This is a genomic window from Candidatus Chloroploca mongolica (genome assembly GCF_004762035.2).
GTDB classification, from domain to species: domain Bacteria; phylum Chloroflexota; class Chloroflexia; order Chloroflexales; family Chloroflexaceae; genus Chloroploca; species Chloroploca mongolica.
This window is the reverse complement of sequence record NZ_SIJK02000023.1, coordinates 5,410-93,323: the sequence shown is the minus strand read 5'-3', so window position 1 is coordinate 93,323 and position 87,914 is coordinate 5,410. Positions and strand designations below refer to the sequence as shown.

Annotated in this window: 59 protein-coding genes, 2 tRNA genes and 1 pseudogene; 30 read left to right on the top strand and 32 right to left on the bottom strand. The window is 59.5% G+C overall.

Annotation, left to right across the window (positions count from 1 at the left end; translation table 11 throughout):
* The first annotated feature begins 188 nt into the window (after positions 1-188).
* The 3 genes from EYB53_RS13770 (at position 189) to EYB53_RS13760 (ending at position 2,602) form a co-directional block, all read left to right on the top strand.
* Positions 189-263 (top strand) — tRNA-Cys (locus tag EYB53_RS13770).
* A 127-nt stretch (positions 264-390) separates the two neighbouring features.
* Entirely contained in the window at positions 391-1,281 is an 891-nt protein-coding gene (locus EYB53_RS13765) for a tetratricopeptide repeat protein (RefSeq protein WP_135478847.1), read from the top strand.
* A gap of 106 nt (positions 1,282-1,387) precedes the next feature.
* Positions 1,388-2,602, top strand: a complete 1,215-nt coding sequence (locus EYB53_RS13760; RefSeq protein ID WP_135478845.1) for an AAA family ATPase — start codon at positions 1,388-1,390, stop codon at positions 2,600-2,602.
* A 59-nt stretch (positions 2,603-2,661) separates the two neighbouring features.
* On the opposite strand, the gene EYB53_RS13755 is transcribed toward EYB53_RS13760, so the two are convergent.
* Together EYB53_RS13755 and EYB53_RS13750 are read right to left on the bottom strand one after the other, a co-directional pair.
* On the bottom strand, positions 2,662-5,160 hold the full coding sequence (locus EYB53_RS13755; protein WP_135478843.1) for an ATP-dependent helicase: 2,499 nt from the start codon (positions 5,158-5,160) through the stop codon (positions 2,662-2,664).
* Between the two features lie 103 nt (positions 5,161-5,263).
* A complete protein-coding gene (locus EYB53_RS13750; RefSeq protein WP_135478841.1) occupies positions 5,264-6,211 on the bottom strand; it encodes a prohibitin family protein in 948 nt (315 codons plus the stop codon).
* A 479-nt stretch (positions 6,212-6,690) separates the two neighbouring features.
* Here EYB53_RS13750 and EYB53_RS13745 point away from each other — a divergent pair, with 479 nt between their 5' ends.
* The 15 genes from EYB53_RS13745 (at position 6,691) to EYB53_RS13675 (ending at position 29,798) form a co-directional block, all read left to right on the top strand.
* Complete coding sequence (locus tag EYB53_RS13745) at positions 6,691-7,710, top strand: hypothetical protein (protein ID WP_135478839.1); 1,020 nt, start codon at positions 6,691-6,693, stop codon at positions 7,708-7,710.
* A 120-nt stretch (positions 7,711-7,830) separates the two neighbouring features.
* Positions 7,831-8,772: a 1-phosphofructokinase family hexose kinase gene (locus EYB53_RS13740; protein WP_135478837.1), complete on the top strand. Its 942-nt coding sequence runs from the start codon at positions 7,831-7,833 to the stop codon at positions 8,770-8,772.
* A 141-nt stretch (positions 8,773-8,913) separates the two neighbouring features.
* Positions 8,914-9,414 (top strand): methylated-DNA--[protein]-cysteine S-methyltransferase, encoded by a 501-nt coding sequence (locus EYB53_RS13735; protein WP_205712659.1) that lies wholly within the window; start codon positions 8,914-8,916, stop codon positions 9,412-9,414.
* A gap of 197 nt (positions 9,415-9,611) precedes the next feature.
* The gene (locus EYB53_RS13730; RefSeq protein ID WP_254151064.1) at positions 9,612-10,625 is read left to right on the top strand and encodes a GNAT family N-acetyltransferase; all 1,014 of its coding nucleotides are present in this window, start codon (positions 9,612-9,614) and stop codon (positions 10,623-10,625) included.
* Entirely contained in the window at positions 10,622-11,587 is a 966-nt protein-coding gene (locus EYB53_RS13725; RefSeq protein WP_135478835.1) for a GNAT family N-acetyltransferase, read from the top strand. The genes EYB53_RS13730 and EYB53_RS13725 overlap by 4 nt, the downstream gene beginning before the upstream one ends.
* Positions 11,588-11,608: 21 nt before the next feature.
* Positions 11,609-12,685, top strand: a complete 1,077-nt coding sequence (locus tag EYB53_RS13720; RefSeq protein WP_135478833.1) for a C45 family autoproteolytic acyltransferase/hydrolase — start codon at positions 11,609-11,611, stop codon at positions 12,683-12,685.
* A gap of 9 nt (positions 12,686-12,694) precedes the next feature.
* Positions 12,695-13,255: an aminoacyl-tRNA hydrolase gene (gene pth, locus EYB53_RS13715; RefSeq protein WP_135478831.1), complete on the top strand. Its 561-nt coding sequence runs from the start codon at positions 12,695-12,697 to the stop codon at positions 13,253-13,255.
* Between the two features lie 83 nt (positions 13,256-13,338).
* Positions 13,339-14,712: a hypothetical protein gene (locus EYB53_RS13710; protein ID WP_135478829.1), complete on the top strand. Its 1,374-nt coding sequence runs from the start codon at positions 13,339-13,341 to the stop codon at positions 14,710-14,712.
* A gap of 16 nt (positions 14,713-14,728) precedes the next feature.
* Positions 14,729-17,692 carry a tetratricopeptide repeat protein gene (locus EYB53_RS13705; RefSeq protein ID WP_135478827.1) on the top strand — a complete coding sequence of 988 codons (2,964 nt, stop codon included), beginning with the start codon at positions 14,729-14,731 and terminating at the stop codon, positions 17,690-17,692.
* Between the two features lie 66 nt (positions 17,693-17,758).
* The gene (locus tag EYB53_RS13700) at positions 17,759-19,186 is read left to right on the top strand and encodes a radical SAM/SPASM domain-containing protein (protein WP_135478824.1); all 1,428 of its coding nucleotides are present in this window, start codon (positions 17,759-17,761) and stop codon (positions 19,184-19,186) included.
* Positions 19,187-19,344: 158 nt separating this feature from the next.
* Positions 19,345-20,475, top strand: a complete 1,131-nt coding sequence (locus tag EYB53_RS13695) for an iron ABC transporter substrate-binding protein (protein WP_254151063.1) — start codon at positions 19,345-19,347, stop codon at positions 20,473-20,475.
* Between the two features lie 160 nt (positions 20,476-20,635).
* Entirely contained in the window at positions 20,636-22,222 is a 1,587-nt protein-coding gene (locus EYB53_RS13690; RefSeq protein WP_135478822.1) for an ABC transporter permease, read from the top strand.
* On the top strand, positions 22,219-23,280 hold the full coding sequence (locus tag EYB53_RS13685; RefSeq protein ID WP_135478820.1) for an ABC transporter ATP-binding protein: 1,062 nt from the start codon (positions 22,219-22,221) through the stop codon (positions 23,278-23,280). The genes EYB53_RS13690 and EYB53_RS13685 overlap by 4 nt, the downstream gene beginning before the upstream one ends.
* 132 nt (positions 23,281-23,412) lie before the next feature.
* Positions 23,413-24,033: a LysE family translocator gene (locus EYB53_RS13680; protein WP_135478817.1), complete on the top strand. Its 621-nt coding sequence runs from the start codon at positions 23,413-23,415 to the stop codon at positions 24,031-24,033.
* A 284-nt stretch (positions 24,034-24,317) separates the two neighbouring features.
* Entirely contained in the window at positions 24,318-29,798 is a 5,481-nt protein-coding gene (locus EYB53_RS13675) for an AMP-binding protein (RefSeq protein ID WP_135478814.1), read from the top strand.
* Positions 29,799-29,902: 104 nt separating this feature from the next.
* On the opposite strand, the gene EYB53_RS13670 is transcribed toward EYB53_RS13675, so the two are convergent.
* On the bottom strand, positions 29,903-31,675 hold the full coding sequence (locus EYB53_RS13670; protein WP_135478812.1) for a DUF5752 family protein: 1,773 nt from the start codon (positions 31,673-31,675) through the stop codon (positions 29,903-29,905).
* A gap of 515 nt (positions 31,676-32,190) precedes the next feature.
* Here EYB53_RS13670 and EYB53_RS13665 point away from each other — a divergent pair.
* The 5 genes from EYB53_RS13665 to EYB53_RS25335 all read left to right on the top strand — a co-directional run bounded on the left by EYB53_RS13665 (position 32,191) and on the right by EYB53_RS25335 (position 34,759).
* Positions 32,191-32,682: a DinB family protein gene (locus EYB53_RS13665; RefSeq protein WP_135478810.1), complete on the top strand. Its 492-nt coding sequence runs from the start codon at positions 32,191-32,193 to the stop codon at positions 32,680-32,682.
* A 307-nt stretch (positions 32,683-32,989) separates the two neighbouring features.
* Complete coding sequence (gene dprA, locus EYB53_RS13660; protein WP_135478808.1) at positions 32,990-34,069, top strand: DNA-processing protein DprA; 1,080 nt, start codon at positions 32,990-32,992, stop codon at positions 34,067-34,069.
* 69 nt (positions 34,070-34,138) lie between these two features.
* The gene (locus EYB53_RS13655; RefSeq protein WP_135478805.1) at positions 34,139-34,393 is read left to right on the top strand and encodes a type II toxin-antitoxin system HicB family antitoxin; all 255 of its coding nucleotides are present in this window, start codon (positions 34,139-34,141) and stop codon (positions 34,391-34,393) included.
* Entirely contained in the window at positions 34,393-34,611 is a 219-nt protein-coding gene (locus EYB53_RS13650; protein WP_135478803.1) for a type II toxin-antitoxin system HicA family toxin, read from the top strand. The genes EYB53_RS13655 and EYB53_RS13650 overlap by 1 nt, the downstream gene beginning before the upstream one ends.
* Positions 34,589-34,759, top strand: coding sequence for a DprA-like winged helix domain-containing protein (locus EYB53_RS25335; RefSeq protein ID WP_167857402.1), 171 nt, complete (start codon positions 34,589-34,591; stop codon positions 34,757-34,759). The genes EYB53_RS13650 and EYB53_RS25335 overlap by 23 nt, the downstream gene beginning before the upstream one ends.
* A gap of 6 nt (positions 34,760-34,765) precedes the next feature.
* Here the strand turns inward: EYB53_RS25335 and EYB53_RS13640 are convergent, their stop codons facing one another.
* Positions 34,766-36,196: a helix-turn-helix transcriptional regulator gene (locus tag EYB53_RS13640; RefSeq protein WP_135478801.1), complete on the bottom strand. Its 1,431-nt coding sequence runs from the start codon at positions 36,194-36,196 to the stop codon at positions 34,766-34,768.
* A gap of 405 nt (positions 36,197-36,601) precedes the next feature.
* Between EYB53_RS13640 and EYB53_RS13635 the strand changes: the two genes are divergently transcribed.
* The 3 genes from EYB53_RS13635 to EYB53_RS13625 all read left to right on the top strand — a co-directional run bounded on the left by EYB53_RS13635 (position 36,602) and on the right by EYB53_RS13625 (position 42,902).
* Complete coding sequence (locus EYB53_RS13635; RefSeq protein ID WP_135478799.1) at positions 36,602-37,861, top strand: response regulator; 1,260 nt, start codon at positions 36,602-36,604, stop codon at positions 37,859-37,861.
* A gap of 15 nt (positions 37,862-37,876) precedes the next feature.
* On the top strand, positions 37,877-42,142 hold the full coding sequence (locus tag EYB53_RS13630) for a PAS domain S-box protein (protein ID WP_135478797.1): 4,266 nt from the start codon (positions 37,877-37,879) through the stop codon (positions 42,140-42,142).
* A gap of 586 nt (positions 42,143-42,728) precedes the next feature.
* Positions 42,729-42,902, top strand: coding sequence for a hypothetical protein (locus EYB53_RS13625; protein WP_167857401.1), 174 nt, complete (start codon positions 42,729-42,731; stop codon positions 42,900-42,902).
* A gap of 171 nt (positions 42,903-43,073) precedes the next feature.
* Here EYB53_RS13625 and rpmB read toward each other — a convergent pair whose 3' ends face one another.
* Both rpmB and zigA read right to left on the bottom strand, forming a co-directional pair.
* Entirely contained in the window at positions 43,074-43,466 is a 393-nt protein-coding gene (gene rpmB / locus EYB53_RS13620) for a 50S ribosomal protein L28 (RefSeq protein WP_135478793.1), read from the bottom strand.
* A complete protein-coding gene (zigA, locus tag EYB53_RS13615; protein ID WP_135478791.1) occupies positions 43,450-44,730 on the bottom strand; it encodes a zinc metallochaperone GTPase ZigA in 1,281 nt (426 codons plus the stop codon). The genes rpmB and zigA overlap by 17 nt, the downstream gene beginning before the upstream one ends.
* 275 nt (positions 44,731-45,005) lie before the next feature.
* Here zigA and EYB53_RS13610 point away from each other — a divergent pair, with 275 nt between their 5' ends.
* Positions 45,006-45,941, top strand: coding sequence for an apurinic/apyrimidinic endonuclease family protein (locus tag EYB53_RS13610; protein WP_135478789.1), 936 nt, complete (start codon positions 45,006-45,008; stop codon positions 45,939-45,941).
* Between the two features lie 201 nt (positions 45,942-46,142).
* On the opposite strand, the gene EYB53_RS13605 is transcribed toward EYB53_RS13610, so the two are convergent.
* The 3 genes from EYB53_RS13605 to EYB53_RS13595 form a co-directional block, all read right to left on the bottom strand.
* Positions 46,143-47,078, bottom strand: a complete 936-nt coding sequence (locus EYB53_RS13605) for a YihY/virulence factor BrkB family protein (protein ID WP_167857400.1) — start codon at positions 47,076-47,078, stop codon at positions 46,143-46,145.
* The gene (locus tag EYB53_RS13600; protein WP_135478778.1) at positions 47,062-48,120 is read right to left on the bottom strand and encodes a patatin-like phospholipase family protein; all 1,059 of its coding nucleotides are present in this window, start codon (positions 48,118-48,120) and stop codon (positions 47,062-47,064) included. Before EYB53_RS13600 ends, EYB53_RS13605 begins: the two co-directional genes overlap by 17 nt.
* 140 nt (positions 48,121-48,260) lie before the next feature.
* Positions 48,261-48,626, bottom strand: coding sequence for a VOC family protein (locus tag EYB53_RS13595; RefSeq protein ID WP_135478775.1), 366 nt, complete (start codon positions 48,624-48,626; stop codon positions 48,261-48,263).
* Positions 48,627-48,985: 359 nt separating this feature from the next.
* Between EYB53_RS13595 and EYB53_RS13590 the strand changes: the two genes are divergently transcribed.
* Together EYB53_RS13590 and EYB53_RS13585 are read left to right on the top strand one after the other, a co-directional pair.
* Positions 48,986-49,306 carry a DMT family transporter gene (locus EYB53_RS13590; protein ID WP_135478773.1) on the top strand — a complete coding sequence of 107 codons (321 nt, stop codon included), beginning with the start codon at positions 48,986-48,988 and terminating at the stop codon, positions 49,304-49,306.
* 120 nt (positions 49,307-49,426) lie between these two features.
* Positions 49,427-49,512: transfer RNA gene (locus tag EYB53_RS13585), tRNA-Leu, on the top strand.
* Positions 49,513-49,715: 203 nt separating this feature from the next.
* On the opposite strand, the pseudogene EYB53_RS26630 reads toward EYB53_RS13585, so the two are convergent.
* The 20 genes and pseudogenes from EYB53_RS26630 to EYB53_RS13480 all read right to left on the bottom strand — a co-directional run.
* A pseudogene (locus EYB53_RS26630) lies at positions 49,716-50,561 on the bottom strand (tyrosine-type recombinase/integrase); the annotation flags it as partial.
* A 193-nt stretch (positions 50,562-50,754) separates the two neighbouring features.
* Positions 50,755-50,994: a helix-turn-helix domain-containing protein gene (locus EYB53_RS13570; RefSeq protein WP_167857399.1), complete on the bottom strand. Its 240-nt coding sequence runs from the start codon at positions 50,992-50,994 to the stop codon at positions 50,755-50,757.
* Positions 50,995-51,134: 140 nt separating this feature from the next.
* Positions 51,135-52,445, bottom strand: coding sequence for a hypothetical protein (locus tag EYB53_RS13565; RefSeq protein ID WP_135478766.1), 1,311 nt, complete (start codon positions 52,443-52,445; stop codon positions 51,135-51,137).
* Positions 52,446-52,518: 73 nt separating this feature from the next.
* Positions 52,519-53,577: a replication-relaxation family protein gene (locus tag EYB53_RS13560; RefSeq protein ID WP_135478764.1), complete on the bottom strand. Its 1,059-nt coding sequence runs from the start codon at positions 53,575-53,577 to the stop codon at positions 52,519-52,521.
* A 340-nt stretch (positions 53,578-53,917) separates the two neighbouring features.
* Positions 53,918-57,391 carry a hypothetical protein gene (locus tag EYB53_RS13555; protein WP_135478762.1) on the bottom strand — a complete coding sequence of 1,158 codons (3,474 nt, stop codon included), beginning with the start codon at positions 57,389-57,391 and terminating at the stop codon, positions 53,918-53,920.
* Positions 57,388-58,713 (bottom strand): hypothetical protein, encoded by a 1,326-nt coding sequence (locus tag EYB53_RS13550; protein ID WP_135478760.1) that lies wholly within the window; start codon positions 58,711-58,713, stop codon positions 57,388-57,390. The genes EYB53_RS13555 and EYB53_RS13550 overlap by 4 nt, the downstream gene beginning before the upstream one ends.
* A gap of 41 nt (positions 58,714-58,754) precedes the next feature.
* Entirely contained in the window at positions 58,755-61,079 is a 2,325-nt protein-coding gene (locus EYB53_RS13545; RefSeq protein WP_135478758.1) for a VirB4 family type IV secretion system protein, read from the bottom strand.
* Complete coding sequence (locus EYB53_RS13540; protein ID WP_135478756.1) at positions 61,076-61,588, bottom strand: hypothetical protein; 513 nt, start codon at positions 61,586-61,588, stop codon at positions 61,076-61,078. The genes EYB53_RS13545 and EYB53_RS13540 overlap by 4 nt, the downstream gene beginning before the upstream one ends.
* Before the next feature lie 161 nt (positions 61,589-61,749).
* Complete coding sequence (locus EYB53_RS13535) at positions 61,750-61,983, bottom strand: hypothetical protein (RefSeq protein WP_135478754.1); 234 nt, start codon at positions 61,981-61,983, stop codon at positions 61,750-61,752.
* An 84-nt stretch (positions 61,984-62,067) separates the two neighbouring features.
* On the bottom strand, positions 62,068-63,774 hold the full coding sequence (locus EYB53_RS13530) for a hypothetical protein (protein WP_135478752.1): 1,707 nt from the start codon (positions 63,772-63,774) through the stop codon (positions 62,068-62,070).
* Positions 63,771-65,414, bottom strand: a complete 1,644-nt coding sequence (locus EYB53_RS13525; RefSeq protein ID WP_135478750.1) for an SH3 domain-containing protein — start codon at positions 65,412-65,414, stop codon at positions 63,771-63,773. Before EYB53_RS13525 ends, EYB53_RS13530 begins: the two co-directional genes overlap by 4 nt.
* Positions 65,411-67,606 (bottom strand): TrbL/VirB6 family protein, encoded by a 2,196-nt coding sequence (locus tag EYB53_RS13520; RefSeq protein ID WP_135478747.1) that lies wholly within the window; start codon positions 67,604-67,606, stop codon positions 65,411-65,413. The genes EYB53_RS13525 and EYB53_RS13520 overlap by 4 nt, the downstream gene beginning before the upstream one ends.
* The gene (locus tag EYB53_RS13515; RefSeq protein WP_135478745.1) at positions 67,603-68,331 is read right to left on the bottom strand and encodes a hypothetical protein; all 729 of its coding nucleotides are present in this window, start codon (positions 68,329-68,331) and stop codon (positions 67,603-67,605) included. The genes EYB53_RS13520 and EYB53_RS13515 overlap by 4 nt, the downstream gene beginning before the upstream one ends.
* A 12-nt stretch (positions 68,332-68,343) precedes the next feature.
* A complete protein-coding gene (locus tag EYB53_RS26210; protein WP_135478743.1) occupies positions 68,344-69,738 on the bottom strand; it encodes a C40 family peptidase in 1,395 nt (464 codons plus the stop codon).
* Positions 69,739-69,749: 11 nt separating this feature from the next.
* The gene (locus EYB53_RS13505) at positions 69,750-71,366 is read right to left on the bottom strand and encodes a sialidase family protein (RefSeq protein WP_135478741.1); all 1,617 of its coding nucleotides are present in this window, start codon (positions 71,364-71,366) and stop codon (positions 69,750-69,752) included.
* Positions 71,367-71,620: 254 nt separating this feature from the next.
* Entirely contained in the window at positions 71,621-72,751 is a 1,131-nt protein-coding gene (locus tag EYB53_RS13500; protein WP_135478739.1) for a response regulator transcription factor, read from the bottom strand.
* A 93-nt stretch (positions 72,752-72,844) separates the two neighbouring features.
* Complete coding sequence (locus EYB53_RS13495; protein ID WP_135478736.1) at positions 72,845-74,704, bottom strand: sensor histidine kinase; 1,860 nt, start codon at positions 74,702-74,704, stop codon at positions 72,845-72,847.
* Between the two features lie 50 nt (positions 74,705-74,754).
* Positions 74,755-75,465, bottom strand: a complete 711-nt coding sequence (locus EYB53_RS26970) for a type I restriction endonuclease (protein WP_503827066.1) — start codon at positions 75,463-75,465, stop codon at positions 74,755-74,757.
* Positions 75,466-75,612: 147 nt separating this feature from the next.
* Entirely contained in the window at positions 75,613-77,481 is a 1,869-nt protein-coding gene (locus EYB53_RS13485) for a DUF262 domain-containing protein (RefSeq protein WP_167857398.1), read from the bottom strand.
* A 41-nt stretch (positions 77,482-77,522) separates the two neighbouring features.
* The gene (locus tag EYB53_RS13480) at positions 77,523-78,596 is read right to left on the bottom strand and encodes a PGN_0703 family putative restriction endonuclease (protein ID WP_135478732.1); all 1,074 of its coding nucleotides are present in this window, start codon (positions 78,594-78,596) and stop codon (positions 77,523-77,525) included.
* Positions 78,597-79,149: 553 nt separating this feature from the next.
* On the opposite strand from EYB53_RS13480, the gene EYB53_RS13475 reads away from it, so the two are divergent.
* Positions 79,150-82,194 (top strand): SUMF1/EgtB/PvdO family nonheme iron enzyme, encoded by a 3,045-nt coding sequence (locus tag EYB53_RS13475; RefSeq protein ID WP_135478730.1) that lies wholly within the window; start codon positions 79,150-79,152, stop codon positions 82,192-82,194.
* Positions 82,195-82,756: 562 nt separating this feature from the next.
* On the opposite strand, the gene EYB53_RS13470 is transcribed toward EYB53_RS13475, so the two are convergent.
* From EYB53_RS13470 to EYB53_RS13460, 3 genes are all read right to left on the bottom strand, one after another.
* Positions 82,757-83,686, bottom strand: coding sequence for a restriction endonuclease (locus EYB53_RS13470; protein ID WP_135478725.1), 930 nt, complete (start codon positions 83,684-83,686; stop codon positions 82,757-82,759).
* Positions 83,687-83,692: 6 nt separating this feature from the next.
* Positions 83,693-86,515 carry a class I SAM-dependent DNA methyltransferase gene (locus EYB53_RS13465; RefSeq protein WP_205712658.1) on the bottom strand — a complete coding sequence of 941 codons (2,823 nt, stop codon included), beginning with the start codon at positions 86,513-86,515 and terminating at the stop codon, positions 83,693-83,695.
* Positions 86,516-87,610: 1,095 nt separating this feature from the next.
* Positions 87,611-87,914: hypothetical protein (locus EYB53_RS13460; protein WP_205712657.1), on the bottom strand; the 304-nt coding region annotated here is incomplete at its 5' end.

Here is an 87,914-nt window from a genome sequence, read left to right as displayed (position 1 = left end):
CCCTGTAGGGGCACCCGCAAGGGGTGCCCCTACAGGGCCGGGGGCCGCCGTGTGCGCCGCTGGTTGCATGCCCATGCTGCCACAGAGAGCGTCTTTTTTATCCGGTTTCGTATGATGCAATCGCCCTAGCGGGGCAGGGCAGGCGGCTTGCACGCACCGTGTGACTATGCTACAATCGTTGCGGCGATGGCGACGTAGCAAAGTGGTAATGCAGCGGTCTGCAAAACCGCGATTCGCGGGTTCAAATCCCGCCGTCGCCTCCACACAGCAGTGCCCCACCATTTCTGGTGGGGCACTGTCGTTGTATCCACTAAGGAAGCAGCGGAATCAGCCAATTTCAGGTCTGTAGACCTGACGTTGAATGGTATAATGCTTTTTAGGGAGGTTTTCATGGCTGAGACAATAATTACCAGCGAGATTGAAACCCTGGTGAGTGAGGGTAACACCGCTTTGATTGCTGGCGATGCCTACACGGCCCGTCAGCGTTTTCGACGTGTGCTTGAACTTGACCCGGAACGGGTCGAGGCGTGGATCGGTCTAGCAGGAAGTGTGCGCCCATACCGCGAAAAGCGTGAACATTTGCGGCGGGCACTCGAGATTGATCCGTCTCATGCGACGGCCCGTTCCATTCTGGAGCAGGTTGAAGCACGCCTTGCGGCTGGTCAAGTGCTGGCCCCCGGTGGGGTTCAGGTACGCGAATCAGAACCGACGTTGCTGAGCATAGCGCGTACCGAAGAGGCTGCGGCATTCGAAACAACGCTGGCTGAGTCAGAAGCATCCAGTGATGAGGTAGAAACCCTCTTCTGCTACAACCATTCGGATCGCGAAACTGGCCTCCGTTGTACCAACTGCAATCAGCCAATCTGTAGCGAGTGTGCAACCCCGGCGATTGTCGGCCAGCTTTGTCCGACCTGCTTGAAGATCCGGCGTCCCGTCAATTACCAGGTGAGCGAAGTCAACCTGCTTGTGGCTGGAGCGACGGCTTTGATCTATAGCCTGGCCATCTCATTTGTGGCAGTACAACTGCTCGGCATGGTCGGTTTCTTTGGCTTCCTGCTGGCCTTTTTTCTCGGGCCACTGGCAGGCAACCTGCTCGTCCGTCTCTCTGATCGTTTCACGAAAGGCAAGCGCGGCAGATTGATGCAAATTGCCCTGGGTATCTGTTATACACTGGGTGCGCTGCCATGGCTCGGGCTCACACTGATCTTCGGTGTCTTGCCGCTGGGTCTGATTATCTTTACGGTGATGGCAGTCACGACGGTTGTAGCCCAGATGCGCTAGACGACCCTTCGTTTTAATCGTAAATATTTGGTAATATGGTCGTTCTATCAAGCAGAGGCAGGATGCAAAGAGCGCAAAGTGACAGCACAAGAAGCATGAGGAATATATGAGTGAACAGATCTATGGAATGACCCGGGCGCTCAGAGGCAATCAGAATCCGCTCGATGCGGTAGAGCAACGTTTGCGCGATCAGATTTTTGGTCAGGAACGGGCTATCGAAAGCCTTGTGCGCGTACTCAATCGTGCTCGTTTTGGTTTTTCAGCGGGCAATCCGCGGCGTCCCCGTGCAACGCTGCTCTTCCTTGGCCCAACTGGGGTTGGCAAGACGGCGACGGCCCGCGCTCTTGCCGAAATGCTGCGCCCCGATGGCGAAGCTTTTTTGAAGGTCGATTGCTCGCTCTTCAGCCAGGGCCACGAGGTGAGTGCACTCGTTGGCGCACCTCCGAGCTATGTGGGACGTGATCAGAAGCCCTTGCTCAATCCTGAGATTATCGAACAAGAAAATAGTGTTGTGCTTTTTGATGAAATTGAGAAAGGTCAGCCTGAACTTTGGAATCTGTTGTTGCAGGTGATGGAAGATGGTGAAATCCTGCTGCTAAACGGGGGGCGACGCGTCTCTTTCCAACGAAGCATTGTCATTTTCACCACCAATGTTGGGGCCAAAGAGATGGTTGATTTCCTTGATCGACGCACGATTGGGTTCCGTACGCCGCATCAGGATGTCGAGGCAATGGGTCAGCAGATCTATCAGATTGGCTTCGAGTCGCTGCAGAAGGTCTTCCAGCCCGAGTGGATCAATCGCCTTGATGAGATTATTGCGTTTCGCCCGCTTTCGAGCGATGTGTTGCGCCAGGTGCTCGATTATATGGTGTTGGAGAGCAATGAGCAATACCTGCGCCACGGGATCAAGGTTGAGTTGACCGCCGAAGCACGTGAGTATCTGCTGAACAAAGGGTTTGACTCGCGTTTTGGGGCACGGCCTTTGCGTCAGCAATTGCTCAAGCATATTGATGCTCCGCTGGCCGATTTGCTTGCTTCGGGCGGTATTCCAGCGGGCAGCAAGGTGCTGGTGACGTATACCGGGGTCGACCGGCACGGCGAGGCGCTTGAGTTCTTTTACCAGGCGGCCCCTGAATTGTTGCGTCAGGCCGAAGAATTGCGTGCCCGTGAGATTGGTCGCATTGCCATCAAAGAGAGCGAAGGTCCACAGCCACCCAGCATTAGCCTTACCAATGAACGCAGCAATGCCGCAGAAGGTGGTATGGGTGGCCTGGGTATCCGCGGCCCCCGGATTACCCCGCGCCGCAACGAAGGCCGGTAAGCTTCAGCATGGGCGGCAGATAAACGGCCAGTTTTGCTGGCCGTTTGTGTGTTATGGGGTTACGATCCTTTTTCCAGGGGGGCGATGCTCGCCAGCAGTTTGACAAAACCTCGGCTGCGAAACTCGACGGTGATGTGCCATTCGACAGTCCGCCGCGTGCGTCGTTGATCAATCGCCACGACCGTGCCGGGGCCAAAATGGGGGTGGCGTACCGCTTCGCCAATGCGGTAATCGGGTGGATCAGAAGGTGAGCGCACGCGTTCATCTGGTGGCGCCGGTGAAGGCTCAGGGAAGAGACGCTCGAAGTCGGGAAAGGGAGCCAGGTCAGGCGCGAGCTTGTCATCCGCCAGGGTTCGCCAGAAGGCTTCGTCGGCGGGTGTGATGTTGTGCCGTTCGGTGAGTTGCTGGTCGTGGAGCAGCGCAAATAAGCCGAGAACCCGGGCAAGGTATCGGATACGCTGGGGCGGCTCGATCTTCCACCAGTGGGTAAAAAACCGTTCTTGCCCGTACTGACGAGGAAAGGTGAGCATCCGCACGGTTGCGACTGCTGTCCAGGTAGCCGGATCGCTCGCGAGCAACGCGCCAATGACGGTGCCAGACTCTAGCACCGTATCTACGTCAGCGGCCAGCAAGAAGGGCGAGAGTTGCGCATCACCCCCATTGACCGCATAGAGGTACAGGTCGCGCCGTGCCCGCGTGATAGCAACATAGAGCAAGCGTCGTTCTTCATCAATGTCATCGGAACCACCGCAGGGGATATAGCCAGCATTGCAATTGGGCAGTAACACCACTGGCCATTCGAGCCCCTTGGAGCGATGGATGGTGCGAATGTCCACCCCGTCAGACGGAGCATCGCGCTGAGCAAGCAGTCGTTCGGCCGCCAGTTCTTCCAGATGCTGGAGCAACTGATCCAGGGAGCCTTTGCCTGCTGCATACTGCAGAAAAGCCGCCACATTCCCTGCGCGTCCCGCCCCTGTTTCGGCGCTACCACTCTGCTCACGCAAGAAAGACTGGTAGGCCAGGCGCCGATCCAACTCAAGCAGGAGTTGATCGGCAGGAAGGGTCGCCCGCATATCACCAAGCCAGACCAGCAGATCGGCGAGTTCCTGCAGCTTCACGGCGAGCCGGTCATGCACCCGGGGCATCAGTTCGACCAGGGCATCACTGAGCGGTACATGACGACTGGTCGCCAGCGCCAGCACTTCATTGGCAAGCTGGCGTGAGAGATAGCGCCGCGGTCGGTTGTAGAGCGCACGCCAGCAGGCCGCAACACGCTCGGCTTCTTCACCCACAAGGGGCTGACCACGGCGCAACTGGGCATCACCGGCGGCAAGTTCGGCATACTTCAACAGATCGGCCACCTCACGCCGGGCAAAAAAAGGCTCGTCACCGGCAATGCGATACGGAATACCCGCCTCGATCAGCGCCTGTTCGACTGCTGGCGTCTGCGCGGTAAGCCGCACCAAGATCGCAACCTGTGGATAGGTATACCCCTGACGTAGAGCTGCGGCGATATCGGCAACCACCTGCTGACCCATGGCCTGGACATCAAGGGCCCGACGTAGCAGGGTAGCGCCGGCAAAACCCTGGGTTATCACCAACTGCTTGGGGTAACGATCACGATTTTGGGTAATGACACTGTTGGCCAGCAGAATCTGCGAGGCCTGGCAGCGAAAATTCTCGGTGATCGTATAGACAACCGCCCCATAGCGCTGCTCAAACTCGCGAAAAAAGCTCATACTGGCCCCGCGAAAGCCGTAGATCGTCTGATCGTCGTCCCCGATCGCCATATAGTTGCGATGCACCTTCGTCAAGCGATCAAGGATCTCGGCCTGGGCCAGATTGACATCCTGGAACTCATCAACAATGACGGCATCAAAACGCTGTTGCCAGCGCGTGCAAAGCGCGGGACTGCGCATCAGGGCTTCCCAACTCAACATCAGCATATCATCGAAGGTCAGCCAGCCACGTTCACGGCGCACCTCCTCGTGCAACCGATAGAGGTCACGGTACCAGGGCATACCAGGTGGAGCGATGGCCTGACTCGCGACCGTCATAGCCTCTTCGGGCAAACCACTGGTCGCGAGATCAGGGTAACAGAGATTGCCCTTGCAGGCACCGAGGTAATCAAGAAAATCTTGCTCATCAAGGGCATCGAGCGCATCGGCGGGAATAACCTGGGTCGTACGCGCACGATCACGGGCTGTCCAGAGGATCTGGCGTTCCTCGCCATTCATTTTGAGGGCATTTTGCGCAAGGGGCGGCAAGACCCCACCTTCAGCCGCATCAGTGACGATCTTCAGACCAAGCCCATGGAGCGTACGACGGATTACCCGGCGACAGTGAGGCCAGGCGGCCAGCGCCTCGCCGAGGTCATCAACAGCGGCCTTGCTAAACGAACTGACCAGGATCCGGTCAGGGGCAAAAATTCGCTCACGCACCAGACGCTCGACGCGATGCACCATTGCCGTCGTCTTGCCGGCCCCTGCCACAGCAAAAACCATGGCCGGGCCATGGTTATGGGCAACGATCTGTTGTTGTTGCTCGGTGAGTTGCATGCTTCGGCGTCGCTCTGGAGGCCTGCGGCCTCAAGCCCCAGGTATGCTAGTCATTTTTGAGGGCCTACGGATGATGGGGCCATAGGCCCCATCATCTAATCATCTACGGCGTCGTCTCTGTGACTGGCTCACCGACCTGCTCAGCCGGAGCGTCAGACTGTTGTTGAACTGGATTCGAAACAATGTCATCGGCAGGAATACTGATCAGGGGCATAAACCCATTGTCGCCACTACCCATAAAGCGGGGCAAAATGCCATCCCAGCGCTCGATCATGCGCAACTGCAACAACTCGGGCGAGATGACTTCACGCTGGAGGCGCAGCGCCTCGGCTTCGGCGCGGGCAACCTCAAGCCGAGCTTTGGCCTCAGCCTCGGCACGGGCAACCTGCTGCTGGGCCTCGATCCGAGCACGCTCAAGCTCACGCGTGGCGCGGAGGGCATCTTGTTCAGCGACCTGCTTGGCCTCGATTGCCCGTGCAAACTCGGGGCTGAAATTGAAATCGGTAATCGACACGCTTTCGACAATCACCCCACGCGGCGTCAATTGTTCGACGAGCACATCGCGCATCTGCGATGAAACCTCGGGGCGGCGGGTAATCAATTCTTCGGCAGTAAAGCGTGCCGTCACCGCTTTAAGCGCCTCTTGAATGGCCGGGTCAACCACACGGCGCTCGTAATCGACACCGATCTCACGCACGAGGCGATCAACGTTGCTCGCATCGGGCCGATAGTTGATCACGAGTTGCGTCGTCACAGTCTGAAGGTCACGTGAGGCTGCAGTTGACTGCGACTCATAGCGTTGTGTTCGAACCTCAACCACGGTGACCGACGTAATAAAAGGCATACGGAAGTGCAAGCCTTCATCATAAACATTAGTAATTTCACCAAACGTCTTGACCACACCTCGCGTACCAGCTTGAATCTGGGTTACCGAATTGGTGAGCAAGATCGCGCCAACGGCCAGCAGAATCACCACCCCGGTGAGGAGTGGAACAAGTGCCCGGGGTGAAGAAGGGCCGGGCGTAGGTATTCTGGAAGGTCCTTGAGACATAAGTTTTCCTTTTCTCTTTCGATACAGCGTGATGCTCTTACCACTTGTGTTGAACACGCCGTTAGCGTGTATACCTCAGTATACCGCATTCTAGCCTTGCTTGCTGCAATGCTACGATGCGTTGCCTTGGCCCCCGTTACTGCGCTAGCTTTTGCCAGTGCAGCAACAACAGGTTTCTCAGCAAACTCTCAGCAAAGCGTAACGCTCCGGCAAGCCAGGCATTATCGCCCTGGACAGCACATCGATGTATGATAGATTCAGATGGAAATCTATCCGAAAGGGGGCTCATCATGCAGACCCAATCCAGTTTAAGCATTCACACTTATACTTATGGCTTACGACGTCGTATCTTTTCTGTGCGTACACTTAGCTTGCTCGTGCTTTTGTTCTCTGTGGCCTTTTTGACGCTTGGAGCCGCAAGACCAGCCGGGGCGGCGAGTTCAGCGAGGACACGTTGTTTTCCCGAAACCGGTTATTGCATGACCGGGCCAATTCTGAACTATTGGGAAAAGCGTGGTGGCTTGTCAGTTTTTGGGTATCCTATTACCGAACAGCGCCTCGAAACCGTTGAGGATCGGACGATTCAGGTGCAATGGTTTGAGCGTGATCGCCTCGAGATCCAGGCCGACGGTACGATCACTGCTGGGCGACTCGGTGCGCGTGCGCTTGAGCTCCAGGGTCGGCGCTGGGAAAACCAGCCGCGGCAAGATCCATTGGCACCCGATACCGGGGGATGCCACTATTTTGAGGCGACAGGTCAGGTACTCTGCGAGCCGTGGCTTGGCTACTGGGTGAATAATGGAGGCTTGGAGCGTTTCGGTTACCCAATTTCGAGCTTGCGCCTCGAGATGATCGAAGGCAAGCCGTATACAGTACAATATTTCGAGCGCCGCCGGATCGAACATCATCCGGAGTATGCCGGTACGCCCTACGAGTATCTCTACGGTCTGTTGGGCCGTGAGGTGCTGACCGTGCAGAATCTGCCGGTCTGCCAGGGGCCGCCCCGCGATGTCCAGTTTGGCCTTGAGGATCGCATCGGCTATGTCGAGTTCCGTTCAGCCCTGCAATGCCCCAGCAGCAGTTATGCTAATGTACCGGCGGCATTTCAGCAATTCAGTGGTGGCGTCATGATCTGGCTCGACCTGGGTGAAGCTGGCCGCAAGATCTACGTGTTGCGGTACCCACGCCAGGGAATGGATAGCTACACGTATGCGGTGTATGATGATACCTATCAAGAAGGCGATCCGCCCATTGACGAAAAGCCACCCGAGGTGCCGCCACGTTCGCCGATCCAGCCGAGTGTGCCGCAACGTGGCTTTGGCAAGGTCTGGGCCGCTGGTGAACGAGAATACCTGGGCTATGCGATTTTCCGTGAACAACCCGAACAAGCCAATATCCAATTCTTTGGCGTCGGCGGCATGGCTTTGCGCTTGCTCTTCTCTGGTCAAATTGGGATCTTTGGGCCTGAATATAATCAGGCGCAATTCTGGCCTTCATAACGTGAAAGCTTGCCGCATATGATGGCAGTCCTTAACTGAATGTGGATGAGCCGCAGGCCTCTCCAGCTTCCGCGCAGCGTCATCACGTTTCTCGGAAGCAACTAGCTTCCGAGAAACGTGATGACGCTGCTCATTATTACACCCAATCCAGCGCTTGACCGCACAATGACCTTTGCCAACTTGCACTTCGGGATGGTTCAGCGCACCGATCAGGTGGTGGTGGCTGCAGGTGGCAAGGGATTGAATGTCGCACGTGCGGCACATACACTCGGCCAGCAGGCTCTGGTCTGTGCGCCCCTTGGTGGATATACCGGCAGGTACGTGGCAGCCCTGGCCGAGGCCGAGGGCCTTGTTGGCTCTTGGTACTATCACAACGCGGGCGAAACACGTACGTGTGTCTTGCTGGTTGACCCTGAGGCCGATGATGCGACCGCCCTCAATGAGGCGGGGCCAAGCTTTGGTGCCGCTGACTGGGCAGGCTTTGCCGCCAGTGCAAGCAAGGCTGCCCTTGAAGCACAGCTTTGCATCGTCTCAGGGAGTCTGCCCCGCGGCATTGATCCTGCGTCGCTCGGTGCCCTGATTGCCCAGATCCAGATCCAGGGCCAGGGCCTGCCGCTGATCATTGATACGAGCGGTGCGGCACTCGTTGCTGCTCTCGCCGCACAACCCTGGGGCATCAAGGTCAATGGCGCTGAACTCGGGGCCGCCCTGGGGCAATCAATTACGAGTGTTGGCGACGCAGTTCCTGCCCTGAGTAAGCTACGCGGCCAGGGGATTGCGCTAGCGGCGGTTTCCCTTGGGGCGCTTGGCTGTGTTGCCAGCAACAACGAAGGCACCTGGCATGCCCAACCACCGCCCATCACGCTTGTGAGCAGCATTGGCAGCGGCGACTCACTGCTCGCCGGGTTGGCAACGGGCCTGCTGCGCGGCATGGAACTGCCTGATGCATTGCGCCTCGCGGTTGCCTGCGGTACCGCCGATGCCCTCACCGTTGGCGGTGGCCGCATTGACCCGGCGCAGGTCGCCGAACTCGCGGCAGCAACAATGCTCACCAAGTTGTGACGTTCGTTGACATACATTGCCGTAGACTGAAGAGAGTGACGGTAGCAAAAATGAGCGCGTGAGCGCAACCCAATGTGCTCAAGCAGGGCGCTCCTCTCGCCCGTACACGGTGCGGGCTTCTGCGTCTAAAGGAAAACACTTATGATGATTACATATGGCCTTGCCGAGTCATCACTTGGTTTGGTGATAGTCGCAACGAGTGAACGAGGTCTGTGTACCGTAGAATTTGGTAATGATGAAGCGATGCTGCTGGCCCAACTGCATGCCAGTTTCCCTCAAGCTGAGACGAAGAGAGCAGGCCCTGAAGCCGACTTCATCGTGCGGCAGGTGGTTGCCCTTGTCGAGCAGCCTGAACGCACCCTCGATTTGCCGCTCGATCTTCAGGGGACAGCCTTTCAAGAGCGTGTGTGGCAGGTGTTGCGCACCTTGCCCGCCGGGTCAACCATCAGCTACAGCGAGCTTGCCGAGCGTATCGACAACCCAAAGGCTGTCCGGGCCGTTGCCAGTGCCTGTGCCGCCAATCGACTCGCCGTGGTCATTCCATGTCATCGGGTGGTGCGCAGCGACGGTGCGCTCAGTGGCTATCGCTGGGGTATCGAGCGCAAGCGCGCCTTGTTGCAACGCGAACGGAAAGATACTTGATCCAATATGCGCTCGTCCTGGTTCCAGCCGAAGGGCCAGCGATGCTGGCCCTTCGGCTGGAACCATTCAATAATTCTACACCTTGCGACCCTCTTATGCTACGCCTTCAGACTGATGGCGCTTGCAACAAGAGCACGTACAATGAGCAAAGCTTGAAGCCTCGCACGTGGAGTGTAGAACGATAAAGAAAGGCATATATGCTTGCGGTAAAAACAGTAGCGCAACAGGAACCGGTCGCACCTGCCCACCTGATCATCCGGGATATGGACTATAGCGATGCTGATTATGTCGCTCTGGTTGAAGTTAGCAATGCCTGTTATCCTGAATATCCTGGCACCATTGATGAGTGGAAGCATGAAGATGCGCATCGCCCGGCCCATCTCAAGTATCGGCGCTGGCTGGCCGAAGTTGATGGTACCGTTGTCGCCTATGGCAACTATGATCAATTTGAAGCAATGTACAATCCGCGCCTCTTCCATATCTCGGTCGGGGTAGATCCCGCCTGGCAGCAACGCGGCATTGGTGCAGCATTTTATACGACTATCGTCGAGGCACTAAACGAATTTGATCCATTGCGCATCCGCGCACGTGCCCGCGAAGATTATCAGGCTTCGCTGCGCTTTCTTCAGCAACGCGGGTTTGTCGAGGATGTGCGCGAGTGGGAGTCCCGGCTCGAAGTAGCGGCATTTGACCCGACACCCTATCAGGGTCACGAGGCCAGGGTCGTTGCCAGTGGCATCCGCATTGCCACGCTGGCCGAGTTGATCGCCACTGATCCCGATCATCGCCAGAAACTCTACGAACTTGATGCCGATCTGACCAACGATGTACCCCATCCCGAGCCGACAACGGGGTTTAGTTACGAGACCTTCGAGCATTTCTATTTCAAAGGGCCAAATCTTATGCCCGAAGGCGTCTTTGTGGCCCTCGATGGTGAGCGCTACGCTGGCCTCAGTGCGCTCTGGAAGAGCCAGGGCGACCCACGTGAACTGTATACCGGGCTCACCGGTGTACGTCGTGAATATCGGCGGCGTGGCATTGCCTTGGCCCTCAAGTTACGGGCGATTGAGTTTGCCCGACAGCTTGATGTTGCGGTCATCAAGACCTGGAACGAGTCAAATAATCGGCCCATGCTGAGCATCAACGAAGCCCTTGGCTTTGTGAAGCAGCCGGCCTGGGTAAGTTTTGTCAAAACGCTTAAGGATATATGAAAATAACCATCCGCCCTTTTCGCTATGATGAAGCAGATTACGAGGCGTTTGTCACGATCCGCAATGCTGTCTATCCCGACTATCCCCATTCTATTGCCGAGTGGCGTCGGTGGGACGACAAACGGGAAGAGCGGATGAACTTTCGCCGGTTTATTGCCGAGATCGACGGGCAACCGGTCGCAAGCGCGTTCTTCGAGCATGTCCCGTGGATGTACCATCCGCAGAAGTTTTTTATCAATCTGTTTGTGCATCCAATGCACCGTGGGCAAACGGTCGGCACACGGCTCTACAATCATCTGCTCGACGCGCTTGCGCCATACAAGCCGGTAACGTTGCGGCATACACTGCGCGAAGATCAAGCCGAGGGCATGCGGTTTGCCCAGTGCTATGGGTTTGTGGAAGAGATGCGCGCCTGGGAATCGCGGCTTGATGTGGCGAGCTTTGATCCTACCCGCTTCGCCGGGGCCGAAGAGCGCGTCCTCAGCCAGGGTTTGACGATCACAACAGCCGAAGATCTGCTCGCCCGCGACCCCCAGTTCTGGCAAAAGCTCTATGCGTTTGATTGCGAGGCGTCGGTTGATGTGCCCATGCCCGAGCCATACACGGCCCCGCCGTTTGAGGTCTGGATCAAGTATTTTGAGGATAATCCGAGCTTCATTCCTGAAGCCTATTTTGTTGCAGTTGATGGCGATACCTATGCTGGGTCGAGTGCCCTCTGGCGCCGTGACCAGAGTGTAGACCTCGAAACCGGCTTTACCGGCGTATTGCGTGCGTACCGACGTCGCGGGATCGCCCTGGCGCTCAAGTTGCGGGCGGTAGCCTATGCAAAACAGGTCGACGCACCAGTCATCCGTACTGACAATGAATCAAGCAATCGTCCGATGCTGAGCATCAACGAAGCCATGGGTTTTGTGAAACAGCCAGCATGGGTTACACTATGTAAGCAGATGCAAAGCGCGTAAGGTGCGTTGAGGAGAAGAGTAATGACGCTGCCCCTGGTGCGGCTGGCAGGAACACCCTATGAGCAGGGCTTTGTACATGGCGAGACGCTCTATGAGCAGATCGAAAATAATCTTGGTGTCTATTTTGCCCGTTTCGAGCGTGAACTGAAACTTACCCGGGTGGAAACACTGCGGCGTGCCGATCAGTATGCCGAGGAAATCGCCGAACAGTGCCCCGCCTACCACGAAGGGATGCGGGGCATTGCTGATGGTTCAGGGGTGAGTCTCGCGGCCATTGCCGCCCTGAATGTGCGCTACGAACTCTTTTATGATGAGTTTGCCGAAAAGCCAATGCCTGATGGGTGTACGGCCTTTGCCCTCTTGCCCGAAGCAACCTCAACGGGTCACCTGCTGATCGGCGAAAATTGGGATTGGATTGCTGGCGTGCGCGGGGCCATTATTCATACCGAAGAGACTGATGGCCTGCGGACGCTGGCGTTTACCGAAGCAGGCATTTTTGGCGGCAAAATTGGCATGAATAGCGCGGGCCTGGGCCTGCTGATCAATGGGTTGACTAGTCGCGACGATGATTGGTCGCGGTTGCGTCGCCCCTTTCACGCCCGCTGCTACGAGATTCTGCGCTCGCGTACGCTGGAAGAGGCGGTACGGGTTGTCCTTGAGGAAGATCGCTCATGCTCGGCCAATTTTGTTCTTGCGCAAACGCCTGATCAGGTGCTTGATCTTGAAACATCGCCCGACCGAGCCGGGCAGTTGCAGTGCCAGGCTGGGTGTCTTGTGCATTCGAATCACTTTGTCAACCCGACCGCGCTCGGCATTGTGGAACGCAATGTCGAGACGAATCCGCACTCGCAGCGACGCCATGCCCGCCTCGAACGCCTCTTGCAAGCCCAGCGTCCCGTGAGTCTCGCGGATGTGCAGGCCGCACTGCGTGATCACGAGGGCTATCCCTATTCGGTCTGCTTTCATATTGACCCGAACGAGCCGCCTGAAGAGTTTTATGAAAGTGTGACCTCGCTGGTGATGGATCTGCAGGCCGGTACGCTGTATGCGACCGATGGGCCACCGTGTGGTACCGACTACGTACTGTATCATTTATAGGCAACGACCATGTGGCTTCTCGTTGGCCTGGGCAATCCGGGCGCTCAATATGTACGCACCCGTCACAATATCGGCTTTGACGTGGTGGAGACCCTGGCCGCCCGGTATGCTCTGGAATTTCGTGGTAAGCGGGCGAACAGTTTGATCGCCGAAGGCAAGGTCGGAGGGCAACGCGTAGCGCTTGTCAAGCCTCAGACCTTCATGAACCTGAGCGGTCAGGCGGTCGCGGCCCTGCGTACGTGGTACAAGGTCGATGCTGCCCGTGAGATCTTGATTATCTATGATGATCTTGATCTGCCCTTTGCACGCCTCCGGTTTCGTGAACGCGGCAGCGCCGGAACACACAATGGTATGCGCTCGATTGTCCAACAACTTGGCAGTAGTGACTTCGCCCGCCTTCGTATCGGGATTGGCCAGCCGCCAGGAAAAATGGATGTGGCCGCGTATGTCTTGAGTCGGTTTAGCAAAGAAGAGGCTGAACAGGTGCCCGACGTGATCACGACCGCCGCCGATGCGGTTGATCTGGTCGTTCGCGAAGGATTAGTAGTTGCGATGAACCGTTATAATTGATATAGTAGAGAGAAGCACGGTAGCTTTGACCGTGTTACGTACTTCACACGTACGTAATCCCCCATTCCCCTCTGGGAGGTAGGATGGCTAGCGACAAGCCAGAGCGTCTCGTTGCCCATACTGCTGAGTTGGAGCAACTCCATGAGCGTCTGGATAATCTACGGCGTGGTGCCGTGCCGCTCAGATGCCTGGTAAATCTCTGTGGGGTCTATGGCATTGGCAAACGAACGCTCCTTGCACATCTTGATCAGCGTACATTGTTACCTGATGACGTGGTCAAGTTGCGTCTGGCGTTGCCGATCTTGCCCCCTTCAGCACGTTTCGTGCCTCTTGCGCTCAAGCAGGCGCTGCTCGATCAGATTGCCGCTTGCCATCCCGCCCTCACGATCTCGCCTGCGCCCATCAATGATCTGAATGCCGATGCTGCCCTGACCGGTCTGGCCGGGCAGTTGATTGAACAGAGCACGTGCTGCCTCCTTTTGTTGGATGCAACTGTACGAGGGACGCCAATTGCCTTCAACTGGCTCGAACGCGGATTGCTGCTCCCTCTGGTACGCACTGATCACATGATTGCAACGATCATCAGTCGCTCACCCCTCCGCTGGCGTGAATTTGACACACGACGGCGGGCCGAGATTATGGTGCTTGCCCCGCTGAGCCTTGAAGAGACGGCCCTGCATCTACAACTGAGCATTCCTGAGGCCGAGATCATCTATGGCCTGACCAGTGGCTTGCCCCTGGCGAACGAACTTGCGCTTCAGATGCAGGCCTATTTGCCTGTGCCATCCGAGTGGGAAACGGGCGATAAAGCGGATCTGATGGGCCAGATCCTTGATGCACTCTATCAACTGGTTGGGCCAGATCTCTCTCCCGTGCTCCAGTGTGCGCTTGAAGTTCTGTCAGTCGTGCGCGAGTTCTCGGTGCCCTTGATGCAGCGTCTGATCCAGCATGCATGCGGCACGACAAGTGAAACAACGCGCCAGACCTTCCTGTTGCTGATGGTCAAACAACTGCAAGAGCTTGATCTGGTGATCTGGGATCAGGCAAGCCTTTCGTATCGCGTGGCCCCGACGTTACGGCGTATTATTGGAACATATGTACGTTATAATAATCCGGAACGGTACGAGGCGCTCCGTCAACTTATCACTGACTACTATCGTCAAATGTTGGACGAAGTTCTGGTTTCCCGTCACATCCATCTTGTCGAATTTTTGTGGCATCTCCTTGACACACCAGCGCCCGGCGAGCACCGTCCGGCGAATTTGCTGCGTGGTCTGGTGACACGCTATCTGGTCAGCCCTGATGGACGACAGATTGATGACGAGGAGATGAGTCAATTGCAGATGTACCTGGTGACTGATCCCGATCTGCCCGCAGTGCTGCGGCGCTACGGAACACACAGCCAGGAATTGGTTGCCATGCTAGAGGCCCAACTTTCCAACGACGTTGCTGCCTGAATGAAGCAAGAACGCTATGATCACAACCCTCGAAGCATATTTTCGCAGTGCCCGTCACCTGGTAGGCCGCAAGCGCGAACTCAATCTCGTTGAACGGGCCTTGACGCACGTTAAGGCCGAGACTTCGGTGTTCTTGATCGAAGGACAGGGAGGGATCGGCAAAACACGTCTGCTGGCGGAGATTCGGCAACGCTGTCGCGAGACCAGTGAGGTGCTCTGCACCGAGGTGATTGATCTCTATCTGGGGCGCTATCTTCAACCTGCCCGCATGCTTTATGCGCTTGCAACGCAACTCGAAGCTGATGCCGTGCGTTGGGGGCGGTCGCAACCCGATTTCACCCGCTTTTATGAAGCTCACGAGCAATTCTATGCGACGCTTGGCCATGACGCTGAAGCGCAACGGACCCAACTCGAGCAGATCTTTCTTGAATGCTATGCCAAACTGGCCGCGGCGCATCGCCTGGTGGTGTTGATTGACACCTTTGAGAAGTTACACCCGGCGCTCGTGGATGCCCAAGAGTTTGATTTTCGCGAGCTCGGGAGGCTCGAACAGTGGCTGGCGCATCTGCTGAAACGCTTGCCCAATACGATCGTGATCCTCGCTGGGCGCCCGCGGGCCGGTCAACGCAGGATGCTTGCCGAGATTCTTGGACCGATCCTGACCCCATTGACGATTGAGCCTTTTACGCTTACCGAAACGACTGAGTATATCGCCACTGAATTTGCCAACCTCGCACCCCTTGAACCTAAACAGATTCAGTTGCTCCATGCGATTAGTGCAGGACGACCGGTCGTGCTTGCCGTTGCACTGGCCTGTGCCCAGCAAGGCATTATTGATATTACGGCGTTGCCGCCCGAGTTTGTCTACCCGGCGAATCAAGCCCACCTCAGTGATGCGTTGGTGCAGTTGATTGTCGGCGATCTCTATCGGCAACGACCAGATCTGGCCCAGTTGCTTGCCCGTGCAGTCTATTTGCGCAAAGGTGTGCGTCGCGAGATGCTCGCCTTCCTCTTTGCTGAAGAAGGTGAGGTCGTTGAACCATTTGAACTCGATCAGCAACTCGATGAATTGACCGCTTTTGTGTTTGTCAAGCGGGTTGATGAGGATGAGCTGATCCTGCATGACGAGATGTACGAGTTGCTGTTGGGTAAACTGGCGGATCAACAAGCTCTGGCGTGGTGGCGCCTGGCAGTGCGGTTTCTTGATCAGCAGATTGCGACGGTCTATACACAACTGCAATCGACAGCTGCTGCGCTGCCAGCACCCTCAAGCTTTGCCAGCCTGCAGCAACAACTCCAGAATCTGCAAATTGAACGTATGTTTTATCATATGTCAATCAATTTGCGCCAGGGCTATCAAATCTATCGCGAGTTGAGCACCAATGCGATTGAGGCCCGCGATGATGATTTTGATGCGCAATTACAGGAAGAATTAGCGCGTTTCTTTGATCGTGATATGGCATGGGGACGCCTCTATCGCCAACGCTTGTTGACGAGTGGCCTGACCTGGGAGCGCATCATCTATGATGAAGGCATTCGCTGGGTCTATCGGCGCATGCTCACCCCGATGCCCGACAGCAATGCGTATAGTGACGCTGTGGCGCTGGCGGAAGATGTGCGGGAACGCTATCGTGCGATCTATGATCGCTCGCCTCTGGCGCGCTGCGATCTTGATGCCGCACAGTTGCAAGCCGAGGTCTATATCGCTGGGCGAACCTCGCGTGGAGCACAGATTACCCACAACTATCAGGTGCTGGTCGCTGAGCTTGAGGCAATCATTCGCCAGCTTGATCCTGCTGATCCAGATGCGACCTATGCACAATTTATCCTGGCTAATGCGTATAACTATTGGGGCTATTTTGAACGCGTGCAAGAGCACTTGCAAAGTGCGATTACGAAATACAAAGAAGCGCTCCGTCTGTATCGACAACTCGGCCCCGAGGTAAATAGTCTACACGCCGTGACCCTCAACAATCTGGGCTACGCGATGGGCCGCCAGGGTGATTCGGAACGTGGCCTGCGCTGTCTTGAACAGTCGCTTGCTCTGGTTGAACACGCCGGGGTCGCCTACCGCATCGCGACAACGCGCAATACCCAGGCCCATCTCTATGCCGATCTTGGCCGGATGGATCAGGCGCTTCGTTGCGTCCAAGAGGCTCGACGGCTCTTTGCCCGCTTTGAGAGCGTCAGGGCCACCGCCCTCAATGCAAATGCCGAAGGCCGTATCCGTAGTCGCATTGCCGAGGCAATCGCCGATCCTGGGCAACGCAATGCCGAGTATGCCCGGGCAGTGGCGGCCTATCGTCAAGCCATCAAAGGCTTTGATCAAGAGGGTGAGCTTGTGCGCCAGATCGAGGTACGCAGTGCCTTGGCCAAAGCGTTGCGCAACTGGGCGACCAACATGTCCCCCGGACCAGCGGTGACGACCAGGCGCAACGAGGCTTTTGCGTTGCTGACCGAGGCCAATACCCTGACGAATGAGACCACGTCGCGGTTGATCCGCTGTAGCATTCTTGAGGCGATGGCCGCGATCTGTGTGGACGAAAAGCGCTATGATGAAGCGATCACCCTGCTTGAAGAAGCCCGCTTGCTCTTGCCAGCAAGTTTGCAGGATCCTATGCGCTACGGTGAGTCTTCGGAAACCGTGGAATTGCGGCTCTACTGGTTGCGTTTTGCCCAGATCCAATGGCAGTATGCGGCGGTAGCCTTTGGTCGGGCTCAGTATCACGATGCGTGTCAGCATCTGGTGCATACCTTTACCGGCCTGCTTGCCTTCTCGCCAGATGCCGCCCCCATCGAACGGTTCCGCCATCTGGCGCGCCGTACGCTCACAGCACCGGGTGATCCGGCGCTAATTGAAGCGATGCGCGAACCAATGCACCAGGCCGCTGCTCAGAGCAGCGCCTCTGTTTCAGCCCTTTCGCTCGTTGATCGCTTGCTCACTCAGGCAATTGAAGATATTGATCTCTTTGGAGCGTGATGGAATTGCAATTTCTCACGTTTAATTGAGGTAGAACAAGGAAAATCTTCAGTGGTGTGAGCATGCATGCATTCCAAAGCACACATTTTGGTGCCAGAACGAACCTCGGTAGCGCTCAATGACTGCCGCTTGCCGTTGCCAGTCTATGCACAAGCGCCAACGAGAACCAAGGATGACCTGGCAATCCATCGCCTGCGTCCACATCCTTTGCTAACCACGCTGGATCTGGATGATGGGGAACATGTCGTCGCATTTGTCCCATCCTTGAGCCAGGTAGCGGTGTTGAATCAAGCAGCCCTGGCGCTGATTCAGCGCTTGCCGCTCGCTGAGGCCGCCGAGGCCGCCGAGGTGTATGGGGCGCTGGTGCGGCTCGTCGAGATGGGGTTGCTGGTTACGACCGATAGCCCAGCTTTGCCGTGCCCCGTTGAGCCAACGACGCTGGTGGTATGGCTGCATCTCACCAATGCATGCAACCTGCGTTGTACCTATTGTTATATCGAAAAGAACGATGAGGCGATGAGCCTTGCAACGGCATATCAGGCCGTTGAGGCAAGCATTGCCGCCGCTCGACGCCACGGCTATCGTGAGCTTGCCCTGAAGTATGCGGGTGGTGAGCCATTGCTAGCGTTTGACACCCTGGTTGCAACCCATCAGTATGCACAGGAGCAGTGTGCCGCCGCAGGTCTTGGCTTTGCAGCAACCGTGCTGACGAATGGCACTGGTTTGACAGCGCCACGCGTGGCACGTTTGCGTGCATTGGGCCTGGACGTGACCGTTTCACTTGATGGTGCGGCTACCAGCAATGACCAGCAGCGTCCAATGTGCAACGGCACTGGCTCAACTGCGGCCATTATGGCTGGGCTTGAACGCGCACGTGCGGGAGGAATCCACCCCACTGTCGCGCTGACCATCACGAGTACCAGTCTGGCAGGCGTGCCCGCCCTGGTGCAGTGGCTGCTCGAACGTGACTTGCCCTTTACGCTGAGCTTTGCCCGTGATCACACCTGCGGCCGCAGTCATCGTGACCTACTGGCCGATGAAGCGACCCTGATAGAAGGTATGCGGACAATCTATGCCACGGTTGCGGCCAACCCGCCTTCGTGGAGTCTGCTTGGGGCGTTGTTGGATCGTACCGATCTCTCGCACGCACATGGGCAGGCCTGTGCCGCCGGATCACACTATCTGGTCATTGATCATCACGGTCGTATCGCCGCATGCCAGATGGTGCAACACATGCCCGTTGCTGATATCTACCACGAAGATCCCCTTGGTGCAATTCGCCATGACGAGCGTTTGCCGCTAGGTCGCCACGTCGACACCAAAGAGGGCTGTCGCACCTGTGTGTGGCGCTACTGGTGTGGTGGAGGGTGCCCGCTCGCGACCCTGCGTGCAACCGGGCGCACCGATATCCAATCCCCAGATTGCAACATCTACCAAGCCCTCTACCCCGACCTGTTACGCCTCGAAGGATTACGCCTCCTGCACCAGCGCTGAAGATGAGGACAGACACCAAAAAAGCCAGCAATGCTGGCTTTTTTGGTGTCCGTGGTGATACCGTATAACCCGTACGTCTTGACAAATAAAAGGTATTAGTATAATCTAACTTTTAAGTTTATGTGATACTTACCAAAGGCATTGAAGGAGTGAAGGCTATGCCCAGTTTGCTCAAGCGTCGGTTCATGTTGACCCTGTTCGCCATGGTTGCGCTGTTGCTCACCGCTTGCACCCAGACGGCAACCCCGCCCGCGCCGCCCGCCGAGATTGTCCGCGAGACTGTTGTGGTTGAGGTTCAGGTGACAGCCGAACCTCAGGTGGTCGAGACGGTCATCACGCAGCCTGCCACCCCTGGGAGCCTGGTGGTCTATTCAGGACGGAGTGAGGCCCTTGTCGGCCCATTGATCAACCAGTTTGCGGCGGCGAGTGGTGTAGATGTGCAGATACGCTATGGTTCAACCTCTGAAATGGCGGCAACCCTGCTCGAAGAGGGAAGCAATTCGCCTGCCGACATCTTCTTTGCCCAGGATCCCGGCGGTCTCGGAGCGGTAGCAAAGGCTGGCCTGTTTGCCCCACTTCCCGCAGAACTGGTGAGTCAGGTGCCGACACGCTTCCGTTCACCAGAGGATCTGTGGATTGGCATTTCGGGACGGGCAAGGGTAGTGACATACAATACCGATGCGATCAACCCGGAAGAGTTGCCGGCCGACATCTTTGATTTTACTGACCCGGTCTGGTCAGGACGGATCGGCTGGGCACCGACCAATGGCTCGTTGCATGCGATGATCACCGCAATGCGCCAGGTCTGGGGCGACGAAAAGACCCGGGAATGGCTCGAGGGCATTCAGGCCAACAATCCTGTTGTGTATGACCGCAACACCACGATTGTGACCGGCGTGGCAGCAGGCGAAGTTGACATAGGCTTCACAAACCATTACTATCTCTACCGTTTTCTGGCCGAGCAGGGCGAGGGCTTCAAGGCACGCAACCATTTCTTGACCGGCAGTGGCCCCGGGTCACTGATTATGGTCGCTGGAGCAGGCCGTCTTGCCAGTAGCCCCAACGAAGCGAATGCGCTACGGTTTATCGAGTTTATGCTCTCACCCGTTGCCCAGCAGTACTTTGCCAGTCAAACGGCTGAATATCCAGTTGTCGAAGGGGTCGTTGGTCCGCCAGGCTTGCCCCCGCTCGAAGAACTCGAATCGGCCGCTCTGGACATTGACATGGCTGATCTCGATGATCTTCAGGGGACGATCCAGTTGATGCAGGATGTAGGGGTACTCCCGTAAGGAATGGTGTCCTTCGTGGGCACCGGCAGCAAGCATAGCTTGCTGCCGGTGCCCGCGAAGAAGCCGGGGTTTAGGGCTGCGCCCCCAAGAAACATTTGGAGCTTTCAGGTTGAATCAAGCAAAGCTTTCTCGGCTTACACAGCAGCGCAAGCGTTCTTTCATGCTTCTCCGGCGACTGCCTCACTGGTCAACCATCCTACTCTGGGGAGGTGCGTTGCTCGTCGTGGCGGGTTTGTTGTTACCTACGGCCTATCTGCTCATCCGTGCATTTGAGACAAGCGAAGCGGCACTTCAAACCTTCATGCGCCCGCGTACGTGGGTCATCATCGGCAACACCACTGGCCTTGCGCTTGCCGTAACAACCGTTTCAGGGCTGATTGCCGTGCCAATCGCATGGCTGACGGTACGCAGTGATCTGCCGTGGCGCCGCTTCTGGGCCGTGGTGACACCATTGCCACTGGTGATCCCCAGTTATGTCGGGGCTTACCTCTATATTTCGGCGCTGGGGCCACGCGGTGCATTGCAGCAGTTGCTCGAGGGGCCATTTGGCATTACACGACTGCCATCAATCTACGGTTTTACCGGGGCACTCTTTGCCTTGACGTTGATGTGTTATCCGTATATGCTGCTCAGTGTCCGTGCAGCGCTGATGCGGATGGATCCGTCGCTCGAAGAGGCGTCGCGCAGTCTGGGACATAACGCAACAACGACCTTCTGGCGGGTTGTCTTGCCTGCCCTACGCCCGGCGCTGGGGGCAGGTGGGTTGCTCGTCGCCCTCTATACCTTGCGCGATTTTGGTGCCGTGGCAATTATGCGCTTTGATACATTCACCCGGGTGATCTACCTGCAATACAGTTCGTTTGATCGCTCACAGGCGGCGTTTTTTGCGCTCCTGTTGATTGGTTTGACGCTTGTGCTGGTTGCATTCGAGGCTCAGACGCGTGGGGTGGCACGCTATGATCAAGCAAGCGGTGCCGTGGCGCGCCCACCGACGATCATTGCGCTGGGCCGCTGGCGCTGGCCTGCCTTTGCTTTCTGTACGCTCATTGTGAGCCTGAGCCTTGTATTGCCGCTGACCATCCTGTTCTACTGGCTGGTGCGCGGCTTGCTGGCGGGTGAGCAGATGGGGAATCTGGGGTCAGCCGTCTGGAATTCCTTGCTTGCCTCAGGTGGAGGGGCGTTTGTGACAGTCCTGGCTGCTTTGCCTCTGGCAGTGCTGGTGGTGCGTCGGCCTGGTCGCCTAACGGCCCTGCTCGAACGAATGGCCTATTCAGCTTTTGCCCTACCTGGCATCGCCGTTGCGCTCGCCCTCGTCTTCTTTGGCATCAGTTATGCCCGTGGTCTCTACCAGACCTTTGCGATGCTGCTGTTTGCGTATGCCATTCTCTTTCTCCCGCAGGCGTTTGGGGCGCTGCGTACGTCACTCTTGCAGATCCATCCTAGTCTCGAAGAGAGTGCACGGAGTCTGGGATATCGTCCGCCGCAAGTCTTTTTACGGGTGACCGCGCCCCTGATGCGCCCTGGCCTGATTGCCGGGGCCAGCCTTGTCTTTCTCACCGCGATGAAGGAATTGCCCGCAACCCTCTTGCTTGCACCACTTGGTTTTCGCAGTCTCGCCACCGAGATCTGGTCAGCGGTGTCTGAAGCCTTCTTTGCCCGTGCCGCCGCGCCGGCCCTCTTGATTGTGCTCCTATCGTCAGTACCAATGGCCCTTCTGTCGATGCGCGAGCGTCGAGGTATGTCATGAGTCAGGTTTCGTGCGAAGGATTGAGCAAAGCATTCGGCCCGACCTATGCCGTTGAACAGGTAAGCATGACGATCCAGCCTGGCGAGATCCTGGCGTTGCTGGGGCCAAGTGGCTGTGGCAAGACAACCGTGTTGCGCATGCTGGCAGGTTTTGAGGCACCCGATCAAGGCACCATTGCGCTGGATCAGCGCCTTGTCGCCAGACCGGGTCTTCATGTGCCACCTGAAGAGCGTCACGTCGGCATGGTCTTTCAGCAGCATGCGCTCTTTCCACATCTGAATGTCGGGCAAAACGTCGGCTTCGGGCTGCGTGGCAAGGCGCGTGAACGTCAGGCCCAGGTGCAGGCCATGCTCAAGCTGGTCGAGCTCGATGGCTACGAACGACGGATGCCCCACCAGCTTTCGGGGGGGCAACAACAACGGGTAGCGCTGGCACGGGCGCTGGCCCCGAATCCAGCCGTCTTGCTCCTTGACGAACCATTTAGCAACCTGGACGCTGATTTGCGTACGACCTTGCGGGCGCAAGTACGGACGATCCTCAAGCAACTGGGCACCACGGCACTCTTTGTCACGCACGACCAGGAAGAGGCCCTCTTTATGGGCGATCGCATTGCGGTCATGCACGCAGGCCGACTCGAACAACTCGCCAGGCCGCAGGAACTCTTTCTTGCGCCAGCGACGCGGTTCATTGCCGAATTCATTGGCATTGCAGCCTTCATTCCTGCCACAGTCACCCCAGCGGGGCTTGCAACCGAACTCGGCACCGTGATCCAGGCGATTGACGCACCAGTGGGAACCTCGGTTGACATGCTGGTACGCCCCGACGACCTCGAGCTAAGCGCTGACCCTCAGGGTAACGCACGGATTCTTTGCTGTACCTTTCGGGGGGGCGACTTTCTGTACGATGTCGCCCTTGCCTCGCAACGCACGCTGCGTTGCGTCTGCAACCATGTCCACGAATTTGCCCCCGACACCAGAGTGCAAGTCACCCTTGCCCCCGGACATCCCCTGGCCTGGTTTCACCCCATACCGCAGAGTATGGTCAATCTGCCCAAATAACACACCATAAATACTAGACACAGTATCCATAGCATCATGCCCGCAACGAGGGGTAGACTCGCGGTGTGCAGCGTGGCCACCGTGGGCCGCGCTTTGTTGTGCGCAGAAGGATTGCGCTAAAGGCAGGATGTTGTGGGCGAAATCATCTGGCTAGGCGTTTTATTAGGGGTCGGGGCAGCACTGTCGGTAGGGCCAATCTTTGTCACGATTGTCCAGGAAGCGGCAACACGGGGGTTTCAGGCGAGCTTCCGCGTTATTCTCGGTTCGGCCACGGCTGACCTGGTTCTGTTGTTACCCGCCCTTGCCTTTAGCTGGATCATTGCTCAGGTAGCCGCTGCCTCCCTGTGGGTTGGACTCTTTGGTGCCCTGTGCCTCTCCTATTTTGCCATCGAAGCGCTCCGCGATGCGCGGCGGCTCTGGCATGCTGAAATGGCAGCGGCGACACCGCTCAGTTGGTCGTTCTGGAAGGGGGTTGTGGGCAACCTAGCCAACCCGTTAACCTGGACCTTCTGGCTGGCGACAGGAACGCCGACCATGCTCCGCACATACGAACTCGGTGGAGCGATGGGGTTGATCCTCTTTACGGTGATCTGGTTTGTGGTTGCTTCAGGGCTCGAGGCGCTCATTGCGCTGGCTATTTCACGGTCGGGCAATGTCATTGGTCCTCGCGGGCAAGCAGTGTTTACGAGTGTGTCGAGTATCATGTTTTTTGCCCTGGCAGGCATGCTGGTGATGCAGAGTGTGATATTGTAGGGCGCTAGCCCTGTAACCCGCCGGGGTGTTGGGTCCTGCGGCCCCAAGAATCTTGCGTATGCTGGCTGTTTTCGCCAGCATACGCAAGGTTTTTTAGAGCAACCGCCCTAACGTTCATGCGTATGGGGCCAGCGGCCTTCACCCCCTATTAGATCGGGTAGGTAGGATACCGCCCGACTCACCCTTGACGAAAGTGGGCATCCTCGGTACCCTAGTGTATAGTCCCTTTGTACGTCATATCACAATCTGTTACACGTGCCTTGCATATCCCCGGAGGATAAGTAATGTTCGAGGCTCCGTCCCTCGCCCCACCGCGCGCTCCGCGCAGCAATCCGATCCTTAGCCGTGTTGACTGGGAGGCTCAACGTAATGCCGTTCTCGATGATCCCGGTGTCTTTCATGCTGCTATCGCCCGCAGTGCTATTCACTGGTACGATGCTGAACTGAACGCCTGGATCACCTGGGACGAGGCCGCAGCCCGCTGGATAGGCCTCGATGCACGTAACGGCGCAGTTGTTGAGGTGCCCTATGGGGCTGATCATCAGCCCTGGGCGCGTACCTTTAATGATGATAATCCCCCACACTACCGCTGGTTCGAAGGTGGTCTGACCAACGCCTGTTTCAATGAGGTTGACCGCCATGTCCTCAACGGTTTTGGGGATGAAATCGCCTACTATTTCGAGGGCGATCGCTGGGATAGCTCACTCAATGGTGGGCGCGGCGGCCCGGTGGTGCATACCAGCATTACCCGCAAGCAGATGATGCTTGAAGTCGTCAAGGCAGCCCTGGTGCTTCAGGGGTTGGGGTTGAAGCAGGGCGATCGCATTGCCCTCAATATGCCCAATATTCTTGACCAGATCTACTACACCGAGGCCGCCAAGCGCCTAGGCATTGTCTATACGCCCGTTTTCGGTGGTTTTTCTGATAAGACCCTCTCGGATCGCATCCATAATGCGGGTGCCGAGGTGGTCATCACCTCAGATGGTGCCTACCGCAATGCGCAGATCGTGCCCTATAAAGAGGTCTACACCGACCAGGCGCTCGATAAGTTTATCCCGGTCGAGATGGCAATTTCTATTGTTGAGCAGACCTTGAAGGGGCTTGGCCTTGCAGCCCCGCAGGCCGAGATGATGCTCGGAGTGGTCAAGGAGACGATTGCCGAGGATATTACGGTCGAGCGCTCGGATGTGATGCGTGGCGTCGGTAAGGCGCTGCACGATATGAGCGATCTCGATGTCGCCGAGCAGTCGCAGATCCGTACCGCCGTCGCGATGGCGCTGGTGGCTTCGCCGGCTCGTGTCAAGGCCGTCGTTGTGGTGCGCCATACGGGCCAGGATATCCTCTGGCGCCCCGAACGTGATGTATGGAGCCACGATTTGATGGAGAAGGCAACGGCAAAGTTGTTTGAACTCGCCGCCGCTGCCGGTGTGACCGTCAAGAGCGAGAAAGAGTTGCTCGATCTGCCGACCGAACAATTCGTGCAGGCACTCTATGCCGCTGTGCCCTGTACCCCGGTTGATGCCGAGTATCCGATGTTTATCATCTATACCTCCGGCTCGACGGGCAAACCCAAGGGTGTAGTGCATGTCCACGGTGGCTATGTCGCTGGCCTCGCGCATACGATGAAGGTGAGCTTTGACGCCGAGCCAGGTGATGTGATCTTTGTGATCGCTGATCCAGGCTGGATTACCGGTCAGAGCTATATGATCAGTGCGACGCTGAGCTCGCGCTGTATCGGCGTGCTCGTCGAAGGCTCCCCGGTCTTCCCCAGTGCTGGCCGTTATTCGAGCATCATCGAGCGCCACAAGGTGCAGATCTTCAAGGCTGGTGTGACCTTCCTCAAGAGCGTGATGACCAACCAGCAGAATGTCGCCGACGTACAGCAGTACGATATGAGCACCCTGCGTGTCTGTACCTTCTGTGCCGAGCCTGTTTCACCAGCGGTGCAGCAGTTTGGTATGGAAATTATGTCGCCTCAGTATATCAATTCGTACTGGGCAACTGAGCATGGTGGCATTGTCTGGACTCACTTCTATGGCAACGAGGATTATCCGCTGCGCCCCGATGCGCACACCTACCCGCTGCCCTGGGTGCTTGGTGATGTCTGGCTCAGTGAGTTGCAGGCCGATGGCACTACGGCAACGTACCGCCAGGCCGAGACCGAGGAAAAGGGTGAGATTGTTATTACCATGCCCTATCCTTATCTCACGCGGACGATCTGGGGTGATGTGGCTGGCTTCGAGAAAGTAGTCACGGGCGAACAGCCGCTGACCGCATGGATTGGCGATGGCGACCGCTATGCCAAGACCTACTGGCGCCGCGGGCCTGATGGTCAGTGGGCCTATGTCCAGGGCGACTTCGCGATGAAGTATGCCGATAGTAGCTTTACCCTACATGGCCGCTCGGACGATGTGATCAATGTGTCGGGGCACCGGATGGGGACCGAAGAGATCGAGGGCGCGATCCTGCGTGATAAGCAGACGACCCCCGATTCGCCGGTTGGCAACTGTATTGTGGTCGGCGCACCCCACCGCGAAAAGGGTCTGACCCCGCTCGCCTTTGTGTTGACGGCACCCGGCCACCGCCTCACCAGCAATGATCGCCGCCGCCTCGATGACTTGGTACGCAACGAAAAGGGTATCGTAGCCGTACCCGAGGATTATATCGAAGTCACGGCCTTCCCCGAGACGCGGAGCGGCAAGTATGTGCGTCGTTTCTTGCGCAATCTGATGCTCGATGAATCGCTTGGCGATACGAGTACGTTGCGGAATCCTGAGATACTCGACGAACTGACCGAGAAGATCGATGCCTGGAAGCGCAAACAGCAACTTGCCGATGAGCAGCAGATTTTCGAGCGCTATCGCTACTTCCGCATCGAGTACCACGCCCTCAAGGGCAGTGGGGTCGCGCAGAAGAGCACGGCCCTGCGACGCCTGGCGATTGTGACGATCACCAACCCGCCGGTCAATGCGCTGAACGAGCGTGCGCTTGACGAGTTGAATACGATTGTTGACCACCTGGCTCGCCGCGAGGATGTTGCCGCCGTGATCTTCACTGGTCAAGGCACCAAGAGCTTTGTGGCTGGTGCGGATATCCGTCAGTTACTCGAAGATATGCACACCTTCGAGGATGCCATTGCGCTACCGAATAACGCCCACCTCGCCTTCCGCAAGATCGAGCGGATGGAGAAGCCGTGTATCGCAGCCATCAATGGTGTCGCGCTTGGTGGTGGTCTCGAATTTGCGCTCGCGTGTCACTATCGCGTTGCCGATGAGCACGCCGAGTTTGGTCAACCCGAGATTAACCTGCGCATGTTGCCCGGCTACGGTGGTACGCAGCGCCTTCCCCGCTTGCTCTACAAGCGCTCGAATGGCACCGGAACCCTGCGTGCGCTCGAGATGATCCTTGGTGGGCGCAGCATTACCTCGGAAGAGGCGCTTGAAATTGGCTTGATCGATCACCTGGCAACCCAAACCGAGGATGCAGTCAATTTCGCTGGTGCCCTGGTACGTGAGTATGCCACGGGCACGGGCGTGCTGAAAGCTGCCTTCGAGCGCCGCAAGGCGGCTCTGGTCAACTGGGAACAGCCGCAGTCCCACTTCGTGCAGGATGAACTGAACGCGATCATCCAGAACCCCCGAGTACAGCGCATTCTGAAGCAGTCAGAAGGTGCCGGTCGTGCCAAGGCAGTGCAGCGGGCACTCGAGGCCATCACCGTTGGCTTCGAAAAGGGCTTCGAGCATGGCCTGGCCCACGAGGCAAAACTCTTTGCCGAGGCGGTGGTTGATCCTGAAGGCGGAAAGAAGGGTATCCAGGACTTTATGGATAAGCGCAGCGCACCGCTGCCCACCCGCCGCACCCTGGTCACCCCCGAGCAAGAGAAACTCTACCTGGAGACCGAGCAATTGCTGCCGATTGGCTCGCCGTTCTTCCCAGGGGTGACGCCACTGCCCACGTGGCAATATGCGCAGGGTGTCATCCGTGACCCCGAAAGCGGCGAAGATCTGGTCGGTGACCCGATTGATGCCGAGCGCGAGGTGATCATTCCAGTCGAGAAGCCGCGCCCAAATCAGGCGTTGCTCTATATCCTGGCGAGCGAAGTCAACTTCAATGACATCTGGGCAATTACGGGTATTCCCGTCTCGCTCTTTGATGAGCACGACCGCGACTGGCACATTACCGGTTCGGGCGGTGTTGCCATCGTGGCGACCCTTGGCGAAGAACTGCGCCGCGAGGGACGCCTCAAAGTCGGAGATCTGGTCGCCGTCTACTCCGGCCAGAGCAATGTGCTCTCGCCGATGATGGGCCTCGACCCGATGGCGGCTGATTTTGTTATCCAGGGCTACAATACGCCTGATGGATCGCATCAGCAGTTTATGTTGGCCCAGGCACCGCAGTGTCTGCCGCTGGCCCCGGATATGTCGCTTGAGGCGGCAGGGAGCTTTATGCTCAATCTGGGTACGGCCTACCGTGCGCTCTTTACGACACTGCAGATCAAGGCCGGCAAGAGTGTCTTCATCGAGGGTGCCGCCACCGGTACTGGTCTTGACGCAGCCCGCTCGGCAGCGCGCAACGGCCTGCGGGTAATTGGTATGGTCTCGAGCGAAGAACGCGCCAGGACGTTGATGGAGGCAGGCGGCAAAGGTACGATCAACCGCAAGCATCCGTCGATTGCCAATATCTTCACGCGCATCCCGTCCGATCCTTCCCAGTGGGCGGCGTGGGAGAAGGCTGGCGAGCCGTTGCTCGATCTCTATCGCCAGCAGAACAACCATCATCTGGCCGACTATGCCATCTCGCACGCTGGTGAGCAGGCGTTTGGCCGCAGCTTCCAGTTGCTCGGTGAGCCGCGTGATGGGCATATTCCGGTGCTGACCTTCTACGGGGCCAGCTCGGGCTACCACTTCACCTTCCTTGGCAAACCGGGCCATTCGAGCCCCGAGGAGATGATGCGCCGGGCGGGTCTGCGCGGCGGTCAAGCGGTGATGATCTACTACGGTGTCGACGGCAAATCACTCGTTGACGAGCCGGGTCTTGAGGCAATCGAGGCAGCTCGTGCGCTCGGGGCACGCATTGTGGTTGTGACCTATACCGATGCCCAGCGCGAGTTTGTCTTCAGTCTCGGCTTTGGTGCAGCGTTGCGTGGCGTGGTTAGTATCGAAGAGTTGCATCGCCGCTATGGTGAGGACTTTGACTGGCCCGACACGATGCCCGACCTGCCCGACTCCAAGACGGATCCGGATGGCCTGAAGGAAGCGATCCGGCGCTTCAATGACCTGACCTTCAAGCCGCTGGGTAGTGCCATTGGTGGCTTCCTGACGAGTGCAGATAACCCACGTGGCTATCCCGACATGATCATCGAGCGGGCGGGTCACGATACGCTGAACGTCAGTGCCATGCTGGTCAAACCGTTCATCGGACGGATCGTCTACTTTGAAGAGATGGGCGGGCGGCGCTACTCCTTCTTTGCCCCGCAGATCTGGATGCGTCAGCGCCGGGTCTACATGCCAACCGTCAACCTCTGGGGCACGCACCTCTCGAATGCCTACGAGATCCTGCGGCTCAGCGACGAGATCAGCGCCGGTCTGCTCTCGATCACCGAACCGCTGGTGGTGGATTGGCCGGAACTAAAGGAGGCGCACCAGGCGATGTGGGAGAACCGCCACGTCGGGTCGACCTACGTGGTCAACCACGCCCTGCCGCGCATCGGCCTGAAGAACAAGGACGAGCTGTACGAAGCCTGGGCTGAGAGCATGCGCTCGTAAGCCTGGAGAAACGGAAGATATAAAAGCGGAGTAGCGCTGATGCGCTACTCCGCTTTTGTATCTTGTCAGGGTACGAACCTGGTTGGAGCCTCGGGCTTAGGCCACTACAGCATTGTGGCTAATTCATCATAGCGGGCAGCGATGATCGCTTCAAGCTCATCACGGAGGCCCGAACCTTTGACCTTACGGTGAACAATTTTGCGCATCTGCCGACTGAGCTCGGCATCGTGCAAGCTATCGGTGAGCCAGTAAGCAAAATCGTTGCGGTAGAGATGATATTCCAGGGTTGCAATTGGCACACGCCCGATAAGGATGCGGAACTCGGCGAGATTAGCGGCGGTTCCGTGCATGGCGCCCGTATGGTCACGAAAGACAAACCATTTATTGCGTGGCAAGGGGACGGTGACATACTTATGCAGGTGTCGAATGTGAGGCATGCGGCGGAGACCGGTGCGAAAGATGATATTATGCTCAGAGGCAGCACCGTGCATTGGCGTCGGCCCCAGATCGGCCAGATACGCATGGCCCCGCGGCAAAGCGGGAATCTGCATACGGGTGTGTGCCCAATTGGGAGTGGTGCCAAGCAATTCATCGAAGAGCGCCAGATCTTCGGGGGTCGTGGTATTCGTAATCGCCCAGACTTGCACAGCCTCAAGGAGTGGCCGGGCAATCAGACTGGGCCGATAGCTTACCATCGCCACCCCGCCACCTGCCATCAGCGCCTGAACCGTGCCAGTATAGGGCGACTTCCATGCCGGATAGCTCTGCTGAATTTCATCGATCAAGATCCAGTGTGGGCGACTGCGACGGACGCGGAGATCGAGCAATTCGCGGAGCAGCCGTTCAAGGTAATCATTACGAGCTTCCTGCTCCATTGAAGAGAGGTCAACGATCAGGTTGGCATTGCCATACTCACAGAGGGTGATGGCATCGCCGACGCGTTGCTGATGCGAATTCTGACTACCAACCAGCATCGTATGCGGTAGCGCCGCGAGGCTGCGATAATCACCCTCGGGATCAATGACGACAACCTGATAACCCTGAGCGATTAATTCCTCGGCAAGCAAACCAGCAAGCCAGGATTTGCCGCTCCCACTTGCACCACCAATCGACCAAACCCGATCGACCAGGTGCCAGGGATCCAGGTGAAATGGCTGCTGACCAAGCTGATACCCCAGGGCAAGCTGACGCTCTGGACGCATGGGGCGGGCAGGCAGCGTACCATCGATCAACTGCCCAAGCAACTGGCGCATCCCAGCACCATCTGGCTGATCGAGCACCAGATCAGCGGTAGCCTTTAATTCAGGGGTTGCATTCGCAACAGCAACAGCCAACTCACTAGCCTGCAAGAGACTCAGGTCATTTTCCGCATCGCCACATGCAACCACATTATGCAGCGAAAGGCCGAGTTCGCGTAGCACAAACGCCAGCCCGGTTCCTTTGGTCGCCCCCTGGGGCAAAACCATAACCGATCCGAGATTGTACTCGATGTTGGCACCGCCACCACATTCACGCAGCACGTCAATAATAGGCTGATCATGAGGAACGTGCGTTGCAACCAGGGCCATGCCGTGTTCAAGAGGGATTGGCAAAGCGAGCAAGCGTTCGAGCAACACCTGTTGCAAACGCCCAAAAGGCAAGATGACACTATCCTGGCGCGGCAAATAGATAACCGCGCCATTTTCGGCCACAATCGCGTCAAAAACCTCGGCAAACGGGCCATCAGGGGCAAACGTCGCCAGCGAGCGCCCAGTCACAAGGATCAGGGTCTTCTGCGCCTGCTTCGCCTTGCGCAGAGCCTGCCAGGTTGCGGAGGCAACGTGACCATGCTCAGCCAGGGTGCCATCCAGATCGGAAGCCAGAATTGACAGATGCACAAGCGCACCTCGCTTTCGTCATCGAAAGACAGGTGAAGGTGTTGGATGCTTGCGCACGGCACAGCCGTGCGCAAGCATCCAACCGCTTTTACAAACCCGTTAGGGTTGCTATATCTTCTCCTGAAAATACTATAGCAGGTATGATAGGCGGAATCAATGAGATGCGTAGCTGCTGGCTGAACCGCAAGGCAGGGCTAGATTGTCTCGCAGGCGACGCTGTTGGCGTGGCCCGTAACCTTGTGTGTTTTTCAACCCGTCGCCGCGTGCCGCCAGCCGTGCGCCTACCGAAGCCGCATACGGCGCGCCTGACGCCCACGTTCGGGTTGCTTGTACCAGCAGTCATCGTTATCATGGCAATACATTTCGTGATATATTGGGTAAACTAATGCTATGGAATAGTCACATGGCGATCTTCATGGTTTTAGCCCGCTTAGAAGCGCTTGTCTTCGAGATGAATGATACGCGTGTTGCTTGATGAAGGTCTGCCGCGCAAGCTGAAATAGGGCCTCAGACGTATGAATGCCAACTCCTTTCGTCATTTCTATAACTATCACTTCGCTGAAAACCGCAAGCTATGGGATGACTGCATCACATCGCTTCCTTATGAGCAGTTCACCCAGGCGCTACACTACTCGCATGGATCTGTGCGGGCGCACATTCTGCATCTCATCAGCGTAGATGATATCTGGTTCAGCGAACTATGCAACATCGAACCCTGCGAACCGCTACCGCCCGCGCACGGTGATGATCGAACCATCATACGCACGTATTGGGATCAGGTTGAGCAGCGCATGCGCGCATATCTGACCGTCTTGCAGGACGAGATGTTGCTTGAGACACCGATCACCGAACCGGAAGAAGACAAAGACCTTCTGGTGTGGCAAGTGCTGCTCCATGTAGTGAATCATGGCACGGATCATCGCGCCCAGATGCTCAGGTTACTCAACGATCTAGGCGTGAAGACGACGTCACAAGACTATATTTTCTATGTCTATGATAACCCGTAGTTGCCTAGGGCGATTGCATCTTCCGTGCATGCACCCCACCAGGGCACCCGCAAGGGGTGCCCGTACACCGGGCCCGGCCCCCGGCCCTGTAGGGGCACCCGCAAGGGGTGCCCCTACAGGGCCGGGGGCCGCCGTTTGCGCCGCTGGTTGCGTGCACATGCTGCCACATAGCGCGTATGGTTGTCTCCGGTTTCGTATGATGCAATCGTCCTTACTATTACCCCCCCGCACCCGTATCAAAATTGGTCTGGCAGCGGTATAACTCTGGAGACGATGGTTTTTCTGTTTGCTTGAGAAGACCGATGCTATGCCAAATACGCGCTATTATCTTGGTTTCAATCTTGTGCCGGGTATTGGCCCGATCCGTCTGGCGCGCCTGGTTGAGCAGTGTGGCTCACTGGAGGCGGCCTGGCATGCCGATGCGTTTGCGCTGGCTGCCGCTGGGATCGAGGGCAAGACGAGTGCGTCGCTGATGGCGGTGCGCACGCGGCTTGACCTCGATGCCGAGTTGGAACGGACGGCGCGGGCCGGGGTGACGTTGCTGACGATTGATGATGCGGCCTATCCTCACTTGCTGCGCAATATCCCCGCTGCCCCACCGCTGCTTTATGTGCGCGGCGCGTTGACGCCTGCCGATGATTGGTCGATTGCGCTGGTTGGAACCCGTGCGCCGACAACCTATGGACGTGAGGCGACGATGCGCCTGACTGATGGTCTGGCCCGTGCGGGTGTCTCTATTATAAGCGGCTTGGCGCTTGGTGTGGATACGTTGGCCCACGAGGCGGCGCTGGAGGCGGGTGGGCGCACGCTTGCCGTGTTGGGCAGTGGGGTTGATCAGCCCTACCCCGAACGCAACCAGCGCCTAGCGCAGCGTATCATCGAACAGGGCGCGTTGATCAGTGACTACCCGCTGGGGACGATGCCGGTAGCGGCGAATTTCCCGCCGCGCAACCGCATCATCAGCGGGTTAAGCCGGGCAACGCTGGTGATCGAAGCGGGCGAAAAGAGTGGGGCCTTGATTACCGTGGGCTTTGCGCTCGATCAGGGGCGCGAGGTTTTTGCGTTGCCGGGGCCGATCTTCTCCCGCCAGAGTGCCGGCTGTCATCGGCTGATCCGCGACGGCGCAACGCTTGTCCGTTCGGCTGACGATCTGCTCGCCGACCTCGATCTCACCAGCGCGAGCGTGCAGCGCGAAGCACGCAGCGAATTGCCGATTGATCCGATCGAAACGGCACTGCTTGGCCTGCTCAGCTACACGCCGTGCCATATTGATGAACTGAGCCGCGAAGCAAACCTGACGGCTCAGGCGACGGCGGGGGCCCTGACCCTGCTTGAACTGAAGGGATTAGTGCGGCAGGCTGCGCCAATGCAGTATGTATTGAGGTGATCGAGCGGGCCGTGCTACAATGCGAGCGAAGATGCTGCGATCGGACCATGCTCAACGAGAGGAAGAGCCATGCTGAGTGCCTACATTGCGGCGGCAATGCGCCGCGCCACCTACCAGCTATTGGTTGATGACGAAGGCTTTGTTGGTGAAATCCCTGGCTTGCAAGGCGTGATTGGCCACGCTGAGAGCCTCGAAGCGTGTCGCGAGGATCTTCAATCTGCGCTGGAAGATTGGATCTGGCTTGGTTTGCGTTTGGGACACGCTATCCCACCACTTGATGGGATCGACTTGAGCCAGCCTATCCGCACGCAGGAGGCCGCCTGATGCCACCCTTTGGGCCCATCAGCCGAGTGCGTCTGATTCGTGGGTTGCGGGCCTTGGGCTTTCAAGGACCTTATCCCGCTGGTCGCCATGCCTTTATGGTGCGCGAGGAGAAGCGCATCACTATTCCCAATCCGCATCGCGGAGATATTGGCGTTGGTTTGCTCGCCACCATACTTCGTCAGGCCGACGTGAGCCGTGAGGAGTGGGAACAGGTCTAAGCCCCAAATTAGCTACACACCGTGCCATATTGATGAACTGAGCCGCGAAGCGAATCTGACGGCGCAGGCGACGGCGGGGGCCCTGACCCTGCTTGAACTGAAGGGATTAGTGCGGCAGGCTGCGCCAATGCAGTACGTGTTGAGGTAAGCTAGCTCAATGCGACGCAGGCCAGAGGCCACGCTGCATCTGCTGGCGCACCAGGGTGACGGCTGCGTCGCGGCTCGGCATATGCATCTTTTTAATGGCTTTGCCCGTCTGGTACTTGATCGCTCGCTCGCTGTAGTCCAGCAGTTGGGCGATTGCCCGGTAGGTATGGCCCTGGGCCAAGAGGGTCAGCACCTTTAGTTCTTGTTGCGTGAGAGCTGAGGAGAGATCTTCGCTAGAGAGCGACTCATGAGATGGCTGTGTTGCTGGATTGCGCAAAATCCGGAGGGCCAGATGGTGAGAGATTGCCAACTCTCGACGCAGAACCCCAAGGAGTTGATTGCAAAGTTCGTCACTATCTATGCTCTTCAGGAGATAACCGGCAGCACCTACCTTGAGCGCCTCAAGCAGGTCTTGTTCGTTTTCGACGGCTGTCAGCAGTACTATTTGCATCTCGGGCATTTTTTTCAGGATCGGGTGCATCGCTTCGAGACCGCTCATACCGGGCATCGCGAGATCCATCAGAATAATGTCGGGTCGCAATGTAGGTGCGGCGTCCAGCGCAGACGGGCCATCGGTCACCACCCCGACGATGGCAAAGCCATCGGCATGGAGCGACTGCTGGAGCGTATGCAGATCGAACAGATTGCTGCCGACGAGCAGGATGCCTGGCCGATGATGAAGGTAACCCGACAGGCGTTCGAGAGGAACCTCTAGCCGCACGATGAGGCCCGAACCCGGCATTGCGATCATCGCAAGGGTGCCGCCGATCACTTCTGCTTGCTCGTGGAGATTCTGGAACTCAAAGGCCTTTAGGATGCGTATAGGCTCTCCTGTATCGGCGAGATCAAACTCTAGTCCCATGTTGCTCAGTTCCACAACTAGCTGTACATCCACCAATTCAAGCATCAGGCTGACATGCTGTGAACTGGTGGATGTACGCACATTTGCCATGGCTTGCTGGATCGTCCGCAGCAACTGCACCTCAACATCGGGCGCGATTGAGAGCGTAGCGACGCCCTGGCCGATGTGGAGATCGATATGAAACCCATAGACCTCAGCGACCCATTGGCGATGCTGCTCGATGATCGCGATCATCCGTGTCTTCCGTGGCATCAACGATCCAGGATGCTGCTCCAGATGGGTTCCAGTGAACGGTGCGGATGGGACAGGCGTGGTTTGCGCCAGGTGCCTGATTGGGATGCTCTCGCGGATAGTCTGGGCCTCGAGTTTCATGTGTGTGAGAAGCTTGCCGAGCGAATCGTGCAGCGCAAGCACCTGCTGCTCGTGCTTGCGGAGGGTCTCTTCGATCCACGCTGTTTGCTGCGCGACCGTTGCTTCACACGTAACGAGCTGTGCTTCAAGGTGCGCGACACGCGCACGGAGCATTGCCAGTTCTGTTGTTGCTTCAGGGCAGCTGACACTCTTCGGTTCAGCCATGGTGGAGTCCTAGCTTGAGCAAAGCCTTCAGGAACTTGTGCTTTACGATGGCCCGCTCTTTTCCCTTGATTTGCCCTAAATTGTACCAGACAGGGCAATAGATTGCACATATAAAAATGAGATCATCTGCCTATAATGATGAGATAAGTCTTTGATCATCGACGAGGGTGGTTCCCACCCTCGTCGATGATCAAAGGAAGCCACCGACAGGAGTCGGCTGGGTGGCGGCCCTACGCGTGATGTGCATAAGGCTGCGCCCTACGATGGTCGCTAACGGAGGTGCGTATGTGGTTCCCACCCTCGTCGATGATCGCAGGAAGTCACCGACGGGAGTCGGCTGGGTGTCGGCCCTACACGTGATACGCATAAGGCTGTGCCCTACAATGGTTGCTAGCGGAGGTGCGTATGATGTCATCTTTTTGGCCAGCATCTACCAGGCAGACAATTCTCATCGTTGACGATGCCCCGGAGAATCTCACCATTCTGGGCGAATTGCTTATGCCGTTCTACCAGGTGCGGGTTGCGCGCTCGGGGATACGGGCGTTGCAGGTGGCTGCATCAGCGCCGCAACCCGATCTGCTCTTGCTGGATGTGATGATGCCCGAGATGGATGGCTACGCTGTGCTCACCCGCCTACGCGATAATTCAGCGACACGCTCTATCCCGGTGATCTTCGTCACAGCCATGGACTCAACCGAGGATGAGTCACACGGATTTGAGCTTGGTGCCGTTGATTATATTACCAAACCGATCCGCCCGGCGATCGTGCTGGCGCGTGTCCGCACTCATCTTGAGCTCAAGCAAGCGCGTGACTGGCTCACCAACCAGAACGCCTGCCTTGAGGCAGAAGTAGCACGGCGTATGCGCGAGAACCAACTGATTGAAGATGTGAGCATCAGAGCGATGGCCGCGCTGGCAGAGGTACGCGATCCCGATACCGGCAATCACCTGCGGCGTACCCAGATCTATGTGAAAGTACTGTCCAATGCGCTCGCCAACCATCCCCGCTTTGCCGATGCGCTGAGCCAGTCGTGCCGTGATCTGCTGGTCAAATCAGCCCCGTTGCACGATATTGGCAAGGTGGGCATCCCCGACCACATTCTGCTCAAACCTGGCAGACTCACGCCTGAAGAGCGAGAGATTATGAAGCGGCACTGTCGCATTGGCAGCAACGCGATCGAGATGGCAATGAATAACACGCTCGTCAGCGAAGAGGCTCACCTGCTCGATATGCCTAGTCATGGCTGCGCCAATAAGCTTGATCGCGCACACAACTGGCCCCGGCATGCTCCGCTGGAATTTCTCCACGTAGCCCGTGAGATTGCACTCTCGCATCATGAGCATTGGGATGGCACGGGCTACCCCGAGGGTCTCGCGCAAGAGGACATCCCCATCTCGGCGCGACTGATGGCCCTCGCCGACACCTTTGATGCGTTGATTTCTCGTCGCATCTACAAGCCGCCCTTGCCAATGTCAGAGGTGATTGAGATTATCCGCGAGGAGCGTGGGCATCAGTTTGACCCCGACATCGTTGATGCCTTTCTCGCCCTGTCTGCCGAATTTCAGGCCATTGCTGAGCACTATGCCGATAGCGAGGCGGACATTTGCGCCAAATTGGTCAGCATCCAGGGGCAATCGGTGGGCCGTATGCCGTCTGTGGCCTGAACTTGAGAGGCTACCATGCTCTCGATCGACTATCTCAGTATGCTCCTTCAGACTATCCCTGACCTGGTCTGGCTCAAGGATCCGCACGGGGTGTATTTGATGTGCAACCCTGCCCTCGAGCGTTTTGTGGCGTTGCCCCAGTCGGAAGTTATCGGCAAGACCGATGCAGCGCTCTTCAGTGCTGAGCAAGCCGCTTTCTTTCGCGAGAAAGATGTGGAGGCTATTGCAGCCGGTCGTTCGAGCATTAATGAAGCGTGGGCGACCTGTGCGGCTGATGGGAGAGACTACCTCTTTCAGACGATCAAAACACCGATGTATGATAGTGCTGGCGAATTGATCGGCGTGCATGGCATTGCGCGTGACATCACCGCCCTCCACGAAGCCCAGGCGGCATTGCGTGAGAGCGAACGGCGCTATCGCACCCTCTTCGAGACCCTGGTGCAGGGCGTCGTGTACCAGAATGTGCAAGGAGAGATCATTGCGGCCAATCCGACGGCCGAGCGCATTCTGGGGGTTCATCTAGCGGAATTGAAGAGTCGGACAAGCCGCACCCCTACCTGGGAGTCGCTTCGCGAGGATGGTTCACCGTTTCCTGGCGAAGAGCACCCGGCGATCGTCGCGCTGCGCACTGGGCACCCAGTACGAGATGTGGTGATGGGGGTCTACAACCCTCAGGTAGGGCATCATGTCTGGATCAGCATCAACGCGGTGCCTCAATTTCGCACCGGCGAAGCGACTCCGTTTGAGGTGCATACGACGTTTGAGGACATCACGGCACGCAAGCTGCAAGAGGAGGAATTGCGACGTGCGAATGCCGAACGTGACCGGGCGCTGAACTTTCGCCAATCGCTGCTTGCCGCGATCCCCGTCCCTATCTTCTCAAAAGACTGCGAAGGCCGCTACCTTGATTGCAACCGGGCTTTTGCCGAAATGGTGGGCAAAACGCCCGAGGAGTTGCAGGGCAAGACCGTGAAAGAGCTCTGGCCTTCGTCGCTAAGCGCGGTCTACGAGACTCACGATCTCGCGCTGATCGAGCAGAGTGGTGCCCAGATGTACGAGTCGCAGGTTATTGATGAGCACGGACAGCGGCGTGATGTTCTTTTTGTCAAGGATGTTTTCCGTGACGAGGCGGGCAACCGCGCTGGTATTATTGGTGCATTCATTGATATCACCGAGCGCAAGCAAGCCGAGGCTGAGTTGGAACGCTACCGGCAGCATCTCCAGGATCTGGTTGAAGAACGCACCCAGGAACTGCAAGAAGCGTATCGACTCCTGGAGGAAAGTGCGCGTCGTCTTGCGCTTGCGACCGGCTCGGCTGGCATCGGGGTCTGGGAACGTGATCGCGAGCGCGAACTTCTGATCTGGGATGCCCAGATGTGTACCCTCTATGGCATTGACCCTCAGGAGTTTGACGGTAGAGCCGAAACCTGGCTCAACCGACTGCACCCTGACGACGTTGCTCAGGCGATTACCGCGACCGAGCAAGCTATGCGCAACCAACAAGAGTATATCACCGAGTTTCGCATTGTCTTGCCCGATGGCCGCATCCGCCATATTGCGGCCCATGCCCAGATCGAGCGTGATGCGGCAGGCACACCGTGCCGGGTGCTTGGCGTCAATTGGGACATCACGGCGCGTAAACAGGCAGAGATAGCGGTCCACGAGACGGCCGCCCTGCTGCGGGCCACGCTGGAGTCAATTCCCGATGGCATCATGGTGATGGGAATGGATGGCGACTGCATCATCTTCAACCAGGCCTTTCTCGATCTCTTCCGCTTTCCACCAGACTTTGCCGTCTTTACGCGCATAGGCTTCATCGGGCATATCAAGCAGATGATTAGGGAACCGGAAGATTTCCGAGCGAAGATCGAGCGACGCTTTCGCGCTCCTGATGAGCGCGGCATCGATATGATCGAGTTCCTTGATGAAAGGATCATCGAACGGCACAACGCGCCCTACCGTGTCCACGATGAGACTCGCGGCATTGTCTCGTACTACCAGGACGTTACTGCACGTCGGCAGATCGAGCGTGATCTCGAGCGTGCCCGCGCCGCCGCTGAGGCTGCGAGTCGTGCCAAGAGCACGTTTCTGGCGAATATGAGCCACGAAATCCGCACTCCGATGAATGCAATTGTTGGCCTGACCCACCTGCTGCTACGCAATGTCGCTGATGCCCGCCAGCGTGATCAACTCAGCCGGATCATTGACGCAGCCCAGCACCTCCTGGCGATTATCAACAACATCCTCGATATCTCGAAGATCGAGGCCGGCAAACTGGTTCTCGAAGCTACCGACTTTGGTCTTGATCAAGTGATTCAGAATGTAAGCGACCTGGTGATCGAAAAGGCCCATGCGAAGGGCATCGAGGTTCTTTATGCCCTGGATGTGCGGTTGCCGCCATTGCTGCATGGTGACTCGCTGCGACTGGGTCAGATCTTGCTGAACTTCACCAGCAATGCGATCAAGTTCACCGATCAGGGTACGATTGTGCTGCGCGTTCGCATCATCAAGGAGAATGAACAAAACTTGCTCGTGCGCTTTGAAGTCGAAGATACCGGAATCGGGATCGCGCCCGACGTGCAAGTGCGACTCTTCGAGGTCTTCGAGCAAGCCGACAGTTCGACCGAGCGCAAATATGGCGGCACCGGGTTGGGTCTGGCGATCAGCAAACGCCTGGTGCATCTCATGAACGGGCGCTTGGGGGTAGACAGTGTGGTCGGCCAGGGCAGTTGCTTCTGGTTCGAGGTTCCACTCGGCAAAAGCGCGAGTCGCTTGCAGCCCCGTCGTCTCAGTCCCAACTTGCAAGGGTTGCGCGTGCTGATCGTGGATGATCTAGAGGCTGCGCGTGATGTGCTTGGCGAAATGCTGAGCGCAATGGGTCTCATCGTTGATCTGGTTGCATCCGGGTTCACAGCCCTGGTTGCGGTGCAACATGCTGATCAAGAGGGAAAGCCCTACGCAATTGTGCTTATCGACTGGCACATGCCTGGTCTGGACGGCCTCGAAACGGCCCGCCGCATGCGGCTGCTTCCGCTCATGCTCGCACCAACCTGCTTGATGATCACGGCCTTTGGGCAGCGTGTGCCCAAAGAAGATCTGGAGCGTGCCGGCTTTGCGGCCTTTCTGCTCAAGCCAGTAACGCCCTCGATCCTCTTCGATACCCTGGTTGAGGTACTCGAGGGACGCCAGTTGAACGAGGTCGAGTCGCGTCCGCCTTCGGCTGAACTTGCACTGATGATGCGTCGCAATGCCCGCATCCTGCTTGTCGAGGACAATCTGATCAATCAGGAAGTAGCCCTGGATCTGCTGCGCGAAATTGGCTTTATGGCTGATCTGGCGAAGAATGGGCAGATCGCAGTCGATCACGTGCGGGAGACCGAGATTCCCTATGATCTGATCCTCATGGACATCCAGATGCCGGTGCTTGACGGCCTCGCCGCGACTCGTATGATCCGTATGATGCCTGGGTATGAGCAGACGCCTATTCTCGCGCTTACAGCCGGTGCTTTCGAGGAAGATCGTCAGCGGTGTCTGCTGGCTGGGATGAACGGTTTTGTTGCCAAGCCAGTTATTCCCGAAGATCTCTACGCAACCTTGGCAAGATGGCTGCCAGCCGAATCTGCGGCTACGGAGACGACCGAGTCGCTCGATGCTCTCGTGTCACTGCGTGAGGCTCTGGCGGCTATTCCCGGCCTTGATCCAATTCAGGGGCTCAGGAATGTCCATGGCAAGCCAAAGACCTACGCACGGCTGCTGCGCAAGTACGCCGAGACGCATCGTGAGGATATGGATCAGTTACGCGCTTGCCTGAGCGTTGATGAGCGTGTGGCGGCGCGGCGCATTGCCCATTCGCTGAAAAGCTCTGCTGCGACCCTCGGCATCAACCGGGTTCACGAGTTGGCTGCCGAGCTTGAGGCGCTGATCCGGGCTGAACACGGCGATGAGGCAATCCAGGCGTTGACCCTTGTGATCGAGGAGGCGCAGCACCGCATTGCCGACGCTATCGTGTCTGCCCTCCCTGCGCCATCTGCCCCGCGGGTGGACAACGTCAACGCTGTGCATTTGCGCACAGTGATCGATGAATTGATGGCCCTGTTAGCCCAGGACGATCTAGAAGCCCACGAGGTTTATCGTCGCCATGAGCCGTTGTTGCGCAGTGCCCTGGGTGGGTATGCCACCATCCTTGCTCGACAGATGGATGCTTTTGCAATGGACGAGGCCGTGATCACGCTGCGTACGGCGCTCGCCGCGCTTGCCCCAACTGCCTCTGAGGGGGCATAGGAGTGTCGACTGAAACGCTTGGTGTGAGTTCTCGTACACGGTTTTGCATCAGGATGCGGTACACGCGTAGCCTCCGCATCGCAATCGGGCGAAATATGCATTTTTCGGCGGCGTCCCAGTGCGGCAAAAACGATCTCACACCAAGCGTTGAAGTCGGCTGAGCCTTTTGGGATACTGCTGGCAAACCCCTCCTCAGCCGGCACCTGCGTTTTTCGGGTCGTCTTGCATCGAAAAATTGCGCTTGGTGCGCCCTGGGCCAGCAGGCGAGGTCGTCACAGCCCTTCTCCGCCGAAAACCACAATCGTCCGGTAGAGGGTAAGGGCTGTTTGAGAGGATGGCGCGTATGCAGAGTTCGCCAGCAGTATCTTTTGGGGGTAGATTTTTTATTCACGGGCCGAGGGAGCGTCATGGCGTTGGATTGGTTCGCCTTAGGTTGGCGGTGTCGTTGGCCAGGGTTCGGGAGACAAGCGTTGCGGCATGGGGATGGGGTGCTGGTTCAGGGCCCGCACCAAGGGGTGCCAACGCCAGCCATGTCATTCCGAACGAAGTGAGGAATCTTCACTGCGACCCATGAATCTTCCCTGCTGTGCATGGAAGACCCCTCGCTGCGCTCGGGGTGACAATGCTGGCGCGGCGGGTGACACGGCGGGTGCGGCGGGTGACACGGCGGGCGCAGCGGGGTGACACGGCGGGTGTGGCGGGTGACATGGCTGGCGCAGCGGGGGTGCCAACGCCAGCCATGTCATTCCGAACGTCGTGAGGAATCTTCACTGCGGCGCATGGAAGACCCCTCGCTGCGCTCGGGGTGACAATGCTGGCGCGGCGGGTGACACGGCGGGTGCGGCGGGTGACACGGCGGGCGCAGCGGGGTGACACGGCGGGTGTGGCGGGTGACATGGCTGGCGCAGCGGGGGTGCCAACGCCAGCCATGTCATTCCGAACGGAGTGAGGAATCTTCGCTGCGGCGCATGGAAGACCCCTCGCTGCGCTCGGGGTGACATTGCTGGCGCAGCGGGTGACACGGCGGGTGCAGCGGGGGGCCAGGGCGGAGGCCTTGGGGTGGTTCAATGCCCGCACCAGGAGGGCGATCCACCCCTTTGAGCCTGAGACCACGGTCACGCAGCGCGAGCATCAGACCCTTCTTTTCGATCTCGCGCAGCGCAGCCGCCGACAGGCGCAGCCGCACAAAGCGTTGCTCTTCGGGCACCCAGATCCGGTGATAGTGCAGATTTGGCTCCCAGCGACAGTTGGTACGCCGTTTCGAAAACGAGACATTATGGCCGTAGGATGGTTTGCGGCCAGTCAGATCACACCGTTTTGCCATTGCTTACGCTCCTTTCGTACGTGTCGTCATCGTCATCGTCGTCATACGCATCGAGAAACTCCCATGACCCGAAGGGATCCTCGAAGTGGGCCCACCCGTCAGGGCCGAGAGCCATTTCGCGCTCGGTCAGCAGACAAGCATCGAGTTCAGCGCGCAAGGCGGCCTCATCGAGATGCTGCCCAATCAGGACAAGCTCCTGGCGTCGGTCGCCCCAGGTCGGATCCCAGCGATTGACGAGGAACAACTCGTGCTCAGGATCATCGGGCACAGCCTCTTCGGGCAGCGCGGCCCACCAGCGGCCACCTGGCTCAACGCGGCAGGCACCGCCGGCCTGTGACCATACGCCGTTCAACTCCATGCGGGTAGCTAACCAGAAGAGCCCCTTGGAGCGCAGCACACCGGGCCAGGGTTGGTTGATCAGATCCCAGAAGCGCTGAGGATGAAACGGACGCCGGGCGCGGTAGACAAAACTAGCGATGCCGTACTCCTCGGTCTCGGGCACATGCTCACCGCGCAGTTCCTTGAGCCAGCCGGGAGATTGGGCGGCGTGTTCGAAGTCGAAGCGACCGGTATTGAGCAGCGCGTTGAGCGGCACCTGACCAAAGCTGGAGCGAATGATCTGGGCCTCGGGATTGAGTTTATGCAGCAGCGCCTCGAGCTGATCAAGCTCATCGGGCTCCACCAGATCGGTCTTGTTGAGCACAAGAAGATCGGCGAACTCGATCTGATCGATCAGCAGATCGACCACCGTTCGCTCATCGCCTTCACCGGCATCGAGGTTGCGGTCGCGCAACTCATCGAGCGACGCAAAATCCTGGGTAAAGTTAAAGGCATCGATTACCGTCACCATCGTATCGAGACGAGCGAGATCACCGAGATTGACGCCATCAGGCCCGGGAAAGGTAAAGGTCTCGGCGACCGGCAGCGGCTCGGCGATCCCGGTCGACTCGATCAGCAAATAATCGAAACGACCTTCGCGGGCGAGGCGCGCCACCTCAACGAGCAGATCCTCGCGCAGGGTACAGCAAATACAGCCATTAGACATCTCGACGAGGCGCTCTTCGGTACGGCTGAGCGCGGCCCCGCCACCGCGCACGAGTTGCACATCAATATTGACCTCGCTCATATCGTTGACGATCACCGCGACACGCAAGCCCTCACGATTCGCGAGCACATGGTTGAGCAGCGTCGTCTTGCCCGAGCCAAGAAACCCCGAGAGCACCGTCACGGGCAGGCGGTGCAGAGGTACGGGAGTTGCTGTCATAAGTGATACATTCTATCAATAATACAAGGCGAAAAAGAACGACTCACGGCGAGTCGATTATGCTGGTAATGATAAAATATATCATTGTGCTTGTCAAGGAGCGAGCGTCAAACAAGTAGGGCGCTTGCGGGATGCATACACAGAAGATGCAATCGCCCTGGTCAAACAAGGTATGTCCGTGGTATCGGGCGGCCAGGCCGCCCGATACCACGGACATACCTATGGTATAATCTACACGGAAACGTATAAACACCCCTCGGCTAGGGAGGTCTGGCATGGTACGACTGGGTTTTGTCGTGCGGGCAATTGGGCGCCCGGGCTTAGCAAGTGGTGGCAAGCGCGAGCGAGGGGCACATTTGAGCCTTGATCTCGCACGGCTCGGGGATATGGTGGGCTATCTGGGGCAGATCCAGGTACGCTACTACCGCGCAGCGCTGGTGCTCACGGCACGCGACGGATTTGGGCAACTGGCGGCGTGTGCCGATCAACTCGATCTGCTGGCCGAGCGAGTTGCAGAGGCGGGCCTCCGCATCACGCTGCACCTTGAGCATGGGTTAACGCTAGCGAGCGCTGATGCCGAGCTTGCGCAGCGCAGTGCGGCGACAATCGAGGCAGCGGCGGCGCTGCTCGCGGCACTCGATGGGCAGCGCCGTTCAGCGCAAATCGAGGGCATCGTCGTCGCGCATCTGGGAGCGGCGGCGGATGATCCACTGAGTTACCGTCGCTTTGCGCTGCGTTACCGGGCACTCTCGCCGCGGGCGCGGGCGCGTCTGGCGCTGGAGCATGAAGCCAACGGGCCGAGTCTTGGGCAATTGCTAATGTTGCACGAGCAGTGCGGGATCCCGCTTGTCTTTGACACGTTGCACTGGGAACTGCACAACCCAGAGGGCTTCAGCCTGCCTCTTGCGCTCGGGCTGGCGCTGGCGACCTGGCCGCCGGGGACGCGGCCCGAGGTTCACCTGAGCACGCAGCGCACTGAGGCGCACCTCTTGTCGGGGCGGGCCGGGACACCGATGCGCATTGTTGCGCCGCGGGTAGGGCAACATGCCGACTTCATTGCCCCAGGCGACCTGATCAGGTTACTGGTTGCAGCGCGTGGCTTGCCATCATTTGACATCATGCTCGAAGCGAAAGGGGGTGATCTGGCGCTCGCGCGCTTGCGGAACGACCTTGCGCGTTCAGCACCAGAGCTTGCCGCGAGGCTTGGCTGAGGTAGCGGGCAGGTAAGGCGAGAAGCAATACCTTTTGACGCAAAGGCGCGAAGGCGCAAAGCTGTGGATGCAGATCCATCAAACCTTCGCGCCTCTGCGCCTTTGCGTCAAATATCCCGCCTTATTGGCAGGGCAAAGCATCAAGGCAACCAGGGGTTGCCAACGGGGAGGACAGCGCGGCCAAAGAGATCCTGGAAGAAATCAGGTGGGTGCAACGTTACGCACAAGCAACTTGGTCAACTCGGCGCAACTAAAGAGCACAATGGCATTGATGTAGGTCCAGAGTTGCAGTGCAAAGATCGTGCCGATCGCACCATAAATGCTCATGCCACTAAAAAAACGGATATAGAGTCCGAGGCCATAGGTCGTGATCAACACCGCAACGGCGCAGACAAAGCCGGGCACGACAATATCGCGCAGGCGCAACAGGACAGGGGGCATCACCCAGAGCAAAAGGATGAAGATCAGGCTATAGATAAAGAGCAAGATCAACGGAGCGAGCAGTGAACTGAGGGTACTGCCGATCATGGGCAGATCGTTGAGCAACGCACGGGCAAGACTGAGCAGGAGATAGATAATCAAGCCAACGGTTGCGATCAACGGGGCGACAAAGACGATGCCAAACGCGATCAAGGCATCAACGATACGCCCTGGCAGGGTTGCGCGGAGACGTCCGAGCGAAGAAGGCGTGGGAGGGACGAGCTGCTCGTTACGCCAGATCCAGCGAAAGGCATACCGGAGAAAGCGAAAGCCCGAAGAGGCGCTAAAGAGCAGCATCCCAATGCTCACCCCGGCCACGAGCAGCGACTGATTCTGCACCCGTTCGAGGAACGTCGTCAAGATATCGGCGAAGGTCGGGCCAACGAGATCCGTAATCTGACGAACAAAACGTTCAGCAGCGACCGGATCAACCATGCGGAGCAGGAGACCGGGCAGCGAAATAATCAAAATGAGGAGCGGCACGATAGAGAGCGTACTATAGTAGACCAGCGCCGCACTGAGGGCACGGCCGCCATCGTCTTTGAAGGCAGCGTAGGTGCCCCGCAGCAGAACCAGCAGGCGGGCGACGTCATGGCGGATTTTCTCACCTACTGAACCGAGCATCGACGAGGAACGGTGCTCAGGTTGTAGCGACATTGGCATTCCAGTTTGCAAGAAACGCATCAGCCTGAGCCTCGCCATCGGCGATCAGATTCAGCAGAAAAGCGCGATCACGGTTCAGCTTCGAGATATAACTGAGGCGTGCATTCAATTCCGGGCTCATCCCAATCGAGTGAATATCCACTGCTTTCAGCCCGAGATCCTTGAGTTGCCCCTGGCGCACCCATTTTGAAACCTTGTTAATCACATCGAGTTCGTGGTTGAGCGAGAGATTGCCAGCAAGTGCATTGCGCCGATCCTCGATCTCCTCAATGCTCGTTGGTTCCTGGCTAATGCGCTGCGAATTAATGCGCACCACCCAGATCTCATCTGGTTTGAGCGCCGGATCAATGCCCACAACAAGCTGGCGCACCGGCGGATTCTGCGAAAAGAGCCCGTCCCAATAGACTTCATCATCGATCTTGATCGCCTGAAAGAGCGTCGGCAGGGTCGTTGACGCCAGCACCGCATCAACGCTAATCTCGGCCTTCATCGAATCGAAGGCCTTAAACGTACCAGCCAGAACCGCAATCGCGCCAAGCAACAAACGGGGCTGATTGACCGGCTGTTGTATTTCATCGACATGAAAATACTTTTCCAGCAACATCCGCAGATCGAGGAATTCTGGGCGAGGCGCGAACTGCTTGAGCAGGTCATTTGCCAGCACCATCTGCGGCGTATACGGACTCGACTTCAGGGCTGGCAGCTTGCCGCGCACCTGCATATTCAACAACGTCATCGTCCAATCATTCCAGAAGCGTTCCCATGGCAACTGAGGCGCATTATCGAGCCAGAAATCTTGGAGGGTCGCGCTAATCTGCTCACGCTGCCATTCGCCACGTTCCACCTTGATCAAGCCATACCAGGCGAGGGCGGCGCAGATCGCGCCACCGGAGGTACCAGTCAACGCACAGATCTGATAGCGGCCATGGGCCTCATCACGCAGCAACGACTTCAGCACCCCGGCCGTAAAGGCCGTATGGCTGCCCCCGCCCTGGCAAGCAATTGCGACCCGACGTGGACTTGTTTGGCTAGACATAACAGTTCCCTCAATTCTGTACGCGCAAAAGGTTGACCCGTGTTGACGCAAAGACGCAAAGACGCAAAGACGCAAAGCTATGGATGGAGCTAGATCAGACCTTCGCGCCTCTGCGCCTTTGCGTCAAACTCCTCGAGCCGTCACGGAAACGGATGGAGAAAGCGTTGGATTTCGACGCGATAGCCATCGGGATCGCGGGCAAAGAAATGATAAATCTGATAGCGCGGATTTTCGCGGGGCGGAGCATCGACGGAAACCCCGCCAGTGGCGAGGCGCTCATACCAATGATCAACCTCGGGGGTCACGAGGGTCACAATCAACCGATCATCAGCAGCGAGCGGCCCCTGCTCGTGCTGACAGAGACCAACAAACGCACCGGGCGCAACCTGATAGATCTGAATACCGCCCTGATCGAGCACCAGCTTTAATCCTAGAATCTGGCTGTAAAACTGATAACTACGCGCAAGATCAGTGACAGGAAAGAAGAGGATGTGGCTGTCAAACATCGCGTGTGTCCTTGGGGTTAAGGCAAGGAAATAGGAAATAGGAAATAGGAAATAGCTGAACGCAGGGTTGTGTCCTAGCGTCTTTGCGTCAACCGTTGGCTTGAGCGGATTGTCCTGGGGTATTATATAGCAACCTGAACGGGTTTGTAAAAGGGTGTCGTGCTGGTACGTGTTCACGTTTGGGGCAACAGGCAAGCCTGGGAGCGAGGGCGTCCCGCCCTCGAAGGCATCCCGAGGGCGGGACGCCCTCGCTCCCAGGAGAAGTGTGAACACTTGATCGTGCTGCGGCAGCGCCTGGGCAGGGTTTTGGGGCGTAACCCCAGTTCACTGAAGACCAATGACGTGCAAGGAAGAACGAAATGGCATGGATTGTCCTCATCATCGCGGGCCTAATGGAAATGGCGTGGGCCTTGCTCTTAAAACAGACGCAAGGGTTCACGCAAGTGGGACCAACGATCGGCTTCATCATCACCTTAAGCCTGAGCATGGGACTGCTCGGCTACGCCTTGCGCACGCTACCGGTGGGCACCGCGTACGCCGTCTGGACAGGCATCGGCGCAGCGGGCACCGCCATTGTCGGCATGATCTGGCTTGGCGAACCACGGGACGCGTTAAAGCTCATCTCGTTAGCCATGCTGATCGGCGGCATCATCGGCTTACGGATCAGCGCCGGGGAGTAGATTTTGGTCAACAACCGGTTCAGCAAAGCTGAACCGGTTGTTGACCAGGGGGTGATGGCAGCGCGGCGGCAACGGAAGCGAGCGCAGGGCTGATCGCATGGTATAATCAGGGGAACGTCAGCCGGAGTGGCGAAAAGGCAAACGCTGCGGTCTTAAAAACCGCTGGGGGCAACCCCTTACGGGTTCGAGTCCCGTCTCCGGCACCAGCATTGGGATGCTCTGGAACGCGCCCCTCCTTGAGGGGCGCGCCGTCGTCTTGAGGGCTGGTGTGAGTGATGGTGTGAGTGATGCCTGCATCGGACTGCTCCAACTTCTGTGATAACCCCGCAATAGCGCTTGCTTTCGCATCATCCAGGGCATGGGCATAGATGACTGCCGTTATCGCTGGGGAACTGTGCCCCAGAATTTTCGCGACCGTTACCAACGGCACCCCATCAGTTAGCATTAGGGTTGCAGCGGTGTGGCGGAGATCGTGAAAGCGTTTACTTGGTAACCCAGACCGTTTTAGCATGCGCTTGAAATGTTGGACAAGGTCTGAGCCATGAATGGGTGCCCCCGTTTCGGTGACAAAGAGCAGCTGGTGGCGATCTTTCCAGGCCGTGCCCATCAGGGCCCGTTCTTCGTCCAAAACACGTACATGCTCGCGCAGGATTTTCACCAGAGCCTGATCCAGCGTAAGGGTTCGTTCCCCCGCGCGCGTTTTGGTCGTTTGCAAGACAAAGACGCGCTTGCCCTCGGTGTTGGTGATGCGTTGCAGTTGACGGCAAATCCGTAGCGTTCCCGCCTCAAGATCCAGCGCGTCCCGGGTCAACCCAAGCAACTCACCTTGGCGTAAACCCAGGTTGACGGCCAGGCGATAGAGTGCGTACCAGCGATGACCCTCAACGGCTTTGAGCAAAGTCTGGGCCTGTTCAAGGTCAAATGGCAGAATGGGTGGTGTACGCACTGATGGAAGTTCGATGTTCTCGGCGACGTTACGTATAATATACCGCTGACGTACCGCGACGGCAAGTGCTTTGTGCAAACGGGCATGGGCATTGCGTACGGTCTGGGCTGCGATCTGGGTACACAACTGGTTGACCCAGACCTGTACGTCGATGGGCGTGAGCTTGTTGAGCCGCTTCTTGCCCAGTGGCGCATCCTCAATGTAGCGCCGAATGACGCCCTGATAGTCCTCGCGAATGTTGGGTTTCAAATTGATGGCGAAGGTGTTGAGCCAGATCGCACACCATTCGGCAACCGTTGGCTGGGTCATCGCCAGATCGACCCCTTGAAGGTGTTGATCCTGGAGTTCCCGCAGTTTGGCGCGCGCCTCGCGGAGACTCCCGGCGCGTCGTCGAATGGCACGTCCATTTTCGAGGTAGATCTGGGCGATCCACTTGCCCGACCCTTTTGGGTATTCGTAGGTTGAGCCTTCGCCGTTGGAACGGCCTTTGCGCTTGCCCATGTTAACACCGATTCCGAACCTGATACGCTCGCAGATCAGCCATAGCGATGCGGCGTAATTTGCCTCGCCCAATGGCGGTGAGTTCGCCCTGGGTGATGAGGCGGCGGATCGTCCGTGGGTCGTAACTGAGTAGTGCGGCTGCTTCGCGAATCGTGACCTGAAGGGGTTCTCGCGGTACCTGCACTGGCGAAGACTCTCTGGCGTTCGATGAGCGCTCAAACTCGGGTTTGGTCATTTCCATCACTGGTTCCTCTCTCTGCATAGGACAGGTGTAGAAGCACGGGGAGAACCCATTGAACCCGGGTTGCCCTGCTGGCCGGTGCGATGTGAGGATGATGATGGGGCCGATTCTACTACGTCCTGCCTACAACGTCAATGCTGTTATACGTCCTTCGTCAATTCCTGGCGATCGGGGGTGCGTGGCTTGCTGGTACGTGCAGGTATGGAGACCGAGGTTACCGCAGAAGTGACGGCACCTGTGACCTCCTCGTTGGGCGCGTCTGCGTCGGTGAATGTGGCTTGTGTTGCCTCCTCGGTGGGCGCTGGCGTGTCAGCGAGCCTGGCTTCCGCTGGGCCGTGGCTGGGCGTGGTGGTGAGGGTGTCCTGGGCGGCCTGATCCGCGAGCGTCGAGGCCGCTGGTGTGCCATCCTGGGCGGCCTGGTCAGTGGGGGCCGCGATCACGTCATCGGTCGGATCCTCTGGCCCGGCCTGCGCCGCGACGATCCGGCGCGGGCGCTGCCGGGCGCGGCGGTCGTCCTGGCGGGCGCGTTGCTGGGCGCTGCGCAAGGCCTGCGCTTCGGCCACGCTCGCCGGGCTGCCTGCGGTCAGCGCCACGTAGCCCGCGATCACCCGCGTCCGCGTCGTCTCCTGCAAGCGCCGCCGCTGGCGGGCGTAGCGCCGCTCGGCGTCGCGCAGGGCCTGCGGGCTGCGGGCGGCGGCCTGCTCGTCCGGCCAACTCGCATCCAGCGCCGCGACCGCCCGGTCAACCTCCACCCCGCGCAGCGGTACCAGGTAGCGTTCCAGCATGCCTTCAATGCAGACCTCGTTGCCCGCCCGCATTAGGTTCGGCGCGTCTGGGTGGTCAAGCGGGATGGCAACCGCGACGTTGGCCGGTTCGCTCAGCCGGGCGCGGCTGTGACGGCGCGTGCGTTCGACGACGACCCGCACCGTGGTCACGGCGATGCGCACCGGGCGGTCAGGGTGGCGCAGGATGCGCGTCGTGGTCAGCACGGTGCCAGTGAGCCAGACATCGCAGCCGGGTTCGTCGTCGGCGGTGGCGAGGGCCAGGCTGCGGGCGCGGAAGTGCAGTTCACTGGCCCGCCGCCCGCGCTCGGTCAGGTCGAGGGCGTAGCGGGGGTCGGTGGTCTGCACCCATTCCAATTCGCCCTCGGCAGCCAGCAGGGTGCCAGGGGCGGCGTCGGTGAGCAGCTCGCTGCCGGCGACGTTGCCTTCGAGGTGGAGGGTGATCTGAAAGGGTTTGCCAAAGGGCGAGGGGACTTGCAGCACGGCGCGTTGTTCGGTGCCTTGGACATCGTTGACGCGCTGGACGAGCGTGGCGCGGGGGCGTTCGCCGGGGCTGCTGGCGACCACCTCGGGGCGGTTGGCGGCCTCGCGGCGCGAGATGGTCTGGGTATCGAGTGTCCCGACAAGGCGGACGTGGTTGAGCGTGCGCTCCGTTGCTTGACTGGTCATGGAAGTTTCTCCTTTTATTAGGTGTAGACGGGACGAATTGTCCCCGGGGGGCCAAGCGATTCAGGTGTCGTTGTTAGCGCTTTATCCGTAACATACGCTGTAGGCGTTCCTCCTCTTCCGGACTCAGGGTGGGGCGAAGGCGTGGTGGAGCGGAGAACAGACTGCGCTCGCTGACCAACCCCCGGTCACATTCAAGCCAATAATCATCGCGCAGCCAGGCATCCGTGGTCATAATCCATTTGCCCACGGGCCAGGCGTCGCGCCAGAGATTCAAGATGTGTTCGAGCCGCCGGGTCGATGGGGTAAGCCAGATCGGCAAGGGAAAGCGGCCGTAGCGTTGTTCCCAGGCGGGGGTACCGGCGTGCTGATAATGGACTGCTTTGCCCGCAATCACGGTCGCGGGTTCGGTGTCGCGGTCGTTTTCAAGGGCGTAGCGCACGCGGCGTTCGCCGGGCAAGGTTGGGTCGCGTGACCAGGGCACGAGGTTGGGATGGTCGAACGTGCCACCAAGCGTAATGATGATCAGGGCATCCATCAGTGGACGACTCCTGGCGGGATCGAGGCGGACTTCGCGTTCGATATAGAGCCCGCTGAGGCCTCGTTGATTGCCATAGTTGTAGGCACGGCCAAGTTCAATCATGCGCACAATCGCCTCGCTAGTCGTTGAGTCGTGCAGGGCCATCTTGCGTGAACGGGGCTCTTTATACTCGGGTGGATACTGGTCGTGTGCTCGGATCAGGTCACGTCCCTTGCGGGTCACTGACCAGAGCGCTGCCTGTCGCACCGGCGTTGAGCAATGCGGTAACCAGCGTGCCCATTGTCGCCGCGCAATGATGCCTTCGTCTTGCAGCCCACGCAGCAGATACTGGGTGGCTCGCAGGGTGTGCGTACCCATCCACAGGCGGTGGATGTGGCTGGTGCTGAGTTCGCCGAGCCAGGCGAGGGAGATCAGCACGTTGTGAACATCAATGGTGTCGTCCATGGTCGGAGAAAAAAGCGGAAAAACCCGTCTTTCAATCGCCCCTGCCGGAGCGTCGATCTGGCCCTTCTGCATCAGGACGCGGAAAAACAGGGCAAACGAAGCGTCAGCGACCCGCAAACGAAGCGGCAACGAAGCCCAGACGAACCGCAAACGAAGCGGGCATGAAGCCCCTTGTGCGGCCCTTTTTCCGGGAAAACGTTTCCCAGGCCCGGCGTTGCAGGGCAGATCACGGGTAAAGGCCCCCCGATCTGCCCGGTGGGAAACAGGGAAAAACGTTCCCACCTGAAGCCTGTCCCGGTGCGTTGGGCACCGGTTACGATGACGTCTGGGCGACGGCAGAAGTCGCATACGGGCACGTCTGGTTGGTGCTAGCACCAGTGCCAGCACTGGTGCTAGCACGTGCCTGCGATATGCGCACTGCCCTTGGGTACCCCAATTCATGGGCAGTTCCTCTTCTTGTGCATGGAGCGCAAGAGGCGCATCCTGGCGATCATGAGACATGGGGTTCCTCCATTTCGTACGGGTGCTTAACATCATCAGGTTCGGCGCGGATCAGGCGAGGTGGTTGACGTTGCTCGAGTTCTTGATGATGGGGTTGTTGGGTGGCACGGGACTCGCGACCTTCATCGTTGTGCCGTAGGCTATGACTCTGCGCTCTGCTGCCAGGATAGCGGGGTACCGATAGGCTGCCAGCTTGAGCGGGATCACCAGTCAAGGCGTGTCGAATGCGCGCATACTCAGCCATTGCCAGGAGACGGGGGCGTGCGGCGATGAGCCGGGAAAGCCATTGCTGGCGCGTGGGTGTATCGGGAATGCAACCGGGATGGGCGCGAATGTAGGCCCAATGGGTGGTGCGAATGGCATCCCAGCGTGCAAGTAGCATATGCCAGCGTTCGTCATCACAGGCGGCTAACTGAGCAACGATGGCCTCGCGATGGAGCTGATGATCACCATACATCAGGTCACACACGACGCGGTCAAACAGAGGCGTAGGCGAGGCTGTTGGCGGCACGGTCTGCCATGGAGGGCCATCATAGGGTGGCACGTCGAGCGTCAATGGTTGACGCCAGGGCAGTGGGCGCATTGAGAAGAGGCGGGTCAGGCGTCCATGAACGCCAATCCATGCATATTGATGGTCACGCGGGTCTTGCCCAGCAATATCCGATGCCGTGATCCCACTCTCGGCATAGTGTCGCGCATACATGGTTGCGTCGGGTTCCTGGGTGCGCAGGAGAATGCGGTTGGAAATGGCGGTCAGGGCATAATCGGCAAGATCGCCCAATTGGCGGTGAACCTGATTCGCAATAATGGTCACGATGCCGAAGGCCCGAACCTGGGTCAAGGCATCGCGTATATCTTTGGTATCACAGTGTTCGACGAGCACCTGGAACTCGTCGCCGATGAAGCCATACTCGGGGCGGGTGAGGTCGGTGCCAGGACGACTGAAGGCGGCGCGCATCAAGGCTTGAAACAGCAGCATGCCAACAGGCCCGGCCAGTGCTCCGAGGGCGCGATGGGGCAAGGGGACGAGCACGATCTGACGTTCGGCGATCACGGTGCGAAACGAAAGGGCTGGGGTCATCTGGTTGAAGAGATAGCGGGTGAGTTCGGAGTCGAGCAGCATATCGAAGCGGCTGATCAAGGCATCACGACTCACTTTTTGCTGCTCGCCAATCTGCGGAAACTCGATGTGCCAGAAGTCGCGCACCTCGACATTGTGACAATGGGGCAGCAGTTGCTCGCGGTAGCGCGCATCGAGCAGGGCTTGCTTGATGTGGGCAATGGTGGGATGCGCTTCCCCAGCCAGAACAAGCAAGGTGGCCTTGCGGAGATAGTTCTTCATGCGGGGCGCACGCGCCCAGGTTTCGGGGTCGAGGCGGGCGAAGATGGCTTCCATCTGGCCGAGTACCTGATCAAGTGCAGCTGGATCAGTAGGGTCAACTTCAGCGAGCGGGTTCAGGCCGACGGGCCAGTCATCGAGGACATCGAGCACGATGAGGCGGCCTTCGTCGGCGAGCGGGATGCGGGTGCGCATGACGGTGGCGAGGTTGCCCGCATCATCGCCTTTGCCGTCGATGAGCGTATAGCCACAGGGCCGCAACTGGTCGGCCAGGTTCGAGGCGAGTTGGGTTTTGCCGATCCCCGGCGGGGCGGTGAAGGCCAGGCCTTGCCGGGCATCGCGCAGCGGCAGGCCGATGGGGGCGTCCTGGTCGTCGCGGTGGCGTCCGATGCCGAGCACCAGCCGGGCGGGGGGCGTGGTGGCGTGCGGATCGGGCGGGTCACAGAAGGCCTCGGGCGGGGGCGGCAGATAGCGGGCGGGCAACCAGGCCACGAGGGAACCCAGGCTGGCGGTGGGCAGATGCCAGAGCCCGGCGAGTTCGTCGAGGCTGAGAATGCACGGGCCGCGCCAGGCGCTGGGGCCGAGCCAGGCCGGGGGGGGCGTGGCTCGCATGGGGCGGGCGAGCAGGGTGGCGAGGCGCTGCCGGGTGTGGTGCCCGCTGCGTCGTTGCAGGAGGGCGAGCGTTGCCAGGCCCAGGGCGGCGGCGAGCAGGCCCGTCAGGACGGGGGCGGGGACGCTGGTCGGCGGCAGGGGGAGGGCATGCAGGCCGTACCCGGCGAGCAGGCTGACGCCGAGGCTGCGGGCGAGCATGCCGAGCCGTGCCCCCCAGCCGGGCGGGTCAGGGCAGAACGTCGGCGGGAGCGGGAGGGTCTGGGGCTGGCCGCCGACCCAGCGCTGGACACGACTGCCACTGCGGGCGGCGTACTGGCCCAAGACGGCGTGGAGTTCGGCGAGTTCGGCGTGGGCCTGGGCGACGGTCGCGGGGCTGGTGGCGAGGGCGACGGCCTGCAAGGTGACATCGTAGGTGGGGCTGCCGAGTTTGCTTTCGAGGGCGCGGCCATCGGGACTGAGGGCGTAGTCCTGTTTGCTGCTGAGGCGGAGCATGCGGCGGAGGGCGCTGGCCCGCCAGCCTCGGGCGAGGTGACTATCATCCGGGCGCGGGCGGATGGTCAGGGCGGCGGCGGTGAGGGCCACGCCCTGCCGGGGCTGCATGGCGGCCATGAGCGGCCCGACGAGACTGGTGCCGGGGTCGTGGTCAGCGGCGTTGCGCAAGGGGTACCAGGGCGGCAGGGCTAGGTGCCAGGTGGCGTGGCAGAGCGTGCGGCCGGGGGTGGCGGCGGCGGCGAGTGGGTCGGGCCAGCGCTCGATCACGGCGTCGGGGGCCAGGCCGAGCAGGGTCTTGCGCAGCGCGGCGGCCCAGCGGTCGCGCTGGGGGCCGGTGCCGCCCGTGAGCACGACGCCCAGCGTGACGGGTTCGTCCGGGTGGGCGGTCATGGTGAGGCTGACGGTGGGACTGCGGCCCAACCAGGGCGAACTGACCGGAAGTTGGCGGTGGAGGGCGCGGAAGAGGTCGGCCCCGGTGGGGGTGGCACGGCTGGCACTGGGCATGGGCACGCGCACGCGCAGGGTCAACCGCCCGTGGGTGGGCCGGAGGCTGGTCTGCAGAACGAGCACCCCGGCGGCGAGGATGAGTTCGAGGGCGAGCAGGCTGAGGCCGAGCACGACGAGGGCTTCAAGGATGCGCCGTCCGGGGCCACGCAGGATGGCCTGGATGAGGGCCGCGCCCAGGCTGGGGAGGGCTGCCAGGCCCGCGGGCGGGTCAGCCTCGTCCCGGCGGGGTGGGCTATCGGGGCTGGGCAGGGTGTCGGCGGCCCCCTGGGGCGTCAGGCCGGGGAAGGCCGGGGCAGGCAGCCTCAGCCGGGTCACGGGCTGGGCGTCGGCCCAGCGCAGGAGCGGGGCCTGGGCCATGAGCAGGCTGAGGCTGAGCAACAGGAGCGCCCATGCGCCGAGCTTGGCCCAGGGCGGGGCGGGGGGCCGTTGCCCGAGCGGGGGCTGGGGGCGGTTCCCACGGCCCGGGGCGCGGGCCGTGCTGCGTGGGGTGCGGGGCGAGGCCGGTGGGTTCATGACGGGTCACCTCCAAAGGCAGCCAGCGCATCGTCGGCGGTGGGCAGGGGGGTGGCCTGCAACGCGGCGGCGAGCGCGGTCAGGTCAGTGACGGCCAAGGGGCGGGGCGTGCGCCAGGGCAGGCTGGGGCTGTCGGGCGGGGCGAGCACCCCGGCGCGGTCAAACCAGACGAGCAGGATGCGGGCGATGCTGTCGTTGAGGCTGGGATGGGCGAGCCGGACGAGGCGCTTTTTGGACAACCCGGATTGGCCTTTGCGGGAGGATTGAAAGCTGGGTTCCTGGACGAGTTGGGCGACGACGGTGCCGAGGGCAGCGGGGTCAGCCAGGCTGCCGGGGCCAGCGGGCCACGGGGATGTTTGCCCCAAACTGGACTGCGCCTCAGGTGGAGCCAAAGGCTCCGCTGGTTGGCTCAGGATTGCAGTGAGCCAGGTGGTCAACGTCGCATCAAGGCGATCAGGTGCCCCATGCACGTCAGAGGTTGTTGGCTGCTCAAGCTGCTGCGCGGGTTCAGGGGTGGCCGGGAACTCAGGTGAGTCTGGGTCGGTGGGGTTCGAGGCGTGCTCAAGCTGCTGCGCGGGTTCAGGGGTGGCCGGGAGCTCAGGTGAGTCTGGGTCGGTGGGGTTCGAGGCGTGCTCAAGCTGCTGTGCGGGAGCCGGGCTACTTGGCCGGTTGGTTGACTCGATAGCGAAGCCATTGTCTTCTGGAAGCAAGAGCACAGGCTGCTGTCGCCACCGACCACTGATGGGCAACCCTGAGGGAAGCGGTGGCGTCATCCACCGTTGCGCCAGTAGTCCTGGGAGTGGAAGAACGTGCCAGCCCGCCTGGCGCAGTACGGTGATGGGATCCGGCCCATCGTCGCCGACGGCCAGGATGAGATTGACGTGCAGGTCGGGGCTTGAGCGGCGGGTATGCCACTGCACCTGCCAGCGAGCCTCGTGCCACGGTGCGCGTAGAATGGCCTGGAGATCGCTCGTGCGTGATGGGAGAGCGCCAACCACACGAGTATATGGTCGCACGGCCAAGCCGTTGGCGATCAGGTGGAGCCGCAGATCGGGCCAATGTTCAGCAAGCATGCGGCGCAGAAATTCGCCACGGCAGCCAAGCTCACAGGCGTCACGTACACAGCCGCGACATCCCTCACTGACAACATACCAGCGCTCAGTTGAGCCAATGCGTACACGCACGCTCGTCAGGGGCGCGTGGCTCAAGTGACGGCGTAGACTCGCGCACCAGGCGGCATCATTCGCTGGCACCATCGGTCGTGATTCAGGAATGGTGATGCGCCAGAGATGACCGGAACCCATGTTAGGGATATGACCCATAAGATCTCCTTTCGGCTGGGTTGCGGAATAGACCTGCTTGCTCATGAGTTTCCCAGAGTCATTGCTTCGTGGGCATTTGGTTGCACATACATGCAATAGACATCGTTATCTACGACAACCACGGCATGGCCTGGCTCGGCATGCGCCAGATAATCCAGATGCATCGGGCGTAATTCAGGGATCGCCTCGTGGATGCGAGCCTGGGCCGGGGCATCCATGCGAAAGAGCACCCGGGCGCGGGCGTTGTCGAAGATGTCTTTGCCTTCGGGGCTTTCGAGGAAGATCTGCGGACTCTGATCGACGGCCACCAGGCCGAGGCTGTATTTGCGGGCGACTTTGCTGATCTCTGCCGCGACGCGGGCAAAGGCTTCAATCCGCGCCAGATAGCCGAACTCGTCGATGAGCAGCAGGGTCGGGCGACTGAGGTCGCGCTGAGGATCACGCATAAAGTGCAAGACGCCGTCGAGGAAGAGCAGACTGGCGAGCACGCGACTGGTTGGGGGAATAGCCGAAAGATCATAATAGGAAATATCGGCATCAAAGCGCCAGTCCACGGTGGTATGACCGTTGAACCGTTGGCCGCGACTCGTCTCGGTGATCAGCAGGCGCAGACTACGGGCCAGGGCAGCGCTTTCAGGTTCGCCCATACCGGCAAGGATCGTCACCAGATCGCTGAGCAAGGGCATTTCGGTGCGTGGCAGATCGGGATGCAGAGGACGATAGAGTTGGGTGAGTGCATGATCGAGCAAGCTCGCCTCATCTTCGCTGAAGATGCGGGGGAGAAACTGGCTGGTCTGACCTTGGGCCGAACTGATCGTGCGTCCGAGAATCAGCGCGAGCATGCGCTGCGCCTGGGCAACCTGATTCGGCAGCCAATGCTCATCGGTGAACAGAATATCGAGCGGGTTATAGGTGTCTTCCAGACTGAGGGCATAACAACGGGTACCGCCACCGGTGGCTGCTGCAATGCGTTGGGCATTGTGAAAGGCATCAATGCCAATCACCCGATAGCCTTCCAGCGCACTCCGCATCGTAAGAATGTTGAGAAAGAAGCTCTTGCCAAACCCTGATTTGCCCATCACGACGGTGTGGGCGGCTTGCCGGTTGCGGAAGAGATCAAAGAAGAGCGGGCCACCCCCAGGATAGGCAATGCCCCAGAAGATGCCGTCGGTGCGGGAGGGACGATGGGAGCCCAAAATACCGAGACAGCACCCAACCCCTTGCGAGAGCATGGTGTGCGGTTTGACGGGCAGGGTAATGCGCTGACGTGGCGTGCCACTCCAGAGCTTGAGTAACTCGCGTTGCCCATTCGGTGGGCGCAGAAACCGTATCTGGCTGCCCAGACGTGTCGCGATGGATGCCAGGTTCGTATCGAGCTGTTCAACGGTCGTCCCACTCACGAGAACCGCAAGTTGGACGGCATGGAGACTCTGGTCAACCAGATGCTGAAGAATCTGGGTTGCTGCATCCATAACCCGATGGGCACGGAGGTCAAGAACCTGATGGTCGCGAGCCACAACACGGGCGGCATTGTAGGCAAGTTCTGCAATGCGGGTAGCTGTATGGCGGGGGTAGGTATGAATGTCAATCGCGAGTGCCACATCGCAGGAGTCATCCAGCAGATCATGCAAGGTGGTTGCGTCCCAACGCCCACGTACTTCATAAGCGAGCAACCCGGCAAGATAAGGATGGCCTGGCTCATCGGGCATGAGGCGATGGGCCTGCTCTTGATAGCTCCCCGGAAGCACCGAGGGCAAGTGGTCAAGTTGCGTCACGCGGCGACCGAGCGCAGCTTGCAAGGCGGTCGCAATCGTCTGGGGACTCATGGTTGGAGGTTCCCAGGCATGCATCACAAAGGTAACGGTGCGCAATTGGCGTTGTTGGAGTTGGCGATAAAAGTGGGTCATCGCATGCGCCAGCGGGATGCGCCAGGTCAATGCTTGCAGGATGGTGCCCAGGGCCTCATTGAGTGCAGCCCAGAGCACGGGCGCATCGGCGTGGGTGGTGTGATCGGCTGTGAGCAAGACCTGCTGCATCGGCGGATCGTGGGCCAGCAGATCAAGCAGCGTTGCACTGATATCAGCCGGGAGGGCACGAAGTGCGATCCCTGGATCCGTCGAGGTTGTCCCTGCAAGCCTGGCTTGTAGCGCGGCGCGCACTGGCGTGACCATGAGGGCCAGTCGTTCGAGGGTGTGTTGGCGTTGTATGGTACGGGTGATCGGTGGGGTCATATCAAAGGCACGCGAGAACACCAGCAGGCGCATCGGTACCGGGACACTGGACACCGCCATGCCCAGGCGAGCCTCAAGCGCGTGCAGGTCGGGAATCTGTTCAATCGGAAAGCTGCCGAGTTGAAAACTACTCATGATGCTCCCTCATGGGCGTGATGATCGTGGCTGATGATCAGCTCGGAATGCTCACTGGCCTGCGCCAGATGCTCGGTCGCAACGCGTGGTGTGGAGCCGATGCGCGTGGGCTGTATGCTGCGGCTCGGTGCGACAACGGGCGTTGGCATCCGGCGACGGCGAATGGGGCCACCGCGTGGTAGCGGGCGATCCGGGGGCGCACTGCTTGCGGTGCCAGGCAGATGGGTTGGCGTAATCCGAGCCCCATTCAGGTGACGTTCGAGCCAGCCGCGCCCCGCCCAGAGCAGCCGGGTATAGGGCGGAAGGCCATTGATATCGATGGTCAACCCAATGCCTAACAGCGCTGCCAAGAGCACGATGCTGATCCGCAACACCCCAGGGAGCCCATAACTGAGCAGATAGACGGGCACGGCGATCAGGATCAGGCCGACCGCGTTTTCCAGGGTCAGGAACATCGCGATCTTCTCACTCCGACGATTTTGAATCTCTTCAAGTTGGTCATATGGCATAGCGGCACTCCTTTGCTGGCCGGTGCGATTTTCGCCCCTTGGGTATCAACCCGAGGGCTGGATCGCTTGCCCTGGTCGTCCTCAGGGCTGGTTTCTTGTCGTAGGGAGCACCCACCTGTCCTTGGCCGGTGCTCCCCAATGGTTAGGCGGCTGAAGGTGATCTAGCCGCCGCCAAGTCCGTAGAGCGCCGTGACGAAGGTCAGCGCAAAGCCGAGAAAGGCAATGGTGAGCATCGCACGTTGGAAGTAGCCCCGCATGGTTTGCCCCCAATCGGGGATGATCGGCGTCAAGAGTAACGCCAGGCCCCAGAGCACGAACCCAACAACGCCAATGGGAATAACCAGGGTCAAGAGGTTCGTTTGCAGGCTGGTAAAGATGGTGTTAATTTCACCCATGATGATCTCTCCTCCATACCAGAGTAGGCAGGGTTTCAAAAGCCCCGCAAGATACGGTCATAGACGGCGTCTGAGGCTCTGTGGTCAGGGCCCCTCGCGCAGTGAGGCGTTCGTTGTCCCCGGGTTCAACTGAAACCGCGCTGCTCCTAGGGTTATGATGAGCAGATCAGTTCGTTCGTCGCGCCGAGGGGTGGTCACGGTGATGGTGTGCGGGACGTTGGGTGCGAGTGGCAAGGCTAGATCTTCTGTCTCAAGCAGGCTCACGGGAAGCCGCTCGCCACTTCTACGGTACGTCACATGCATATCGTCCAGGGTGAGCAACAGTGGGCGTTCATGTTGGGATTGCACGGTGAGTTGGATCTGGATGTGGCTCTGGGTGAGATGCGCTGTGACATCGCTCACGATCAGCGCCCGATGCAGCAGCGTGGCACGGTCGGGTGGCCCTGCGAGGGTGATGCGCCACCCGACCGGTTGGCGTTGCCCTGGTGGCGTGAGCGTCCAGCGAGCTGGCAGTGGATAGGTGGGCAGGGGCACGAGATAATGCAGGACAGTTGATGGCCCCGATGACTGGGGCGGCTCGATGGGCATCCGGATCTGCCCATCGGCCAGGTGCAGCGTCGGGGCCGCAGACGTCCAATCCGTCAGGTTGGCCTGCACGGTTACCCGTACGCGGGCTTGGCCCGACGGTAGGGTGCGGTCTTCACCCGGGCCAATGACGGCGTAGTCGACAAGCGTTACTGCTGGATCGGTTGCGGGATGCGCCAGGCCAGCTACGATATCGGGTGGTACCACCGTATGTTTGAGCAAAGCGGGACGCGGCGCGGCGTTCCCGTGACAGGGCTCTAGAATCAGATCGACAGGTGGAGCTTGCCCGGATGTGGGGGTGCCCGCGCCTGAGGCGAGCAGGTGATAGACCCGATCTGGGGCATCATCCCCGCTCTGGAGCGTAACCAGGGTCGCTTCCCCCAGCACGTCTGCGGGCAGACAGAGCCGGAGCGGAACAAGGTGCATGGGGTTCCAGAATGCATGCTGCTGCTCTGGGCCTGGCGAGGGCGTTGTGGTAGTAACCTGCTGCACAGACAGGGTGAGCGGGTCAGCATTGGGACGCTCCACCACCACGCCGACGAGTGGCCAGGGGGTGAGCGCGAGCCCATTGGCCATCGCGGGCAAGTGGGTCGCCGTGAGCGCATCACCAGCGGTGCGCGGCCAGAAAAACCAGATGAGAACAAACAAGATTCCGGCGACGGCCAGCAAGCCCGCGAGGAGCGTGCGCGTCCGGAGCCCCATGCCATCAGGTTCGGCCAGCGCGTAGGTCTCATCATCGGGTGCTGCCCGCAAGGTGGGCACATGAACTTCATACCATGCATGGGTCTCTCCTGTTTGAACTGGGACAACACCCCAGCCGTGACTGTCGGCATCACCTAGCGCTTCACGGAGCAAGGCGGTGAGGGCTTCACGTTCGTGCCGTTCAGCCGCCGGCAAGATAGCGGGGGTGTCGGGATCGGGATGCTCAATGGCTTGAGGTAGGGACGCCAGGGCTTGCCGTCGCTCGTCGACCATCTGGGCAAAGAAGCGGCGCTGATCTGGGCGCAAACTCTGCAAAATGGCCTGCGCTTCCTGCGCTTCGGGCGCGAGGATGTCATCGCGTTCAAAGCCAGCCTGGTCACGTTCGGCTAACCGGGCATCAAGGAGCGTGAGGCGCGCCTGCAAGGTGCGACTCCAGGCCCGCCATTCACGATGAACGGTCTCTTGGAGCAGGGCCGTTGCTCGATGGACAGCGGAACGGGTCATGGCTGTACCTCCGTGGGCAAGACCAGCCGGAGGCTGGTGGTGGTTGGGTCAAGCGGAAAGCGCAGGCCCGCCGCTGGAATCTGGACAAGCACAGCCATTGCTGGCAGGACTTCGGTTGTCAGGGTGACTTGCCCTGATGCCGGGGTTACAGCTTCGGCCAGGATGTCACCAAAGACCGTGACGAGTTGGACGCGAAGGCCCGCGAATGCGCTATGGCCTGGTGAAGGTGTTCGGTCTGAGTCCGGGCTGCGTTCGACCTGGAGCGTGAGCGAGCGAGAGATCCGCTGGACTGGTGCAGGTGGCGGCGGTGGTGGCAGTGGCTCGAGGCGCTCGACGAGACTGACGGTTGCTCCCGTTGTCGAAAGCCCTGGCAATGAGGTCGGGGCCGGATCGCGTGGCGGCGTGCCCTCACCGGCAATGGTCGTTGTCGTCGGGTCGGGTGGACTGCGCACGGGTTCAGTGGTCGTCAGCATGCCGGAGGCGCGAAGCGGGGTTTCGTCAGGGAGCTTGCTTAGATCCATCCCTGCCACCCAGCCGGGGAGCACGAGATCATCGGGCTGAACGCGCACCCAACGGCCCTGAGTTTGACCAAGCAAGGTAAGCCGGGTGCCTTCGGGAAGCATAGTCAGCAGGGTCTGCGTGGCCCCGGGGCCATCACGCAGCGCCGTTGAGGTACGCACCATGGCCCGCCCCTGGGGGGCATCTTGCGTGAGTACGGGGGCAGGCACCGCCGTTGGCGCGGCAACAGGCTGGTTGCCCCCGGTCTGCGCTGAGCCAACCGATGGTGCGCCAACAGCCGAGGGTATGCTTGTCGGTATGCGCGGCGGGGTCGGAGTTGGAACACCGGCCTCTTGCCTGATCCGGTCGTCGAGTTGATGGGCAAGCGCACTTCCGTCCAAGGCGATCACAAACCGGTATGTTCCTGCCTCGGGTTCAGCCACGTGCGGAGTGTCGCCCCCGGTGCGCGGAGCCACGCGGATGAGCAACTCACCATCGTCTGGCGCTTCCCAACGGATGGTGCTGAGAAAGTGCCGTCCTGGGAAGGCATCATCATTGCTCATCACGGGAAATTCCGGATCGCCCCAAAAGAGATCCAGTACCGTATCAACCCCTGGCCCCAGATCAAAGGTCGTGATGAGGTACGGCGTGCCACCTTTGACCGTCACACGCAGGTAGTCATGATCGCCTCCGGGACAACCGTTGGGTACCGGACAAACAAAATTCAGGTCGTAGATGACGCCAACGGCAATAGGCGCGGCTGACTCGGGATGCCAGTTATTCTCCAGAGGATCTGGATGCAGTTCGGGATCGATGTGCTGTGCGCATATGCTTGAGCGTGTCTGATGCGGTTCGCAGGTATGGGGCTGTTCAAGCGCCGCTGTCCCTGGCGTTGACGTTGGGGCGCGTCGGGCTCCCGTTTCTTCAGACGATGGCATGGGCATCGGTGCCGATGGCGTCGCCGGCGCGGTCATGACCGGTGTGGCGATTGTTGGTGCGCCCAGGATCGGCGTTTCTGCTTGGGCGATCTGGGCCGCCAGGTGCGCTGGCTGGATCGTTAGGAGGCCCAGAAGCAAGAGGAAGCCAACGGCGCGCAGCAATGCAGGGAGCATACGGATCATTCTTCGAAGGTGCGTTGTCATGCGTTTTCTCCTTCGCTACTCGTTGCTGCCGGTGGCTGAGCCCTTCCCTGACGAGGCGCCGTTGGTGGCGTGGGCAACCCCTGGCGGAGCCGCTGTCGTTCAGCCCGGAGCTCGTCCAGGTTGCCCAGCATGGCCCCGGCTTCGACGAGGTGAATGTGTTGATCAAGGCTCGTCAGCGCAGGCGGATGGGGTTGTGCTGGCGGATTGGGTTGCCAGATCGTGATGGTCTGATCGTCTTCGTGCTGGACGTGGTAGCCCAGCGTGAGCAAACGAGGGATCCGGGCCTGATGGCGCGGAAGGCTCAGCCGTTGGGGAGGCAGATCGTCTGGCGCGACGGGTGGCGACCAGACGATGGTGCGCTGATTGGGATCAAGGTGCATCGCCACAGAGGCGGTTGCTGGCTCACCTGAGGTTGCTGAACTTCCTGCATGGGGAAGGTGAACCTGGCTGCTCAGGCGGTTCCAGGCGTCGCCTAGGTAGCCATACCGTGGAGCACGGTTCTCTGCAGGCAAGGCTGCACGCTGCCGCATTGCAGCCACCAGTGCATCATCATCAGGCAAGGGTGGAGGTGAGGTAGTGCCAAGATCAGGAGGATGGGCCAGCATTTGGGCAACACGCCGTTCGGTCACATAGTCACCCGGCGTCCGCCCGCTGGCATCTCGACGGCGTGCATCAGCGCCCGTGAGCGCCGCAAGGCTACGGAGCCCTCCGCGCTGACTACGCCCTCCGGTCACCAGACCACTGGTTACCTCATCTGTTGCGCCAAAGGCCTGCGCAATCTCGCCCACCTGCGCAAGGGGTGTGGCCCGCCCAAGCATCGCGCCGGCTGCATAGCGGCCACTGCCGGTCTGCCGTGCCGCAATCGCGCCAGTCAAGGCGACCCCCGCGCCCCCGGTCAGGGCTGCCATCCCGATTCCGGCTGTTGCCGTTGCGAGACCACGTGCATGAGCGAGACCCTCCGCTGGGTTCAGGCCGGTGGCGACCGCAAGCGCATCATTGATGGTCCGGAGACACGTGCTCAATGTGCTGACTGCGACCATCAGGATAAAACTGGTCACAAGCAGACCGCCGATGGCAAAGCCCGTATAGGCGGCCGCATTGCGCAATTCGGCGGCAGCAAGCAAACAGGCAAAGAGCAGGCCCAACACCACGCTGCTCGACCAACTGACTTGCAAAACACTGAGTACGCGCCGGAAGAGACCGGTGACAGGCTGGTTTGTCTGGGTAAAAAAGACCACCAGCAAGCCCAGGGGGAGGCCGATCCAGAGCACAAGCAGACACAGGGCAAAGACAAACTGCACCAGCGCATCAATGACCGCCAGGCTGCTCGGCAACAGACCGAGTGCCGTGCGCACGGCACCGCGCTGGATCGCATCAACGGCACTCGCACGTTCTGCCGGTTGATCCATCGTGCCCACAGCCTGACCGGTCGCATAGCCGGGGCCTTCGGGGACGGCCAGGTAGAAGCTATCGGGGATGTCAATACTCGGCCCGGCATACTCAGGGCAATGAATATCCTGGGCATTGGCCCAGAGCAGGGCCGCCGCGAGATCATCCATACGGAGCGTGGCGACCCCGCTGCGACGAGTCAGCGATGTTCCACATGGATTGGACGGATAGAGCGGCGTGACTTCGGCCATGTCCGAGCCCGTGACCCCAAAGATTGCGCCAGGAGCCAGACTGCTCACCCCATTGAAGAGCGCAGCCCCAAGATCCTCGCGCAGGGCTTCGGTCTGGACGATCAGAGGGCCGCTGATCGTCAAGAGCACCGGGGCCAGCACAACCCAGGCGAGGGCATGGCGAAGTTTGACCACCTCTAGACGGCCAAAGATTGGGAAGAGCAAGAGCGCAAGGCCACCAATGATGATCGCGATTGACGCTACCGGGACAAGCAAGGGATCAATGACATCAATGAGTACCTGATAGGCACTGGTGAAGGCAATTTCAACCAGCCACCAGCGAAAGGTGTCAAGTTGATAGGCAAGCATCAACAGGGTGCGATTGATCGACCAACCCAGAGCGGTGAGGCCAAACCAGAAGCTGTACTGCGCCGCATCGACGCATGCCCCAAGATCGAGCGGGCCACATCCAGCCGCCCAACTGGTCGCTGGAAGACTGATACTCAGTCCGCCAAAGAGTAGGATCAGCAGGCCCCCAAACAGCCGCCGCCTGTTGCGAGGTTGGCTCATCATAGGAACCTCCGGCTCTGGTGATGCACGAGCAAGGTCACCCCCAGCCCCAGTCCCAGGCACCCCAGCAGCAAGACGCCTCCCCAGATTGGTAGGGCCGCGAGCGATGGTTCTGTAACCGGATCATCCACGAGGAGCGGTGGAGCGGTGCTCGACGACATTGCCACGTCAGATGGCAGCACCAACGACTCGGCAGGCAGCGTGCGATCGCGCTGGTCAGCAGGAGCGACAAGCGTGATGGGCGGCGCAGGGGCCAGGGCGGTTTGTTCATCGGCCGCTGGTTGTGGGGTCGTGGTGAGGATAGGGCCGAGTTCGAGCGCCAGTGCCGTTTCGGGATCGGGCAAGATCAGCCCGGACGCAGCGCTTCGGAGCGGCAAGACTACGGTGGGACGGCCCAGGAATACCAGGACGCCCAGGGCATCCTGGCCTGGCTGCCACAAAGTGGTTCCATCGGCCAGCGTGCCGCTGACCTGGACGCGCACGTGCGCCACAGGGACGGGGCCGAATGCAACATGGCCTGTCGTATCGGTGATACCCTCAGCCAGCATGGTGCTTCCACGTGCATCGGTCAGGCGGATGGTTGCCCCACGCAGCGGCTGGGCATCCTCCCCGTGCAAGGAGACCACCAGAGTCGGCACCGGCTCGTGCGCAACGACTCGGCTCACCGTAACCAGCACCCCTCCGAAGATCAGCAGGCCCGTCACAATCATCCAATGGTGCTTCCGCATAGGGGCATCCTTTCAGCGGGCGGTGCGCATCCCACGGATGCGCGGAGCGTAATAAGGCGACTCAAAAATGTCGTAATCTACCCGTACTCCCAACCCAGGGCTGGCGGCATGCACCATATCCCAGCGGCCATTGCCATTGAGGTCGCCGACGAGCATGCCAACGTGGTCAATGCGTCCGCCAGCAATTGCAAAAAAGACGAGGTCACCGGGCTGCAAGGCCGCGTGGTCGACGGGTTGCATCCCCGGCCACTGGCCTGCCGTGCCATGCGGGATCCTGAGCCCGATCTGGGCATAGACCCAGGTCATTAAGCCGGAGCAATCAAAGGCCTCCGGGCCTTTGGCCCCCCAGATGTATGGTTTGCCAACCTGCGCGAGCGCCAATTGCACCACACGGCTGGCCCCCGGCGGGGCTGGCATGATCAGGTCTGTCGCGGCTGCTGCGTTGGCGCGGCCATCGTCCCAATCGGTCAGGGCTCCAGGATCAAGACACGGCTCAGCCCCAGGCGGCACCCAGCGGGCATTGCTCCACTGTACCGTCACCGTCTCGCGCCCCGGGGCGTGCAATCCGGTATTGAGCGGCCGTGGGGTAGGCGTCAGCGTTGGTTGCGGCGTCGATGTCGGCAACCCGGGTAGGGTGGTTGTGGTAGGGAGAAGAAAGATCCCCACGGGTGCCGTCGCGACTTCGAGCTCGACCGTATGGGGTGTCCCAACTGGTCCAAGGATGGGAATCTGGACACTGCTTTCACCCGGAGGAATGGTCGTAGGGAGCACAGGCAACGCACTCACGCTCAACGCCTCGGCGGTCACACCCCAATAGGCCTGGCTAAGCAATTGTCCCGTGGGGGTAGTAAGCGCCCGGAGGCGCACCTGCTGGGCATAGTTGATCGGCACGGCCTCGACGGTATGATTGACCCAGGTGATCGTCACGTGATAGAGCTGAACCGCATTGGCGGCAGCGCTGGCCCGGGTGATCTCGGGCCCAGCGCTGGCGGTCACCAGCACATGGAAAGGCCAGATTTCGACCCGTTGCCCAAAGACATAGGCGCGACCCGTTTTGGCGTAGGGCGTCGGTGAAGGGAAGGGCCGACCAGCCGCCTCGGGATACTCTTGCTCCCACAGTTCATAGAAGATCTGCTCGTCCCAATCTCCACCCTCGGTCACCGGGCGAGTATGGCGAATGACCTCTTTGACCGGCCCGGTCTCGCCATAAGGCAACGGTGTCGGGCTTGGACACGCCCAGCGGGGGGCCTGTGTAATCGCAAGCCCTGAGGTACAGGCCAGAATGGTTGGCATGGTCAGGAGCAAGGCCAGCAGACCAAGCCAGGTCCCCCGTCGTGAGCACGGCCAGCGCGGTGATCGGCGCGATGCTGGCCGTGCTGAGGATGCGAGATTGAACCATGTGCGCATCGGTTGCCCCCTCACCAGATCTGTGCTCGGCTGGTGGACAGCCCGGTTCCGGTTGGTAGGCCAGGCAGTAGGCGCGTAACCGGTACCGCCCGTACTTCAACCTGACTCATACCCTCGATCCAGGCCACCCAGACCCGCGTGCTCTGCCAGGCCTGCGCCCCAACCGTCAACCCCACCGCACGTGAGCCAAGGATGAGTGGGATCGGCGCAGGGTCGCCCAGCGGCACCCAGGGGCCTTGCCCAGCAGGTTGCCAACTGGCATAGTGGGTGGTCGGAGCTCTCCGTAAGATGCCGCCAGCACAACAATCCCAAACCACCACCAGGCGGTCAGTCATCGGTTCATAGGCGGGAAGGGCCGCAATGATTGCCCCAGTTGCTTCAAAGGGAGCCGCAAGCGCTTCGGGTGCCCCCCAGGTGTCACCGCCATCATGCGAGGTGAGCGCATAGGCATAGCCAGCATCGGCATCTGTCCAGGTGAAGGTCAGCAAGACCCCGCCTGGACGCACCGCCATCAGGCTGTTGACGTTCCACATGCGTGGGCTCATCGGAGCTGACCAGGGATTTGTCAGCACGATCCCCTCGATCTGCCACGGTTCGGTTCCATGCAGCGTGCGGCGTAGCAGATACCCGCGGGCCTGACCGCCCACGTCGGTCATCGCCAACCCAACGATCATCGGGGCCACCGTGTCTGGCACCAGAACAAGGCTCCCCTCGCTGTAAAAGCGCACCGGTGCCGCGAGATATTCGACGGGCAGCCAGGTGCCACTCGCGGTGCGGGTTACCATTGCCAGTGTTGACTCGGCTCCGTCATCACAGACCAGTTGGGCGACCAAGGTGCCGTCGAGGCCCGCGACGACGGCATTGACCCGTCGGCAGCCTTCGGCAATCCGCACCGGCGCGGCCCACGTTGTCCCGAAATCAGGACTACTGCTCGCCCAGAGGCTGACCGGCGCCCCGGTGGTCGGATCGGGATCACTCATGCCCCAGAGTGCATGCACCTGCTGATCACCCGTGATCGCGACGGCCACGGTGCGGCTATAGCGGCCAATGCGGGCCGGGCCAAGATCCACCTGGCGGGCGAGGCTCCAGCGGCGGGTCGTTGGATGCAACACCGTCAGCATGACCCGCTCGGGATCGTCGTTGCCCGACCAGACGACCGCTGCCACTGCGGCCCAGTCTTCGGTAGGATGCACCGCCAGATCGAGACTGAGAATGGCATGTGGAAGGTGGAGGGTCGTTCCCTGATCTTGGGCAACCTGCCACGGGGCCGGGGCCAGCGTGGGATAGGGCGGTGGGGCTGGGACGGGCGTCGGCCAGGGGACGGCGGTGGCCCCGGCCACCGGGGGGCAGGGTGGGAAGGGCGTGGTGGTGGGCAGCGACGGGGCCGGGGCCGCGTCCGGCGGGGGCAGGGCGGGGTCGGGGGTCACGGTCACCAGGGGCGGGGTAGGCAGCGTTGGCGGCCAGCATCCGCCCGCCAACGCGGTGGCCTGGGCATCGCGGTAGGTCAGGGGGGCCTGACCACAGCCGGTGAGCAGCACGACGGGCACGCATACCGTGACCAGCCAGATCCAGCAGGGAAACCGGGCGATTGTCTGAGGGGTGGGAACACCTTGAACACAACAGGTCATCAGGGTTCTCGTCTCTTCCATTCATCGATCACGGTGGTGGCGGCAGCCCGCATGTCCGACGTGAGCGTATGCTTGAACTGAAGAGAGTGTACCGGGTGGCCTGTTCGGGGGAATACCCCCAAAAACAAGACATTTGTTATGGCGAAGGCCCCTGAGCAGCGTGCTCATCATGACGAAAACGGCCAACTTCGTTGGCCGTTTTCGTCATGATGAGCGCGGGTTTTGTGGACGCAGCCCTGCCTATCCGTGGACGTTCAGTGCTCGTCATCGTCCCGATCAAGCTCTTGAAACCACTGCGGAGGAATGGCCTGGGCCCAGGCAACCAGACTTGCGCGATGGGGCGGCAGATCAAGCAGGCGATAGAGGTTGCTGATGCGCTGGCGAAGGCGGGCCTCGGTAATGCCCAGGTTTGCCGCTAGTTGCGCCATCTCAACGCCATGCTGAATCCTCCCTAGGATTTGCCGGTCGCGGGGCAGGAGCGAGATCATCAGATCCAGCCACCGTGGGGCATACGTAGCGCCACTCAGTACCATCTGGAAGGCATCGGCCCATGCCTCATTCGAAGCCGGGTCAAGAATGACACTATGCTTGGCTCTGAGCACCTGTTTGGCCTGACGGATCGAGGTGTAGACCAGCAATGGGATATGATAGGCCTGACTCAACCCTTCGATCTCTTTGTAATCATGCGCATCGCAGAGCAAAATATCGAGGCGGCGCTGTTGCAGGGCCGTCTGCAGAGCACGTACCTGATCGGTACAGATCGCCACATCAACCGCCAGCGTTGTGCTGACGCCACTTAACATCTGGGGCAAGCCGACGCGCGTCAGCGCACGTTGAGCCAAAATCCCAACCTGAATTGATCGCCCCCCCTGCCGCCGCTGGTGCAACGTGACAAATTGTTGCGCCAGATCGGCTTGCACAGCCTGGATCGTTGGATCACCGGGTGGCGGCGTTGTGGTCAACGCCATTGCCATGCGCTCGGTCAGTCCTTCAAGGGAGACCGGCTTTAAGACGGGTTCAAGCATACCGCTTCGCCGCAAGAGATCAAGCGTCGTAGGATGATGATCACTGGTACATGGCAGAATCTGGACATGCGGAAAGGTGGTGCGAATCCAGGGCCCAAGCAGACGACCATCCACCCCGGTAGGCATGCGAATATCCAGCACCACCAGGACAGACTGATCTGCTGGTTCGTCCCGCAGGATCGTTTCCAGATCCAAGCCTGACGCTGAGAGATAGGTGGTCACAGGCCGTCCGAGGTGTTGACTGAGCAGGCTTGCGGCACGTGCAATGCCCTCGCGAAATCCGCGGTGGTCGTCCACCCCGATGACCGTGATAGGCTGCGGCATCGTGCCGCTTGAGGGAAATGTTGACGCAGATTGCATCCACTTGCTCCTTTATTTCACGGTGATGGCTCCCGGGCGGCTCGTTTTTCCATCAAGCCAAGACCCAGCAGCATGACCCATTTCGTTGTCGTATTAGGAGGCCCCGGGTATCGTCGCCTCGTCTGAGGGAGATTCCGCAGGGAGATCGATGATCGCTGTCGTTCCGATGCCCGCTGCGCTCACTATCCGCAGATGCCCATCAGGATGTCCACTGACGACCCGATGAATGAATTTCAGGCCCAGACTACCTTCTTCCGTTGCAGCCGAACCTGCGGTCAGACCACGCGAGGCCCATTGGCGCAACGCGACCCGCTGCGCGATAGGCATCCCTGGCCCGTTATCTTCAACCTGCAACTGGAACCGACCAGCCTCCTGCCAGATTCGCACCTCGACCACACCGGTACCATCGCTCCGAAACGCACCGGTGGCCTGGATCGCATTGCGCACGAGATTTGCCAGTGCCCGCGCAAGCAGAACATGATCGCCCCAGACCATACATGGCGCAGGGATCGCTGAAGCATTCAAGCTGACGCCGATTTCGCGAGCACGGGTTTGCTGCAGGGCAACAACGTGCATGATCCATTGATGCGCATCATGCCAGGTGGGGATCGGCTGGAGAAGCCCCTTCTCTAGCTGTCGCGTTGTCGCCAAGGTGTGTATCAGTAACTCGGCATCATGAAGCAGGGCGTTTGCCTGTTCAAGGTGCGGCGTGAGGCGGTCGTACCCATCCTCTGGCGTCGCCAAAATATGCTCAGTGGAGCGTAATTCGACCTGGAGATCATAGAGAAGTGCATAGAGATCGTGCGTTACCTCGGCCATATGTTGGTGCTGGTTCGTAAGTTGATCGATCTGCTGATGTTGACGCACCTGCTCGAGGCGGCTTAGTTGGACGATCGCCGTGTCATAGGCTTCTTCAACTTCGGCCTGTTGACGGCGGAGATTGATGATGCGGAGCCAGCCGCGCATCAGAAGACCACTGATCAGGGTTACCGTAAGGATGAGCAGATCCACCATACTGCTCAGGACGGTCAGCACCCCCATCCCGATGTCAGTGAGTAAGCCGCGCAGACCTGCGCGTGGGTTGTCATCGATCACGACTGGTGAGGCCACGACCTTCGATACGCGAAGGAGGGGGAGTTGCTCAATCAGGGCAAACGTCCAAAGAACCTGCTGGAGCATCCAGCAGGGTAAAGCCATGCCGAAGAGCCAGGGCGACAGCCCTTGATCCATCCGCAACGCGCCGAAGAGCAGCGCCAGGCTCGTACCACAGAAACAGACCATGCCTATCGTCCAGAGGCGCCAGATCGGGGCAGCAGGTTGGGCATACCGATACGCCACCATGCCATACCAACCGAACAAAGCGAGACTCACGCCAAGGTAGGTGAGCGCAACAAACTGGGCCGCTGTCCACGTCCAGTCAGGGAACAACAGCGGAAGCAAGAAACCCACTGCAAGGGGAGGCAACACGAGCACATGCCAGATTGTGGTGACAAAATGCAGGACATGCAAGCGATGCCATTTCCATGCGGGCACAATGGCGCACAGGCTTCCTGCAGAGCACCACAACGTCAGCAGCGTCAATCCAATCCCCGGATGGCTCAGCGGCACAGCCGAGCTATAGGCCTGAGACCAGAATACTGATGTCCCAATGGTGCCCAGTTGGGCCACAAAAAGCAACGTACCCGCAACCAGCACCCGCAGCGGGAGAGGGCGTGTCTGGATGACATGCCACAGAATGAGCAGCAACAGACCGAGATGACCGAGCAGAAAAAGCAAAAGAATACTGATCGAAAAAGGAAGGCTTTGCTCAAGAAACAGGCTAATCGGATAGCCTAGCGCGGTCATGGAACCGAGCAGAAATAAGAGCAGCGCCAGGGGGTGCATCAGGCGCACTGGCCAAGGCAGGGCGGCGTGTGGCGAAACCCCTTCAGGGGAACGTGGTGAAAGTGACATTGGTTGTCAGGCCGGGCCATGCAGAGCCCAACGGTGTCACCACCGTCGGTTCAGCATGACACCGACAGAGTGACGCGAGCGGTCAGCCGCACAGGGGAAGGAAGGGGGCACAACGCATGTCTGAACAGGTGGAGGCGCAGATAGCTTGACTCATCTCGGTCGATACGGATACACAAACGTTTCAGGAGACAGCGTGGTCTCACCCAGGGGTTGAACGAACGGGTTAGAGCGCATAGATGTTTTTTTATCGTACCATATTTTGCCGCCACCGAAAGATGAGACGTAGATGAGAAAAGCGTTGCGCGCAAGAACTCGCTCAGCAGCCTCTGGGTTCTCTTCTGCGCGGAAATGACGATGGGGTGGCGGCCGTTAATATACCCAGTCCTCATATTGAATTCGGGGCGCTGATTAGAGAGATTCTGGCGAATACCATCGCTAATACTGACCCGACTATTCTTCAATTCCAGCACCGCGACCGCAATCCCATTCACATAGAGCACAATATCGGGGCGACGCTCGTGATTGCCCTTGAGCGTCACTTCTTCGGCGATCCAGAAGTCGTTGCGCTGAGGATGCTGCCAATCGATCAGGTGTACCGTCTCGGTCAGTTGCCTGGCCTCGATCTTCACCGGAACGCCGTAGCGCAGCAGGGCGTACACCGCCTGGTTGTACTGGGAGAGGCTACGGTTGGGGTTATCGGCCTCGTTCCGGAGGTGGTAGAGGGCGGTGCTCCCTTGGTTTGGCGTGTAGCCCCGCCCAATCAGATACGAGGTCAGGTACTGCTCCTAGATATTGCTATTCCCGTCGCGCTCACTCCAATTTCCCAGGTAGCGATAGCCTAACTCGTCGTAGAAGAGCTTGATTACGCGATCCTGGGTGGCGCGCTCGGGTGGGTTTGCCGATGGTGGTCATACGTCTACCGCCTCTGGCTGTAACGCGATCTCGTCATCATCGTCCTCGTCGACGTCTGCCAGCAGCGGCTCGACCTCGGCTCCCTCGGTCTTCCATCGCTCGTTGATCCAGGCGACAATTGTGGCGCGGCGTTGCTGGAACTCCTGCGGTGTCCAGTCTTTGTAGAAGCCTAGATCCCGCTCTTGCCGGATGTCAGAGTCGCTGTAGCTTGGTCTCACCCCAATCGCCCCCCTCTTGCGGTCGAATTCAAAGTTGCTGTAGCTAGAGTTGTCATGTGTCAGTACGAGATTACCAATGTCGTGGACACATTGCTCGATCTCCTTGGCGCTCCAGACCTTCCTCCAATGGGAGCGGGCAGCCGGGGATTGCGGCAGAATATGCTCAATGGTGGCGTCGCTTAGCTGAGACCAAGTGATCTTTGGAGCCATGCCGTGGCCATCCTTCTTGAGCAGATGCAGTTCGTACTCGAACAGCGTGTACTTCAGGAGGTGACGCGTCCGATACCAGTAGTCAGGCTCGGCGTTGCCAGCGAGGAAGGCTTTTTCGGGCGCATAGTGGCGAGTTAGCCCGTGGATTTGCCGGGTAAGGCTGTCGATAGATTGCTTGCCGTTGAACAGATCGTGTCCCCAGCGGAAGAAGATCGTCCGACCGGCATTGCTGCGGCGCGTGGCGTGGAGGAAAACCCGGTAGGCGTAGCACTCCAGGGCTTTGAGAAGCGCGATGTAGTCACCCTCGGAAATGCTCTGCTCCACGTGGCACTTGTGGGCTGCCACCAATAGCGGTAGGAAGTTGGCGATGTTGCCGGTGTGATGAATCTTGGTAAGCCAACGCAGTTCTTCGCCCGAAACGTTGTTGCTCGTCCGAGGGCTGATAATGGCGGCGTAATGGTTGGAAAGCTCGGCGAGACCTTCGGTGAAGCGGATGATAAAGTCGCGGGTCGACTCCTTCGAGCGCTTGGTAAAGGAGCGCAAGGGAATGTACTGGTCGTCCTTGAAGCCGTCGTAGCCAGTCCACTGCTTCGGATTAGCACTACAGTAGAGCGTCCAGGCGATGCGGAGGAACTGATCCTCATTGCCGGCGCTGCGGCCAAGATTGGTGTAGGCGGCCTTCCAGCTGGTGTTGATGATTTTCGTGAGCGTATCCCGGTGCGCCTGCTCGCTCTCGTTGCGGGAGACCCAATGCATGAGGTAGTTCTTGAGCAACTCCAGGGTTGAGAGGCTCTTGCCCCGCGAGTTCATCAGCTCAAAGGTCATGCCTATCTCTGAGACCTCATCGATTTCATAGAAGGTGAAGTTGAGCTTCTGGGTGATCGCGCGGTACAGATCTCTGAGGTAGGCGACCCCCTCAGCCCCTCGCGCTGCCAACTGTCGGTCGATGTGCCCCTGAAATCGAGCGCAGGCGGTCACGAGGCGCCGCTGATGCGGAGATTGCGGTGGGATGTTTGACTGCCCCGTTTTCAAAAGGTCATAGAAGATATGGTCGGTATCATTATTGAGAGTGAGCTTGCACGTTGCGCCCGAGTAGAGGAATTCGGAGATGGCGTCCTTATACGCTGAATCGCCGCTGTCCACGAGTGCACGGATGATCACTGCGAGGTAGAGACAGACGGTGGTCAGGCGCTGCTGACCGTCCACCACATCGACGACCCTCAGATGTTTGATCCCGTAGGGTTGAAATGTGGCATTGCGAGCGGCGTAGACCACCACCGTGCCAGTGTAGTGACCTCGCACCTCTTCATCGACGAGGGCGTCAATATCCTGGATGAAGTCCTTCCACTGCTTCTCCTCCCAGGCGTAGCCGCGCTGGTAGTCGGGGATTTGATAGAGCGACTCGGCGAACAGACTAGTCAGGGTCTTCTTGTTCATCCAGAACCTCCTTGATGACATTGATGTTGACGTTGAGGGCTTTAGACCTTGTACAGATCCCGGTACCACTGCGCCCACGCGTTCAGCTCCGGGTCGTCGAGCCGCTCCGCTGCCACCACCACCTCGCGCGAGGTGAGGGTCGAGAAGCTCGGGTGGCCGCCGATCAGCTCCTGGAACGTCTTGAGCGACCCGTCAAGGGCGTGGTTGTCCGGGTGGCGCACCACCGAGAAGAAGACGTGCTTGTAGTCGCCCTGCGCCTCCAGGGCACGAGCGAGGAGCAGATTGCGCCAGAGTTGGTTCATGCCGCCCTTGAAGGGGCAACTGGTGTGTGCGGCGTGGCCGACGAATAGTTCACGGTTCGCCTCTGTAATGTCCCAGTAGGCGTACTTGTTGACGTCGTGGTAGTAGCAGAGGCTCTTGTCCGCCAGGATGTCGCCGAGGCCATGGGCGCAGCTGTGATGCGCGGTGCGCCCTTTGCTCTTCGCGCCACCGCAGGCTGTGAATTCCTGCTCGGTCAGCTTGTGTTCGACCAGCCAGAGGCAGAGCTCTCCGGCGAGGTTGCGGTAGGCGATGGCGATGTCGGCGTCGGTGCCGGTGCGGGCGGTCTTGTCGCGCAGGGGGCTGGCATCTTTGAGTTTGCCGCCGGAGGGAGCGAAGTTGCCACCCCAATACTCGACGCAGTAGCCGTTGTCGAGTGCATCGGTTGCCAGGCTGGCGAAGTCGGGCCGGAGCGCCCGCAAGATGGCTGCGGCGTCACGGTGGATCAGCAGTGGCAGGAACAGGTTGAGGTTGGCCGCCTGAGAGCTGGCCATGTGGTAGAAGTGGTTGTGGATGCGAAACTTGTTGCGGCCCATGTGACGCCGCAGCTGACTTGCGGCAGCGGGGTGGAGGTGCGGCCAGCGCTGCTCGGTCGCAAAATCTTCAGGAAGCATTGCGTCATACAGGTACTCAACGACGACGCCGGCCTTGTTGGTCTTCCTAAACTTGCCTGGCTCCTTGATACCGTGGGCCCATTTCCAGTCAATGAGATGCCGGTACAGCTTGTTTTGAAACGGGCTGAGGCCGCCGGGGAGGAGGTAGGTCGGGGTCGAGCGATGATGTGTGGTCGTAGTCATAGGTGGACTCCCTTTTGCCAGATCTGATTGTTGCTTACCAGTATTTATACCAGACGAGTCTTACCCGTCAGTAACTCCTGCATCATCCCCTACTTCACCTGGCGGGCCTTGACCAGCTTCGCCTCCAACGCGGCGATCGCGGCGTCTATTTCCTCCAAGACATGAATGATTGCTTATTGTTCTTCAATCTGTGGTAAAGGGAAAGTGAACCTTTTCATATCAGCAGCATATAGATGAAATACTGTGGTTCCAGTGACCAGTTGTAACACTTGGTTCTGTGAAAGGCGAATTGAATGACTCAAAAAAGAATCGAAAATTTGCTTTAGAGATGATTAAGTTACTATCTTGCTATCCGTATATCCAAACTGTAGCACGCGCTTATCTGAAATGTCAACACGTGCATAATAAGAACTCTGCTCTGCTATTGATGGCATATCAGTTTGGCATACCGACACGCCAGTTGAAGGGGATGCTATAATCAGGGTGCGGCCCACGATCTGACCGCGCCCGCCCCTGATTGGCTGGGGGGCGGGCGCCAGCGAGCGAGGCGACGATGGACGAATCTGAGCTTGCCAGCGTGATGACAACGCTGCGTACCCTGCATGCGCAGGTGGGCGCGGCGGCGGCGCGGGCGGCACTGGCGGCGATGGACACGCTGACCCCGGCACAAGCGGCGTTCGTCGAGGCCGAGGTGTTTGGCGCGGCGATGCCAGCGGGCGGTGGTGATACGCTGACCACGGGCAATCTCACCCAGAGCACCGTGGCGGTCGGCCAAGGGGCCACGGCCACGACCGAGGGCCAGGTGATGGTGAGTGGCGGGCGCGTCTACGGCCCGACCGTCGGCGTGAACCTGGGCACGATCATCTACGGGCGTGATCCGCGTGACGACGAGCGCCGACGGTTGATCTGGTACCTCGATGCGCTGGCGAATGATCTGCGCGCCCTGCCGCTGCGGGGGCTGGATACGCAATTGGCCGGGGCGCAGGGCTTGGATCTGGCGCGGGTCTATGTGCTGCTGGCGACGACGACGCGCCTGCCATTGGCGACGGGTACGCGGGAAGCGCTGCGGCCCTACTTTGCCGATGACGAACTGACCCAGCCTGCCGAAGCCTACGATCCGGAGCTTGTGTTGCCGGTGGCAGCGGTGCTGGCGACCAGGGTGGACGAGGCCGAGGGCAGTGTCCGTGGGCGTGGCCGTGCGGATGACGCGGCACCGCTGACGCTGCTGCGGGCGCAGGCGGCGACCGAGGCCTTGGCTGATCAGCCACGCCTGGTCGTGCTCGGCGATCCGGGCAGCGGCAAGAGTACTTTCGTGCGCCATTTGGCCTGGGCGCTGGCGCGGCGTGGGTTGGATCAGGCTGACCCGGCGACAGCCTTGCCAGGGTGGGACGCGGCCCTACCGCTGCTGCCAGTGCTGCTGCCGCTGCGTCGGCTGGCCGGAGCACTGGCGACGGCAACGGTGGACGCGCAAACGGTGGTGACGCTGCTGCGTGCGACGCTTGCTGAGCACGGGGTGGCGCAGCCCGAGGATCTGCTGACGGATGCGCTGGTGCGCGGCGCGGTGATCCTCCTGCTTGATGGGCTGGATGAAGTGCTGCTGGAGCCGACCGCGCAGGCTGCCGAGCGGGCCACGACGCTGCACGCGGTACAGGCGTTCGCGACGCGCTATCCGCAGGTACGCATGGTGGTCACCTGTCGCACGCGGGCGTTCACCGACGACTTGCAGGCCGTCCTCGGCTGGCCAGTGACGACGTTGGCTCCCTTGACGCTGGGCCAAGTACGGGCGTTTGTCCCGGCCTGGTATGGGGAGTTGGTGGCGCACGGGCATCTGGCCCAGGCCCAGGCAGCGGGCTTGAGCGACGATCTGATCGCGACGATTGCGGCAAGTCCCCGCTTGCGGGCGATGGCGGCCTCGCCGTTGCTCGTGACCTTGATGGCCTTGTTGCTCTTTCGACGCGGTACGTTGCCCCGTGACCGCCCGGCGCTCTACGAGCAAATTCTGGAATTGCTGCTGGGCGAGTGGGACAAAGTGCGGGACGGGCAGAACTTGGCCGATGCGCTGGGCCGCCCGGACTGGACAACCGCCCGCTTGCGCCCGCTGCTCGACCGGCTCTCGTATGACGCGCACGCGGCGGGGTCGTCGGAAGATGGGCGCGGGCGGCTGGGCAAGAGCCAGATCCGCGATGCCTTGATCGAGTTTTTTGAGGCGGCCAAGCTCCCGGAACCCTGGGGAGCCGCCGGGCGCTGTCTCGACTATATGGAACACCGGAGCGGGTTGCTGGCCCCGGATGGGCCGACGAGCTATGTCTTTGCGCACCTGACCTTGCAAGAACACTGCGCCGGGCGGCACATGCTGCTCAGTCGTGATCCGGTCGCGCAGGTGCTTGCGCGGCGGGGCGACGACCGCTGGCGCGAGCCGCTCTTCCTGGGAGTGGGGGTGGTGCAGGCGACGAACCCGTTTCTGGTCGAGAAGGTGCTGCGCGTGCTGGTTGACCGGCGTGAGCAGGGGGCGGCAAAACCCCCTGCACGCTGGTACCGCGATCTGATCCTGGCAGCGGAGGTGGGCGTTGATCGCGACTGGACGTATCTGGCCGAGCAGCAGGTGGATGTCGCTGGCTTGCAGGCTGATCTGCGTGACGGGTTGGTGACGCTGCTGGCCGACCGCGACCAACCCCTGCCGGTGGCGGAGCGGGTGCGGGCCGGGTTCCTGCTGGGCGATTTAGGTGATCCGCGCTTCCCTGTGACGGTCGAGGCCTGGCACGCCGAACTGGCCCAGCGGAGTACGACGTTTGGGCCGCCAGCGGGGTACTGGTGCTTTGTGCCAGCGGGAAGCTATCAGATCGGCGGGTGGGAGGACGATGAACCTGCCGCCACGCTACCCCTCCCCGCCTTTTGGATTGCCCGCGCTCCGATCACGGTGGCCCAGTACGCTGCGTTTGTCGCTGAGGGCTATGGCGACGCAGCGCAACGCTGGTGGACGCCCAAGGGCTGGCGGTGGAAGCAGCAGGAGCAGCACCAGCAGCCGTGGGGGTGGGATGATGCTGATTTCAACGGGGCCAATCAGCCGGTGATCGGGGTCAGTTGGTACGAGGCGACGGCCTTCTGTGCCTGGCTGAGCGAGCGCCTGGCTGACGTGCTGCCGGCAGGCTGGACACTGCGTTTACCGACCGAGGCGGAGTGGGAAGTGGCGACGGCGTATGACGCGCAGAGCCAGCGGCGTCCGTATCCGTGGGGTGACGTAGCACCAACGCCGGATTTGGCGATCTCTGACGGGAGTCGCCTGGATCGCCCCGCCCCGGTGGGCTGTTGTCCGGCAGGGGCGGCGGCGTGCGGGGCGATGGATATGGCGGGCAATGTCGATGAATGGACCAGCAGCAGGTACGCGGGCTATCCAGGCCAGGCAGACCAAGAGGTGAAAGACTTTACACCTGATAAAAGTGATGTGCCGTTGCGCGGTGGGTCGTGGCGGAATGGTAGCACAAGCGTTCGCTGCGGGGCGCGGAACTGGTACCATCCCTACTTCTGGGACGACGACCTGGGTTGTCGGGTGGTGGCGGCCCCCCTTGTTCGCACGGATGTCCTGAATTCTGGTTTCTGAATTCTGTATGCTGCATTGCTGTTTCCTTCTGGGGCGACAACGGTGTCAAGGGTTTGCCCCCGCCACATCCGCGATTTTTTTGTTGGGGCACGGCGCCGCCGTGCCCGTACGGGCGGCGCGGGGCACGGGCAGCGCGGGGCACGGCGCCGCCGTGCCCGTACCGCCGCCGCTGCGCTCTGATGCCGCACAGGGGTGATCCTTGGGATCGCACCATGCTCGTTCGCTCGCGCCCGCCTCCGCTGAGGGCGGGCGTGGGCACGGCTCCCGGCTTGCGTGGCGCTGCGGTGCGGCGATCCGTGCTGCGGCACCGCTGCCTCGGCTTGGCGTGGCGGCGGTGAGCCGGGGACCTCAGTTGGTGATGAACGTTCATAAACGGCGCTGGACGCCCCTGGGAGGTCGCATCGAGATTGCTATGCAGCGTGTCGACGTAGAGGTCTTGATGCTGCTAACCCGCACCTGGGTCGCCAATAACAGACTGTGGCGCTGACTCATTCTTGATACCCGGTACTGATGCATGCACCTGTCCCATACCTATAGTAGTTGTGGCATGGCAACTTCTTGCTCACTCTTCCCCAAAGTAATCAGCATCCACCTTCTTGACCGTGTAGCTCTGTTCCTCAGTGACGCCGACGTTGTAGTCGATCATCAGTTGAGCAAGCTGTTCCCCGTCAATGAGCACAATGCGCTTTTCGATGCGCCCTACGTACTTCTGGGCGTCTTGAGAGAAGCTCGACGTTGTGATGAGCACGCCGCGTCTTGCTTTTTGCTCCTCTAGCGCCCCAGCAAACGCCTGTACGACGGGACGGCCAACCGTCCCTTCCCACCGCTTTGCCTGGAGGTAGATGAAGTCAAGGCCGAGCCGGTCTTCCTTGATCACGCCATCGATCCCGCCGTCACCGCTCCGGCCAATGGCTTGCCCCGCGTCTTTGTGTGAGCCGCCATAACCCATCGCCACCAAGAGGTCAACCACTAACTTCTCGAAGAAGGTTGGTGGCTGGGCTTTGATCCGCTCCAGAAGCTCCTGGGCTATCTCACGGCGTATCAGAAGGTAGCTTGCCTCAAGCACTTCACGCGGGGTCTGGCTGGTTTCCTCCACCGCAGTCAGGCCCGCATGTGCCTCTGTCCCGTTGCTGCAGCCACCTGGCTGTGGGTCACCTCGGAAGTCTGCTAACTCGGGGTACTTTGCCAAATAGCGGAGGTCTATCCGCTCAGGGGTGAGCTTCAGTTCGTTCGTTCCCCGGCTGGTGATGCGGAATTTGCCCCGTCCGGTGCTCTCCAACAGTTTCGTCTTGCGCAGATACGTTGCTGCCCATCCGACGCGGTTGGATAATTTCGACTGCTTCCCGCTGGGGAGCATTTCGCGTCGGTCATCGTCCGACAAGTGGAACTGTTGCGCCAGCGTTTCGATGGCTGCGCTAATGGTGTGCTCCTGTCCATCGCTGGCAATCTGGAGCAGGGGAAGCATCATCAGTTGAAAGTCGGGCACAGGCACAGGTGCTTACTCCTTGTCGTCGGTATGCGTCTCCACGGCGCCAGCCGCTGCATCACCCTGCTTTGCCGCCCGCTCGAGATTCAACGCCAACAGCCGCGCCAAGATCGCCTCGTCGCTCAGATCATGCGGCCAGCCATAGGCATCACAGACAGCCTGGTCGAGTTCCTTGTGCGCCTGGTCAAGCCAGGGCGGGCGCTGGTTGTAGAGCTTGGTGAGCGTGCGCTGCTTGAGCTCGGCCTCGGTCACGTCAGGCGGGTTCAGCCAGGCATCGCGCTGCGCGACGAGCCGCTGTGCAGCCTCGCTGATCGCGGTGATGCGGGGATCATCAAGGGGCTCTTGGCCTGGCGGCCAGGGGAAGGGGAAGGTTTCGAAGCATGTCGCAGAGGAGTAAGATGGGCGATCTTCTAGTGTAGACCCCATACGAAGCGACCATAGCTCATGGGATCGACTGTGGAGTACCCCCAGGAAGTAGTCGTCATCCCGTGAAAATACAAAAAGACGGTGGTCGGGTATCACGTCGGAGGAAATCCAAGCAAAGAGGCGATGCTTGGCCACAATAACTGTCGCAACGCAGCGAGAAAGCCTAGCCATCGCTTTTCGCAAGGCTGGTCGCGGTTCCACATGAATCCACCAGCGCTCTCGATAGGCGACGCGATTGTTCTTCAGACGCTCAGGCTTAACCTCGCGCTCGATATGGGCAAACGGTAGCTCGTAGATAGCAGCTTCGGCCTCGGGCATATTAACGCCAAAATCAACAATAAACATGCCCCGTGGTCGGCGGGTGATATCCAGACCATTCACCCATGGGCGCACCACATCACTGTTCGGTCTGCCATTCGGGTTGAGCGGGGCGCTGAGCAGTTGCTCTGCCTGGTCGGGGGTGAGGTCAAACGAGCCGCCTTTGGTGTCACCCATGAAGATTAGTCCACTATTCTCAGTAAGACGGCGAGCTAGCGTAAAATTGAGATTGCTTGTTAGGTCGGCGTTGATGCTCGCTACAGCAGTACCGTTCAAAACACGATCCGGTTCCTCGCCACCATCAAATCCAACCATCGAGACACGAACTGCAGCTCCATCAAGAACCCAAGGGCGATCGCTCCAAGCCATGAAAATACCACCCTTGGCATTAATGCGCTCAAGGATAAGCCGGTTCTGTTGCTGCCGAATGGAGTTAGTTGCCAGGAGCCCCGCCCGCTTGACGGTGCCTTGAGTAATAACCGCCCGTGATCGCTCAAACCAATAGGTCACCAGATCGGCTTCGCGGGGCACGCGCCCATCGTAGAGCGCAAAGATCTGATCCACGTAGGTATCGCCCATCTCGGTGCGTAGCCGCTTACCACCCAAAAACGGCGGGTTGCCAATGATCACCTCAGCCTCGGGCCATTCTGGTTCTACCGGCTTGCCGGTCTCGTCAAAAGCCAGGATCGCGTCCATACGCTTGATCGTTTCGAGCGGCTGGAGGATCGGCTCTTTCAACTCGGCAAAGCCGTTGTCTTTGTGCCACTGGATATAGCCGATCCAGACGGTCACCTGCGCAAGTTCATGCGCAAGCTCGTTGATCTCGATGCCATAGAGTTGCTCGGGACCAACGCTAGGCAGCATGCGGGTCAGGCCCAGATCAGCCCCCAGGTTGATCACCTGCTTCTCGAGGTCGAGCAGTTGCTTCAAGGCAACGTAGAGGAAGTTGCCCGACCCGCAGGCCGGGTCGAGCACGCGAACACGCGACAGTTCATCCGCAAAGGCCATCAGCAGGCGGATGAGCTCATTCTCAAGCCGATTGCGCTTTGCGCCACTGGCCGCATCACGTTGTGCCGCAAGCTCACGTGCCATCGCCTCAACCTCGGCCCATCTGCGGCGCAAGGGAAGCATCAGCACCGGTTCAACAATGAGCATAATGTCGTCGCGGCTCGTGTAATGCGCCCCAAGCTGCGACCGCTTCGCCGGGTCAAGACTGCGTTCAAACAACGTGCCAAAGATCGACGGCTCGATAGCCGACCAGTCAAGGGCGCTGACCCGCTCAAGAATGTGCAAGCCATCGCTATCAAGCGGCAGCGCCGTATCATCCTCAAACAGCCCACCATTGAAGTTCTTAATCTCGTCGGTGCCAAAGTAGCCGCCGGTTGCCATCGCCCCAAAGAGCGCCTTGATCTGCGCGGTAAAGGCAGGCGCTTTGTGACGGGTCGCATGAATAATCCGGGTGAAGATTCCATCCGGGAGCAAGCCTACGTCCTCGGCAAAGAGGCAAAACAGCAAGCGAATCAAGTAATGGGCAATCGCCTGGGGCTGTTCACCATAACGACGGAGCAAATCAGCAAGCCGGGCAAACTCAGCTGCGGCTGCTTCCGTAACCTGCTGAATCGTCAGCGTTGGCTCAAGCGCATACGGGTGAAAGAAGACCTTGCGGAGCATTTGCAAGCCTTCAAGCGTCTCCAGATCGGCCAACGCGAGCGTCTGCGTCTGCTTAACCGTATTGACAAAATTGGTATGAATAACGATGGTCTGAATATCGGAAACCACCAGCAATGGCGGGTTCTGGAGCGAGTCGCGGTACTGCTGGAGTTGCTGAAACGCCTTGCCCAGGTCAGCACGCGGCCCCTTATACTCCCAGCCAAAGTGGCCTTTCTTCCAAACATCAGCCCACCCTTGACCACCCGCACTCTTCGCCGCGCCCGCTTCAAAAACCAGCGTCCCATCCCTATTCTCGCCCGGCGTCTCGTGGCCGACCAGGCGACAGAGATCAATAAAGTGCTCCTGACTCACACTGCGCTCTTTGCGCGTATCGCCAGACCACTTCGCAACGAACTCGTGTGGGGTAATGCTGGGGGCCATGCGCGTCCTTCTACATTGGGCTACGTCGGCGTAAGTATGCGACACGGGCACGGTGATGTCAAGGGAACCTACACAATAAAACGTCTGCGAGCGGATAAAAGTTACGATCCGAGGAGGATGCTGATTATGCAGCAGGGCTGATGCAACATCCCAGGAGGGTTTGATAGTGTCCGCAGATTACGCAGATTACGCAGATTAGCGCTTCCGCATCTGCGTAATCTGCGTAATCTGCGGACGATCGGAAGGGCAACACGTTCGATTGCAGAAGAGTAAGCATTGCATTTTGCCATCCCCGCAGCCCAACACCCCGTGCAACCACCGCCCGTCATCGACCGACCGCACCCGCTGCCAGCGGTGCGGGCAACCACGCTCGACGAGCGAAGAAGCGGCCTCGCACCAAGACCCTGCAAAGAAGGCGCTTGTTTTGACGCAAAGGCGCACGGTTTTCAACGTTTTTCGCGCACGTGAGCGAACCCTTCGCGCCTTCGCGTGAGCTTCTTTCCAGGATCGTGGCTAGGCGGCAAACGTGCGGCGTCGCACTATGCAAAGAAGGCGCTTGTTTTGACGCAACGGCGCACCGTTTTTCGTGTACGTGAGCGACCCATTCGCGCCTTCGTGCCTTCGCGTGAGCTTCTTTGAACAGTAGTGGGCCTAGCACCGACCAGGATCGTGGCTAGGCGGCGACCGTGCGGCGTCGCACTATACAGAGCAGATTTAGATGGTATAATCGCGGTATAGAACGGGTAAGGCTCATCTAGGCCGCTGAATCGCTGTCTACTTCATGTTGGGCCGCAAGCTACACCGCAAAACGCTCAATAAGTTTAGGACATCACTTTGGTTACAGTATGGTTACATAGATGCTATACAAAATTCAGAGTGAGAAGTTTACTAGTTCACAACAGATTAATGTTGTGAACTGAGATCTATGAGGAATAGTATGCAAGCAAGAACTCGTATCTTCTTAGTTTTTCTAGTTGTTGATCTTATACTGCTTTCGATATTGCTTTATCGGTATCTGTCTCCTTATTCAGAAGTTCTTGGTTATATTGGATTTGTCACGGGAATATTAGGCCTCCTTCCTTTGTTTTACTCCTTTCAACCATTGTCAAAGCTTCCTAATTTTGCTAAATTAATTGAGAATAGCCATGATACACAAATAGCAATTATAGTGACTGGCATGATTTTCTTCATGATACTTATATGGCCTTCAAGCAACTCTCGTGTAGCCGAATCATCAGAGCCAGCCCCCTCTTCTATACAACCTGTGAATGCAACAAATACAATACCGGTTTTAGAAACACCCAGATCCACGATAACGACGGCTCCTACGGAGACACCGACGCTGGCTCCTACGGAGACACCGACGCTGGCTCCTACGGAGACACCGACGCTGGCTCCT

Bases quoted from the DNA above. Each gene is read 5' to 3' on its own strand.
- EYB53_RS13765 (WP_135478847.1), top strand. From the start codon at position 391: ATGGCTGAGACAATAATTACCAGCGAGATTGAAACCCTGGTGAGTGAG.
- EYB53_RS13760 (WP_135478845.1), top strand. From the start codon at position 1,388: ATGAGTGAACAGATCTATGGAATGACCCGGGCGCTCAGAGGCAATCAG.
- EYB53_RS13755 (WP_135478843.1), bottom strand. From the start codon at position 5,160: ATGCAACTCACCGAGCAACAACAACAGATCGTTGCCCATAACCATGGC.
- EYB53_RS13750 (WP_135478841.1), bottom strand. From the start codon at position 6,211: ATGTCTCAAGGACCTTCCAGAATACCTACGCCCGGCCCTTCTTCACCC.
- EYB53_RS13745 (WP_135478839.1), top strand. From the start codon at position 6,691: ATGACCGGGCCAATTCTGAACTATTGGGAAAAGCGTGGTGGCTTGTCA.
- EYB53_RS13740 (WP_135478837.1), top strand. From the start codon at position 7,831: ATGACGCTGCTCATTATTACACCCAATCCAGCGCTTGACCGCACAATG.
- EYB53_RS13735 (WP_205712659.1), top strand. From the start codon at position 8,914: ATGATGATTACATATGGCCTTGCCGAGTCATCACTTGGTTTGGTGATA.
- EYB53_RS13730 (WP_254151064.1), top strand. From the start codon at position 9,612: ATGCTTGCGGTAAAAACAGTAGCGCAACAGGAACCGGTCGCACCTGCC.
- EYB53_RS13725 (WP_135478835.1), top strand. From the start codon at position 10,622: ATGAAAATAACCATCCGCCCTTTTCGCTATGATGAAGCAGATTACGAG.
- EYB53_RS13720 (WP_135478833.1), top strand. From the start codon at position 11,609: ATGACGCTGCCCCTGGTGCGGCTGGCAGGAACACCCTATGAGCAGGGC.
- pth (WP_135478831.1), top strand. From the start codon at position 12,695: ATGTGGCTTCTCGTTGGCCTGGGCAATCCGGGCGCTCAATATGTACGC.
- EYB53_RS13710 (WP_135478829.1), top strand. From the start codon at position 13,339: ATGGCTAGCGACAAGCCAGAGCGTCTCGTTGCCCATACTGCTGAGTTG.
- EYB53_RS13705 (WP_135478827.1), top strand. From the start codon at position 14,729: ATGATCACAACCCTCGAAGCATATTTTCGCAGTGCCCGTCACCTGGTA.
- EYB53_RS13700 (WP_135478824.1), top strand. From the start codon at position 17,759: ATGCATTCCAAAGCACACATTTTGGTGCCAGAACGAACCTCGGTAGCG.
- EYB53_RS13695 (WP_254151063.1), top strand. From the start codon at position 19,345: ATGCCCAGTTTGCTCAAGCGTCGGTTCATGTTGACCCTGTTCGCCATG.
- EYB53_RS13690 (WP_135478822.1), top strand. From the start codon at position 20,636: ATGCTTCTCCGGCGACTGCCTCACTGGTCAACCATCCTACTCTGGGGA.
- EYB53_RS13685 (WP_135478820.1), top strand. From the start codon at position 22,219: ATGAGTCAGGTTTCGTGCGAAGGATTGAGCAAAGCATTCGGCCCGACC.
- EYB53_RS13675 (WP_135478814.1), top strand. From the start codon at position 24,318: ATGTTCGAGGCTCCGTCCCTCGCCCCACCGCGCGCTCCGCGCAGCAAT.
- EYB53_RS13665 (WP_135478810.1), top strand. From the start codon at position 32,191: ATGAATGCCAACTCCTTTCGTCATTTCTATAACTATCACTTCGCTGAA.
- dprA (WP_135478808.1), top strand. From the start codon at position 32,990: ATGCCAAATACGCGCTATTATCTTGGTTTCAATCTTGTGCCGGGTATT.
- EYB53_RS13655 (WP_135478805.1), top strand. From the start codon at position 34,139: ATGCTGAGTGCCTACATTGCGGCGGCAATGCGCCGCGCCACCTACCAG.
- EYB53_RS13650 (WP_135478803.1), top strand. From the start codon at position 34,393: ATGCCACCCTTTGGGCCCATCAGCCGAGTGCGTCTGATTCGTGGGTTG.
- EYB53_RS13640 (WP_135478801.1), bottom strand. From the start codon at position 36,196: ATGGCTGAACCGAAGAGTGTCAGCTGCCCTGAAGCAACAACAGAACTG.
- EYB53_RS13635 (WP_135478799.1), top strand. From the start codon at position 36,602: ATGATGTCATCTTTTTGGCCAGCATCTACCAGGCAGACAATTCTCATC.
- EYB53_RS13630 (WP_135478797.1), top strand. From the start codon at position 37,877: ATGCTCTCGATCGACTATCTCAGTATGCTCCTTCAGACTATCCCTGAC.
- rpmB (WP_135478793.1), bottom strand. From the start codon at position 43,466: ATGGCAAAACGGTGTGATCTGACTGGCCGCAAACCATCCTACGGCCAT.
- zigA (WP_135478791.1), bottom strand. From the start codon at position 44,730: ATGACAGCAACTCCCGTACCTCTGCACCGCCTGCCCGTGACGGTGCTC.
- EYB53_RS13610 (WP_135478789.1), top strand. From the start codon at position 45,006: ATGGTACGACTGGGTTTTGTCGTGCGGGCAATTGGGCGCCCGGGCTTA.
- EYB53_RS13605 (WP_167857400.1), bottom strand. From the start codon at position 47,078: ATGTCGCTACAACCTGAGCACCGTTCCTCGTCGATGCTCGGTTCAGTA.
- EYB53_RS13600 (WP_135478778.1), bottom strand. From the start codon at position 48,120: ATGTCTAGCCAAACAAGTCCACGTCGGGTCGCAATTGCTTGCCAGGGC.
- EYB53_RS13595 (WP_135478775.1), bottom strand. From the start codon at position 48,626: ATGTTTGACAGCCACATCCTCTTCTTTCCTGTCACTGATCTTGCGCGT.
- EYB53_RS13590 (WP_135478773.1), top strand. From the start codon at position 48,986: ATGGCATGGATTGTCCTCATCATCGCGGGCCTAATGGAAATGGCGTGG.
- EYB53_RS13570 (WP_167857399.1), bottom strand. From the start codon at position 50,994: ATGGAAATGACCAAACCCGAGTTTGAGCGCTCATCGAACGCCAGAGAG.
- EYB53_RS13565 (WP_135478766.1), bottom strand. From the start codon at position 52,445: ATGACCAGTCAAGCAACGGAGCGCACGCTCAACCACGTCCGCCTTGTC.
- EYB53_RS13555 (WP_135478762.1), bottom strand. From the start codon at position 57,391: ATGAACCCACCGGCCTCGCCCCGCACCCCACGCAGCACGGCCCGCGCC.
- EYB53_RS13550 (WP_135478760.1), bottom strand. From the start codon at position 58,713: ATGGGTCATATCCCTAACATGGGTTCCGGTCATCTCTGGCGCATCACC.
- EYB53_RS13545 (WP_135478758.1), bottom strand. From the start codon at position 61,079: ATGAGTAGTTTTCAACTCGGCAGCTTTCCGATTGAACAGATTCCCGAC.
- EYB53_RS13540 (WP_135478756.1), bottom strand. From the start codon at position 61,588: ATGCCATATGACCAACTTGAAGAGATTCAAAATCGTCGGAGTGAGAAG.
- EYB53_RS13535 (WP_135478754.1), bottom strand. From the start codon at position 61,983: ATGGGTGAAATTAACACCATCTTTACCAGCCTGCAAACGAACCTCTTG.
- EYB53_RS13530 (WP_135478752.1), bottom strand. From the start codon at position 63,774: ATGACCCGTTCCGCTGTCCATCGAGCAACGGCCCTGCTCCAAGAGACC.
- EYB53_RS13525 (WP_135478750.1), bottom strand. From the start codon at position 65,414: ATGACAACGCACCTTCGAAGAATGATCCGTATGCTCCCTGCATTGCTG.
- EYB53_RS13520 (WP_135478747.1), bottom strand. From the start codon at position 67,606: ATGATGAGCCAACCTCGCAACAGGCGGCGGCTGTTTGGGGGCCTGCTG.
- EYB53_RS13515 (WP_135478745.1), bottom strand. From the start codon at position 68,331: ATGCGGAAGCACCATTGGATGATTGTGACGGGCCTGCTGATCTTCGGA.
- EYB53_RS26210 (WP_135478743.1), bottom strand. From the start codon at position 69,738: ATGCGCACATGGTTCAATCTCGCATCCTCAGCACGGCCAGCATCGCGC.
- EYB53_RS13505 (WP_135478741.1), bottom strand. From the start codon at position 71,366: ATGACCTGTTGTGTTCAAGGTGTTCCCACCCCTCAGACAATCGCCCGG.
- EYB53_RS13500 (WP_135478739.1), bottom strand. From the start codon at position 72,751: ATGCAATCTGCGTCAACATTTCCCTCAAGCGGCACGATGCCGCAGCCT.
- EYB53_RS13495 (WP_135478736.1), bottom strand. From the start codon at position 74,704: ATGTCACTTTCACCACGTTCCCCTGAAGGGGTTTCGCCACACGCCGCC.
- EYB53_RS13485 (WP_167857398.1), bottom strand. From the start codon at position 77,481: ATGAACAAGAAGACCCTGACTAGTCTGTTCGCCGAGTCGCTCTATCAA.
- EYB53_RS13480 (WP_135478732.1), bottom strand. From the start codon at position 78,596: ATGACTACGACCACACATCATCGCTCGACCCCGACCTACCTCCTCCCC.
- EYB53_RS13475 (WP_135478730.1), top strand. From the start codon at position 79,150: ATGGACGAATCTGAGCTTGCCAGCGTGATGACAACGCTGCGTACCCTG.
- EYB53_RS13465 (WP_205712658.1), bottom strand. From the start codon at position 86,515: ATGGCCCCCAGCATTACCCCACACGAGTTCGTTGCGAAGTGGTCTGGC.